A 114,091-nucleotide genomic window follows, 5' to 3' on the forward strand; every position below is an offset into this window, starting at 1 on the left:
ATCGGCCCGATCGCCAAGCCGGACGTGATCCAGTGGGCGCCGGACCTGCCGAAGACCCGCTCGGGCAAGATCATGCGCCGTATCCTACGCAAGATTGCGGAGAACGAGCTGGGGTCGCTGGGGGATACCAGTACGCTGGCGGACCCTTCGGTGGTCGACAAGCTGATTGCCAACCGCCCGGGCTGAACCGGCTGCTGTAGGTAGGTCAAAAGCGGAGCCCTGGATGCGGGCTCCGGTCTCATACCCCTTCCGCGGCTCGAAGGACTTTTAACTCACCGCGGAAGGGGTATGAGACCGAATCCCTCGTCAGCAGTGAATTCGACTCTTGGTCCCTGAACCTGAACTTGGCGGAATTACGCACGGGGCGAGCAAGTGCAGGCGCATGTTCCGTGCGTCGAGTTAAAAGTCTTTCGAGTAAGCACGGGACATGCGCCTGCGCTTGCGGGATCGAAACCACCGGAATGTCTCCCCTGCATCGCCTGAACCCGACGGAATTACGCGCGGAGCGAGCAAGTGCAGGTGCATGTTCCGTGCGTCGAGTCAGTCGCTACCGCCATCCATGGCTCTCGCGACATACCGTACATCCTGTACATAAAAGTCTCTCGAGTAAGTACGGGACATGCGCCTGCGCTTGCGGATTCAATGCCACCGAAACTTTTTCCACTCAAGTTCTGTACTTGCGGCAACGAACCTCCAACCCGGAAATTCAGGACGTTTCTCTCTCAGCCCAGGCCGCCAACAAGCGGTCCTCCAATTCCCGTGTATAGCCCGCGGCATCCGTGAGCGCCGACTGCGCCATGCGCTGTCGCAAGCCCTGCCGCAGGGCGAGCAATGCCTGCCGGTGTTCATTCCAGTAGACGCCGATACGGGCAAAATCATCCCCGTCTGCGGCAATAAATTCGGGCAAACCGATGGCTTCAAGCATGCCGGCGGTCTGCCGGCTGATGATTCGGTCTCCGCACAGTGTCAGTACCGGCGTTCCCATCCACAGAGCTTCGCAGGTGGTGAGTCCGCCGTTGTAGGGGAAGGTATCCAGGGCAATGTCGATATCCGCATACTCCGCCAGCATTTGCTGGTGTGGCGAAGCGGCGCGAAACTCGATGCGCTGCGGCTCCACCCCGTGCTCGGCGAAACGCTGGCGGAATTCTGCCTGCATATCGCTGGACTCGTAGGCCCTGCCCTTGAGCAGCAGGCGCGAATCGGGCACGGCGAGCAGGAGTCTGGACCAGGTCGCGACCACCTGCGGCACCACTTTATGGTGGCGATTGAAGGAGCCGAAGGTCAGGGGGGCCTCCGTCGAGGTATTGCTGGCGAATTCCGGCGCATACTCCGGTGGCTCGTACACCAGCCGGGGACGCTCGAGACGCATCAGGGTTTCGGTAAATTGCTGTTTTGTATCCCGCGGCGAGGAATAACTGTCGGTGACGTAGTAATCGATCGTGGTAAGCCCGGTAGTGTCGAAATAATCGAGCAGGGACACCTGCAGTGGCGCGGGACGGTGCGCCATTACGCCAATGCGGTTTTCCGGCGCATGTCCCGCCAGGTCGATAAGGATGTCCACCTCATCTTCGGCAATCTGCCGGCTGATGGTTGCGGCGTCCGCGCCCCCCATGTCGCGCCACTGGTCTGCGCGCTCGGTGAAATACCGGGTGAGTTCATCCTGGCGTGGCGTAATACTGTACAAGTAGAGTTCGAAGCGGCTCCGGTCGTGGTGATCGAACAGGGGCTTGAAGAAATAACCGACGATTTCCCGGGAGAAACGCGGGGACAGGTAACCGATACGCAGCTTGCCGTCGGCCCGCGGCGAACGCTGGGCAAGGTCGATACGCGGATGCTGTTGCTCTATAGCCCCACCCAGTTGCCGGTGCATGGCAAACAGCTGCCCATGATCCGACTGGGAGAACAGGTGCATGCTGAGCAGGATCTGGCTCATGGTAGCGATATCGATCCTGCCTGAAGCGAAAGCCTTCATGTAGCACTCGATCGCCTCCGCAGAGCGACCCAGGTCGCGCAGGGTGTGGCCGAGATTGGGATAGATCGGAATCAGGTCAGGATTGATCACCAGGGCCCGGCGGAAGGCATTTACCGCCTCGGTCTTGCGCCCGCTGACACTCAGGGCCGTTGCATAGTTGTACAGGTGGGTCGGATTGTCGGGCTCGACCTGCAGGACTTTTTCCATCAGGTCCCGGGCCCGCGCATAATCTTTTTGCTGCAGGGCGATACTGGATGCCATGACCAGCGCATCCAGCGGTACCTGGCTGGCCTGCAACAGCGGGCGCAACACCTGTTCCGCCCGTTCCAGTTCGCCCAGTTGCAGCAACTGCCTGGCGTTAGCCAGTTGCGCGCGAATCTGGTGCAGCGACGAAAGCTGCGGTTGCGCAGCTCGCAACAGGCAGCAGCGTTTGTATTTTTTTCCACTGCCACAGGGACAGGATGCGTTCCTTGCCGGGGACATCGCTCGAAATACAGTACTTCCTGAAAAGTGACTCGACCGACTATAGCACACCTGCCATATCCGTCGATTTCAACTCAGTGGCCCTGGGCGATATTCTGGCCCGGGAGTGCCGACCGCCAGTCGAGACGAATATCCCAGTCGTGGAATTTGTCGAAGGGCAGGGTCGGCGAAGTCTCGTTGTCCACCAGGTCGTAGACGTTGTGCGGGGGCACAACAGTGGCATCCTTGCCGTAGATATAATCCTGGTCTTCGACGATAACCCGGTAGGCCTTGTTGAGTTCCAGCGCCCGCGCCAGTGACGGCGTAATAATGTCGTAGATGCTTGCCACCGCTTCCAGTTCACTGCGCTTCAGGCCGCCGTCCTTATCGAACCATTTCGCCTGCATCTCCGGGTTGCTGCGGAACTCGCCGCCGCCGCCGACGCGGCTGAGGTAGGTGAGGTACTCGCCTTCGGTCTCCCCGCGATTGGGAACGTCCTGGAGTGACTTCAGGTCGATGTAGCCGTAGCCGGCAGCGCCGTCGGGCTTGCGCGGGAAGGCGAAGGTCTTGTCTATCGTGGAGCCGATCGAATTATGGCAGCCCATACAGGAAAGGTTCTCCTCGAAGGTATAGGCGCGCAGACGGCCGTGGCGATCCTCGATGAAACCGCTGACCGACCAGCCCATACCATTGTCGAGACCAAAGTCGCCCAGCCTGGCGTATCCGGGCAGGTATCCGGCATCCTTGGAATAGCCTTCCTCGCGGTAGTATTCGCGCAGGGCAACCAGGGGATAGGAGACCTGCTTCTTGAGGTAACGCACTTCCTTCATGCGCCGGGAGGGGCCGATATCACCCTGTGCGTCCACGCCCACATAGCGCACTGTGTGCAGGAATTCCGTACCCTGTGGATAGGTACCACGCTGTAGAAAGTAGTTGCTCGCCTTGCCCAGGTAGCCGTCCAGTACCGTGATGCGCTCAATCACGCCCAACTTACCATCGCCGTCGAGGTCCTTGCCAACCCTGGCCTCATCCACGGGAAAGGTCGTAATGGCATCGAGCTCTTTCAGGTTGGCCTCGGTCACCGCGAGATTGGCGAGATAGATATCGCGTGAGGGTTTGCCGTCGCTGTCGCTGCGATACTCCGGAGCGAGACGAATCATCACGTCGTCCGTGGAGCCGTTAGTGGGCCAGAATGTGCTGGGGAACGGCTTGTAATTGAACGCGATCCAGTCACTCCCGTCGCGGGCAAAACCCTGATTGTCGAACGCCGCCGCAGCGCCGGCAAGGTTTTCCAGGTCGGGAATCCAACCCTTGAATTCCGCCTCGCGCAGACGCGGGGCGAGTTCGGAATAGTTATCCTGGTTGATCCAGTCCGTAATTTCCGCGTCGGAGATTTTCGCCACCCGCTCGCTGCGGTCCTCGAACAGGTTTTTCCAGTGATTGGTGAGGCCCAGGTCACTGAAGCTGTATGCGACCTGCAGGGCGCCATCACCGAGGGTATTTTCCCGGCCCGGCTGGGGATTCTGGTGGCAGACATAACAGGGGTTGTACTGCCCTTCCGTGCGGGTATAGCACATTGGCGGGATAATCGCTTCGCGATTGTAAGCTGCAGTTACCGGGTGTACGGGAATCGCTGCGGGACGCACTCCTTCATTGTCCTTTAGCAAGGCAAGGTTCTGTTCGTAGTAGGGCACGGACTGTTCCGCTTCGGCCTGGAGCACCGGGGAATAGCCCTGGCTCAACAGCCCGGCTCCGCAAAGAAATAGCAGGGAGATACGTTTGTTCACACTCATTTTCGGGATCCGTAAAACGTGAAAGGCGCCCGCACAAAAGCGTGGGCGCCAGGGAGTGCCGCGCATTCAGCGCGGCGGTATGAAGCCTTGAGAATCAAGCGCCGGAATTACTTGCTCTTTTTCTTGGACTTGTCGTGGTCGCGATTACTCTTGCGCTCGAACTCTCTCGGTTCGTTGACTTCAGAGATATCGAATTTCCACAGGGCGTCACCAAAACCTTCCGGGTATTTGGCCAGGTCGGTGCTGTCCGGGTGCTGGATGGACACCACGAACTCGTCGGGGCTGACCGGGTTGAAGATCATGCCGGTCGCTTCCGCGCCGTCAACCACATGGCTGAGGAAGTGGTCGAGGGATTCGGCGACACCGTCACGATCAGTGTCACGAACAAACCAGATATCGCCGCCACGGTCGCCGCCGTTGGGCTGGTCTTCGATCACGAAGATATTCCCGTACATGTCCTGGGCCAGGTTGTCCGGTGAGTTCAGGATGGCGGTAGTGCCCGGGAAGCCAAGGTTTTTCGGCGTCTCGGCATCGCTGACCAGGACCTGTACCAGCGCCGTGCCGTCGCCGTTTTCGATCACGCTGTACACGGAATGCTCTGAGGTCGCAGCGAAGTAGACCACTGTGTCACCGCTGCGGGTGTAGGACACTTCCATGTCTTCCGGACGGCCGAAGGGGGTACCGTCAAGTTCGTCGGCGGCACAGCGACCGCCGAAGGTGTCGGGGTTACCGCAGTCACTGGAGATGCCGTTTTTCAGCGGGTCAGTGGCAGTGCCGGTAATCTCGATCCAGGTAGCAGCGCCAGTGCGGATATCGGCATTGACTCCGGAGTCCCAGTTCGCGGCCGCATCACCACCATTGGCGATAAAGTCATCCACCTGCAGGACATAGGAGGTGCCGCCCTGAGAGTAATCTTCCGCGTCGTTAAATACGATTTTGTACAATGAACCGGAGTTCCACTCGTCGACGAAGTACAGGGCTCCGCCATCGTGGCTGAAGCGCAGACCCTCATGGGCTACATTGGGAATACCAGTTAATTCACGAATGATTGCGCCATTTTCACTGGCGGCGATCGGGTTCAGTACCTCGATGACACGACCCTGGCCAGCCCACTCTTCAGCCAGCAGCAGGGTGCCGTTAGGGGTAAATGTGGAGGGGTCAAACGCGCCGAAGTCAGTCGGGCTGCCTTCCTCGCCCCAATCACCGCTGAGGCCATTGCCGTCACCGGAGAACAGCATGACAGTGGTATCGGTCATGGTGTCATAGCGGCTCACACCGGCACCCACGGGAGTTTCGTGGGGGATGAAGATGTACTGGCCGGTCGGGTCAAACGCTATCATGTCCCACATGGTTGCACTGGTACCCTGATTCACAACCCGCACCACTGACTGATTAATATCAGCTTCAATCTCACTCATGCTGGTGAGGTTGGTCTGGGACACGCCGGGCGGGGTCTGCCAAGGGTGGTTCAGCTCATTGAAGTGTGACTTCTTGCCGGTGGTACCTTCGACAGTCGCAACGGCTGCAGACTGGGTCAGCGGGTAGAAAAAGATATCGCCCTGCTGGCGGGCATTGTCTGCGGAAACCATCTGGGCATTGGCGAGCAGTACGCCCGCGGCAAGCATACCCTTTGTAAATTTGGACATCAGTGTTCTCTCCTGGATCAGGTGACGTGTGTGTACTGCAATTAGCTTTGCGCGGACCTGGGAAAGTGACGCTTCGGCCCGGCAGTGAAACAAGCGTCGTGCGGCGTAAACGTTACTGAGGGCCTGTTACAGTCCTGCAACGATCAGATGGCGATTGAGTGACAGCTTTGTGACATCCCGCGCCAGCAGCTGCCGGCGCGGGATGCGTTCAGGCCTGGGGAAGGATATTGCTGTTCAGGCGGAACAGGTTGCCGGGATCGTACTGCGCCTTGATCCGCGAGAGCCGGGGGTAGGCGGGCCCGTAGTTGCCGGCGGCGGCCGCACCTTCGAACTCGATATTGTCGTAGTAGCCCCCGGTGAACGGTTCCAACTGGCGGAACCATTCGCGGCAGGTGGCCATGGCCTCCGCGTCCTGCGCCGGGTCGGTCCACGCACCCGCGACAATCATCATGGTCTCCGCCTTGCGGTGGGGAAAAGCTGTGTCCAGCTCGCCAACCCGTTTCACCGCGCCTCCCGCAGTGTGGGTGAAGAAAGCCAGCCGCGGATCCGGCACGAAGCTTTCCAGCATCGCGTCGACCAGTTCCGGGCCAATGGCTTTCACCATGCCGTTCTTGGCATAGGAGCGAATGCCGTGGTGAAAGGTGGCGTCCTCCCAGGTCTGCATGACCTGGTAGTCCTGTACCTTGATGCCATCCTCCATGGGTTTGCCAAACTGGCGCAGGGGAGCCAGTTCTTTCTCCCCCGCCGCGGGGTCGCCGGCGTAGACCACCTCCATCAGGATAAAGGAGGTACCGTCCGGAGTCGTCGCCATGGTCGGCCCGACATAGCAGTCATCGGACAGGCCGAGGTACCAGTCGCGATAGAATGCCAGGACTTCCCGGGCCTGTTCGATGGGCCAGGTGATCGCCCCGGAAAGGACATTGCGGTCGAAGGGATACAGCTGGTAGTCGAAGCGGCTGACCACCCCGAAATTGCCGCCGCCACCGCGCAGGGCCCAGAACAGGTCGGGCTCTTCCTCCGCACTTACCTGGCGCACTACGCCATCGGCAGTCACGACCTCTGCGGCAACCAGGTTGTCGACAGCCAGGCCGTATTTGCGGTTGAGCCGCCCAAAGCCCCCTCCCAGGGTGAAACCACCCACCCCGGTGTGCGACACCACCCCCGCCGTGGTGACCAGCCCTTTGGCCAGGGTCGCGGAATCCAGCTGGCCGAGCAGGGCGCCACCCTGGACACTCGCCCGGCGCGCCAGGGTATCCACCGTGACGGCGTGCATTTCCGCGAGGTCGATCATCAGCCCGCCCTCGCAGACCGACTTGCCGGGCCAGCTGTGCCCGCCGCCCTTGATCGCCAGCAGCAGGCTGCGCTCGCGGGCGAAGGTGATAGCCTTGCTGATATCCGCGCTGTCAGCCACCCGCGCGATCAACGCCGGATGCTTGTCGTGCATCCCGTTCCACAGCTTGCGCGCCACATCGTAATCCGCGTCCCCCGCCATCAGCAGCTCGCCCTGCAGGGCGGCTGCCAGGTCGCGCACGGCGGCGGCCTCGAGCTGGGTCGGCGCGCCGTCCAGGGTGACTGCGGCAATCGCGGTTTGTGCCCTGGCCGCACTGACCCAGGCCAGCGTCGGTGTTACCAACAGGCCGGCGCCGAGCGCGGCCTGGCAAAACTTGCGTCGTTGCATGCTATCCCCCTCCCTGTGGTCATAGCCTCTTAGCAGGATAGACGCTGGGCAGCTACTCGCCAGTCTGCCCGGGCGGGCAGTGAGCAGGCAAAAAAAAGGGGGTGTACCACAGGTACACCCCCTCGGGATGGCGATTGCCGGATCAGTCGGCGGTGTGCTCGGCCTCGGCGGCTTCGCCCTCACCTTCGTCTTCCAGCAGCTCCTTGATGGAGAGCTTGATGCGGCCGCGCTGGTCTACATCCAGCACTTTCACCCGCACTTCCTGGCCTTCGGTCAGGTGGTCGGACACATTTTCCACTCGCTCGTTGGCGATCTGGGAGATGTGCACCAGGCCGTCCTTGCCGGGCAGGATGGTGACGAACGCGCCGAAGTCGACGATACGGGCAACCTTGCCGGTGTAAACCGCGCCGATTTCGGCTTCCGCGGTGATCTCCTGGATCAGTTCCAGCGCCTTGTCGCGGGCGGCGGAATCCTGGCCGAAGATACGCACGGTGCCGTCGTCGTCGATATCGACAGTCGCGCCGGATTCCTCGGTGATGGAGCGAATGGTCGCGCCACCTTTACCGATGATGTCGCGGATCTTGTCGGAATCGATCTTGATGGTCACCATGGAAGGCGCATTCTCGGAGGTCACTTCACGCGGCTGCGCGAGCACCTGGTTCATCTGGCCGAGAATGTGCAGGCGGGCCTGCTGGGCCTGCTCCAGTGCGGTCTCCATGATCTGGGCGGTGATGCCCTCGATCTTGATGTCCATCTGCAGGGCGGTGACGCCCTCGGCGGTACCGGCGACCTTGAAGTCCATGTCGCCGAGGTGGTCTTCGTCACCGAGGATATCGGTGAGGACCGCAAACTGGTTGCCGTCCTTGACCAGGCCCATGGCGATACCGGCAACCGGCGCCTTCAGCGGTACGCCCGCGGCCATCAGTGCCAGCGAGCCGACACAGACGGAAGCCATGGAGCTGGAACCGTTGGATTCGGTGATCTCGGACACCACGCGCACGGTATAGGGAAACTCTTCCTCACCGGGCAGTACCGCGGCCAGGCCGCGGCGGGCCAGGCGGCCGTGGCCGATTTCGCGACGGCTGGTGAAGCCGACACGGCCAGCTTCGCCCACCGAGTAGGGGGGGAAGTTGTAGTGCAGCATGAAGGGATCGCGGCGCTCGCCTTCCAGCGCATCGATGATCTGCGCATCGCGGGTGGAACCCAGCGTTACGGCACCGATGGCCTGGGTTTCGCCGCGGGTAAACAGCGCGGAACCGTGGGCTTTGGCCAGCAGGTCGACTTCACAGGCGATGGCGCGGACGGTGCGGTTGTCGCGGCCGTCGATACGCGGCTCACCGGCCAGGATGCGCTTGCGCACGAGGTTTTTCTCGACCTTCTTGAAGATGCCTTTGACGTCATCTTCGCTGGGGCCACCCTCGACCACCAGTGCGGCCACGGCCGCAGAGCGAATTTCGTCAACGCGCGCGTAGCGGGAGGCCTTCTCGGTAATGCGATAGGCTTCACCGAGATCGGCTTTGACCTGGGCTTCCACGGCAGCCAGCAGCTCTTCGTTGACTGCTTCCGCCTGCCATTCCCAGCGCGGCTTGCCAGCTTCTGCGGCGAGTTCGTTGACCGCCTGGATGACTGCCTGCATTTCCTGGTGAGCGTAGAGCACCGCGCCCAGCATCTGGTCTTCGGTGAGCTCTTTGGCTTCCGACTCCACCATCAGGACCGCGTCGGCGGTACCGGCGACAACCATGTCCAGCTTGGACGCTTTCAGCTGCTCGTAGGTGGGGTTGAGGATGTAACCCTGCGCTTCGCTAAAGCCGACACGGGCGGCGCCGATCGGGCCGTTGAAGGGCACGCCGGAAATCGCCAGGGCTGCGGAGGTGCCGATCATCGCGGGGATATCGGGATCGATTGTCTTGTCCGCTGACATGACGGTACAAACAACCTGTACTTCGTTCATGAAACCGTTGGGGAACAGCGGGCGGATGGGGCGGTCGATCAGGCGCGAGGTCAGGGTTTCTTTCTCGCTGGGACGTGCTTCACGCTTGAAGAAGCCGCCGGGAATCTTGCCTACGGAGTAGGTCTTCTCGATGTAATGGACACCCAGGGGGAAGAAATCCTTGCCTGGCTGCGGGGCCTTTTCGGCCACCACGGTACACAGTACTGAGGTGTTCTCGACGGTCACCAGGACCGAACCGGTCGCCTGACGGGCGATACGGCCGGTTTCCAGGGTGACGGTCTGAGCACCGTACTGGAAAGTTTTAGTTACTGGATTCACTCTTTTTCTCCAATTCTTAAATGACAACCGGGGGACAAGCCCCCGGTATTTCGAGCGATTTAGCGGCGCAGGCCGAGGCGCTTGATCAGATCGGTGTAGCGCGCTGCGTCCTTACGCTTCAGGTAGTCCAGCAACTTGCGGCGCTGGTTTACCATGCGAATCAGACCGCGACGGGAATGGTGATCCCCTTTGTGCTGCTGGAAGTGTCCCTGCAGCTGGTCGATGTTCGCACTCAACAGCGCTACCTGTACTTCGGGAGAGCCGGTATCGCCCTCGCCTTGCTGGTACTCAGTTACAATTGCCGCTTTTTGCTCAGCATTCAAAGCCATTTTTACATTCCTCTTTCGTAATCTGCGTCGGGCTTTTTCACCCGAGGTTAAGAAATGAGCCTGTCCGTGCAGATTAACAGACAGGTTCCAGCCACCTTCCGGCGGCAATTTACCGCGCATCCCTGCGCTATCGGTGTACCGGCCGGCGCGTGCCTGTTACCGGTTGACCACCAATCGACGCGGCGCCACGCGCCCGTCGTCCAATATTTCGCCTACCCCCAGGAACTCGCCGCTCTCAAGGGCGACGCGCACAATACCATTACAGGGCGCATTTGGCACCAACACCGGCTGGCCCTGGCGGAGGTAGAAACCCCCGGATTCGGTGAGCTCGACCAGCGGCAGGGCCCGCAACGCGGTATCTTCTGGCAGCAGGAACGCATCCATCTGCGCCAGCTCATCGTTCTGCTTCAGACTCTCCAGTGTAGGCAAACTGACACTGTCTTCCAGCGCGAACGGACCCGCCTTGGTGCGCCGCAGGACACTGACGTGGGCTCCACAGCCCAGCACCCGGCCGAGGTCTTCGGCGATCGACCGCACGTAGGTGCCCTTGCTGCACTCGAGGTAGATATCTGCCTCGGCGCGGGGCCCGGGGCGGAAGGCGCGCAATTCCAGGTGTTTGACAGTCACCTGGCGCGCCTCGCGCTCGACTTCTATGCCCTGCCTGGCCAGCTTGTAGAGGGGCTGGCCGTCCCGCTTGATCGCGGAAAACATCGACGGCACCTGCTCGATCTCGCCGCGGAACTGTTCCAGGGCAGTGGCGACCTCCGCCTCGGTAACCGCGCTGGCGTCGTGTTCTTCCAGCAATTCGCCATCGGCGTCACCGCTCGCGGTGATCGCACCCAGTACAAAGGTGCTGGCGTAGGCCTTGTCCGCGTCCAGCAGGTACTGGGAAAACTTGGTCGCCTCGCCAAAACACAGCGGCAATACGCCGGTTGCCAGGGGGTCCAGGCTGCCGGTATGCCCCGCCTTGGCGGCGAAAAACAGCCGCTTGACTGTCTGCAGGGCCTGGTTCGAACTCATGCCCGAGGGCTTGTCGAGTACCAGGATGCCATTCACCGGCCGGCCACGGCGATGCCGCGCCATGGCCTACTGGTCCTCCGGTGTTTCGTCGTCGCGCAGGCCCAGCTTGCGGTCGGCGTCGGCGGCGCGGCGGATCAGGTCTTCCATGTCGCGACCGCGGCCCACGCTGGTATCAAAGTAAAAACGCAATTGCGGCACGCTGCGCATGGTGCTGTCGCGGGACAGCTGGCTGCGCAGGAAACCCGCCATGCCGTTGAGCGCCTCGGCGGACTCTTTCGCTTCGTCCGCAGAATCTGCGCCCAGCAGGGTGAAATACACCCGCGCGTGACCGAGGTCGCGGCTCACCTGCACGCCGGTGACGCTGACCATGCCGACCCGGGGGTCGCGCACCTCGCGTTGCAGCAGGCTCGCCAATTCCTTCTGCAGGTAATCGGCGACGCGTTGGGTTCTGGCGTACTCTTTTGCCACGGCAGTAATCCGGAGGAGTCGTCCGCCCTTACAGGGTGCGGGCGATTTCCTTCACCTCGTAGACTTCGATCTGGTCGCCGACCTTCACATCGGTGTAGTTCTTCACGCCGATACCACACTCCATGCCGTTGCGCACTTCACTGGCGTCGTCCTTGAAGCGGCGCAGGGATTCCAGCTCGCCTTCGTAGATCACCACGTTGTCGCGCAGCACGCGGATCGGTCGTGAGCGGTACACGGTGCCCTCGATCACCATACAGCCGGCGATCTGGCCGAACTTGGGCGAGCGGAACACGTCGCGCACTTCCGCGATACCGAGGATTTCCTCGCGCATCTCCGGTGCCAGCATGCCGGACAGGGCCTGCTTGACGTCGTCGATCAGGTCGTAGATCACGTTGTAGTAACGCAGGTCCACACCTTCGTTCTCGACCAGCTTGCGCGCCGCGTTATCGGCACGCACGTTGAAACCGAATACTACGCTGCCGGAGGTAATCGCCAGGTTGACGTCGGTCTCTGCGATACCGCCGACACCGCCGGAAACGATGTTGACCTGCACTTCGTCGTTGCCGAGGTCGAGCAGCGAGGACTGGATGGCTTCCAGTGAACCGCGCACGTCGGCCTTGACCACCACGTTGAGGGTTTTGCGCTCGCCGGCAGACATGCTTTCGAACATGTTGTCCAGCTTGGCCGCCTGCTGCCGCGCCAGCTTGGTGTTGCGGCTTTTCTCCTGGCGGAAATCGGCGATCTCGCGGGCGCGCTTCTCACTCTCCACGACAGCGAAGGGGTCGCCCGCATCGGGCGTGCCGTCGAGTCCGAGGATTTCCACCGGGATCGACGGGCCGGCTTCGGAAATCGGCTGTCCGTTTTCGTCCAGCATCGCACGCACGCGGCCATACTGCAGGCCGGCGAGAACGATGTCGCCGGCGCGCAGGGTACCGCTCTGCACCAGCAGGGAGGCCACGGAACCGCGACCCTTGTCGAGCCGGGACTCGATGACGATACCCTGTGCGGGCACATCCCGCGGCGCCTGCAGTTCCAGCAGTTCCGCCTGCAGCAGCACAGCTTCCAGCAGTTCCTCGATGCCCTGGCCGGTGTGCGCCGATACAGGCACAAACTGGGTGTCGCCACCCCACTCTTCGGGGATGACATCCTTGGCGGCCAGTTCATTCTTGACCCGGTCGGGATCGGCGCCCTCCTTGTCCATCTTGTTGACCGCGACAATCAGCGGCACGCCGGCGGCGCGGGCGTGCTGCACCGCTTCTTCGGTCTGCGGCATCACACCGTCATCGGCGGCCACTACCAGGATTACGATATCGGTACTCCGGGCACCGCGTGCACGCATGGCGGTAAACGCGGCGTGACCGGGGGTGTCGAGGAAGGAAATCATGCCGTGCCCGGTATCCACGTGGTAGGCACCGATGTGCTGGGTAATCCCGCCGGCTTCGCCGGAGGCCACGTGGCTCTTGCGGATGTAGTCCAGCAACGAGGTCTTACCGTGGTCGACGTGACCCATCACGGTCACCACCGGCGCGCGTGATTCCAGCGTGCCTTCATCGGTGGTCTGGGCCAGGGTTTCAACCAGGCTTTCCTCGATGGCGTCGGCGCTGACCAGCCTGACGTAGTGGCCCAGTTCCTCGACCACCAGGGCGGCGGTATCCTGGTCCAGCATCTGGTTGATGGTGGCCATGACGCCCAGTTTCATCAGTTCCTTGATGACGACGCTGGCCTTGACTGCCATCTGCTGGGCGAGATCGCCGACCGAAATGGCCTCCGGAAGCTGGACTTCAATCGTTTTTCGTTCTGTGGGCATTTCGAATCCGTGCTTACCGTGTTCAGAATGGGCTGCTTTGAGTTTCTTGCGCCCACCACGACGGCCGACACCTGATTCCGCGCGGTCCAGGTCGGACAGCGACAGGTTGTGCCCGCGGTGCTTGCCGCGCCCGAGCGGTTCGGCGCGGTCGAGCCGGCCATGTTTCTTCTTGCGTGGCGACTGTTCACGCTCTGGCTCACGCGGCGCCTCGTGCAGGCGCTTGGGACGCTTGAGGGTCTCCTGGGCTTTCTCGGCCTTGGCGACACGCGCCTCCTCTTCGGATTTCTTGCGCTCGGCTTCCTCGCGCTGGCGCGCTTCGAGCGCTACCTTGCGCGCAGCCGCTTCCTCGGCTTCTTTTTTCTGCCGGCGCCTGGCCGCGCGCTGGCGCAGGACTTCGGGATCCATGTTCGCTGGATCGATGTCTTCGTCTTCGTCTTCTTCCGGCTCGGGCTCGGGCACAAACTCGGGCTCGGGCTCTACCACAGGTGCTTCAGCTGCGACTTCCTGCTCGACCGGTGCCTCGACTGTTTCCACCTCGGCGGCCTCGGCCGCTACGCCAATCTCCGCCAGGTCTTCGTCAGCGGGCAGCTCTTCCGCAGCATGCTCCTTCGCCGCGCGCACCTCAGCCTCCAGCTCGGACGGATCGCGCTTCACGTAGGTGCGCTTCTTGCGCACTTCCACCGCTACGGTCTTCTTGCCCTGGGAACTACTGGATTTCAGGGTGCTGATCGTCTTGCGCTTGAGGGTGATGCGCTTGGGAGCCTCGGTGGTCTCCCCGTGACTCCGCTTGAGGTAGGCAAGCAGGGTCTGTTTATCCTCGTCAGACACGGCTTCTTCCGACTCGGTGTGGGGTAGCCCCGCCTCTTTCATCTGCGTGAGCAGACGTTCGGCGGATGCACCCACGACTTCTGCGAGTTGCCGTACTGTCACTTGCGCCATGCTATGTTCTCCTCGATACCCTTGTTTGCGTGTGTCTGGCTTCCAGCTGGCGTCGCTCAGCTTTCGGACTCCGCAAACCAGGGTTCACGTGCGGTCATAATCAACTGGCCGGCACGCTCTTCTGTCATGTCTTCAATGTCCATCAGGTCTTCAACGCCCTGCTCGGCGAGATCTTCCATGGTGACGATGCCGCGGCTGGCCAGGATGAATGCCAGGTGGCGGTCCATGCCTTCCATGTTGAGCAGATCGTCGGCGGGCTCGTTGGCGCCCAGCTGTTCTTCCGAGGCAATCGCCTGGGTCAGCAGCGCATCCTTGGCACGGGCGCGCAGTTCCTCGGCGATATCCTCGTCGAAGCCTTCGATGGCAGTCATTTCTTCCAGCGGCACATAGGCCACTTCTTCCAGCGTGGTGAAACCTTCTTCCACCAGGATCTCGGCGACTTCCTCGTCCACGTCGAGCTGTTCGCAGAACACGCTGATCACCTGGCCGGCCTCGGCCTCGTGCTTGGCGGCTGCATCTTCGAGGCTCATCACGTTGATGGTCCACTGGGTCAGCTCGCTGGCGAGGCGGACGTTCTGGCCGGCGCGGCCAATGGCCTGCGCCAGGTTATCCTCGGATACGGCCACGTCCATGGTGCCGGAATCTTCATCCATGACGATGGATTCAACCTCGGCGGGCGCCATCGCGTTCACCACCAGTTGCGCCGGGTTGTCGTCCCACAACACGATATCCACGCGCTCGTTGTCGAGTTCGTTGGACACCGCCTGTACGCGTGAACCGCGCATACCGACACACGCACCCACCGGGTCGATGCGCTGGTCGTTGGTCTTGACCGCGATCTTGGCCCGCGAGCCCGGATCGCGGGCAGCCGCGCGGATCTGGATCACGCCCTCGGAAATTTCCGGCACCTCGATCTTGAACAGTTCGATCAGCATTTCCGGGCAGGCGCGGCTGAGAATCAGCTGCGGGCCGCGGGCTTCGGCGCTGATTTCCTTGAGGATGGCGCGCACGCGGTCATTGACGCGGAAGGTCTCGCGGCCGACCAGTTCACCGCGCGGCAGCAGGCCCTCGGCGTTGTTGCCGAGGTCCACGATGATATTGTCGCGGGTGACTTTCTTGACCGAACCGGCGACCAGTTCGCCGACACGATCCATATACTGCTCGACCACCTGGGCGCGCTCTGCGTCGCGCACGCGCTGCACGATCACCTGCTTGGCAGTCTGGGCAGCGATGCGGCCGAAGCCGACGTTTTCCACGATTTCCTCGTAAATGTCGCCGGGCTGCAGGGAAGTGTCTTTCTCCGCCGCTTCCTCGGTGGTGAACTGGGTGCCCAGCAGCGCCAGCTCGTCATCGGGCACGACCAGCCAGCGACGCTTGGTCACGTAGTCGCCGGTCTTGCGGTCGATAACGACCTCGATATCCGAATCCTCTTCGTAGCGTTTTTTGGTCGCTGTCGCCAGGGCGAGTTCAATCGCCTCGAAAATGATGTCCTCGGACACCCCTTTCTCGTTGGAAACAGCTTCCGCTACCAGCAGAATTTCCTTGTTCATCTCTAGCCTCGCCAGTTCACAAGCCGCATTCAGATGCGGGGTTCAACGCGCGCCTTGTCGATCGCGCTGTGCGGCAGAAGGTATTCGTGGTCGTCAACCTGGACTACCACGTCCTCGCCCTCTATGCCTTTCAGTACACCCCTGAACCTGCGTCGCCCCTCGAAGGGACTGCGCAGGCGCAGGTCGATAATCTCCCCAACATATGCCGGGTATTGTTGCAACTTGAACAGCAGGCGATCCATGCCCGGGGAGGAAACCTCGAGGGTGTACTCACCGGTGATGGGATCCTCCACATCGAGAATGCCGCTAACCTGCTCGCTTACCGCCGCGCAGTCGTCGACATTCACACCGTTTTCGCTCTCTATATACAGGCGCAACACGCTGTGCCTGCCCTGTGACAGGTACTCGACACCCCACAACTCAAAGCCAAGGGCTTCTACTGTCGGTTCCAGCATCTGCTGGATCTGTTCGGACTTTCCTGCCACGCCGGCACCTTTTCTCCAAGTACGAAAAAGCCCCAATAAAGGGGCTTTCCGATAATCGTCGCGGTTTCGGAGCGTGCGACGATATGTTGGTAGCGGGGGCCGGATTTGAACCGACGACCTTCGGGTTATGAGCCCGACGAGCTACCAGGCTGCTCCACCCCGCATCAAAACTACCTCGATGTGAAAGCCCCTCGGCAATCACCCCGGGTTGCGGCTAAAGTTTCTTCCGCGCCCCAAATTCGAGGTGGTGCATTATAGGTACCGCCCCCTCAGGGGTCAACCGAAATACCGAAATTTTCTTCGGCGATTTCAGTGAAAAGTTTGCCGCACCGCCCGACCTGCAATATTTGCCGGAAGACAAACCAACGACCGCGATCCAAAACCATCTATCTGGATCAATAACCGGGAATTCCCTGGTTAAAAAAAACAAAACCCGGTTTTTACCGGGCCTTGTTTTGTGCAACTGCCGAAGGCGGGACTTGACGCGCCCGGCCAGGGCCACACGAACTCTCCACTGCGTGGACTATCGTGCGTCATACTAATGGTGCCGAAGGCGGGACTTGAACCCGCACGAGCATTGCCCACTACCCCCTCAAGATAGCGTGTCTACCAATTCCACCACTTCGGCGTAAAACTTCAGTCCAGTTGGGGAACATCCCCCGCAGGCTCATCGCTGCTGGCAGCGGGAATTTCGTCCTCCACTACCGGCAGTTCGTCGCTTGTTGACTGGGGCGCAGATTGTACTCCAGACACGGGCAATTCAATACCTAAATCATCAACCGGCGCAGAAGATTGATTCGCCAGCACCGCCAGGCCAAAACTGGTAGCGAAAAACACCGCCACCAGCCAGGACGTGGCGCGGGTCAGCGCGTTGCCGCTACCCGATGAACCGAACAGGGTTTGCGACGCACCGGCACCGAAGGAGGCGCCCATGTCGGCACCCTTGCCCTGCTGCATCATGATCAGGCCGATAATGGCCAGCGCGACCAGCAGGTGTACCACCAAAACTATCTGAAGCATTTTCAGTCCAGCTCCTCTGGGGAGCGTTCAATTCGTTTACGCCGCCGCAGCGACGATATCCAGGAAATCCGCGGCGACCAGGGAAGCACCACCAATCAAACCGCCGTCGATATCCGGCTGGCCGAAGAGTTCCCCGGCATTGCCCGGCTTCACACTGCCACCGTACAGGATACGGGTCGCAGCTGCATCCAGGCCATCCAGTGCCGCCAGCTCATCGCGGATAAAGCGATGCATTTCCTGCGCCTGCTCCGGCGTAGCCGTCAGGCCGGTACCGATCGCCCAGACCGGTTCATATGCCACGACCAGGCCAACTGGCTTGTCACGCCCTTCGAGCGCACCGCGCAGCTGCCCGGCGACTACTGCCCCAGCCCTGCCCGCCTCTCGCTCTGCCTGCGTTTCACCCACACAGAGTATGGGCTTCAAGCCCGCGGCGGCGGCCGCCTGGAGCTTTTGCGCAATCAGGCCATCGCTTTCGGTGTGGCCGGCACGGCGCTCGGAATGCCCGAGAATCACCCACTCGCAGCCGAGGTCCGCCAGCATCCGGGCTGCGACATCGCCGGTATAGGCACCGGACTCATGGGTACTGCAATCCTGCGCGCCGACACTCAACGCACTGCCCTGGCAAGTGGAAATCGCCTGGCTCAGGTGCACAAACACGGGACACACTGCGACGTCGACCTCCGGCGGTGTTGCGGACCGCAGGAGTTCATCGAGCAATTGCCCGACGCTGGCCCGCGAACCGTGCATCTTCCAGTTACCCGCAACCATGGGTCGACGCATATTACCTCCGGGCCAAAAAAGCGGCGGCAATCTTACCCAAGAAGGCCGGTACAGGCAAGCCGCCAAAATTAACCAAGAATCTGTTCCACTTCCGCGGCCAGTTGCTCGCAGTTGCGGCGAACCTGCACTTCGTCCTCACCTTCCACCATCACCCGCACCACCGGCTCGGTACCGGAGGGGCGCAACAGCACCCGGCCACGGTCGCCGAGATCCGCCTCCACCCGGCTCACCGCGGCCTGCAGCGCCGCATTGCCCTCGAACTGGACGCCGCTGCCGGTGGGAACATTGATCATGACCTGGGGCAGCTTGCGCATCCCCCGCCGCAACTCGGCCAGGGGCTTGCGGCTATCGCTCACCGCGCTCAACACCTGCAGGGCAGCTACGATGCCGTCGCCGGTGGTGACCACATCGCTGCAGATGATATGCCCGGAGGATTCACCGCCGAGCAGCCAGCCGCGCTCCTCCATTGCCTCCTTGACATAGCGGTCGCCCACTTTGGCGCGGAAGAATTCCAGCCCGGCGGCGCGCAGCGCCAGTTCCAGGCCGAGGTTGGACATCAGGGTGCCCACCACCCCGGCGTCCCGATGGCCATCCTGCAGGCGCTGCATGGCGATGATATAGAGCAGTTCGTCACCATCGACCAGCTCGCCCTGCGCATCGATAAACAGAACCCGGTCGCCGTCGCCATCGAAGGCGATACCCAGATCCGCCTCGCGTTCGACCACTAACCGCGCCAGGGCTGCGGTATCGGTGGAGCCGACACCTTCATTGATGTTGAAACCGTCGGGCTGCACGCCCATGCTGATCACTTCAGCACCGAGCTCGCTGAACACACTGGGGGCGATGTGATAGGTGGCGCCGTGGGCGCAATCCACCGCGATACGCAGTCCGCGCAGGCTGAAACTCTCCGGCACCGTCGACTTGCAGAATTCGATGTAGCGCCCGGCGGCGTCCACCACCCGCACCACCTTGCCGATTTCCCGTGAACCGACGGTCTGCAGACCAAGTTCAAGCTCCGCCTCGATGGCGTGCTCCAGCTCGTCCGGCAACTTGCTACCCACGGCATTGAAAAACTTGATGCCGTTGTCCTGGAAGGGATTGTGGGAAGCGCTGATCACGATACCGGCGTTCGCCCCAAAGGTGCGGGTCATCAGCGCTACTGCCGGAGTCGGCATGGGACCGAGCAACTTCACGTCGACCCCGGCGGCCACCAGCCCGGCCTCGAGCGCGGACTCGAACATGTAGCCCGAGACCCGGGTGTCCTTGCCGATGATTACCAGGCAGCGGCCCTTGACTCCGGGCTGGCGCGCAAACACCCGGCCGCAGGCCCAGCCGAGCCGCAACATGAAGTCCGGAGTGATTGCTCCCTCACCGACGGCACCGCGAATGCCGTCGGTACCAAAATAACGTTTAGCCATAGTCATCTTCTTGGTTCTTGTTCCAGCAGCGCGGTATACATCGCCAGCGCATCGCAGGTCTCGGCGACATCGTGGCAGCGGATGATCGACGCGCCGCGCTCGGCGGCCAGCACCGCCAGGGACAGGCTGGCCGGCAGCCGTTCGTGCACTTCCCTGCCAATCAGCTTGCCGATAACCGACTTGCGCGAGAGCCCCACCAGCAGGGGCAGCCCGAGCGCCGCCAGGCGCGGCAATTCGCGCAACAGTTCGAGATTATGCTGCAGGCTCTTGCCAAAGCCAAAACCGGGGTCGAGCACTATTTTTTCGCGGGGAATGCCGGCCGCCGCGCACAGTGCGGCCCGGGATTCGAGGAAGTCCGCGACATCCGCCACCACGTCCGCATACTGCGGGTCCAGTTGCATGTTGCCGGGCTCGCCGCGCATGTGCATGAGACAGACCGGCAGACCGCTGGCCGCGGCGGCCTCCAGCGCGCCGGGGCGCTGCAGGGCCCGCACATCGTTGACCAGCCCGGCGCCACACGCCGCGGACTCGCGGATCACCGCCGGGGTACTGGTGTCCACGGAAATGATCACATCCAGCTCCGCCGCGATCCGCTCGACCAGCGGGACCACCCGGTCCAGCTCTTCGGCCTCACCCACCGGTGCGGCGCCCGGGCGGGTGGATTCACCGCCGATATCCAGCAATGCGGCGCCGGCGGCGACCATAGCCGCAGCCCGCCGCAGGGCATTATCGAGATCGAGACGGCCGGCGCGATAGAGACTGCCGCCGTCGGAGAAGGAGTCGGGCGTGGTATTGAGAATCCCCATGACCCGGGGACGGGACAGATCGAGGCCGCGCCCGGCGCAATCCAGCGTCCGGGCGGGCAGTGTTACGGTTTGCAAGGGGAACTCAGTGTTCGCCGGCGGGGCCACCGATGGGGCTGCCCGGCGATGCCTCCGGTTTTTCCTCGTCCAGCCTCGCGCTGGAACCACCACCGGTATTACCACCCCAGTCGGAGGGCGGGCGCGGGGTACGACCGGACATGATGTCCTCGATCTGTTCCGCGTCGATGGTCTCGTACTGCATCAGGGCGTCCGCCATCGTGTGCAGCTTGTCGATGTTTTCTTCCAGCAGCCGGCTGGCGGCGCTGTAGCACTCGTCGATGATGCGCCGCACTTCCTTGTCGATCTGGGTCGCGGTCTCATCGGAAATGCCCTGGTGCGGATTCGCGGCGGAGCGGCCGAGGAACACTTCCTCACCGCCCTCGTCGTACATCAGCGGGCCCATTTTCTCGGAGAGACCCCACTGGGTGACCATCTTGCGGGCGATCTCGGTGGCCCGCTTGATGTCATTGGAGGCCCCGGTGGTAATCCCGTCCGGGCCGAGGGTCATCTCCTCGGCGATACGCCCGCCAAACAAGCTGCAGACCTGGCTGATGATGTGCCGGCGGCTGTGGCTGTAGCGGTCTTCCTCGGGCAGGAACATGGTGACGCCGAGGGCGCGGCCGCGGGGGATGATGCTCACCTTGTAGACCGGGTCGTGCTCGGGCATCAGGCGCCCGACGATCGCGTGGCCGGCCTCGTGGTAGGCGGTATTGCGCTTCTCGTCCTCGGACATGACCATGGAGCGGCGCTCGGCGCCCATCATGATCTTGTCTTTCGCCAGTTCGAACTGCTGCATGCCGACGATGCGCAGGCTGGCGCGGGCGGCGAACAGGGCCGCCTCGTTGACCAGGTTGGCCAGGTCCGCCCCGGAGAAACCGGGGGTACCGCGGGCAATCCGCGAAGGCTCCACGTCTTCGCCCAGCGGCACCTTGCGCATGTGCACCTTGAGAATCTGCTCGCGGCCGCGGATATCCGGCAGGCCCACGACCACCTGGCGGTCGAAACGGCCGGGGCGCAGCAGCGCCGGGTCGAGGACGTCCGGGCGGTTGGTGGCAGCGATGACGATCACGCCGTCATTGACCTCGAAACCGTCCATTTCCACCAGCAGCTGGTTCAGGGTCTGCTCGCGCTCGTCGTGACCGCCGCCGAGACCGGCGCCGCGGTGACGACCGACCGCGTCGATCTCATCGATAAAGATGATACAGGGCGACTGCTTCTTGGCCTGGTCGAACATGTCGCGCACCCGGGAGGCGCCCACACCGACGAACATCTCGACGAAATCGGAACCGGAGATGGAGAAGAACGGCACCTTCGCCTCGCCGGCAATGGCTTTCGCCAGCAGCGTCTTACCGGTACCCGGCTGGCCGACCATCAGCACGCCGCGGGGAATGCGGCCGCCGAGTTTCTGGAACTTGCTCGGGTCGCGCAGGAACTCGACCAGTTCCTGCACGTCTTCCTTGGCCTCGTCGACACCGGCGACATCGGCGAAAGTCGTGGTGATCTGGTCCTCACCCAGCAGGCGGGCCTTGCTCTTGCCAAAGCTCATCGGGCCGCCGCGGCCGCCGCCACCGCCCTGCATCTGGCGCATGAAGAACATGAACACGGCGATAATGATCAGGATCGGGAAAGAGGCGACCAGCAACTGGGTCCAGACGCTCTGCTGTTCCGGCTTCTTGCCCTCGACAACCACGTTGTGGGACAGCAGGTCATCCATCAGCTTGGGGTCTTCGACCATCGGCCGGATGGTCTCGAAGCGACTGCCATCCATGCGCTCGCCGGAGATCACCAGCCCGTCCACGGTCACCTTGCTGACCTGGTCGCGGTTCACCTCCAGGACGAACTCGGAATAGCCCACCTGTTCGGGTGGCGTCTGCATATTGAAGTTGTTGAAAACCGACAGCAGGACCGCGGCAATCACCAACCACAGCAAAAGGTTTTTGACCATATCGTTCAACGCTGCTTCCTCTCGGGACAGACCTTGGGAGGCGGGGCCGCCAGTCGCGTGGATCAACGGACCCTACAGCCTTACTCCTCAATTATAGACACTGCCGGGGCGTTTGTTCTCCGCCGTGGGCAGCTGGAAAGTGGAACCGGGTCCCGGGGGACGCAGTTTCAGGAATCGGCAAGTCGCCAATGTACTACAGTTGGGGCTTTGCCTCCATGTTTCAAGGTGGGGCTGGTTACAGTTTCATCTCCAAGGCTGGATGCCAGGCCGCCTGGGGGCTGGGCTGGGTGGCAAGCCGCGCGGAACAGGCAGTCTCCACTGGGACACGCCAAAAAGCGCACATCCATGTGCAGGCTCGGGTGGCGACATCCATGTCGCCACACGGTCCCAGTGGAGACTGCCTGTCCCGCACGGCCCCGACCGCCCTGCCAGACCCCGAATTCGGCGCCCTGGAACGCCGGGTACTCTGCAACTCGCTTGTTGTGAATCCCGAATCCCGAATCCCGAATCCCGAATCCCGAATCCCGAATCCCGAATCCCGATAAGTCTAACGCCCAGGAACCCAGCAAATGCTCGGAGTCGCAGGATACTCAGGCGTGTGCAGCGGAGATTCCCTGTGGGAACCGTGAGGCGACAGGACGTCGCCGACCGAGCCTGCACATGGACGTGCGCTTTTTGGCGTGTTCCCACAGGGAATCTCCGCTGCGCGCGCCGCCCCCCCCTCAATAAGTACACCTTCTCCCCAAAGCTCAGAGGCTCAGAGGCTCAGAGGCTCAGAGGCTCAGAGGCTCAGAGGCTCAAGAAGCTTTGAACCCAGTAGCCACAAGGTAAACCTCCCGCGACCGGGGCCGCGAAGCATCCGGTTTCCGGGTCAGTACCTTCTGGAAGGAGGTCCGGCAATCCCGCATCAACTCCTCGAAACCCTCGCCGTGAAAGACCTTGGCGACAAAGGTGCCACCGGGGGGCAGGACCCGGCGGGCAAGATCAAGGGCCAGCTCCACCAGGTACATGGCGCGCGGCTGGTCGACCGCGTTGAGGCCGCTCATGTTGGGGGCCATATCGGACATCACGAGGTCCACCGGGGTCTCGCCAACGGCCTCGAGTATCGCGTCGAAGACCTCGTCGTCGGTGAAATCACCCTGAATGAACTCGACACCGGCCAGGTTGTCCATGGGCAGGATGTCCGAGGCGACCACGCGGCCGCGGTGACCGACCAGGTCGGCGGCCACCTGGGACCAGCCGCCGGGGGCACTGCCGAGGTCGAGGACCGTCATGCCGGGCCGGATAAGGCGGTCTTTTTCGTTTAATTCCAGTAGCTTATAACAGGCGCGACTGCGGTAACCCTCGCGCTGGGCGCGCTGGACGTAGGGGTCGTCCCGGTGTTCTTTCAGCCAGGCCTTACTGGAGGATCGCTTCTTCGGCATGCAACAGGTCTATAGTAGTGGAGGTCATTCCCGCGGTGGCGCGCCTCGGGTAGAATACGCGCCCCCTGAATTTCCCATTGTAACGTGGATTGCCGATGAACATGCAGAAATCCCCCGACAGCAAGCAGTTGCGCGCCATCGGCCACAAACTCAAACCGGTGGTGACGGTCGCCGGCAAGGGCCTGACGGAAAACGTCATCGCGGAAATCGACCAGGCGCTGGAGCGCCACGAGCTGATCAAGGTCAAGCTGGCCGTGGGCAGCCGCGAGGCGCGGTCGGCGACGACCGAGGCGGTCTGCGAGGCCTGCGGGGCGCAGCTGGTCCAGGCCATCGGCAACATGATCCTGGTCCTGCGCCGCAACAGCAAGCCGGATCCGCAGCTTTCCAACCTCTTGCGCCCTCTGTAAGCAGACCCATCCAAACCCGCGGATTGCAGTTACAGATTCCGGGATAGGCCGGGCACCTCGCCTTGCCCTAGGCCGGTGGAGTTGCCGCCGGCCTGGACACGGCATCCTGCACCCCGAAAACCGCAAAAGCGGCGTCCCGCCAGCTTGGCTTCGGCCATCCATGGCCTCAGACATTTTCGCGGTGCAGGATGCCGTATCCAGTCCTCTTCAGTGCCAATCCCCGGATTATGCACTCCGTAACAAAAGGCGGCTTCTGGACAACACACCGGTGGACCAGCGCACTATGCTACTCAAGAACGTTTTCCTGGCTCTCAATAGATTGTCATTTTGATTCAGCTCGGTCTAAGGGAACACGCCAATCTCGATAATCGTTCCCCGATTTACCACCAGCTCGCGCCCCGCTACACTGGAGCCGTATCTGCCGCTGTGAGGTCACATGGGAGAACTGCTGGAATTCCCTTCGCCCCGGGTCCAGGGCCTGGCGTTTCTGGATCGCCGCATTCGCCAGCTGTTGTCCGACCGCGGCGCCGATGACGAACTGATGGATTTCGCCGCCGGCGAACTCACCCGCATCTACAGCCGCATTCACGACAGCGAGCAGTATTGCTTCGCTGTCGACCTGCCTGACAGCCTCTCGCCACAGGACCACATCGCCCTGCGCCTGGCTATCGAAACCGGGCTCGAAGGCGTCCGCCGGGAAAATCACGCACTGGTGCTGGAACTGGTGGCCGAACTGGTCCTCGCCAGGGTCCAGCTGTTCCAGTCCCGACGGGGCTAGCCGGATCGGGGCCCGGGCGTGGACCACGTGTCGGGGCGCCCCTTTCAGCCCTGCTCACCCTCGTGGCAAAAAACTCTCGCTGGCGTCTGGACAAGGCATCAAACGCAAATGATAATGATTCTCATAAATCAACGATTCATTGGGTATGAGGGTCACACATGCACAAAATGCGCTTCCTATGCGCCACTCACCGCGCCTGGCTGAAGGACAACCCCCTCGCCGCTAACAGTCTGTGGCTGCGCAGCCAGCAGCGCGGGCAGGAGCTGGCGGAGGAGCAGGATTACCTGGACGCCGCCCGGCATGCGGGCGCCGCCTTCGAAACCGCGGGCATCCTGCTGGGACGCCCGGCGCGCCCCGGGGCGTTGGACATTCGCCGCTTTACCGAGTCCTGCACGCTGCTGGTGGATATGCTGCAACGCCTTGGGGAACACGACGGAGCGCGCAACATGGCGGCCGCGGCAATCGCGCGGATGGAGCAGTTGCTGCTGCGGGGGGTGGAACGCACTGCGGTGCTGGATGCCTGCCAGCGCCTGCTGCAGGCGGGACAAACTGCGGTGCCCGGAGCCTCGGGAAACATGGCGTACCGCGGCGCGGCGCCGTTGCATTGAAGCATGGGCAAGCCGCTACCGGAACAGCAGTTGACCCAGCGGGTCCAGTTGGAACTGCCGGTGGATGTCCTGCGCCGGCTGTTGCGCGAGCGCAGCCTGGTGGCCAGTGAGTTTCGCTGCCTGAACCGGAATTCCAGCCGCGCCGGCTGGCGCGCACTGAAGGAAAGCCTGATGGAGTAACCGCGGGCCCCGGCGCGGGTGGAGGGGCCCGGGACTGGAACTAGATGTGGTGGACCTGGTCGATCTCGTATTCGATGTCGCCGCCCGGTGCGCGCACCACGACGACGTCACCCTCTTCCTTGCCGATCAGGGCGCGGGCGATGGGCGAACCGATGGAAATCAGGTTTTTCTTCACGTCCGCCTCGTCCTCGCCGACGATGCGGTAGGTACGGGTTTCATCGGTATTGACGTTGATCAGGTCGACAGTAACACCGAAGATCACCCGCCCGGTCTTGGCGATGGTGGTCACGTCAATCACCTGGGCGCCGGCCAGCTTGCTCTCGATCTCCATGATCCGGCCCTCGGCGAAGCTCTGCTGTTCGCGGGCGGCATGGTACTCGGCGTTCTCCTTGAGGTCGCCGTGCTCGCGGGCCTCGGCGATGGCCGCGACGATGCGCGGGCGCTCCACTTTCTTCAACCGCTCCAGCTCCTGCCGCAGGGCGGCCTCGCCGGTTTTGGTCATCGGCTCCTTGTTCATGCGCTGATACTCCTGTGCAGGTCCTGCAGCCTGCGTACTTTTTTATCCACTTCCTCGCGCAACGACAGCGCCACCGCTTCGGCGGCGGCCAGCGTGGTGGTGTAGTAAACCCGGTGCGCTTCGGCACTGGCGCGGATCGGCGCTGAGTCTTCGATAGCGCGGCGACCGTCGGTGGTATTGATGATGAGATCCGCCTCGTCGTTCTTGATCATGTCGACGATGTGCGGGCGCCCTTCCAGCACCTTGTTGACCCGGCGCACCTCGAGGCCGGCAGCCTCCAGCGCCGCGGCGGTGCCGCCGGTGGCGGCCAGCTTGAAGCCAAGCTCCACCAGTTGCTGCGCCACTTTCACCGCACCGGGCTTGTCTACATCGCGCACGCTGATCAGGGCGGTGCCGCCGGTGGGCGGTGCCTCGCCGGCACCGAGCTGGGCTTTGGCGAAAGCGACCGCAAAACTGTCGCCGACGCCCATGACCTCACCGGTGGAGCGCATTTCCGGGCCGAGGATGGGGTCGACACCGGGGAATTTATTGAAGGGCAGCACGGCTTCCTTGACGCTGTAGTAGGGCGGTACCACTTCCTTTTCCACGCCCTGGGAGGCCAGGCTCTGGCCGGCCATGCAGCGCGCGGCGACCTGGGCCAGCGATACGCCGATGCACTTGGACACGAAGGGCACGGTGCGCGAGGCGCGCGGGTTGACCTCGATCACGTAGATCTCGTTGTCCTGCCAGGCCAGCTGCACGTTCATCAGGCCGACCACGCCGAGCTCCAGGGCCATTTTGCGGACCTGTTCGCGCATCTCGTCCTGCACCGCCGGGTCCAGGCTGTAGGGCGGCAGGGAACAGGCGGAGTCGCCGGAGTGCACGCCGGCCTGTTCGATGTGCTGCATGATCGCGCCGATCACCACCTGCTGGCCGTCGCTGACCGCGTCGATATCCACTTCCACCGCGGCGGAAAGGAAGGAGTCGAGCAGCACCGGCGCGTCGTCGGAGGCCTTCACCGCGTGGGTCATGTAGCGCAGCAGGTCCTCTTCGCGGTAGACGATTTCCATCGCCCGGCCGCCGAGCACGTAGGAGGGGCGCACCACCAGCGGGTAGCCGATGGCTGCGGCCGCTTCCACCGCCTCGTCGACACTGCGCACGATGGTGTTGGCGGGCTGCTTGAGGCCGAGCTTCTGGATCATCTGCTGGAAGCGCTCGCGGTCCTCGGCGCGGTCGATGGCGTCCGGAGTGGTGCCGATGATCGGCACGCCGGCGGCTTCCAGGGCCCGGGCCAGTTTCAGCGGGGTCTGGCCGCCGAACTGCACGATCACGCCCTTGGGTTTTTCCAGTTCGACGATTGCCAGCACATCCTCCAGGGTCACCGGCTCGAAGTAGAGGCGGTCGGAGGTATCGTAGTCGGTGGAGACGGTCTCCGGGTTGCAGTTGACCATGATGGTCTCGTAACCGTCTGCAGCCATGGCGAGCACTGCGTGTACACAGCAGTAGTCGAACTCGATGCCCTGGCCGATGCGGTTGGGACCGCCGCCGAGCACCAGGATCTTGTCGCGCTGGGACGGCGCCGCCTCGCACTCTTCCTCGTAGGTGGAGTACATGTAGGCGGTGCTGGACGCGAATTCCGCGGCACAGGTATCCACCCTCTTGTAGACCGGGCGGATATCCAGGGACTGGCGGTGGGCGCGCACTTCGGCCTCGGTGGAGGCCAGCAACACGGCGAGGCGCTCGTCGGAGAAACCCTTGCGCTTCAGGCGGAACATCTGCTCGGCGCCGATATTGGCCAGCTCGATGGCTTTGAGCGCGTCCTCGGTGCGCACGATGTCCTCGATTTGCACCAGGAACCAGGGGTCGACGCCGGTCAGCTTGTAGACTTCATCGATGCTCATTTGCGCACGGAAGGCATCGGCGATGTACCAGATGCGCTCGGGGCCGGGGTTGATCAGCTCCGAGAGCAGGTCGTCGCGCAGGTCCGGGTCGTCCACGTCGATCTTGTGCTCGAAACCTGCGGAGCCCACTTCCAGCCCGCGCAGGGCTTTCTGCACGGATTCCTGGAAGGTGCGGCCGATCGCCATGACCTCGCCCACGGATTTCATCTGGGTGGTCAGGCGGGCATTGGCGCCCTTGAATTTCTCGAAGGCAAAACGCGGGATCTTGGTCACCACGTAGTCGATGGCCGGCTCGAAGGAGGCCGGGGTGGCGCCGCCGGTGATGTCGTTCTGCAGTTCGTCGAGGGTGTAGCCCACCGCCAGCTTGGCCGCCACCTTGGCGATCGGGAAGCCGGTGGCCTTGGAAGCCAGCGCCGAGGAGCGCGACACCCGCGGGTTCATTTCGATGACCACCATGCGGCCGGTTTGCGGGCACTGGCCGAACTGCACGTTGGAACCGCCGGTCTCCACGCCGATCTCGCGCAGCACCGCCAGCGAGGCGTCGCGCATGATCTGGTATTCCTTGTCGGTGAGGGTCTGTGCGGGGGCGACGGTGATGGAGTCGCCGGTGTGCACGCCCATGGCGTCGAAGTTCTCGATCGAGCAGACGATGATGCAGTTGTCGTTTTTGTCGCGGACCACCTCCATCTCGTACTCTTTCCAGCCGATCAGGGACTCGTCGATGAGCAGTTCCTTGGTCGGTGACAGGTCCAGCCCGCGGGTACAGATCTCCTCGAACTCATCGCGGTTGTAGGCGATACCGCCGCCGGAGCCGCCCATGGTGAACGAGGGGCGGATGATGCAGGGGAAGCCGATGCTGTCCAGCACCTGGAAGGCTTCCTCCATGCTGTGGGCGGTGGAGGCGCGGGGGGTTTCCAGGCCGATGCGCTTCATGGCCTTGTCGAACAACTGGCGGTCCTCCGCCTTGTCGATGGCCTCCTTGGTGGCGCCTATCATCTCCACGCCGAACTTTTCGAGGATACCGTGCTTGGCCAGGTCGAGGGCGCAGTTCAGCGCGGTCTGGCCGCCCATGGTCGGCAGCAGCGCGTCCGGGCGCTCCTGCTCGATAATACGGCCCACGGTGCGCCACTCGATGGGTTCGATGTAGGTGGCGTCGGCCATCGCCGGGTCGGTCATGATGGTGGCGGGGTTGGAATTCACCAGGATGACCCGGTAACCCTCTTCGCGCAGGGCCTTGCAGGCCTGGGCGCCGGAGTAGTCGAATTCGCAGGCCTGGCCGATCACGATGGGACCGGCGCCGAGGATGAGGATACTCTGGATGTCAGTTCTCTTTGGCATAGGTCACTCAGGCTCCGGCGCGGGCGTCCATCAGTTCAATAAAGTGGTCAAACAGGGGGGCGGCATCGTGCGGCCCCGGGCTCGCCTCCGGGTGGCCCTGGAAGCTGAAGGCGGGCTTGTCGGTGCGGTGGATACCCTGCAGGCTGCCGTCGAACAGCGAGCGGTGGGTGGTGCGCAGGTTGGCCGGCAGGCTGGCTTCATCGGCGGCGAAACCGTGGTTCTGGCTGGTGATCAGCACCGTGCCGTCGTCCAGGTTCTGCACCGGGTGGTTGGCGCCGTGGTGGCCGAACTTCATCTTCACGGTTTTCGCCCCGGAGGCCAGGGCCAGCAGTTGGTGGCCGAGGCAGATGCCGAAGACCGGGATGTCGGTTTCAAGGATTTCCGAGATCGCCCGGATGGCGTAGTCACAGGGCTCCGGGTCGCCCGGGCCGTTGGAGAGGAAGACGCCGTCGGGGTTCATGGCCAGCACCTCGGCCGCGGGGGTCTGCGCGGGCACTACCGTGAGGCGGCAGCCGCGGTCCACCAGCATGCGCAGGATGTTGCGCTTGACGCCGTAGTCGTAGGCGACGACATGGTATTTCTGCTCAGACGCTTCGCGGGCGGTATAGCCCTCGCCCAGCACCCAGCTGCCCTCCAGCCACTCGTAGGCGGTGTCGACGGTGACTTCCTTCGCCAGGTCCAGGCCCTTGAGCCCGCCGAAGCCCTGGGCCAGTTGCAGCGCCTTCGCCTCGTCGATGTCCGCGCCGGCCATGATGCAGCCGTTCTGGGCGCCCTTGTCGCGCAGGATGCGGGTGAGGCGGCGGGTATCGATCTCGGCGATGGCCACCACGCCGCGCTCGACCAGGTAGTCCTGCAGGCTCTGCTGGTTGCGGTAGTTGCTGGCCAGCAGGGGCAGGTCGCGGATGACCAGCCCCGCCGCCCACACGCCGCTGGACTCTTCGTCCTCGGCGTTGGTGCCGGTATTGCCGATGTGAGGGTAGGTCAGGGTAACGATCTGGCGCGCGTAGGAGGGGTCGGTGAGGATCTCCTGGTAACCGGTCATGGCCGTATTGAACACGACCTCGCCAACGGTGGAGCCGCTGGCTCCAATGGCCAGTCCTCTGAAAATACTGCCATCTTCAAGGACCAGGATAGCCGGATTGGACAAGCGAAACCTCCATCTCGAACGCATGGAAAACCGCTGGCTCGCGCGCTCGCAAACAGGCGAGATGGGGAACCACATCTCGCCTGTTTACATAAATTCGGCCTTGGTTTTCACAGGGACACACGTGGCCCGACGCGCAAATCGGGCAGGTGCAAATCTGGGCGCAAATTTTAGGTGAAGCGCGCGGGCCTGTCCAGCGCCATGCCGCCGTGCATATTTCGCTTATCTGCCAGAACGGAGCCCAAGATCGATGGCGAAGGCCCCGTCACCCGGGCGGAGCACCCCGCTGCAGGCGCCAGTTGTCACCGAGATGCCGGTTGCCCGCCGGGGACAGGTGATTGGTGTCCCGGTACCACATCACATCGTCCTTGCGGATCCAGCAGGTCTGCTCATCGCAAAACGGCGCCGCGGCATCCCACCAGGCCAGGTCGGGGTTGTCGCTCAGGACCCCCGCCAGCAGGTCGCGGTAGGCGGACTGGTCGGCGAGGAACTGCCGGCGCGGAATACTGCACTCCTCGCGCACCCCGCCGGAGAAGCGGAACGGGCGCAATTCCACGCAACTGCGGGGGTCGAAGACCACCCCGGGCCAGTCGAACACCAGCACCACCTGCTTGCCGGCGGCGCGCAGGCGGTCGATGGTTGCCTGCAGGCCGAACCGGTAGGCATCGCCGTTGGCCGCCAGGTCGGGATGCCCGGGCACCCGCAGGCGGTAGCGCTGCTCGCCGGGCTGCACATAGCGCGACATGGAAACCAGGTAGACCGTCTCGATACCCGCCGCCCGGGCCGCGAAGTCGACGTGCGCCGCCACCACCTCCCTGCAGGTGTCGGGGGCGCCGTCGCGGCGGGTCTCCACCCCCAGCAGGGGCGGGCAGCCCCCCCGCCCGAGGCGCAGGACGCCACCTTCCCCGGCGAAGCGATGGGCCAGGGCGTAGAACAGGTTATTGGAATGGCTGTCGCCGAGAACCGCGATGCGCGTATCGGTCGCGGTCCGGTCACAGGCCGGCGGCAGGCCCAGCGCCCGGGCACAGTCTGCCGCCAGGGATTCCCGCTCCTGCAGCGCCTGCGCCTGCTCGCGAAAACGCTCGATCCGCTGGGGGAAACCGTCCCCCGCATCGATCCAGTAACCGATCCCGCCGCTGGCCAGCAGCAGGACCATGAGACCCGCGGGCAGCCAGCGGGAACGGCTGGCCTGCAGGGGACGCTCCAGGCAGCGCCAGGTCAGCCCGGCGAGGAGCAGGCTCAGCGCCACGATCGTCAGGCGCAACCGTAACGGCACCTCTTCGCCCTCGATCATGCGCGCCAGCGCCAGCAGCGGCCAGTGCCACAGGTACAGCGGGTAACTGATTCGTCCCAGCCCGGTCATCAGGGGGTTGGCCAGCAGGGCGCGGCTGAGGGCGGCGCCGCTGCCGGCGTAGAGCAGAGCCGCGGCTGCAAGTGCCGGCGCCAGCGCCGCCGCCCCCGGGAAGCGGGTTCCCTTGTCGATCAGGAAGGCCGCGGCGACCAACAATGCCAGCCCCGCCAGGACCAGCGCCTCGCTGCCCGCCCGCCGCAACCCGCCGCCGGGCAACCAGACCAGCAGGGCGCCCAGGCAGAGCTCCCAGGCGCGGAAGAAAGGCAGGTAAAACGCGGCGGAGGCGTCCCGCGGAGTGAGGTAGAGGCAGGCCCCCAGCGAGACCAGCAGCAGGGAGACCGTCACCAGCGGCAGGCGCCAGCGCCAGTGCGCCGCCAGCAGGACAGTGGCGGGCCAGAGCAGGTAGAACTGCTCCTCCACCCCCAGCGACCACAGGTGCAGCAGCGGCTTGAGGCCGGCCTCGGCATCGAAATAGCCACTTTCCGTCCAGAACAGCACGTTGGGCAGGAATACCGACGCCGCCGCGACCTGCCGCCCCAGCAGGGCGAGCTCGTCGGGCAGCAGCACCCACCAGCCCAGCAGCATGCTGCTGAGCATCACCACCACCAGGGCGGGCAGCAGGCGCCGGATACGGCGCGCGTAAAATTGCGCCAGCGACCAGCGCCCCGCCGCCAGGTCGCCCACCAGGATGCGGGTGATCAGGTAGCCGGAAATCACGAAGAATACATCCACGCCGATAAATCCGCCGGGCAACAGGGCGGGAAAGGCGTGAAACACGACGACCAGCAGGATGGAAACCGCGCGCAGGCCATCGATTTCGGGGCGATAGGCGAACTTCATGGCCCGGGCGCCCCGCGCCGCGGAAAATACGGCTCGCTCACTCCAGCTCCCTGTCGAGATAGGCATCGATACGCCGGCCCAGTGTTTCCATCAGCTGCGGCTGCTCCGCGGCCCGGTCGACCTGCTCCTGCGGATCCTGTTGCAGGTTGTAGAGGCTGCGCTGGCCCTGGCTGTCGAGTACCAGCTTCCAGGGCGGATGTACCACCGCCAGCCCGGATACCGGGAATACGAACCAGTCCTCGCGCGCCGGCGGCGTCCCGCTGGCGACGCCGCCCATCAGGGGCAACAGGGAGTGGCCGGCCAGGGGCAGCTCACTGCCGGTATAGTGCGGGTCGATGCCCACCGCGTCGCGGACGCTGGGCCAGAGGTCGACCGCGGAAGTAAAGGCATCGACCACCAGCCCCGGCGGGATATGGCCCGGCCAACGAGCCACCATCGGCACCCGCAGGCCGCCCTCGTAGACCGATCCCTTGCCGCCGCGCAGGCTGCCGTTGCTGCCCACCGGTCGCTCGGCGCTCTCATGCACCGAGACGTCGGCGCCATTGTCGCTGAGGAAAAACAGCAGGGTGTCGTCGGCGATGCCCAGCGCATCCAGCCGGTCCAGCAGGTCGCCAATCCGCGCATCCATGTGCTGTACCAGCGCCGCATAATCCTGCTGGCGCGGCCCGCTGATACCCTGGTCCTGCACCCGCCGCAACCAGTCCTCGCGCGCGGAAAAGCGCGGCCGCGCCTCGCTCCACAGCGGTGTGTGGGCCGCGTTGAAAGCCAGGTAAAGGAAGAAGGGCTGCTGCCGGTGGCGGCCCATGAAATCAATGGCCGCATCCGCAAAAAGGTCGGTGGCATGACCGCCGGCGCCGTCCAGCAGTTCGCCGTTGCGGTACAGGGGAAAGCGCGCGGCGTAGCGCTCGCGCAGCTGCGCAGTGTAGGGAAGTGCCCCACCGGTGAAGCCCAGCCATTCGTGGAAACCGCGATCCGGGGGCGTAAAGCCCTCGCGATCCGACAGGTGCCACTTGCCGAAAGCCCCGGTGGCATAACCGCGGCGCTGCAGCATCTCCGGCAGCAGGGTGAGTTCACGCGGGATACCCGCCCGCGCCGGGCCGCCGGCACCCCGCAGGGAAAAATCGTGCTGGTACCTGCCGCTCAGAAGCGCGGCCCGGGTCGCCGCACACACCGGTTGCACATGGAAACTGGTCAGCCGCGCGCCCTGTGACGCAATCCGGTCGATACCCGGTGTCGCAATGTCACCCCGGTCACCGGCATAGGCGCCCACGTCACCATAGCCGACATCGTCGGCGACGATCAGCACGATATTGGGCCGCTTGCCGGCAGCCGGCAGCGACGCCAACTGGCTGTCCAGCACCTGGTTTGCCCGCTCGATCACCCGCGGTAGCGACAGCGCCCCATAGACCGCCGGACTCTGCTGGCTGAACTCCTGCTGGGAGATCGTGCCATCGCCGTCGAAATCCCGCGCCTGCGGCGGCGCCAGCGCTTCCGCCACAGTGTCCAGCAGTACCTCCAAACGGTCCCCGTAAGCGGCCAACGGCTGCCGCTGGCGCAGCATATCCAGTAGCGTCGAACTCAGCGCATTCAGCGCGATACCACTCCCCCGTGACACGCCAGGCTCGCGGGCGGCCCGCTGCAGGCTCGTACAGGGCACGAGGTTCTCCGGGGCGGTATCGTTGGGTAGCGCCGCGCCCTCCCCCCCTGCCGGCAGCAGTTCGCCGCCACTGGCCCGCAGGCGACAGAGCCGCCCCTCGGGCAAGCCTCCGGCCACGTCGATATCGAGAGGTTCTCCCGCGGCGTCCCAGCCCCTGCCGGCGAGGACAACCTGCCCGTCCAGGGTACTGACCTCAAGCAGGGCATCGGCGATGCGCCCACCCTGGGGTGATAGCAGCGGGGCGAGGTTGTTTACCTGCGCTGTGACGGCGGCCCCAGCGGAGGGCGGGGGACCCGGCTCACCACAGCCGGCCAGACCGGTGCCGGCCAGTAAAAGCAGGATGTGGGTGATGCGGGGCAGGGGCATTCGAGAGTGCAGCAACACGGGTTTTCAATGATTATTTCGGAAGGCAGCATACCAGTAAACCGAGGCGGCGAAACATGCCAGGCAGCACCTCTTTCAATCCACCAAAGCAAACAAGGCGGCCTGAGAATCGTGTGCAACAGGTAGAGTGTGAATCGGCATTTCCCTGCTGGAACCGTGTGGCGACATGGATGTCGCCACCCGAGTCTGCACATGGATGTGCGCTTTTTGACGTGTTCCAGCAGGGAAATGCCGGTTCGCGCTCGGCGGGCCGTCCCGCTCACCAGGAGCCATCCCGGAGCATTACCTATATGGTATCTCGCTGGTAAGCAGGCAAATTTCCGGGCTAAAATCGCCCGCTGGGTCTGGAAGGAAAGATCCTGCAGAAACAGGCCAAGCGGACACCCCGGCAATGAACGACGCACACCCACTGAACGCCGAAACCAGCGCACTGCTGCAACAGGCACAGTCACTGATCGTTGAAGAGCGCTTCAGCGAAGCCGCCCCACTCGCGGCACAGGCGCTGGCAGCCGAGCCCGCCAATCCCGAGTGTATCGGCGCCATGGCCCAGGCGATGATGCCCGGCGCCGGCTACAAGCAGGTCCTGCGCCGCCTGCACGCACAACTGCAACCGCAAACCTACGTGGAAATCGGCGTCAGCAAGGGCATGTCCATGGCGCTGGCCGGCGCACAGACCAATGCGGTCGGCATCGACCCTGCGTTCCGCATCGAGGCCGACATCGCAGCCCGGGCGCGCCTGTTTCCCTGCACCAGCGACCACTTCTTCGAGCGCTACGACCTGTTCGAGGAACTGCGCAGCGAGCGGCTCGACCTGGCGTTTATCGACGGCCTGCATCTCTTCGAACAAGCCCTGAAGGATTTCGTCAACATCGAGCGTTTCGCCAACCCCGCTACCGTGGTGTTGATCCACGACTGCTTTCCGGTGTCGGAACTGACCGCCCGGCGCGAGCGGGAAACCAATTTCTGGTCCGGGGATGTCTGGAAAATCGTCCCCTGCCTGCTGCGCGAGCGCCCCGACCTGCAAGTTCGGGTGATCCCCTGCCGGCCCTGCGGCCTGGCCCTGGTAACCGGACTGGACCCGGCGTCCAGCCACCTGCGCGACAATCTGGCAGCCATCATCGACCAGTACCGGGAACTGCCCTACAGCGATATCCCCAGCGAACGCGACACCTATTTTTCCCTGGTGGACAACAACTGGGACGCCATCAGCGCGCTGCTGCCCCGCGCCGCCTGAGCCCGCGGCTAGCCTTCCCGCGGCGGCCAGGCCAGGCTGAAATTGTCGAAATCCAGGCTCAGGTTGGGATTGTAGTAGTTGTCCCTGTCGAAACTCCCCGGCCAGCGCGCCTTCAGGTAATCCCGCTCGCGGACGAAGCGTTCGCGTTTCTCACCGCTGTTGTCATAGCCGCGCGAATAGGATTCGAAGTGGTAGAGCTGGGCGTAGGGCGTCCACAGGTTGGTATAGCCTTTTTCCTCCAGCCGCAGGCAGAAATCCACGTCATTGAAGGCGACGGTGAGGTGTTCCTCGTCGAGGCCACCGACCTCCAGGTACTTGTCCCGGGCCACCGCGAGACAGGCGCCGGTCACCGCGTGATAGGCCTGCAACAGGCGGGTGCGCGCCAGCATGCCCACCTCGTCCTTGTGCGCCCCCTTGAAGGCATGAGCCGCCACCCGGTCGAGGCCGACGCCGAGCAGGACGCCGGCATGCTGGATGCGGTCCTCGGCGTAGAACAGTTTTGCGCCGACGGCGCCGATGCCCGGCCTGGAGGCCTGCGCGATCATCTCCCGCAGCCAGTCGCCATTGCAGACTTCGGTGTCGTTGTTGAGCAGCACCAGCATGTCGCTGTCACACTGCGCCACCGCGAAATTGTTGATGGCGGAAAAATTGAAGGGCTTGTCGTAGCGTAAAACGCGCAGCCCGCGCCCGGGCAGGGTCGCGAGATAGGCGAGGGTATCCGCGTCGTCCGAGCGGTTATCCACCACTACCACCTCGTAGGCGGGATAGTCCGTGCGCGCCAGCAGGCTGTCGATACAGTGCCGCAGCAAGCGCAGCTGGTTGTGGGTGGGGATGATGATCGACACCGTCGGCACCGGGTCCGGCAGGTCGAAACGCAGGCGATAGGCAGTGGGTATTTCCGAGGGCAGCGCTGTGGCCGGGAGCCCGCAGCGCGCGACGTGATCCGCCAGCGCGCGCAGGCCGGCCTGCTCCGCGTAGGGTTTGGCGGCGCTGTCGCTGGCGGTGGAGCCCTCCACCGCGCGCCAGTGGTAGAGCACCCGCGGCAGGTGCGCGATGCGCGCGGCGGGCAGGTTTTCGGTCAACCGCAGGACCAGGTCGAAATCCTGCGCGCCCTCGAAGCCTTCGCGCAGGCCGCCGACAGCACTGAGCAGAGCGCGCCGCACCACCAGGAAATGGCAGGCGTAGTTGATCGAGCGCAGCAGGTCGAAATTCCAGTCCGGCTTGAAATGCGGGGCCAGCGGCTTCCCGTCGGGGTCGACGACGTCCTCGTCGGAATACAGGATATCGGTTTGCGGCTGCCGCCGCAGCGCCTCGGCGACGCGAAACAGCGCATCCGGGCTCAGCGCGTCGTCGTGATCGAGAAAAGCCACGAATTCCCCTGTGGCCAGCGCCAGCGCGCTGTTACTCGCGGCGCTGATATGCCGGTTGTGGGGATGCACCACCAGTTTGATGCGCGGTTCCTGTTCGCACAGGCCGTCGAGATACCGGCCAAGTGCGGCATCACCCGATCCATCGTCACAGATACACAGCTCCCAGCCGGGATAGGACTGGCCGCGCACCGAGTCCACCGCCTGCCGCAGGTACTCGAGCCGTGACTGGTAAACCGGCAGGACGATCGAAAACAGCGGCTTCTCCCCTGCACTCCAGCTCTCCAGCTCAGTCCGCTGCGCCTGCAGCGTCGCCGCATCGGGCTCGCCGTAAAGCTTCCACCAGGTGGCATAGCTGTCGTCGGTACCGCCCCTGAGCCAGCGCGACAGCGCCCGCGCGGAGTCCTCCCGGATACGGTCCCAGGTCCAGCTGGCGCCGAACAGCTTCAGGCGCACGTACTGTTCGCCGTAGATATACTCGCGGGCAAAGGTATTGATGCGGCGCAAGGAAACACTGCGAATACTGACTTCACAGGGCAGGCGGCTGGGGTAGAAAACGATTGCCTCGATGTCGTCGACGATCAGTACAGTGCCGAAGAACTCGCGCTGGTCACGGCGCACGAATGTGAAAATATGGTCTGGGGTTTCAAAGGCGGGCCGCGCAGCGGTAAGCCGCGGGCCGGCCAGGATGCAGTCGCTGTCGTACTCGAGACTCAGGTAGTACAGACCGCGGTCCAGGGCGCTGACATCGAAGCGAATGCAGCTGGCGCCGCCGTCGATCCGGTAGGGCTCGCCGCGCAACTGGTCGTTGAGGGAGGTTCGCGGCAGGGTGAGGTGCTGGAGGCCGCGACGTAGCGCGGAGGTCAGACGGGATAGCTGCATAGAATAATTCTTGTCGTGTTTTCTGCCGGTACTGCGTGTGCGTCTGAACGGGCCGGTCGGTTGCCAAAACAGGCGAATACTATATCATAGCCCGCGTACCGTCAGCGCCTGTGCAAGGCCTGCCCCTCCGACAAAATAACTTGCTCACCGGGTACGTTTCACTTGGAAAAGCGCAGGGCCTTCGTGGCAACAGTGCATTGGCATTCCGACGACTGGGCCGGACTGCAGGTTCGCAAGCTGCGGCAATTCATCGATGCCGACCTCCAGCTCTACGCATTCATGGACGGCGTCAGCGATGCCCTGGCCGGACTGTTTGACCGGGTTTTTTACAACGACGACCTCTCCCACGACCAGAAACTCGACTTCCTCGCCGAACAGATTGCCGCCCGGGCCGAGCCACAGGACCTGCTGATATTTATCGACGGCGACGCTTTCCCCATCGCCGAACTCGACTCGCTGTTCCCGCACCTCGCCCGGTACCCGCTGATCGCGGTCAAGCGCGAGGAGAATTTCGGCGACCAGCAGCCCCACCCCTGCTTCTGCATCACCACGGTCGGCTTCTGGCAGCAGGTCGGCGGCACCTGGAAACCCGGCTACAAATGGCAGCGTATCGACGGCCAGATGGGCACGGATGTGGGCGGCGAACTCTATGGGCTGCTCGATCGCGGCCAGTATGCCTGGGAGCCCCTGCTGCGCAGCAACCGGCGGGAACTGCACCCGCTGTTCTTCGGCATCTACGGCGATCGCGTCTACCACCACGGCGCCGGCTTTCGCGACAAGCTCTGCCGCCGCGATGCGCACTGCGGCATCGACGGCTATTCGGCGAGCCTGGCCCGCCTGATCGAGCGCCTGCAGGGACGCCGCAGCACCCGCTGGCTGCGCCAGCTGCTGCGCAAGCACATGTACTGGTACATGCGGCGCAAGAACCAGCGTTTGCACCGCGAGGTCATGGCGAGGATCCTGCGCGATGACGACTTTACCCGCTCACTGGGCCTGACCCCGAAAACCTGACCAGCAGATGCCTTTACCAGTTCTCCCCGACCTTCACCTGTCCCCGTGCCAACGGACCTCCGGCCAGCCATGACCGGGGAATACGAGGTATTGCAGAACCCCGGCCTGCAGGTCGTCAACGGCGACCTGCTGCAGGGGGCCGATGTGGAAATGACCCTGCTGGTGCTCGGCGCGCCGCGCGGCGGGACCTCGGCACTGGCCGGCGCACTCGCTGAACTGGGCCTGTACATGGGCAAAGGCGCCAAGCCGCCGGTGTACGAGGGACTGGTCCTGGCCCGCGCCATGGAGTCCGGCCAACGCGAGGAAGCCGCGCGGGAAATCGCCGACTACAACGCACAGCATCGTGTCTGGGCCTACAAACGGCCCGGGTTCACGCATTTTGTCAGCGAGTACCACGCGCTGTTTCGCAATCCGGTCTACCTGGTCATTTCCCGCGACCCGGTGGCGACCGCCAGCCGCGGCATGATTTCCGGTCGCCTCAAGGGCAACTACCTGAAGAAGCTGCAGCAGATCCTCGCCAAATACCAGGGGATCATCGACTTCGTCGAAACCCATGGCGCCTGCGCCGTATTCATTTCCTATGAAAAACTGCTTCAGGACCCGGCCGGATTGCTGGCCAACCTCGTCGGGACCCTGGGACTGCGCGTGGACGAGACAGCCATGCAGGCCGCCATCCGCTTCGTGGAACCGAGCCCCCGGCACTACCTGGAGGTCTCCCGCGCAGAACGCACGGAAGGCGAATGGCAGCGCTTTGACGCCCGCTGTATTGCCGGGTGGGCCCGCTTCGTCAACAAATCCATGAACCGCCCGCCGCAGGTCATTCTCTACCAGGGCGAACGGGAGATCGCCCGCACCAGCGCGGATCGCCCCGGCGGCGGCCAGCCGGGCAACCTGGACTGCGGGTTCAGCTTCGACCTGCAGGAACTGGGGCTGCTGCCCTCCCCCGCCCTGCGCCTGCGGGTCAAGGGTGAAATTCGCGACATGCCCCGCCCGGCCTACAGCGGCGCCAATCGCCTGCTGTTTCACTGGCGGGCCCTGGCGACGCGGCGCCGCAACAGTTGACCTGCCGTGACCAGTAACCCGGTGAAGGCCAGCCCGCAGCGCCTGGAGTACCTCGACGCCATACGCGGCGTCGCGGCGCTGGCAGTGCTGTGGAGCCACTATTTCTTCGCCTTCGGCCCGTCCCGGCTGAAGCCCCTGATGACCATCCCCAGCGCCCTGTTCCTCGATGGCTACGCCGCGGTGGTGATGTTTTTCGTCCTCAGCGGCTATGTGCTGTCGCTGGGCCAGACCGGGCACGCGAGGTTCCGTGACTTCCGCATCGGCGGGTTCTGGATCAGGCGTGTCTGCCGGATTGTCCCGCCGTTTGCCGCGGCGCTGCTGCTCAGTTACCTGCTGTGCGCCTGGGTCTACACGGTCCAGGCCGACAACCAGCCGGCGCTCACCCACTGGGGCCAGCGCCACTGGTCCGACGCAAAGTTCCACGCCCCGCTGGCGGAGTACCTCAGGGCTCTGGTCATGGTACTCCCGGACACCCACTTCCCCCTGGTCCCACAGGCGTGGACCCTGCGCATTGAAATGGGCATGTCCCTGCTGTTGCCCTGCATGCTGCTGGTGGTCAACCGCAGTTCAGCCTGGCTCGTCGCGTTCACGGCGATCGCCATCGTCGCCCTCGACGTGTACATCTACCTCTCACATTTCGTGCTCGGTATCCTGGTCGCGCGACACCAGCCAGAGCTGTGCGCGGCGCTCAACCGGCGCCCGCTGCGGCAGTCCTGCGCACTGCTGGTCGGGCTGGTGCTTTACGGCAACCGCTTTGCCCCCGACTGGCTGCTGCCGGCACTGCCCAAACCGCTGATGGTGCTGATAACGGGTCTGGGGGCTGCCACCCTGCTGGTGCTGGTGCTCGCCAATGCGCGCGCCCAGGCGGTGCTGTCGCTGCGCCCCTTCAGGTTCCTAGGCCGGATTTCCTACTCGCTCTACCTGCTGCACCTGGCCGTCATCCTCACCTTTTCGCAGGCGTTCATTCGCTTCCTGAATACACTGGGATGTACGGCTGACGCGAGTTTCTGGCTGGGCATGCTGGCGACCACACTCGCCACCCTGCCCGTCGCCTACCTGTTCAACCGCGCCATCGAGCAACCCTCGATCCGGCTCGGCAAACAGCTTGCGCGCGCGGTCGAGGGCAAGGGCGGCACTTCAACTTTCCCCAATGACACGCGGAGCCACCCGAATGACACTGCCGCATGACCGTTTTCCCCGGCCCGACTGCCTGGCGCTACTGGATTTCAAGGCGAACGCTGCGCCGGGGCAGGCACTGCTGCTGGGCCTGGAAGCAGCGGAGGCCAAAGCCGCATGGGAGGATTTCCTGGGGGAGCAGACGCAGATAACGACCGCGAGCGAACCCGTATCAACGCCGGGCGATGCAGCGGGCGGCGGGACGCTGCGACTGGTCATCGACGGGCGCAATTGTTCCGCCGGGGAAAAGATCGCCACCTTCAACCGGCTCTTTCCCGGTCTCGAGGCCAACGGACTCTACCTCGGCACAAGTGCGCTGCAGGGCGAAACTGAACGCGCCAGGCTCAGCGCCTTCTTTACCGGCCTGCTGGACGATATGCATGCTTTCCACAAGCGGGGTAAACAGCCCGAGGAATTCGCCGTCACCGAACTCACCCGCACGGTAAAAGCCGTGCACGCCTACCCGGGCCTGTTTGTCATCGAGCGGGAGGACCGGCAGAAGCCACAGATGGTCTTTACCGGTGAGGCGCAATTTTGAATCCGGCAAAGCCCGAGCGGCCCATTGCACCATGTACACAGCCAGGATAGCCCCGATGAACGACCTCGAACGCTATTTCCATAACAACCCCGGCAAGCTGATCACCAAGTGGGATAATTACTGGGCAGTCTACGAGCGCCATTTTTCCCGCTTTCGCGGGCGCGCTCCCCGGGTGCTGGAAATCGGCGTGTGCCACGGCGGCTCGCTGCAGATGTGGAAGCACTACTTCGGCCCGGAGGCGCGCATCTACGGGGTGGATATTCACCAACGCAGCAAGGCCTTCGAAGAGGCGCAGATCGAGATTTTTATCGGCGACCAGGAGGACCGCGCATTCCTGCGTGACCTGCGCCACTCGATCCCCGCCCCCGACATCATCATCGACGACGGCGGCCACACCATGCTGCAGCAGCGCAACACCTTCGAGGAACTCTACCCCTCCCTGGCCCCCGGCGGACTGTACCTGTGCGAGGACACGCACAGCTCCTACTGGCCGCGTTTCGGCGGCGGTTACCGGCGGCCCGATAGCTTTATCGAGTACATGAAAAGCCATATCGCGGCGCTCGGCGCCGGCACTCCCCCGGCGGGCGTGCTGCCGGAATTTTGCCGCAACGCGGCCTCCGTACACTGCTACGACAGCATCGTGGTGATCGAGAATCACCCGCAAGAACGCGCCGGCTGAGCGGTTTTACTGCGGCCAGTCCAGCTCGAAACTGCGCAGGCCGCGGCTCAGGTTGGGGTTGTAGTACTCGTCCGCGACCAGGCGCTGCCCCCAGCGCCGGCGCATGTATTGCGCCTCGCGGGTGTAGCGCTGGATGTTCTGCTCCGAGGAATCCACGCCCCGCGAGTAGGACTGGAAGTGATACAGCTGGGCGTAGGGCGTCCACAGGTTCACATAGCCGCGCTCGCGCAGGCGCAGGCAGAAATCCACGTCGTTGTAGGCAACCGCCAGGTTCGCCTCGTCCAGCCCGCCGACCTCCAGGTAGCGCTCGCGCCGCACGGCGAGGCACGCGCCGGTCACGGCGTTGTACTCCTGCACCAGGCGGGTTCGCGCCAGTGAGCCCACCTCGTTGCGATGCCGGCCCTTGAAGGCGTGGCCGGCGATACCGTCGCCGCCCAGTCCCAGCACTACCCCGGCGTGCTGGATGCGGTCGTTGGCGAACAGCAGCTTGGCGCCGACCGCGCCGACGCCCGGCCGCATGGCCTGGCTGACCAGCTCCGCCAGCCAGTCCGGGTTCAGCACCTCGGTATCGTTGTTGAGCATGACCACGACATCGCTGTCGCATTGCGCCACCGCGAAATTGTTCAATGCCGAGAAATTGAACGCCCCGGGGTAACGCAGTACACGCAGCCGGCCCGCCGTTTCCTCCGACTGCAGGAAACCCAGGGTCTGCGGGTCGTCGCTGTTATTGTCCACCACGACGACTTCGAAGCGGGAATAGGCTGTCACCTCCCGCAGGCTGCGCAGGCAATTGCCCAGTACGCGCAGGTCGTTGCGCGTGGGGATGATGATCGACACCGACGGCGGCGGGTCGGGCAGCCGGTAGTGCACCCGGTAGGCGGTGGAGATTTCCGAGGGTTCGGCGTCGGCGGCAAGTTGCAGCCGCTCGATATGCCCGGCCAGCGCCCGCAGGCCCGCCTGCGCTGCGTAGGGTTTGTTCTCCGTGGTCTGGGCGGTTGAGCCCTCGGCGGCACACCAGTGATAGAGCACCCGGGGTATATGCACGATGTGCTCCCTGCTGCAGTGCTCGGCAAGGCGCAGCAGCAGGTCGTGGTCCTGCGCGCCTTCGAACCCCTCGCGCAGGCCGCCGACAGCCTGCAACAGGTCACGCTTCACCACCAGGAAGTGACAGACATAGTTGATCGCGCGCAGCAGGTCGAAATTCCAGTCGGGCTTGAAATGACCGTTCAGGGGCCGGCCGTCCTGGTCGACGACATCCTCGTCGCTGTACAGCAGGGTCGTTGCCGGCGCCCGGTTGAGCGCCTCGACGTACTCATACAATGCATTCGGGGCGAGGCTGTCATCGTGGTCGAGAAAGCCGACAAACTCGCCGCGCGCCAGCGCCAGGGCAGTATTGCTGGCGGCGCTGATATGGCCATTCTGCGCCCGGGTGACGCAGTCGATTCGCGGGTCCGATGCCGCCAGTTGCGCGAGGTAGTCGCTCAATACCTGGCTGTCGCTGGCGTCGTCGCAGATGCACAGTTGCCAGTTACCGTAACTCTGGCCGCGCACCGATTCCACGGCCCGGGTGAAGAGCTTCATGTCTGGCCGGAAGGTGGGCAGGACAATGGAAACCAGCGGCTGCAGGGCGAAGCGTGGGGCGGACTCCCGCTGCTGCTGCAACTCGGCATCACTGCAGCGGCCATGGATTTCCCACCAGTCCGCATAACCCCGGGATGTCGGGCGCCGCCACAGCGTTTTGATCCCGCGCAACAGCTGTCCGGCGATATCCCGGAAAAACCAGCCGGCGCCAAACACCTTGAAGCGGACGTAGGGCACGCCGTAAATGCGCTTGCGCGCGAACTCGGTGATCGGCCGGATAGTGACGCGCTCGACGTCGACAGCACTGGCCAGGCGGCTGGGGTAGAAACGCAGGCTATCGGTGTCCGCGTCGAGCAATACCGTACCGAACACCTCGTCGGCCGCGGCATTCTCGAACAGGAATACCTCGGCATCGCTCTCTCCCCCGGGAGTGACGCGGCGCACCCGCGGCCCCATCAACGCCGGCGCGCTGCGATACTTCAGGCTGAGGAAATAGAGGCCCCTGCGCACACCGCTGACATCAAATTCCAGGCAGTCGTGATGACTTTCCACCTGCACCGGCCCGCCGGGCAAAAAACCGGACAGGTCGATGCGCCGGCTCAGGACAAAGGCCATTGAATGCCGCAGCGATTGCGCGCGCGCCTGCAATTTCAACTTGAGCGGATGTGTGGGCACGTGGGTTCAGTCGCGTTTTTTCGCTTTGCTGACGCGCAGGTAATCCTCCGGCGCCGGGCGGATGAACTGCAGCGCCCGCTCGCGCACCGCCTCGTCCATCGGCAGCGCCAGCGCTGCGGAAAACTGCGCCAGCACATCCTCCGTGCAGGCGTTGAGTTTTTCGAAGGACAGCAGCACGGAGTAGTAGCCGCCGGTGGCGACAAAATCGGCGATGCGCGCGTATTCCTGCGCCTGCTTCTGCAGAATCCAGCCGACGTCGCGGCTGGCGGAAAGCCGCGCCCGATTGGCGATCGCCAGCAGGTCCCGGAATATCACCACGAACACCGGGTTGCGCAGGCGCCGGGCAATTTCCCCGTAAGGCTGCTGGATCGCATTGCCCTTGAATCCCCAGACCGGCTGTTCTGCGTTGTTCTCCGCGATCTGCTGCTCGGCCGCCTCGATGCCCGCGGCCAGCGCGCGATTCATACGCAGGTCCTCGAACAGCGGCGGCTTGCCGCTGCGGCCCATGGGCACGCCGAGGATGTTCAGCCAGCCGGCTATCGCCGAGGTGCCGCCGCGGCTTACCCCGAGCACCACGTAGGTACGCTCGCTGCTGGACAGCACGCCGGCGTCACCGACCGTGGTGATGCCGAGATTGCGCTTCAGCTCATCGCTCACGTCGCTCATGTCCAGCCTCCCCTGCCGATAGCAGGCACACGATAGCCATAGCGCTGGATATCCTCGCGGTATACCGCGGCAATTTTCTCCAGCAGTTCCGCGTTGTAAAACGCCCGGTAATCGGGGTAGGTATCCGCTTCGGTACGCTTGAAGGGAACGTCGCCGACATAGTCCCCACAGTCCTGCCGCCGGGTATTGTGATGCGACGCGCTCAGCTCGCTCACCGAAGCCGGCAGCAGGCCGTAGCGCCGCGCCAGCGGCGCCAGTTCCTGCTCGAGGGTTTCGAGGTGAATGACATGATCGACATCGACCAGGCCGCGGGTTTCCAGGTTGTGCGCCTGCTGGCGGTAGTGGACGTCACAGCGGGCGACGTCGGTAGCGAGCAGGAACTCACAGAATTCGCTGAAGCAGACGCCCTCGCCTTCCTCGATATCGCGCCCCAGGAACTCGTTGAAGGGGCGGTGAAAGGCCTCGTCGCCCACCGTGCGAACCATATGCAGGTAACTGCTGACAGCCCGGGAGAAGGGGTCGCGCACCAGGCGCAGGTAGCGCATCTTGCCGAACTCGGCCCGGTGCACCCCGGCGGCATAGGCCTCGGACTTGCGGTAGACCCCGGTGCGGTAATCGTGAATCCAGCTGGACCAGGCCAGCGCCTGCTCCAGTTCGCCGCGCTGTAACAGGAACCATTTGACGATAAAGGTACAGCCGGATTTGGCGGACCACAGTATCGCCACGTCCCGGTCTTCCAGGAACAGCGGATGGTTGGGGCCCTTGCAGGCCTCGTGGATCTGCGCCCGCTTGGCGCTGTTGAAACGCATCCACTGGCGGTCGATAAAGGTCGAAAACTTCACTGTCAGGGTGTCCTGCTTGTCTGCACTGCAGCGCTGTCGATGAGGTCGAGTTCCAGGGGCTGCCACTGCTGGTGCACATCCCCGTTCGCCAGGTGAACCCGCAGCGGCGGGTTGGCCAGGCTGGCGTAGCCCGCAACGAAGCCCTCATTCAGCCCCGGCAGGATGATGACCCGCAGGTCACGCCAGTTGCCACCCCCGTAACCATCGGGACCCCAGCGCAGGTTAAACAGCAGGCGACTGCGCTCCGCCGATTCCAGCGAGTACCTGAGGATAAACAGGCTCCCCTCGGGCAACCCGGTCCAGATACCGGGGCGGCGCAGTCGGGCCGCGTCGCCGCGCTCGACCTGAATGGCGCCACCGGCGACCAGCGCGGTATTGCCGACATCCGAAGGCTGGCGGACCGGCGCCCGTAGCAGCGCCCCGCGCTGCTGCAACGCCGCGTAGAAGCGCAGCGGTACCTGCAACAGCCCCTCCTTGCGCAGCAGTTCCGGCAGGTAAGCGAGATCGCGCTGCAGTTGCTGCCCCTCACGCCGGGCCAGTGTAGCGCTGGTGACGAATTCACCAAAGCCTTCAGCGGGCGCCGCGCCATCGACCATCACATCGAGCATGGTCTCGCCTACCAGCGAGGTGTAGTGGCTGGCCTCCTTCCAGTAGCGGTTGTCGCTGCTGTAGCGGTTGAGACCGGTGAAATCATGGAAACCCTGGAGCGCCGCGATACGCCGCTTGAAGTCCAGCACGTAGGGATAGTCGCGGGTGAGGTAGGTCTTGTAGTGCAGCGGGTTGAAAAACAGGGTGACCTCGATACCGTGGGCGCGGGCCAGTTCGAGGAAGGCGGCAACTTCTGCCGCGGCCGCCTCTCCACGGTAGCCGGAGCCACTCATGCGCGCGGAGAGCGTCGCATTGATGCCGCGGAAGCGCTTGTCCTGGGCCACGGGCGCCGCAAACATCTCGCGGGACTCCGCATCGATGCGCTCCCAGTCCTTCGCTGTGTCGAGGATAACCTCGGGCTGCACCTGCTTCGGGACGCTGCCGAGCGCATTGCCCAGGTCGTCGAGGGTCATTGGCGTAAACAGGTAAAACACCATACCGGCAAACCGGTCCTGCCAGTCGACCGGGTAACCGCGGCGCAGGTAGTGACTGCGGTTATCCTCCGGGTTCCAGAACCAGGAGATGTCGTCCAGCCCGAGGTAGACCCGCTTCAGGGTGACGCCGCTGTCGATCAGCGTGCGCAGTGCCTGCAGGTGATTGGCGGGCAGCCCGCCGGAATGCCAGAAGTTGTAGCAATGCCCCGGCGCCCGCCGCGGGTCCAGCGAGCCGACCCGCGACGAGCCCATGATCAGGCAGTCGTAGTCGCTATCGGTGGTGGCCAGGAAGCGGGTCTTGAGCCAGTGCCGGTTGGGCCGCGCCATGCCGTTGAAGGTCTGGTAATCCGCGGCGAATATACCCCAGCGATCCGCCCGGTAGTTGAACCAGGCAGTGGCGAGCAACAGCGCTGCCGCTACCAGCAACGCGGTGAGCAGGAACCCGCCAGTGCCCAGGCGTCTATTCATGGTGGCCTCCACCGGTGTTCGCGGTCGCGTCTGCGGCAGCCGCCGGCGCCTGCCCCTGTTGCGCATCCAGTCGCAGCAGGCGCAGGGCGCGCCAGTGGTAGGCCAGGTTGCCGCCGCCCAGGTTGATGCGCAGGCGCGGCCTGTCCACGGAGGCGTAACCGGCGTAGCGCAGCAGGCTGCTTCCGGCGGCGACAGGCACCTGCTGCACCTGCTCGCCGCTGCCGTAGAGTTTCCTGTCCCGGGTCATGCGCAGGGTCATGCTTTCCGGCAACGCGCTATCGAGCTCGAACTCCAGCACAAAATACTCCCCCGCCCGGAGTTCCAGGCCGAGTTCCGAGGTGCGGGCCCGCCCGTCATCACCGCGCTCGAAGCGTATTTCCCGCCGCTCGAGGGGATCGCCCGCCTGTGGATCCAGGGGCGGCTGGTGGGCAATCGCCCGCGCCTGCAGTTGCGACCGCTTGTCCCAGTAAGTAAACAGGCGCGGCGGGATCGCCAGCATTCCCTCGCGTTGCAGCAGTTGCGGCATCCAGGACGCATCCACGCGCAACTGCGCCGCTTCGCCGGCATCCAGCGTGGCAGGTGTGACTTTCCGCCCCAGTTGCGGCATCCGAGCTGTCTCGCCATTGAGGTCCGCGGCCATCCTGTCCCCCACCATCGCGGAAAAATGGCTGGTTTCCCGCCAGTAGCGGTTGTCGGTGGTAACCGGGTTCAGGCCACTGAAATCGAGGAAGGGCTGGAGTTCCGCGATACCCCGCTTGAAGCGGTAGAACCAGTCGTAGTTGCGGCTGAGGTAAGTCTTGTAGTGCAGCGGCATGAAAAACAGCTGGACGTCGATGTGCCGCTCTTGCGCCAGCGCCAACAGTTCGCGCAGGGCCGCGAGGCTGACATCGCCGTAATAGTGGCTGCCCTCGCCCATCCCGTCCAGCCGGCGAAAGCGAATGTCCGTCATGCCCGGGTGGTCATAGTACTTCTGGTAGCGGCGGCGGATGCGATCGGTATCCAGATTCGGGTCGACGATAAAGCGGGGGGTATCAATTTTCGGCCGCTCCCGCGTCACCAGCGCCAGGTCGGTCAGCGATGGCGGCTGCATCAGGTAGAGGTTGGCGAAGCCCAGCGCATCCGGCCATGACTCGGGGTAGGCCCGGCGCATGCGCTGGCGCTCGCCATCCGCCGGGTTCTCGTTATAGGACAGGTCGTCGATGGCGATGTACACCCGCCGCACCGGCAAACCGCTGTCCAGCAACAGGCGGATGGCCCGCAGGTGATCCGGCAACAAGCCGGCGGAGTGGGTGAAGTTGTAGCAGCTGTCCCCGAAATGCCGGGCGTCGACCGCGGCCAGTCGCGACGAGCCGAACATGAAACAGTCGTAGTCGTGTGTCGTCGACAGCAGGTATTTCGCTTTCAGGTAAAGTTTGTTGATGATGATTTTTTCATGGAAACTGCGAAAATCCCCGGCGAAAACTCCCCAGCGATCGGCGCGGTAGTGGTATCCGCCAATCGCCACCACCACCGCGAAAAATACCGCGGCGGCGAGTGACAGGAACTGGCGTGGTCGCAGGATCAAGGGTCAGAACGCAAAGTAGATGAATTCCCTGGCGGTCGAGGAAAGCACGACCACCACCGCCCAGGCACCCAGCAGGCCGACGATGGCGGCGTTCCACCAGGTCAGTCGCTGCACTTTCTCGTCGCTATCCTCCTCGACATTGAAAATCTGGTAGGTGTTGGGCATGAACAGGACCACCGCGAAGGCGATGATCAGCAGGTTTGCCCAGGCCACGTTGTCGTCGAGGTTGGTGGACAGGCCCTGCAGGGTGCGTTCCCACAGGCGCTGGTTTTCCGCGCTGAACGCGGCGAACAGTTCCCGCGCGCTGGACAGGTCCAGGTGCACGATCCCGCCCCAGATGTGCAGCATGTCGTCCAGGGTGGTAAGGCGGAACACCGCAAACAGCATCATGATCATGGCGAACAGGTAGACGCGCCCGAGCACACGGGTGAACAGGCGGCCGATCCACCAGCGCCCCAGTTGCATGAACACCCCATCCTTGGCCGGGGTCAGCACCCGCTCGGTCGCCATGACACAGCCGTGCAGGAAGCCCCAGACCACGAAATTCCAGCCGGCGCCGTGCCAGAGCCCGCTGAGCGTCATCACGATGACGGTATTGAGGTTGGAGCGCAGCTCACCCTTGCGGCTGCCGCCCAGCGGGATATAGACATAGTCGCGGAAAAAGGCGCTCAGGGTGATGTTCCAGCGCCGCCAGTATTCGCGCACCGAGGTCGACTTGTAGGGCGAGTAGAAATTGATCGGCAGGCGAATGCCAAACATCCTGCCCAGCCCCAGCGCCATATCGCTGTAGCCGGAAAAGTCGAAATAGATCTCCAGGGTATAGGACAACAGTGCGCCGAAGGCCTCTGGGGACGTCAGTGTGTAGCCGTCCTCGAGGCGCTCGAACAGGGGGATCGAGTACTCGCCGAGGCCGTCGGCAATGGCAACTTTCTTGAACAGGCCGATCAGGAAGATGGACAGGCCGATGGCAAACTCATGCCAGGAAAACGGCGCCAGCCAGGAACTCCTGAACTGGGGCACGATACGCCGGTAGTGCACGATAGGGCCGGCGATCAGTTGCGGGAAGAAAGTGACGAACAGCGCGTACTCTGCCCGGGTGCCCTCGATACTCTGCAATTTACCCTGGTAGGTATCGACCAGGTAGGCAATCTGCTGGAAGGTAAAGAACGAGATCGCCAGCGGCAGGACGATATCGAGATCCGGCGCCTGGCGGCTGGCGACATAGGCCGCTGCATCCACCAGCATCTGCGAATACTTGAAATAACCCAGCAGCAGCAGGTTGAAGACGACGCCAAAGGCCAGCAGTGCCGAGCGATGGCGATGCTCCCTTACCGGGGCGAGGTAGTGTCCGAGCAGGTAGTTGGCCAGCATGGAGCCGCCAATCAGCAGCAGGTAGGCGGGATTCCAGTAGCCATAGAATGCCAGCGACAGCGCCGCCAGCAGGTACACCGTGGCCCCGTAGCCGAGCAGCCGCAGGCATAGCAGGAAGCCGCTGAACACCAGCGGCAGGTAGACAAAAATGAATTCGATGGAATTGAACAGCATATTATTTAATCCGTGCGCTGCGCGGGCGGCTTATCTCCCCCGGGTCGCCATGCATCAGTCCCCTGGTTTCTCCACTGCGGATAGCAGTTTCTCCAGTTGTTTTTCCAGCCGGCTGACCCGCTGCGCCAGCCGGTGGCACTTGCGCTCCTGGCTGATCAGCAGGCCGATCATCAACTTGGCGATACGTTCCGGTTCCAGTGCATCCTCTGGATGCACATGGTGCTCTCCGACCAGGCCCGGGAACAACTCGCCGCGCGGGGACTGACGGAAACGCCGCGCCACCTCCGCATTCGAGGCGCCAAAGCGCGTGAGAATGCGCTCCCGCAGAGACCCCGAAAACAGCCCTCCCGCGTCGTAATCCGCATCGTAGGGCAGGTGTTCGACGGCCTCCGAGAGTCCGTGCAGGAAGGCCCTGCGCGGCATGTTGCCAAGGGCAAATTGATCGGCGTGGGCGGCCAGCCGCAGGGCGTCATAGGGCAGGCTGGGGTTCGCCGGCTGCGGGGCGAAGACCAGGCTGTCGGGAGCCAGTCCCAGCAGCTCGCAGATATCGGCCTGGATACCGCGCGCCTGGACCTGCTCATAGACCCGGACATGGATTCGCTCGTCGCCAAACCGCGCCGCCCAGGCGTCGAGAACCTGGAGGTAATCCAGCAGGCCCAGGCGCACCCCATCCAGCGCGTACAGTTCGACATCGCTGTCCAGCGCCACGATCCCCGCCTTGGCCTCCTCGCAGAAACTGGAGGCGATGACATTGTCCTGGCGGCGGACATAGGCAATCACCTGGACATCGTAGCGCTGCTCGAGATCCTCCGGCAGGTCTGCCGGACTGGCGAACCAGAAGTTCTCCGAGGACAGCACCACCGCGGAGGCGCCGCTCGACTCCCGCTCGCGTTCAAGCTGCTGCCAGAGCAGGGCCGCATCGGGCCGCGGCAGCCCCGCCGCGGTGCACATCTGCGGCAGGCAGGCATAGGCGAACAGGTGGGAGGCCTGCTGGAAACGCCCGGCCAGCGGGTACAAAAGGCCCGCCTGCTGCAGGTGCGGGGCGTTGTCCGCGAGGAAGCGCTGCAACGCAGTAGAGCCGGTTTTCGGGCGCCCGATATGCAGGTAGAGCTTTGGCCTGGTCAGTGTCACTCCAGTAACCCCCGCAGTATTTCATCAAGTTCAGCGGACTGGCTGGCGAAACTGCGCAGTTGTCCCTTGTAGGGGTTGCGGTAGTCGGCCCAGTCGCGCCCCGCGGCCTCGACCAGCGCAGCGGCCAGCTCTCGCGGGCCGCTGTCGAAGGGCACCAGCCTCCCGTTTTCCCCGTCGACGATATTTTCCACCGGCGCGCCGCAGTCGGTCGCGATCACCCAGACATCCCTGGCCAGCGCCTCCCGGACAGTCAGTCCGAAACTCTCCTTCCACTGGGAGGGAAACAGCAGTACGTCGATGCCGGCAAAAAAGGTATCCATGGTTTCCATGGTGTAGGCGGAAACGAAGTCCACTTTGACATCGCGCCGCCAGTCGCTGGAGGAACGCCAACTGGTGCCGAGGTTCTGCGCCGCGTCGACGACGCGCAGGCTGTAATTGGCCAGCCCGGCCTGCTCAAAGGCGCTGAGCATCAGCGCGGCGCCCTTGATCTCGCCCGGCCCGCCGGTGAAACCGAACACGGTTTTGCCGCCCCCGGCCCGGCTGCGGCGGCGCAGCGCGTCAAAACCCTCGCCGGGCAGGCAGATGCCGTTGCCGTTGACCTGCGAGGTCGCCTCCGGGAAACCGCTGGCGACGTGCAGGCGGCGATGGAACTCGCTGGGATAGAGCAGCCGGTCCACGTACTGCAGGGCATCGCGCAGCTGGCGGTCGCGCTCGCGCAGCGCGCCAATCGACGCGGTGCAGTACTGGCACTGGGCGCGGTCGATGCGCTGCTGGTTACAGTAGCGGCCGTCGGAGTTGATCATGAACTGGCGGTCGCAGAGCCACCAGCAGTCGTGCAGGGTGACCGCCAGCCGGCAGCCGTACTCGCGCAGCGCCGGAAACCAGCCGACACCCAGGCCCTGCAGCGCATGCGCATGGCACACCGTCGGGCGATAGGCGGCGAGGACATCCCGCACCACCGCGTCGAAGCGCGGGTTGCTGTAGTCCCCGAGGTAATCGGGTTCGCTGTGCACCACCACGGCGACCACGTCCATGCCGTCGAAGCGATAGCGGCGCAGGGAGTACTCCGGCATGTTGAAGTCGCGGATGGTAGTCAGCACCAGCACCTGCCAGCCGTGGTTCCGGTGCAGGTCGCGGGAACAGGCCTCCGCCACCACCGTGCCGCCACCGAAGCGGTGCGGGGCAAAGTGCAGGTTGACCACCAGCAGGCGCTTATCCATGGGCCACCCCCACTCCCAGTTCGGCGGCAAGACCCGACCACGCCGGCGCGTCGAGGCACTGGGTCTCCAGCACCTGCCGCTGCGCCGCCCGGGCGAGCCGGTCGCGCAGGGCCGGGTCCTCGATCAGCTGCTGCAGCGCCTGTTGCCAGGCGGCCTCGCTGTCACAGAGCATGCCGGTTTCAGCGTGCGAGACAAGGTCGGCAAACTGGCCGATACGGTCCGCCACGGTAACCACACCGCACAGGCTGGCCTCGAGGTAGCGAATGGCGCTCTTGCAGTCGTTAAAGGCGTCCCGCAGCAGGGGCACCAGATTGATATCGATACTGCGCAGGGTTTCCAGGTACACCGCGGTACTCTGGAACGACGAGGTAACTACCCGGTCAGCGAATGCCAGCAGCGCCTCCGGGGCACTGACGAACCCGCCCAGGCGCAGGTGCAGCTGCGGAAACTGTTCGAGCAGGCGCGCCAGCACCGGCACGATGCTGGCAAAATCCTGGTCGTGGGCCCGCGAGCCGGAGAAATAGCCCAGCCAGACCGCGTCGCCGCTGCGCACCGGCGCGGGAGGAAGACTGGCGTACACACTGAGCATCGCGCCGTCGACCAGGTTGGGCCACAGGACCACCTGCTGCAGCTGCAAGCGCTGCTGCGCCAGCGCCTGCATGGCCCGGGTGCTGACGATGACCCTGCCCACCCGCTGCATCATCGCCGCGTAGGAGGGGATCTGCGCCAGCAGGCCATCGCGCTCCCGGGCGCTCAGGGTCTCCAGGTTGCGATTCTGTGCGTAGCAATCCCGGTCGAAAATCGGGTCGTCGATGTCGTAATACATGGACAGGCCAAGCCGCTCCGCTTCCGCTACCAGCGCCTCGCACTCGTCCCACCGTGGAATGCGGTAGAAGATCACCGTCGAGGCCAGTTGCATCAGGCTGAAGGCGCGATGCAGGTCGCGGAACTCCGCGTAGGCGCAGGGAATGCCGCGCGCGGTAAAGTATTCGACTTTCTGCAGCACCCGGTATTTCTTGCACTGGGGAATATCCAGCGCGCCGATGATGACCACGCCCTGGCCGCGGAAGACTGCAGGGGCAGCGCCGGCATCGCCCAGCTGGTGACGTTCATACCAGCGGGTGTAGCGATCGATACTGAAACGGGAAGTGGAGCGCAGGTGCGACAGGGCCTTGCGCAGGGTTACCTGCAGGCCGCCTTCGCGGATATTGGTGGCGAGCAAACGAAACAAACCACCCCAGGTCAGCCCCCGCTCCTTCAGCAACTTCATAGACTGGGGCGACCCTAAAGCTTGAACGAGTCGAACATGCCGCGAGCGTGTTCCCGGATAATCTGCTTTCTCAGCGGCGAAGCGACCGAGAGAAAGGCAAATTTGAGCAGTGCCCGGGAAAAATCCCGGAGTACCCAGTTACGCGACACATAGGACTGCCGATAGAGGAACAGGCGATTGCGCGTCATGTAGTAGTAACGCAGGGGGTCGTGTACCCGGACATTGATATTCAGCAGGGGCACCCGGATGGCGTCCACTCCCACCTCCTGGTACAGGTGGATATCCTCACAACCCACCAGGCTCCAGCCGCGGTCCTTGGCCCGGAACGACCATTCCAGGTCAACGCTGTCGATGAACAGTTCCTCGCGCATCGGGCCGACCTGGTCGATGCTCTCGACGGAAACCACGGTACCCGAGGTAATCAGGAAATCGGCGTGCACGAAGGGGTAGTCCATGTTCGCAATACCCTTGATCCGGTTGCCCATCGAACCGCCAAACTGGACAAAGCGCTGGTAGCTGCGCTTGCGGGTATCGAAGACCTTGCCGCCCAGAGCCGCCAGCTTGGGCAGCTGCTGCCGCAGGCGGGCAAAGTGCGCGAGCATGGCACTGGCGTAGTTGTCGTCGAAACGCGAATCCTGGTCCACCGGCATGACCACCCGGACTCCCGCCTGCCGGGCCACCTCGACCAGCTGGTTGATGCCCGCCGCGATACCCAGGTTGTCCTCGTTGAGGATGACCTGAATGCCGCTCTGCGCGCCCAGCGCACTGCTGATATCGACTGCGTTCTCGGACCCGTTGTCGATGACGAAAACCGTGATGTTCTCCCCGCTGAGTCGCAGGCACAGGTCGCGGAGACGGTCGACTTTCGGGTTGTAGGTGATGATGCCGACATACATGTCCGGGAGGATGTCCCGCGAGGTACCGTTACAGCCCAGTGGGGAAACCCGCGCCACGCCGTTGGGGCGACCCAGTGACGCCAGGTTCACTGCGCACACCAGGACTGCGGCACCGGGATATCGAGACCTTCCAGGTCCAGCAGGTCCTGCACGATGCGTGCGGAAAAGCGCTCGCTGACCCAGCGCGGGCGCGGCAGCTGCGCCGAGGGATTGATGCGTCGCTGCAATTTCGCCGGCGCGTAGTCGTGCGCCGGCAGGCCCAGGAATGCCTCGACTCCCCGCAGGACCTGTTCCGGCCGCTGGCTGATGTCGTCGTAGTACACGATGTGGATCTGCTCCCGGGGCAGCACCTCCAGCATGTTCCTGAGGTGTTTGGCGTAGAGCGAGTGCTCGAGGAACTCCTGCGGCGCCGTTCCGGAGGTTGCACGCGCCAGCATCTCGAGCTGTGCCTCGTCGCCCCCCAGGTGGTAGTGGAACTTCAGGTGGGACCAGATTCGGTCGAGGGGATCCCGCAGCACATAGACGATACGCAATTCGCCCACCCGCTGCAGCAGGCGCTCCCAGTCACCCCGCGACAACAGCACGCTGAGGTTGCTGAAATCCGCACAGTACTGGCCGTTGGCCACCCCGGAGAAGCGGCGCTCGTACCAGCCCCAGGTGCGCGGTGCCAGCAGGTAATCCAGGTACCAGGCGGTGTCCCGCCAGGACAGGCCGTCCGCGGACCGCGCGCGGGCGTTGCGCCAGCGGCCGAGGCGATAGCCAAATGTGAGTGCGCCGCGATGGCCGCTGCTGTCGGCGAGGTAGTGGAGCTCTTTTTCCGGGCTGAAGTGAATGCCTGGATGCTGCTCCAGTTGCCGAAACAGCCAGGTCGTCCCCGACTTCATTGCACCGACATTGAGAAATAGTTTATTTAATTGTGCCAAAAGCGTGTTCCACCAACTGCCGCACACCTGCCGTATCCACCGAACCGCCCTGCCCGCTGCAGGACCACACCTGCGCGCCAGGGCAAGCGGGAATCTTGCATTTTTTTGTCCGGCTTCCGGAGCCTGGGCACCATCCCGGGTTGAACCCCCTCCCCGGGACCGGCGCGTATTCCTTGCAGAACCCGGCATGCGTAACCAGAACGGTTGCCGCTGCCAGTTATCATGGCTGAAAATGCAGCTAGTATATAGACTGGCAGGGGAGCTGGCCACTGCCCCGCCACGGCTGAAACTGACAGGTCAATCATGGAATTCAAGGACTACTACCAGATACTGGGCGTATCTCCAGACGCCGAAACCAGTGACATCAAGACCGCCTACCGCAAGCTGGCGCGCAAGTTCCATCCCGACCTCAACCCCGGGGAAGAGGCGGAAGCGAAGTTCAAGGAGGTCGCCGAGGCCTGGGAAGTCCTCAAGGACCCGGAACGCCGCGCCGAGTATGACGAGTTGCGCCAGTACGGCGGCAGGCAGCGGGAATTCCGCCCGCCACCGGGCTGGCAGAGCGCCAGCGGCGCCGGCGCGGAGCAGTTCAGCGGCGATTTCTCCGACTTTTTCAACTCGATATTCGGCGGCGGTTTCCAGCATCGGGAGCGCGAATGGTCCGGCGGCTTCCGCGCTGGCGGGCAGGATGTCGAGATCGAGATGCCGGTGTTCCTCGAAGAGACCATCCACGACGCGCGCAAGCCGGTGGAATATGAAATCCCGGTTATCGAGAACGGCCAACTGCACTACCAGCGCAAATCCCTGAAGGTCACCATTCCCGCGGGTGTCGCCGACGGCGAGCGCATCCGGGTCAAGGGTCAGGGCGCCCCGGGATCGGGCGGCGGGCCCGCGGGAGACCTCTACCTGCATGTGCGCCTGGTCCCCCACCCGGTGTTTGATGTCGAGGGCCACAACCTGCTGGTGACGGTCCCCGTAGCACCCTGGGAAGCGGCCCTGGGCGCGAAGGTGGTGGTGCCGACGCTGGACGGCAAGATCAGCCTGACGGTGGCGCCCAACAGCCAGAGCGGGCAGAAACTGCGCGTGCGCGGCAAGGGGCTGGCCGGCAAGGGCGGGCGCGGCGACCTGTTCGCGGTTCTCAAGGTGGTGATGCCGCCGGGCGCTGCCGCCGGTACCACGGAGCTGTGGCAGCAACTGGCGGAGAAGGCGGCCTTCGATCCGCGGGCGGAATGGAGCAAGCACTCATGAGCGTCAGCAGTGTGAAAATCTCTGTCAATGAATTGTGCTCGGCGCAGGGGGTCTCGCGCTCGCTGCTGGTGGAGATGGTGGAATACGATGTGGTGCAGCCGGTGGCGGGGCACTCGGACCGGGACTGGGAATTCGACTGCACGGCGGCGCACTGGGTAAAGCGCGCCCTGCGCCTGAAGGCGGACCTGGAACTGGACTGGGTGGCGGTGGCAATGCTGGTGGACCTGTTGCGCGAGCGCGAGGAGCTGGCGCGGGAAAATGAGCTGCTGCGCTTGCGGCTGGAGCGGTTTCTGGCGGGGGAGTGATACCCCACTAACCCTACTGTAGCGGCAAAAAGCCCATGCCGCTCCAGTACAGGGACTCCGCTATCCGCCCGCACCGGTAGTTGTCCCTGCTGGAACACGCCAAAAAGCGCACATCCCTGTGCAGGCTCGGTCGGCGACGTGCCCGAAAAGAGGGGCACGCTCTCCTGTCGCCTCACGGTTCCAGCAGGGACAACTACCGGTACGTGCTCGCTTTAGTGGAGCGTCCCGGGCTTCAATTTCTTTCCCGAATACCCTATCGTGACCCTCTTCCAAAAAACCGACAGTCATTTAACTTCTAAAAAATCAATGAGAGCCCGATCATGACGACCAAAGCCCAGAAACTCCGCGATCTCATCAACAGCGGCGAGCATTTCATCGCCGCCGATGTCTACAGCGCCATCACCGGCAAGATTGTCGAGCACGTCGGCTTCCAGGCCGCCTACCTCGGCGGCCACGCCTGCAGCGCGTTCCACTACGCCATGCCGGACTACGGGGTGTACTCGCAGGTGGAACAGCTGGAGCAGGCCAACCGCATTGCCGAGGCGATGGAGATTCCGCTGATCGCCGACGCCGATACCCTGGGCGAGACGGTGGCGGACGCATTCCACTTCACCCGCCGCTACGTGAAGTCGGATGTGGCAGGCTACCACGTGGAGGACGGCATCAACCCGCGCCACTCCACCTTCGTGGGCGACCTGCAGCCGATTGCCGAGATGCAGGCCAAGCTGGATGCCTGTGTCAAAGCGCGCGGCGACTCGCCCTTCGTGATCATCGCGCGCTGCGACGAGCTCTACCCCAAGAGCTACCGCGGCGCCGGTGACTGCAGCATGGAAACCGCGATCCAGCGCGGCTTGGCCTACGCGGAAGCGGGCGCCGATGTCATGCTCTATCCCTTCGCCAACCAGGAGGCCTGCGACGCGCTGCGCGCGGCGCTGCCGATCCCGGTCTGCGTACTCGGCCCGGTGGTTCCCGGCACGGCGTTCGCCCTGCACACGGGCTGGGGCTGGATGGGCGCGGCCCAGCTGCACCTGAAAAACGCCAGGGAGCTGATGGAAACCGGCTCCGTTACCGGCTTCGATCCGACCATGCCGGAGAAAGCCGAGTTCCTGGAGATGGGCCTCTACGACGACCTCATCCGCGACTGGGCGAAGAAAACCGGCAAGCCTTTCCGCGACTGACCCACCTGATCCGAGCCTCACCCCGGCACAGCCCCCACGGCTCGAGAGCGCTTTTTACTCGCCGTGGGGGCTGTGCCGGGGCGAGTCTCTCGCCACCGGCGTAATTCAACTCTTCCAACAATTTGCTCGACCGGTTTTCGAGCAGATACTCGATATTCCCTCGATGCGAGCAGTCACAGGCGAAGGCGCCCCGCGGTGAGTAAAAAGCGCTCTCGAGCCGCGGGGCGCCTTCGCCTGTGACTGCGGATCAAGAACACCATCACAGTAACGCGTTAACACATTGACGCCACCAACCCGATTTGTCATAAAGTGGAAACATGCCCGGGGGAGGTGTGTATGCGTGACGATCTGTACCAGCAACCTGTGTCCGAAACCTCATTGGCGGCCTATTTCAGGCAGCGCCTGCTGCAACAGGCCAGGCGCCTGCGGCCGCCGCCCAACGAGGACACCTGCTGGTATATCGGCAACATGCTGGAACGCTTCGGGCGCAGCGACCAGCTGTTTGCCTATGCCGACGGCCAGTTCAACCTGCGCCCCCTGGCGCTGCTCTACAGCGACGCCCTGGAAGCGCCCGACCAGCACCAGCGCTGCCTGATCCTGCAACAGCTCGGCGACATGGCCCTGTTCCTCGGCGCCCTGTTTCCCGAGCGTTTCACCCGCCGCGGCATCCAGCAGGACTATGTGGCGGGCATGGGCGGCAGCGCCTACGACTACCTGGCCGACAACGCCCGGCGCAACCGGCACATTTTCGCCGAGTTGTCGCGGAGGTTCTCGCGCCTGCTGGGTGTGGTGGCCAGTGCCTGTTACCGGGAGACCGCGCTGAGTACCGAGGAGGTCATCGCCCTGTACCAGCACTGGCTCGCCACCGGCGACCCGGTGGCGGCGCAGCGGCTGCAATCGCTGGGGATCGCGGTGCGGACCAGCGAGCGCCTGCACTGAGGGTGTTCAAAGCAGGCCGGACAGCAGGGTCGCGGTGCCGAGGAAGGAGAGAAAGCCCGCCACGTCGGTGACGGTGGTCAGGATGATCGACGAGGCGGTGGCCGGGTCCTGGCCCAGCCGGGACAGCACCATCGGCACCAGCGCCCCGGCGATACCCGCCATGACCATCGCGGTGAGCATGGCGATGGCGATCACCAGCGCCAGTCCGGCGGACTGGCTCCAGACCCATACGCCGAGCCCGCAGGTCAATGCCAGCGCGGTGCCGTTGATCAGGCCGATCTGCACTTCCTTGGATAGCACCGCCCGCCACTGCAGGGTACTCACCTCTTTCAGCGCGAGGCCGCGCATGGTGACCGCGAGGGCCTGGGAGCCGGCATTTCCCGACTGCCCCGCTACCACCGGCAGCAGGATGGCGAGGGCGGTGAATTTGGCGATGGTCGATTCAAACAGGCCCACCACCGAGGCCGCGAGGAAGGCGGTCAGCAGGTTGATGTGCAGCCAGACCAGGCGCCGCTTGACCGCGAACAGCGGCGGCGACAGCGCGCGCTCGTCCGCGCTGGCGCCCACCATCCGCTGGATGCCCGCGGTGGCCGCTTCCTCGGCCGCCTGGAACAGGTTGGTGTAGCGGATGATGCCGAGCAGCTTGCCCTCCTGGTCGACCACCGGAATCGAGTCCGAACGGGAGGCGTCGAACAGCTTGACCAGGTCCTCCTCCGTGGAAGTGAGGAAGGCCACGCCGCTCACCGGATTGAGCAGTTCCGACATCGGCGTATCCGGCTCCGCCAGCGCCATGTCCTGCAGGTCCACCCTGCCCTGCAGCACGTCGTCCCCGGAGACCAGGTAGAGGGAGCGCACCCGCTGGGTCTTCGAGCGCCGCAACTCCGCCAGCGCCTCGCCCACGGTCTGCTCCACGCGGTAGCGGGCCTGCAGCCGGTCCATGAAACGGCCGGCAGTGCGCTCGGGGAACTCCAGCAGTTCGCTGTACTCGGTGCGGATGCGGCCGGGCAGCGCGTCGAGGGTCGCCTGGCGCTGTTCCGGCGCCAGGGCACGCAGGATCAACAGGGCGGTGCGGATACTCGCCAGTTGCAGGACCCGGGACTGCTGCTCTTCCGCCAGGGACAGGAACAGGCTGGTGAGGCGCCCCGGGTCGCTGTACTCGAGCAGTTGGGTCAGGCTCTCCGCGGACAGTGTGGACAGCTCCTGCGGCAGCTCATCCTCCCGTTCCACCACCCGCGCGGCTTCGGCGGGAAATTCGCGGACATAGTGATCGCGCAGGCTGTCGGCAATATTCATGGGCGCCCCAGCAGCGATTCCAGCACCCGCCCGCAGGTATTGAGATACCCCGTGGCAAGTTCCGAGACCACTTTTTCCAGGCCGAATTCGCCGGGACGGGATTCCCCCGCCACCCGCTCCAGCGCCGCGCGGCTGACTACGCCGAGAATCCGGTGATGCCTGTCGACCACCGGGAGCTCCGCGCGATCGCCCCACAGCCGCGAGCCCAGCGCGGTGGCGGCGTCGGTGAGGCCGCTGAGCGGCTCCACCCGTTCGGCGACCTGGCCCACGGGCCGGCCCCGGTTCTTGCGCGCATAGGCGGCGCGCAGGCTGAGCATACCGTTGTAGCGCCCGTCGCCATCGATCACCAGGATCGGCTGCGGGCTGGTATCGGCGTTCTCGGACAACTGCTCACAGAACAGCTTGCAGGTGGTATCCGCCGACACCCGGATAAAGGCGTTGCCCGCCAGCGACGCCAGGGTATGGGCGGGAAACTGCAACATCTGGTAGAGGATGACCCGCTGCGCCTCCGGCGCGGCGGCGATTACCGCCTGGTATCGAGACTCGTGGAGGTGAGCGCTCAGGGCCACCGCCTCGTCGCCGGGCGCCGAGACCAGCATTTGCGCAATGAACTGCGCTTCGAGCGTACCCAGCAGTCCGGTCAGCTGCCAGCTGGGCAGGCGCGCGCAGAGAGCAGCCGCCGCGGCCACCGGCAGGGCGCCGACGAAGGCCGCCAGCTCACCCAGTTCACAGGTCGCCAGCAGGGCCGAAACGTCATCAGGACGGGTGGCGACGAACTCCAGCACCAGGGGATCAGTCGCCATTGGCGTCCTCCCCGGGTTCGCCGGCCTCGCGCACCAGCAACACCTCCGAGGCGACGAAGCGCGAGGTGGGCACCGTCAGCACCCCCTGCTCCGCTTCCAGCACCACCGCCGTGCTGAGCAATTCGATGATCCGCCCCTGCCGGTCGCCGATGCGCACCACATCGCCGATCCGGTAGCGATCGAGGGCGCGCCGGGCGAGCAGGTTTTCCACCAGCTGCCGGCTGCCGAGGGCGAAGGCCAGGGACAGCCCGCCGAAGAAAAAGCCCAGCAGGATGACGATGACGTTGGAGAGAAAGGTAATGTCGATCGCGGTTTGGGCCAGGCCGGTGAGCACCGCCGCGATGATCACCAGCAACTGGGCGAAGCGCGGTACCAGATGGTCCGAGTGCAGGCCCATCAGGCCGCTCACCAGGGTGCGCACCACCATGCCCAGGAGATACCCGGACAGGATGATGAAGCCGCCGAGGATGACCTGGGGAATGTACAGCAGCAGGCGGTCGAGCCACTGCCGGACGACGGAAATATCGAGGGATTGCAGGGCCAGCAGCAGGAACACCACCAGCGTGCCGTAGTAGACGCCCGCGCGCAGGGACTTGCGCAGCATGTGCAGGTCCACCTGCTCCAGCCGGCTGCGCGCCCGGTGCCGCAGATAGGCTTCCAGGCGGATCAGCCAGTGTTCGGTGAGCCGCGCCAGCACCCCGGCCACGACAAAGCCGGCAATGGCGATCAGGATCGCCAGCAGTTCCGGGTGTTCATTGAGAAATTCGGTGGGCATTGCGCAGTGCCTGTTGCAAACAACTACCAGCAGCGTAGTAGCCGGACACGCGGGATGCCACCGGGAGCGTTTGCACAGCCTACTGCGGCGACTGTTCGGCCTCCGCTCGGTCAGCAGCGACAGGGTTTTCCGCGCCGCCGCCTGCAGCGGCCGTATCTTCCGCCTCCCCCCGCGGGTCGAGTTCGAAACTGGCCGGCGCTGCTTCGGAGGCCGCCGCGGCAAAGTGGGTCTGTTCGCCCGTGCTGACGGCGCGCGGCTCGCGCATGAATTTCAGGAACAGCCCGGCAAACACCAGGCACACCACGGCAAACCCCCAGAACAGGCTGTTGGCGCCCCAGATCGCCATGCACTGGCCGAGAATGATCGGCGCGAGAATGGCGCCGCAGCCGTTGAGCAGGAGCACCGAGGTACCGATCTCCACGAACTCCTCGCTGCTGGAGACATCCGCCGCCGTGGCCAGCGACACCGCGTACATCGGCATAATCGTCGCGCCGAATAACACTACCGTGAACAGGAACGCCGCATGGCCCGCGCTCAGCGCCACCGCGATGGAGGCGACGCTGTTGGCCAGTGCCAGCAGCACCAGGATCTGGCGCCGGTCGCGCCGGTCCGACAGCAGGCCGATCGGGTACTGGAACAGGGCGCCGCCGATGATCGCCGAGGTCATGAAGGCGGTCACCGCCAGCTGGCTGGCGTCCGCCTGCCGTGCGAATACCGCGCCCAGCGACCAGAAACTGCCGGTGACCGCGCCGGACAATACGGCACCGGCGAATGCCGAGTGCGAGCGCCGGTACAGTTTGCGGAAACTGGCCCGGGTGGTGGCCACCGCGGTCGGCGCGATGCGCCGGGTCAGGCCGATGGGCACAATCGCCAGCGCCATGAACAGTGCCGCGAGGATGAACGGCTCCGGCGCGCTCGCCGGGCCGATATTGATCAGCAACTGCCCTGCGGCCATCGAGATCAGGGTGATGAAGGTGTATACCGCCAGGATCTGCCCGCGATTCTGGCGCGAGGCCTGGCTGTTGAGCCAGCTTTCAATGACCGAGTAGAGACCGCTGATCGCGATACCGGTCGCCAGCCGCAGTACCAGCCAGAAAGCCCAGTGGTCGAGCAATTCCAGCGCCAGCACGGCGACGATCATGATCGCCGCCAGTGCGGCGAAACAGCGGATATGGCCGACGCGGGCAATGATCCTGGGCACGATGATACAGCCGACGACAAAACCGGCGAAGTAGCACGAGGCGCTGAGGCCAATCAGTACTTCGCCCATGCCAATGGCGTCGGCGCGCAGGGGCAGTAGGGTCAGCTGCATGCCGTGTCCCAGCAGCAGCAGGGCGGTGGAAAATAACAGGGAAACGACCGCACGCAGTGCAGGCATCAGCAACCTCCGGGTTTCTCAGTTTTCCCCGTGGCGGGAATTTCGCGCCCGATGGACAGGCAGGAACAGGCTGAGTTCCAGTTCGCTGGCAATATACTGTACGGCACGCATGCCGCGCACGCTGTTTCCGGCGGGGGAAAGGCGCGGGGAGTAGCCGGCGATGGCCATCCGCCCGGGCACCACGGCAACCACTCCGCCACCGACGCCGCTCTTGGCGGGAATACCGGCGGTATAGGCCCACCAGCCGCTCTCGTCGTAGAAGCCTGAAAGCAACATCAGCGCCAGTACCTCGTCCACATAGTCGCGCCGCATGACCTGTTGGCCGGTCAGCGGGTTCAGGCCGCCATTGGCCAGCGTCGCCCCCATGACTGCCAGTTGCCGCGCAGTGACGCCGACGCTGCTCTGCCGGTTGTAGACATCGAGGGTCTCCGCGGGACTGGCGCCGAGCATGCCGTGTAGTTGCAGCAGGTCCGCAACCGCGTGATTGCGATAGCCGCCGCTGGCGACGGACTGGTAGACCGGCTCCAGCAGTTCCAGTCGCTCTCCGGCAAACGCACTGTACCAGTCCAGCAGGCCTGACCAGCGCTCTGCGGCGGACGCGGCCTGCAACAGGCTCACCGCGGTGATAGCCCCCGCGTTGACCATCGGGTTCAGGGGCGCCAGCGGCGGGTTTTCGATATTCGACAGGGCATTGAAGGGCAGTCCGGTGGGTTCGACCCCGATTTTCTCCAGCACGATGCCCGGGCCCAATTGCTGTAACAACAACGCCAGGGTGAAGGGCTTGGCTGCGGACATGATGGCGAAGGATCGGCCACTATCGCCTGCTACATGGACCTCACCGTCCACCGTGACTATGACGACCGCGAAATGCGCGGGGTCGACCTTCGCCAGCGCCGGAATGTATCCCGCAACCTCACCCCCCTCGTCCTCCCGGAACGCTGCATAGGCCGCATCAACCACCGCCTGCAATCGCGGCTCGGCAGCCCGTAGGGGCAGTGTTGCCAGCAGCGTGGACAACAACAGGGCCAGCGCCGGTAACAGGCAACGGCACCGCGGGGATTGTCCCGCTGCCGACGCCGACCGTTGCGGATCCGGCGACATATTCAGGGAAACTGCAGAGGCGCCTTGCGCCCGTGAGTTGCCTGTTCGAAGGCAAAGGCCAGTTCGATCAGCCGCGGCTCCGCACAGGCGGTGCCGACAAAACTGACCCCGAAGGGCATGGGGAGGGGCGCGAAGCCCTCGGGTGCAGGTGGGTCGAGCACATTGCTCACCGCGGAGAAGGGCACTACCACCGCGGGGTAACCGGCCTTGTTGAGGATGTTCTCGGCCTTCCAGGAAGGCAGCAACAGGGCATCGAGATCGTGCGCCTCCAGCGCCGCATCGATGCCCTCGGTGCGCGACAGGCGGATGTCCTTGTCGCGGTCGGCGCGCCAGCGCTCGAAATCCCCTTCCACATCCATTTCATCGGAGATATCGAGCTCCGCCTGTCCGTACCTGATTGCCCCCTCGGCCTTGTGGGCAAGGTTGAATTCGCGCAACGCAGTCAGCGAGGCCACCGGCGCTGTTTCGCCAAGGCTGTCAAGCCAGGCATTGAAATCGCGTTTCATGCCGTATTTCAGGATGGTCGAACAGTGCTCGTCACCGCCCTTGCCCTGGGGCAGGTCGTAGCAGTTCTGGAACAGCAGCTGGTTGTCCGCGGGATTTTCCGCGACCACGCTGGGAATGTCCGCCGGGTCAACAATCACCGCACCCTGCTCCCGCAGCAGCGCAATCACCTGTTCCATCACCCGGGCCTCCTCGGCGGACAGGCCACCCACGGGAGCTTCCGCGCCGGGCGGGGTTACCGCACTGTAATAGTAGGCCCGCGGCACGCCGATTCGCGCCCCGGCGAGCGCGTCGGCCTGCAGGTGGCTGCTGTAGTCGCCATCCTCCGGCAGCGGACACGCCCCGGTGGCGGCGTCGTGTTCATCCACGCCCTCCATTGCCCCAAGTAATGCCGCGGCATCCGCCACATACTTTGCCATCGGGCCGGCGGTATCCTGGTCCGCGGTGATGGGAATGATCCCGTGGCGGCTGATTCTCCCCACGGTGGGTTTGATGGCCACCAGGGAATTGTTGTTGGCGGGAATTTCCATGGAACCGCTGGTCTCGGTGCCGACATTGGCGGCCCATAGATTGGCTGCGGTGCCGACCCCGGAACTCGACCCGCCGGTGTCCAGCACCGGGCGCCCATCGGCAAAACCCTCGCGCGGGTCGGGACGCGGATCGTAGGGATTGAAACTGAAGCCGCCCAGCGCGTTGTATCCATTGGGCATGCCGGTGGCCACCCAGTTGGCCAGTTCGGTCAGGGTTGTCTTGGCGAGAATGATCGCGCCCGCGTCCTCCAGCTTGCTCACCAGGGTCGCCGGGTAGGGCGGCACATAGCCAGCGAAGGCCAGCGCGCCGCCGGTGGTGGGCAGGTCGGCAGTATGGATGTTGTCCTTGAGCGCGACGGGGATACCGTGCAGCGGGCCGCGAACCTTGCCGTCCGCGCGTTCGCGATCGAGCAGGTCGGCTCGCTCCAGGGCGCGATCACTGACCGCGAGCGCCGCGCCGAGTTTTGCTCCGTAGTGATCGATGCGCTCCAGATACTGCCCAACCAGCTGTCGGGAACTGACCTGCCCCGCCGCCATTGCCGCCTGCATGTCGGCGAAACTGGCTTCGACGACCGAGAAGGGTTGCGGCGGCTCGGACTGTATTTCTGGCGGTGGTGTGACGTCGCGCTGCGGTTCAGGAGGGCCGGACTCGCTGCAACCGGCCGCCAGCACTGCCAGGCACAGCAGGACCGGTAGCGCGAGGCGGCTGCCTGCCCGGTGCGGCCTAGAAACTGACCCCCAGCTTGTGTTTGAAGCTGAACTGGATTCGGTAGTCCTCACCGGTGCGCCCTCCTACATCTTCATGTCTGCCATAGAGCAACTCGGAACCGATAAGCAGCTCGGGATACGGGGTGTAGAGCAGGTTGGCACTGGCGTAGATACCTGTGTCGAACTCATCGTCGGACTGTTCGTTGCGCGGATCGGCATCGTTTATCGAAAAACCCAGCGAAGAAGACCAGTGATCAGACCAGTAGCGGTCGTAATAGGCGGTAACGCCCAGTACCGGAACCGCCTCGGCCTTGCCACTCTCCGGTGCGAGATTGACTCCACCATCGTTCATGAAGCTGGAAATGCCCTGGCCGTAAACTACCCCCAATTTCAACTGGTCCTGACCAAAACTGTTGATCACACTGGTGAGGTTTAAACCCCAACCGCTTTCGGAATCACTTTCGGCGCCACCCGGCAGGCCGCGCGTCTCGATTTCCAGCTGCCGCAGTACCGCTGCCAACTGGTAGTGGCCCCAGGTGTATTCGTCCCGCCAATGCGCGGTGAGGTCGGGCAGCGGCGTTTTCGCCTTGACCGCGTTGTCGAACTCCGGCGAGATGTCGCCGTAGATACCGCTATTGAAACTGCCGTTGGGCTTTTCCAGCGCCAGGGCGAATTCGGCGTCCGGCAATGCCCAGGTGTAGCGCAGTTGCGGGTTGCGGTTGAAAACCATGCCCGACGGCCCCCACCAGTCGATCACATTGGGAAAGATGGAGATGTCCATGAAATTACTGTTGGTCTGGCCGAAGCCCAGCGCGCCCAATGAAATCCAGGCGTGGCGCAAGTTGAACTTGGTGTCGCCCGCATCGGAACCGGTGCCGAAGAAATCGAACTCGAACCAGCTCTCCATCTGCCCCATGGGCGTGGCCGTCGCACCCTTGAAGCCGAACTGAGTCTGCTTGACGCTGAGCACGGTTAGCCCGTCATCGCCGTACTCGCCGCTGGTGGTGGGGATGGTCGAGGGCCGCAGCGTGGACTCCCAGGTCGGGTCCACCCGATCGAAATCGTATATGGCATCGAGCTGGATATGCCCGTACAGGTCGACCCGGTTGCCGCTCGTTTCCTCCCTGTCTTCACTGGCAACAGGAACCTGTTCAGCGAGCGCGCGCTGGGCTTCCGTGCCCGATGAGGGTTCGACCCCTGTCAGTTCTGCAGGTTGCGGCGAACCCGCCTTGAGGCGCCGGATTTCCTCGCGCATGGCATCGAGCGCCTTCTGCTGTTCTGCCAGCTGTGCCTCCAGTACCTGGATGCGCTGCGCATCGCTCAGCGGATAAGCACTAGTTGGCAACAATAGCAGGACAAAAAAAATCAGCAGGGCAGACTGGGAGGGCATGCTGGCGGGCCTCACACAATTAAGTCATGTTGCGCGCTTCGGCACGCCTACCAGAAAAGTAGGAGCTGGGGACAGCCCTGTCAAAAGCTCGCCGCTAGCCCAGGTACTGCGCCCGCGCCTCCCGCGCCGGCGCCACCGCCGCGGTGCCGTAGTCGGGCACCAGGGCGCTGAGCTCGTTCAGATGCGCGTATTCCTCCTCGGTGAGTTCGACCTCCACCGCGCGCAGGTTGGCCGCCACCTGCTCCGGTCGCGTCGCCCCCACCAGCAGGCTGGTGGCCGCCCGTTCACGCAGCAGGAAAGCCAGCGCGATTTCCGCCGGGGTGACGCCGTGGTTTTCCGCAATGCCGCGCATGGCATCGACGATGTCGTGCACCCGGTCGTGGCCGAGCATGGGGGCCACCCGGCCGCCGCGGCGACCGGGCGTAGCGGAACTGCCGTCGCGCTGGTACTTGCCGGTCAGGACCCCGCCCAACAGGGGCGCCCAGGCCATGATGCCGACCCCTTCACTGCGCGCCAGCGGCACGATATCGCGTTCGATACCGCGGCTGGCGATGGACCAGTGGCTCTGCACGACTTCCAGCCGCGCCAGTTGCTCGCGATCGGAGATGCCGCGCGCTTTCATGATTTCCCAGGCGGCGAAATTCGAGCAGCCCACGTAGCGCACCTTGCCGTCGCGCACCAGGTCGTCGAGCGCCCGCAGAGTCTCCTCCAGCGGCACCGCGGGATCGAACATGTGCAGCAGGTAGAGATCGATGTAGTCGGTATCCAGGCGGCGCAGGCTGGCCTCGCAGGCGCGCATCAGGTGAGCCCGGGAATTGCCCTCGTTATTGGGCCCGGGACCCATGCGCAAACCGGCCTTGGTGCAGATCACCAGTCCGGAGCGGTCCAGTTCCAGCTCACGGATCGCCCGGCCGATGGCTATTTCGGATTGTCCGGCGGAATAGCCGTCGGCGGTGTCGATGAAATTGATCCCGCCCTCCACCGCGGTGCCCATGACGGCGTTGACCGCCTGCTGGTCCAGCCCGCCGAGTTCCTTCCAGAATTCCAGGTCGCCGCCACCGAAGGTGTTGGTACCGAGGCAGAGTTCGGAAACGATGAGCCCGGAGCGGCCGAGTTTGCGGTAACGCATGGTGAAAAACCTCTGGATTATTCTGGGGGCGGACATTGTGGCGGTTCTGTGCGGGGATTCGCAAGCTGTGACACTTCGGTATTGCGGCAGGAGTCAAAAGCGGTAGTACCCGCGCCGAGCGCGAATCAGCGCATGCCTGCTGGTACACGCCAAAAAGCGCACATCCCTGTCGCCGCACGGTTCCAGCAGGCATGCGCTGATTCACACTCTACCTTCTGCACAAGAATCCAACACATGATATTCCGCTCGCCAATTTGCGGCGGATCAGGAACTCCCTTCGTTCGTTATTGTCCTTCCTGTTCGCGCTTTACAGGCGCGCGGGGCAGGCCCGGTTGTTCTATCATGAGTCTGCTCGCCGCCATAACCCTAAGCAGACCGCCGAGGACCACCGCCATGCCCGTCTCTCTCTACCAGGCCACCGTGCCCACATTCATCCAGGTAACCGGCGCCATCCGCGGCGTACTGGACAAGGCTGAAAACTACTGCGAGGAAAACAGCCTCGACCCCAACACCCTGGTCGAGGGCCGCCTGATCGCGGACATGTGGACTTTTGCCTTCCAGGTCCAGTCGGTGGCCGCGCATTCCTTCGGCGCGATAGAGGGCGTGCGCAGGGGCCTGTTTACACCGACACCGGAACAACTGCCCACGGATTTCGCCAGCCTGAAACAACGGCTCGACGACGCCCTCGGCGGGCTGCGGGCCGTCGACCCGGAAGAGCTCGACAGCTATATCGGCAAGGAGGTGCGCTTCGAGGCCGGCCACATCAAGTTCGGTTTTATCGCCGAGGATTTCCTGTTCAGCTTTTCCCAGCCCAACTTTTTCTTCCACGCCACCACGGCCTACGACATCCTGCGCGCACAGGGCCTGCCGATGAGCAAGCTCGACTTCCTCGCCGGCATGCGCCTCAAACAGGATCCGTCGTGATGGCGCGGCGCCTGCCACTGTTCCTGCTGCTGTTCGCCCTGCTCCCGGGCAGGGTGGGCGCCGCGGAGGTGGCGGTCGCGGTCGCTTCCAATTTCAGCGCCCCGCTGCAGGCGATCATCGGCGTGTTTGCGGAACAGACCGGCCACAGTGTGCAGGTCTCGACCGCCTCCTCGGGGAAACTGTTCGCGCAGATCCAGCACGGCGCGCCCTTCGACATCTTTCTTTCCGCGGACGAGGAAAAGCCCACCGCGCTGGGAGAGAGCGGCGAGGCGCTGGCCGAGACCCGATTGACCTATGCCGTAGGACGGCTCGCGCTGTGGGGCAGCAAAACCGCGGTCAATCCGCGCCCCCTGCTGGAGACCGCTGCCTTCCAGCGCCTGGCGATGGCCAATCCACGCCTCGCCCCCTATGGCGTCGCCGCCCGGGAGACCCTGCAGGCGCTGGGTTTGTGGGACGCCGTGCAGGACAAGCTGGTGACCGGGGAAAACATTTCGCAAACCTGGCAGTTTGTCGCCACCGGCAATGCCGAGCTGGGTTTCGTCGCCCTCTCGCAGGTCATCCGCGACGGCAGGGTTCCGCCCGGCGCGTGGCTGGTACCCGCGGAACTCCACTCCCCCATCCGCCAGGACGCCGTGCTGCTGGCGCGCGCGGCGAAGAATCCCGCGGCCCGCGCCCTGCTGGCCTTCTTGCGCAGCCCCGAGGCAACCGCCATCATCCGGGGCTACGGTTACGACACCACAGACTGACACCGCTGGCACAGGGAGCACCGGAACAGCATGCATTTTTCCGCCGACGATCTCGTGGCGATCCGGCTCACCTTCGAACTCGCGGTCATTGTCACCGCGCTGCTCCTGCTGATCGGCACCCCCCTGGCCTGGTGGCTGGCCACCACCCGCAGCCGCCTGCGCAATATCGTCAACGCGATTGTCGCGCTGCCCATCGTGCTGCCGCCGAGTGTGCTGGGCTTTTACCTGCTGATCGGCATGGGACCGAACGGCCCGGTCGGAAAACTGACCACCGCGCTGGGCATCGGCACCCTGCCCTTTACCTTCGCCGGCCTGGTCATCGCCTCGATCATCTACTCGCTGCCGTTTGTGGTGCAGCCGATCCAGAACGCCATGGAGGCCATGGGACGGCGACCGCTGGAGGTCGCGGCCACGCTGCGCGCCGGACCGGTCGACCGCTTTTTCCACGTGGTGTTGCCGCAGGCGCGTCCCGGGCTACTGACCGCCTGTGTGCTCGGTTTCGCCCATACCGTGGGCGAGTTCGGCGTAGTGCTGATGATCGGCGGCAATATACCCGGCGAGACCCGGGTAGTCTCGGTACAGATCTATGACCACGTGGAAGCCCTGGACTACGCCAGCGCCCACGCCCTGTCGCTGGCGATGCTGGTATTTTCCTTCCTGGTGCTGCTGGCGATGTACACGCTGAACCCGCGCGCCGTATTTACCGCGGGGACGCGCCAGCCATGAGCGAGATCCGCGCCCGCTTCGCCCTGCACTATCCCGCCTTTGCGCTGGATGTCGACCTCAACCTGCCCAATCGCGGGGTGTCGGTACTGTTCGGCCATTCCGGTTCCGGCAAGACCACCCTGCTGCGCTGTATCGCCGGCCTGGAGCGGGCCCGGGATGGTGAAATGCACTTCAACGGCGACACCTGGCAGTCCGGCAGGAAATTCCTCGCCGCACACCGGCGGCCCATCGGTTACGTGTTCCAGGAGGCCAGCCTGTTCAGCCACCTGAGTGTGCGCGGCAACCTCGATTTCGCGGTGAAACGCGCGCCGCAGAGCGACACGCCGATCGCCTTCGACCAGGCGGTGCAGCTGCTGGGCATCGACGGGCTGCTGCAACACCATCCGCAACAACTCTCCGGAGGCGAGCGCCAGCGGGTGGCCATCGCCCGCGCCCTGCTGATCCAGCCGCGCCTGCTGCTGATGGACGAGCCGCTGGCGGCCCTGGACCTGCCGCGCAAACAGGAAATCCTGCCCTACCTCGAGGGCCTGAAACAGGAACTGGCCCTGCCGATCATCTACGTCAGCCACGCCGCCGACGAGGTGGCGCGACTGGCGGACTATATTGTCGGCATGGAGAACGGGCGGGTGGTGGCGGCGGGCCCGCTCGCCGAGACACTGGCCCGGATCGATTCACCACTGCACCTGGGCGAGGACGCCGGGGTGGTCATTGAGGGGCTGGTACTGGCGCGCGACGGCAAGTGGGGCCTCGTGCGGGTACACTTCGACGGCGGCGAGCTGTGGGTGCGCGACGCCGGCTACCGCATCGGCAGCCAGGTCCGGGTCCGGGTACTGGCGCGGGACATCAGCCTGGCGCTGCAACGGCACACGGATACCAGTATCCTGAATACCCTGCCGGCCACGGTGGAGTCGATCGCCGCGGAGGACGACTCAGGCCAGGCACTGGTGCGGCTGAAGGTCGGCAACATCTACCTGGTATCGCGGGTGACCCGGCGCTCGGTCCACGCACTGGAGCTGGTGGTCGGCCAGTCGATCTGGGCGCAGGTGAAATCGGTCGCGGTAATCTGACAACACGTTCTGGGGGGAACAATGCAACCGGCAATACTGAAACAGAATCTCGGCACCGAGTTCTACACCGACGAACTGTGCTATATCACCGAGCTGTCGAACAGCGCTGGTGACCCCGCGGTGTCCATCGCCCGCGCCCGGGTCGAACCCGGCGTCACCACCCGCTGGCACCGGCTGGACGAGACCGCCGAGCGCTATGTCATGTTGTCGGGTGAGGGCCTGGTGGAGGTAGCGGACCTGCCCCCCACCAAAGTCTTGCCGGGCGATGTGGTTTTGATTCCGCCCTTCGCGCGCCAGCGTATCACCAACACCGGCAAGGAGCAGCTGATCTTCCTCGCCATCTGTTCGCCACGCTTCCAGCCGGAAGTGTACGAGGACATCGAGGACGCACAATGAGCAGAAACGGAATTCCGGTACAGGCCATCAACCCGGACCTGTTCGAGGTCCGGCTCAAGGACACCGACGACCCGGTCGCGGGAAAAACCCAGTGGGAACCGGCGAAATCCGGCGGCGCCAACTTCAAGACCCAGAAACTGACCAGTGAAAACGGCGTGCTGAAAGTCTCCAGCACTGTCGGTCACCGGATTTTCGGCCTGGTCTTCCTGATTCCCGGCCTGGCGGCGGTCCTCGTGGGCTGCCCCTGGTCGATCAGCAATGGCGAATGGGGTACGGGGCTGTTTTTCCTGGTCTGGGGAGTATTGTTCGGCGGCGCGGGTGCGCTGATCCTGATCATGCAGAAGCCCTTCACCATCGACCCGCTGCGCGGCGTGTATTACCGCGGCAAGCTGGACATGAGCGCGCCCGCCACCCTCGACCCGGACAAGCGCGGCAGTACCCACGATATCCACGCCATACAGTTGCTCAGTGAGCGTATCCGCTCGTCGTCCAGCAGCGGCTCCAGTTCCTACCGCAGCTACGAGCTGAACCTGGTGTTCAAGGACGGCAGCCGGATCAACGTAATGGACCACGGCAAGCAGGCGGCTATCGAGGAGGCCGCGCAGGTGATCGCCGGCGCCCTCAATATCCCGGTGTGGAAGATGGCCTAGTTCGCGGCCTGGTGGCGCGCGTTGCCCTGGCCCTGGCCACGGCCGCGACCACCGCGACGACTGCGGCCATTGGCCGGACGACCCTCGCCGCGGCTGTTGCCGTTGTCGCCGCGACCGCCGGCGTTTCTGCCGTTGCCACTGCGGCCATTGCCGTTGTCGGCGTTGTTTTTCGCCGCGAATTGCACCTTGCGCTGGGGCTTGGAGGCCTTGGTCGGCAGGGCGTGCTCGGGCTCGAAGCCCTCGACTTCCTCGCGGCGAATAATCTGTTTGGTCAGCCGTTCAATCGCCACCAGCTGGTCGATCTCATCCGCGCTGACCAGTGACAGCGCTTCGCCGCTGGCGCCGGCGCGGCCGGTACGGCCAATGCGGTGCACGTAGTCCTCCGCCACATTGGGCAGGTCGACATTGATGACGTGGGGCAGCTGGTCGATATCGATACCGCGGGCGGCAATGTCCGTCGCCACCAGCACCTGGATGCGGTTGGCCTTGAAATCGGCCAGTGCCTTGGTGCGGGCGTTCTGGCTCTTGTTGCCGTGAATCGCCGCTGCCGGCACGCTGGCCGCCTCCAGCAGTTTCGCCAGCTTGTTGGCGCCGTGCTTGGTGCGGCTGAACACCAGCACCTGGTGCCAGTTGTTGGTCTTGACCAGGTGAATGAGCAGCTTGCCTTTCCTGGCCTTGTCCACCGGGTGGATCAGCTGGCTGACGCGCTCCACCGTGGTGTTGCGCGGTGCCACGTCGATCTCCAGCGGGTCTTTCACCAGGCCCTTGGCCAGCGCGCGAATCTCGTTGGAGAAGGTGGCGGAGAACAGCAGGTTCTGACGCTTTTCGGGCAGCAGCCTGAGCACACGCTTGATGTCGTGGATAAAGCCCATGTCCAGCATGCGGTCCGCTTCGTCCAGCACCAGGATTTCCAGGTCGGAGAAGTCCACCGCCTTCTGGCCGTGGAGATCCAGCAGGCGGCCCGGGGTGGCTACCAGCACGTCAACGCCGCGCTGCAGCTTGCTGATCTGCGGGTTGATACCCACACCGCCGAACACCACCGCGCTGCGCAGGGGCAGGTTCTGGCCGTAGTTGGTCACGCTCTCCCCCACCTGTGCGGCGAGTTCCCGGGTCGGCGTCAGCACCAGGGCGCGCACGCGCTTCGATTGCGCTTTGGGGCCATCGGCCAGGCGGTGCAGCAGCGGCAGGGTGAAGCTGGCGGTCTTGCCGGTACCGGTCTGGGCAGCGCCCATGATGTCGCGGCCCTTGAGCACGGCGGGAATCGCCTGCGCCTGGATCGGGGTGGGTGTGGAGTAGCCTTCGGCGGCAACCGCATCGAGCAGTTCGCGGCGCAGACCGAGATCTGTAAACAGCATGTAAACGTCCGGGAAATAAAGAAAAACGGGCAGGGGCATAATTCAGCCAAGGGTGCAGGATACAGCAAGCATCGCGTCCGCTCCAGCCGCAATGCCGGTGATATTACCGCCGGCGCGGCCCGCCTGGACGCCGATTTTGTGCTGGACAGGCCCGGCCGCTATTCCGATCATGGGCTTATATAACAGGGAAAGGACTCGCCACCATGACCGAGCAGGACACCACCGCACCGGAAAACCCCCACCGGGGCGTGCGCCAACGCCAGCAGTTCGCCCTGACCAGCGGCCCGCTGGAAGTGGACGTCATCGCCGACTGGCTGGTGATCTACGACAAGGACGAAGCCGACGGGCGCATCTTTCATACCGCCTACCTCGCCGGGGACAGAGACAGTGGACGGCCGGTCATTTTCTGTATGAATGGCGGTCCCGGCGGCGCCTCGGTGTTCCTGCACTTCGCCTGCGTCGGTCCGCGCGCACTGGCCCGTGACAGTGCGGGCAAACTGGACACGCAGGCGCGCGACCTGGCGTCCAACCCGGACAGCTGGCTGAACTTTGCCGACCTGGTATTCATCGACCCGATCGGCACCGGCTTCAGCCACCGGATCAGCAGGAAGCCCGAGGCGGGCGAAGAGAAGAAATCAGCGGAAAAGGAAGCGGAGAAAAACCCCTACTGGGGCACCAAAAAAGACCTGGATTCGATCGGCCAGTTCATGCGCCGCTTCCTGCGCCAGCACAGACTCTGGCGCCGGCCACTGTACTTTGCCGGGGAAAGTTACGGCGGCTACCGCGCCGGCCGGCTCGCCAAACTGCTCAACAAGGAATACGGCCTCGGTATGGCCGGCATCATCAGCATCTCTCCGATCTGGCAGTTCCGGGATGTCTCTGATTCCGATTACAGCGCCAGCCAGTGGGTCAACCAGTTGCCGGTGTACGCCGCCATCGCCCACCGTAACGGCATCGGCCGGGCCTTCGCCGCGGACACGCCAATGGACGAAGTGCTCCGTGCAGCCGAACAGTTCAGCATCGGCGACTACGTACAGATGCTGGTGGCGGGCGAGCTGATGCCGGAGGAGCGCCGGCAGGCGATCCTGGCCCGGGTCGCGGACCTGATCGGCCTCGACACGGAGTTCGTCGGCAAGGCCAATGGCCGCATCCTCATTGGCGATTACGCCCGCATGGTGCGCAAGCTCCACGGGGAAATCACCGACCTCTATGACGGCAGCCTGTACAGCCTCGATCCCTTCCCCCATCGCACCAACAACGAGACCGCCATCAACGAGGCCCTGTTCAACGACCACCACCTGTACCAGAACGCCGTGCACCAGTGGTTCTTCGAGGAACTCGGGGTGGAGACCCCGCTGGAATACCAGATCCTGAACCACGAGGCCTTCGAGAACTGGAAATACGACGAGAAGAAATTCGACATGTTCGAAATGGCCTCCTCCATGGACGACTTCCGCGCGGGGATGACCGGCAACCCGCACCAGCGCGCACTGATCGTCCACGGCCGCTTCGATACGGTGACGCCCTACTTCGCCTCGCGGCGGCTGCTGCACCAGGCCAGCCTGGCGGCGTCGGTGCGGGCGCGCATCAGCGAAAAGCTCTACGACGGCGGCCACATGTTCTATTCCTGGCCAGAGATCAACCGCGAGTTCGCCGGGGACGTCGAGGCTTTTGTGACACCGCCCGACGCAGCCTGAGCGCCCTGCGGCACTGTTACAGGGGCAGGCCGGCGCTGCCGCCGGGGTCCGGCGACTAACGCCCCTCGAAGCGCGCAGCGCGTTTTTCCATCATCGACAACGCGCCCTCGCGGGCGTCGGCGGTGGCGAAGGTCGCCAGCTGCCGCCGCTCCTCCTCGTCGAGGTGGCGGGCGTGATCGAGCTCCCAACTGTCCCACAGCAACTGCCGCAGTGTGCCGAGCGCCACGGTGGGACCCGCAGCCAGTTCGCGGGCCAGTTCCATGGCCCGCTGCGGCAGGTCGCTGTCTGCGCAGACTTCATTCAGCAGCCCCCAGTCCAGGGCCTGGCGGGCGGGCAGGCGGCGGCCCAGCAGCAACAGCTCCTTGGCCCGCGCCCAGCCGACCAGCTTCGGCAGCAGCCAGCTCAGGCCGCCGTCGGAGGACACGCCCAGCCGGCTGAAGGCGGCGAGGAAATAGGCAGAGTCCGCGGCCAGCACGATATCGCCCGCCAGGGCATAGGAAAAACCCAGCCCCGCCGCGGGACCATTGATTGCCGTGACCACCGGAAAGGGCAGTTGCCGCAACAGCTTGAGGGTGTAGTGGTGGTGGGTGCCCAGCGCAATCGGCTCCGCCGCTTGCCCCGGTTCGCTGCCGCTGATCAAACCCAGGCTGCCGCCGGAACAGAAACCGCGGCCGGCGCCGGTCAGCAGCAGGCAGCGAAAGCCCCGGGCGGGGTCGGCGGCGAAACGCACCGCCTCGCGAATCTCCCGGGCCATCTGCGGCCCCATCGCGTTCAGGGTCTCGGGGTGGTTCAGGGTGATCCGCAGGACCTCGCCATCGGCCTCGGCCAGTACGTGCTGCATGGTTTTGTTCTCCGAATTCGTTGACACTATTTATTCAGATTGACACTATTGTGTCAATTTATGGCGCGTACCAACCTCGTGGGAAAACAACACCATGGCCGAGACGGTAAACATCAGCGAAGAGCAGATTGCCCAGTACCAGCGCGATGGGGCGGTCCTGCTGCGCGGCATCCTCACCCAGCGGGAGCGGGAACTGCTGGAACAGGGAGTGGAGGAGTCCAATGCCCACCCCGGCAAGCGCTCCACCCGTGCCAGCAATGCCGAGGGCCGCGGAGAGACTTTTCTCGAATCCTTTCCCAGCCAGGGCAGCAGTCCCTCGCTCAAGGCCCTGCTCGAACTGGGCCGCATCCCGGAGATCGCCGCCCGCATGATGCGCACCCCCTCGGCGCAACTGATCCTCGACCAGATTTTCTACAAAGCCGCCGGGGTGGTCATACCAACACCCTGGCACCAGGATACCCCCTACCTGCGGGTGCGCGGCGACGACATGATCCGGGTGTGGATCTGCGCGGATTACTCGCCGCAGGAACTGACCCTGCAGATCATCCGCGGCTCCCACCGCTGGGGCATCGTGTTCGACCCGCGCCTGTCAGCCAGCGAGGGCAATGCGGTGCGCAACTCCGGCGCGGGCCGCATGATCCAGCTGAGCGGCGGCGACCACCCGGGGCCGCAGATTCCCGATATCGCCCGCTACCCGGAGAGCTTCGACATCCTGCGCTGGGACGTGGAACCGGGCGACGCATTGATTTTCAACGGCAACATGCTGCATGCCGCCGGCGGTGCGGACAACTATCCCACCGCGCGCCGCGCCTACACCAGCATGTGGGGCGGGCCGCAGTTGCGCTACATCTCCCCGCCGGACAACGCCATACCCACCCTCGCCGAGGTAAATCGAATCGCGGTGCCCTTCGATTCAGCGGTCGGCGATTACCCCGAGGCCTTCCCGGTGGGCTGGAAGTCCGCGCCATGACCGCCTCGCAGCTCAAGTCCAACCCGCTGATTGCCCTGGTCGACGAAGTGTCGCGCCTGCAGGGTCGCTTCGGCAGCCTGTTCGACACGGTGCACGCGGCGAGCGGCCTCAAGCTGATGCAGGACATCGTGCTCAACGCGGTCTACGAGGCCGACCGGCCGCCAACAGTGCCGCAGATCGGCCGCAGCCTCGGCCCCCCGCGGCAGGTGATCCAGCGGGCGGTCAACGAACTGGTGGACGAGGGACTGCTGCAACGGCTGCCCAATCCCGACCACAAGCGCGCGCCGCTGTTTGCGGTGACCGCGAAGGGGCTGCAACTGAAACAGCGCACCGATGCCATCGCACTGGCGATTTGCGACGATTTTTTCCGCAGTAACGAGCCCCAACAGTGCGAGCAACTGGCCGGCGAACTGCGCCAGCTGCGCAAGGCGCTCGAAGCCTTCGCCCGGCAGCGGCAGGCGGGAGGTGGCGACTGATGCCCCGCGCGGTTATCTCCGACACCCTCGGCCCCCTCGAAAACTACAGCGTGCGGGACTACGACCCGGGCCCGCCCGGCCCCGGGCAGGTGCGCATCGCCGTACGCGCTGCCGGGGTCAGTTTTGTCGACGTGCTCAACGCCACCGGCCGCTACCAGGGCAGGGCGCCGGTGCCCTTCATTCCCGGCAGCGAGTTCGCCGGGGTGGTCGAGGCACTCGGGGAGGGGGTCACGCAATTCTCCCCTGGCCAGGCGGTGATGAGCGGCGGCTGGGGCGGCGCCTTCGCCGAGGCCGCCCTGGTGGATGCCGACACCGTCCACGCCATGCCCGCCGGGATGGATTTCGTCCAGGCCGCGGTATTCCGGGTAAGCGCACTGACCGCCTGGCACGCCCTGGTCGACCGGGCGCAGCTGCAGCCCGGTGAAACCCTGCTGGTGCTCGGCGCCGGTGGCGCGACCGGGTACGCCGCGGTACAGATTGGCGCCTGGCTCGGCGCCCGGGTCATCGCCTCCGCCTCCACCGCGGGGAAACGCGGCCTGGCCCTGCACGGCGGCGCGGAAACCGCGGTCGATGCCCGATCCACCAACTGGCGGGAGGCGGTGCAGGCCGCCAACCAGGGCCGGCCGCTGGATGTCGTGTTCGACCCCGTGGGCGGCGAGGCCACCGAGCGCGCCTTCCGCTGCCTGGGCTTCGCAGGCCGCCACCTGGTCGTGGGCTTTCCAGGCGGAATCAGCGCACTGCCCACCAATCTGCCGCTGCTGAAGGGCGCCAGTCTCGTCGGGGTCAACCTGCAGGCGCAGTCGATCGCCGCTCCCCGCAGCGCCAGCGCCAACCTGGAGCGCCTCGTCGACCTGGCGGGCAAGGGCCTGTTCTGGCCGGTAGTCGCCGATACCTGGCCGCTGGAACAATTTGCCGCTGCCATGGCCGCGGTGGAACGAGGCACCAGCGAGGGGAGAATCGTGATTACCATGGACAGCGTCGCAGGCGCCTGATCCGCCCCTGCCCGGGTGGTTCGGGGACAGGGGGCAGCGCCGGGCTGGCGCCAAAGCGCGGGCAATCAGCCCAGGCCGACCCGCGAAATCAGCAGGCCAAAAGGCGTGTCCGGCGACAGGGTACCGAAACAGCTGCCGCCCTCGCCGCCCAGCCGGTGCCGGCAAAATGTCTTCGCGATCGCCGGGTCGCCGGCCAGCAGCAGGGCCGCCTGCAGGGCCGTTGCGGCGCGCTCCACGACCTGCCGGCTGCGCACCTCGAGAGTCTCCGGGTACTCGAAATCACGGCGCAATTGGTCGACGGCCTGGTCCAGGTCGGCATTCAGGCCGCTGGCGCGAGCGAGCTCCGCAAACAGGGCCTCGCCGGCTTCCGGCTCCCGGCGCAGGGCGCGCAGCACATCCAGGCACTGCACGTTGCCCGCCCCTTCCCAGATGGAATTGAGCGGTGCCTGGCGGTAGAGCCGCGGCAGCATGGTGTCCTCGACATAGCCGATCCCGCCGAGGCACTCCAGGGCCTCGTTGACCAGCGGCGGGCTGCGCTTGCAGATCCAGTACTTGCCGATCGCCGTGGCGATGCGGGCAAACGCCGCCTCCTGCGGATCGCGCGCCGCGGCATCAATCGCCCGCGCTACCCGCATCGACAGCGCCACCGCGGCCTCGACCTCCAGCGCCATGTCCGCCAGTACATTGCGCATCAGCGGCTGGTCGATCAGCAGCCTGCCGAACACCTCCCGCTGGCAGGCGTGGTGCGTGGCCTGCAGCAGGGCCTGGCGCATCAGGGCGCTGGAGCAGGTCATGCAGTCGAGCCGGGTGAGGGCCACCATCTCCAGGATGGTCGGCACGCCGCGACCCTCTTCGCCGACCAGCAGCGCCAGCGCGTTGTGAAACTCAACCTCGGCTGAGGCATTGCTCCAATCGCCCAGTTTGTCCTTGAGGCGCTGGATGACCACGGCATTGCGCTCGCCGCTGTCGAGGATGCGCGGCACCAGGAAGCAGGACAGCCCGGCCTCCGCCTGCGCCAGCACCAGGTGGGCGTCGCACATCGGCGCCGAGAAAAACCACTTGTGGCCGACCAGCCGGTAGCTGCCGTCGGCCTGCGCTTCCGCGCGGGTGGTATTGGCGCGCACGTCGGAGCCGCCCTGCTTTTCGGTCATGCCCATGCCGATGGTGCAGGCGGTCTTCTCGTCCATCGGGATGGCCCGCGGGTCGTACTCGTTGGCGGTCAGCTTGTTGATCCATTCCTCGGCCCAGTCGCCGCCATGGCGCAGCGCCGGGACCGACGCGTAGGTCATCGACATCGGGCAGGCGGTGCCCGCATCCGCCTGGCTGCCGAGGTAGATCACCGCGGCGCGGGCGACGTGGGCGCCGTGCTTGATCTCGTGGTTCCAGGCGTAACTGTGCATGCCGTGGCCCATCGCGCGCTTCATGATGCGATGGTAGGCGGGATGAAACTCCACGCTATCGATGCGGTTGCCGTAGGCGTCGTAGGGGTGAAATTCAGGGCGGTGGCGGTTGGCGCTGTAACCGAGTTCGACCAGTTCTCCACCGCTGACCGCGCCATAGCGATTGAGGTGATCGGATGCCCAGCCGCCGCCCTCGCGCTCCACGGCTTCGCGCAGGGGCGCATCGACCACCCAGGCATTGTAGTCCCGCAGGGGGCGGGGCTGGTTTTCGACCTGATGGGTGAAGAAGGGGTCGCGGCTGCTCATGGTGGCCTCGCATGTTCGACCGGGTCCACCTCAGTGTAGCGTCATCTGCTGCGCGCGCTAGCGCAGGAATCTAGCCCTTGCCCTTCAATTCGAGGTTGTTGCCCTCCGGGTCGCGCAGGTAGATGGAAGGACCCATGCCAGTGGCGCCATAGCGGACTTCCACTTCCCCGGTCTCCACGCCATGGTGGTGCAGGTAATCGAGAATCTCTCCGGCGTCCCAGGGCTCGACCTGGAAACAGACGTGGTCCATATTCGGCGCCCGCCCGTCCGGCGCTGCACCGCCCTGCAGTCCCAGGGGACCGCTGACATCGACCAGGTCAATCAGCGAGTTGCCCGCCCGCAGCTGGGCCAGGCCGAGCTCCCCTGGGCCGCGCTCCAGTCGACAGCCGAGCACATCGCGGTAAAAGACGATCATCCGCTGCATATCCCTGGCGCGGATTACCACGTGGTCGATCTGGCTCAGGTTGAGCGGATTCGCTATCTGCATGGTGAACTCTCTCCCGAGGACCCTGTCCGGCCGCGGCGGACAGGAACGCGGCCGGGCACTATTAGAGCGAGGCTAGTTCGTGGAAAATTTCTGTCAACCTTTCCGGCTCGGTGATCATCAGGTCATGGCCGGTATCGACCACCCAGAAGCGGCCCTCGCACATCTGCCGCAGCGGTTCGTGGAACTCCTCCGGCATGTTCTCGGCGCAGACGATAAACGACTGCGGCAGGGCGCGCACCCGGGCCTCGTCCTGCAATTCCAGCTTCTGCGCGAAGCAGGCAAAGGCGTGCGGTGTCAGCTTGGGCGCCATCCATTCGATCTGTTCGGGGTCGGTCACCCCGTAGTAACCATAGGGCAGGTCATCGCTGAACAGCACCAGTTCCACGCCGTCCACCATCCGTGAGCGCGCCCGGGTATTCGCCATCATCTCGCCGGCGACGTCCTGCAGGGACTGCCCGCTGCCGGGGAACGCCGCGTCCAGGTAGACGAGATTGCCGATGCGCTCGGGCACCCGGTCCGCGACACCGGTGATCACCATGCCACCGTAGCTGTGGCCGACCAGGTAAACATCCGCGAGGTCCTCGTAGACCAGGGTGTTCACCACGTCGGTGATGTGCATGTCGAGGTCGACTGCGGGACTCATCAGGTGCTTGCGCTCGCCGAGGCCGGTGAGCGTCGGCGTATACACCTCGTGTCCCAGTGCGCGCAGCCGGCGCGCCACCGGTTGATAACACCAGCCGCCGTGGCCGCCGCCGTGCACCAGTACAAATGTCGCCATTCTTATTCTCCTGTCATTGCCAGCGCCGCAATGCCCCGGCATTAAGTTACCGATTGATAACTTAATGGCGGATCGCTACAGCTGTCAACCACGCTATACTTGCGCCGATGAAAACCACGCCAGTAATCAGGCGCCGCAACGCGCTGCAGACCCGGGCCCGCATACTCAGCGCGGCCCAGGAGGCCTTTTCCCGCCGCAGCTACAGCGAGGTGGGTATCCGCGAGATCGCCGCGCTGGCCGATGTCAGTCCGCCGATGCTGATCCGCTACTTCGGCTCCAAGGCCGGACTGTTCGAGGCTGCCCTGATCGATGCGGTGCGCTTCGAGGCACTGCCGGAACTGGGGCAGGAGGGGCTGGGGAAACGCTTTGCCCAGTGGTTTACCGACGAAGAGCTGATGTTATTGCCCCCCGCGATGATCGCGCTCTCCACCGGTCACGAGGAGGCCAGCGCCATCACCACCCGGGTTGCCGAGGAATACGCGATCAAGCCGCTGGCCCGCTGGCTGGGGGCGCCGGACGGCCACCTGCGCGCGCTGGAGATTTTCATGCTGTCGACCAGTTTCGTGCTCTATACCCAGCAGTTGCCGGTGCTGCAGTTGTCCCGGGCGGGCAAGCGCAAGCTGGCGGACTGGTTCGCCGAATCGGTGCAGGCCATCGTCGACCGGGGCCAGGGAGCCGCGTCCTGAGTCCGGCTATTCACCGACTTCCAACCACCAGGAAGCCCCGGCGGGCGACATCTGGATTGCGGCGGACTCCACGATCAGTTCGGCATCCTCGGCCACCAGGAAGCCATTTTCCACCGCCTGTCCGGCCGCATCCGTAACCGCCACTACCCAGGAATACGGATCGGGGTACAGCGAGGCCAGGGTCTCCCAGGACAGGAACTGGGTGGTGCCGAACAGGCTGCACACGCCCGCCTCCAGAGCGCCCTGGCCCTCGCCGGAGAAGATCGCGATCGGCGCATCCACATAGGGCGTGCGCACACCGCCGAGGACGTTGCCGTACTCGTCAAACTCGAAACCGTCACCGGTACTGTTCAGCACCAGGCGCTCCGCGGACGTCGGCGCCTCGCCGTCGACCAACCAGCGGTTGAGCGCGGCGATGGCCGCCTTGACCACGAAGTGCTGCGGTCCGCTGTTCACCGGCCGGTCGCATTCGATAAAGCCCGGCGCCGGGGAAGCGTTTTCCCGGATCGCGGCCACCCCGGGGTCATTGCCGGTATCGAAGCGGCCGAGGATGGCCAGGTAGAGGTCCGCGTGTGCGGTACCCGCGACCTCCCAGAGGCGGAAAAACTCGCTGTCCTCCTGCCTCCCCTCTACCGAACCGCGAATCTCTAATTCCTCATCCACCGCCGAGCCGAGCAAAAAGAGATCGGTCTCGGTCTGCAGGTTGAGCAGGGGTTTGCCGAGGTCGTCGCGGAAGCGCACCACCGGCGGTGCCGGGATGAATTCCTGCGGCGCCTGCGACAGGGGCGCGGAACCCCCGCCACGGCTGTGGATGAAATAGGCATCCGCCAGGTCGGTGCGCCGGCCCAGCGCGTTGACCAAGGTGGTCAGGTAAAACGCCGATTGCGATTCGCCGGCGACGATGATCCGCTGGGCCTGGAGATCACCCAGCGGGGCAACGCTGCGGGGGTAACGGACGGCCTGCAGCGCCTGCAGGAAGATGTCGTAGGCAAAGCTGTCGCCGGGGTGGGACAGGCTGCCATAGCGCTCCGGATTGATTTCCTTGAGCGGCGCCGACACCGCGTCATCGAACACCAGTTCACCCCCCTCGATGCCGGCAGCCTGCGCCGACACCCCCACCCAGGCGTAACCGCGCCGCACCAGTTCGGTGTGGGCGGTGGTCCATTCCACCGGGCCGTCGGCGCCTGCGGTGACATTCATCCACTCCACCAGCACGGTGCCGTTGAAAGCCAGCGGGTCGATCGGGCGATAGACCACCAGGCGGGTCTTGTAATCCGCGCTCTCACCGCGCCTGACGCGCCAGCGGCCATCGCTGGCGAGGGTGTTGTCGTTGCGGTAGGCATGGGCGGTGCCGCTGAAGAAAAACTCCGCCTGCTGGTAGCCGATGTCCGCCAGTTTGAACAGGGTGCCAAGGAGGACGGGGTTACCCTCGAGCGGCCCTTCGACCACGGGATCATCGACCTCCAGGGCCGGGTAGCGCGGCCCGTCGGAATCGGCACAGCCGCTGGCGAAAAATGCAAGGAGCAGCGGCAGCGCAAGCGCGCGAAGCAGCGTCGTCGGGGGCATCAGTGTCATCCTTGTACTGTTATCGTTATCTTCCCGCGCCAGCTTGCTGCGGCACCAGGTACGGTCCAGCTTAGCAGTTGCCCGCCGCAGCGTCTCCCGCCGCTGGATTCTGGACTATGCTAGGGACACCTTACTCGCTCCCGGAGGTTCCCATGCCACGGTTTCCTGTTTTACGCCACACCGCAGCCGCCGTACTCACCTGTGCTTGCGCCGGACTGGCGCAGGCCGAAGGCTGGCCCGCGGGCCGCATCGTCGACATGTCCTGGCCCTACAATGCCGAGACCATCTACTGGCCCACGGAAAAGGGATTCGAGAAGTCCACCCGCTTCGAGGGCATGACCGACAAGGGCTATTACTATTCCGCCTATTCGGTGAAGACCGCGGAACATGGCGGCACCCACCTCGACGCGCCGATTCACTTCGCCGCCGGGCGCCACACCACCGACCAGGTGCCGCTGGAACAGCTGATGGGCCCCGCCGTGGTGGTCGACGTGTCGGCCAAGGCCCGGGGCAACAACGACTACCTGGTTTCCGTGGCGGACATCGAGGCGTGGGAAAAGCAGCACGGCGCGATCCCGGCGGGTGCGATCGTCCTGCTGCGCACCGGCCACGGCCCGCTCTGGCCGGACCGCGAGGCCTACCTGGGGACCGCCGCGCTGGGTGAGGCAGCCGTGCCGCTGCTGCATTTCCCGGGGCTGGCGCCGGACGCGGCGACCCTGCTGGAATCGCGCGCCGTCGATGCCGTGGGTATCGACACCGCCAGTATCGACTACGGCCAGTCGCAGGACTTCATGGCCCACCGCATCCTGCTGGGCGCCAACATTCCGGTGTTCGAGAATGTCGCCAACCTCGAGCAGCTCCCCGCCACCGGCGCGCTGGTGATCGCCCTGCCGATGAAGATTGAGGGCGGCAGCGGCGCCCCGCTGCGCATCGCCGGGATCATCCCGGCGCCGTGACAGGCCTCAGGGCGTATACCAGATCGGTGAGCTGAAGCCGCGTTCCTGCTGCACCAGCGGCACCTCCGGATCCATCTCGGTGCCGTTGCGCAGCTTGTCGAACAGGGTCCAGCGGGGGGTGGGAATCTCCAGTACCCGCACGTAGTACACCGCCTGCAACGCGGGATCGAAGTCGGGGTCGGTAAAGACACCCAGCAGTTGCTGGGCGCCGATGCTGTTGTCGTATTCGCCGGTTTCCATATTCACGGTATTGCCCACCGGCGGCAGCCTGCCGTCGTCGCCGACGGCGCGCTCATCCGACCAGATCACGTCGTAAATCTTTTCGTGGGCGGCGTTGTCGGCATCCACCCAGCCTTTTACCACCTGGATGCGGTCGAGGTTGGCGCCGTCCGGGTCCTTGCTGGCGGCGACGATAAAGGTGGGCGAGTAACCTTCCGGGGCGGTCGATAACATGCCGCCCATCGGCACACCCTGGTCGTAGCCGGTGGCCACCCAGTCGCCTGCCAGGGTCTCGTCAGTGAAACCGAAGCTGCCGAAGAAGCGCAGCGACATGCGCGAACCGGTAGTGGCGAAGGTCTCGCGCCGCTCCATGGCGTCCCAGATGGCCTCGCGGGTATTGGCCACCGACCACACTCCGGTCACCCCGGAGGCGGACATCTCCCAGCCCATGTAGTTGCCGTCCTTGCCACTGATCAGCGGGAAGTTCCAGCGTTCCTTGTTGCTCGGCTCGAGGGTCTTGAACTTGCCGAAGAAGTTGTCCTCCTCGACACTGGAGAGGCCGGTGTGGGTGTCGGTGCCGGCGACGGCACCCAGGGTGAAGGGGTTTACCCCCAGCTCGTTCCTGATACGCATGCCCGATTTCAGGGCCTCGCGCCAGTACTCGTACTTCAGTGCACCCTCGGGCTTGGAGACCATGATCAGGTTGCCCCGGTCCCACAGGTCCCAGTCCGAAAATTCGTCCTCCGGCGATAGCGCCGGGTGCGACTCGCTCTGGCCCTTGTACTGGGTCAGCTCGTAGGAGCGCTCGTAGCGCTGCCGCTGCTCCGCCCACTCGCGGGTCATCGGCGAGCCGTCGAACTGCTGTTCCTCGAACATGCGGCCGTTGGACATGTTGCCGTTGTGGGGAATCGCCAGCATGCGGCCGCCGGTTTTCTCTTCGTAGGCGGCCATCCAGGCCCAGAGGTCCGCGGGGTCCTGGGTCTGGAACGTCGTCAGGGGAAGGACCTGCAGGCCGCGATCGGCCCCATCGCGGAAGATCACGTTGCGGTGCAGGTTGTTGCCGCCATCCGCGTTGACGGTCCACTCGTAGGCGATAAACGTGGTGAACTCGCCGGGCTGGTAATACTTCTCCGCCGCCTCGACGGTCTTTTCCCAGGCGGTCTTCATCCACTTCGGATCGGTGACTTCCGGGGGCAGGCGCTCCTCGGATTGCATGATGATCAGTTCGCTCTTGGCCGCGGCAGCCCTGGCCTCGTCACCGGAATTCAGCGCTTCGGACCAGCCCTTGATGATCGGGTTGGCCAGCATTTCCGGATTGCCGTCGATAATCTGGTTGATGGTGCCCATGCCGTCGGAATGATCGGAGACCAGGAACCAGTCATAGGGCTTGCTGATCTGCGCATCCAGCCCGGTATTGGATTTAACCACTTCGCCGCGGGCAAAGCGGTAGGCGTCCTCCGGGGTGGTGATGGCGCCGTCCATCCCGGCATCCGCGGACCAGCCCGTGTGCACATGGGTATCGCCGAACCAGGCGGTCACCGGGTAGGCGGGGACAGCGGGTTCCGGCGCAGGCGCCACAGCCACGGCTTCCGCTGCGGGCTCCGGGGCGGCGGTCACCGCGGGCGGCGGCTCGCTTTTCTGGCAACCGGCAGCCAGCAGTGGAATCACGATGAAAGGAAGATAGGCGAGACCGCGACTGGAATTGTTCATGGACCGGCTCCTGGCTGGGCGAACGCCAGAAGTCTAGACCACTCAGGCCCAGAAGCCAGCGGTGCGCTCGATAACCCAGTACATTGCCAGCGAACCGATGGCGTAGGCCGGCCACACCCGCCAGCCGGCGGGCACCGCCGAAAGGCAGTGCTTCAGCAGCCAGCCGCAGGCCAGCACCGCGCTGACGAAGATCAGCTGGCCCGCCTCCACCCCGACATTGAAGAACAGCAGGGCCGCGGGTACGTCGGCCTGGGGCAGGCCGATCGCGCCCAGGGCCGCGGCGAAACCCAGGCCGTGCAGCAAGCCGAAAGTGAAGGCCACCACCCAGGGACGCCGGGCAGTGAGGCTGGGCACGCCGCGCTGGGCGTGCACGATCTCCACCGCTACAAACACGATGGAAAGGGCAATGCAGGCCTCCACCGGCGGCACCGGCACGCGCACCAGGTCCAGCGCCGCGAGGCTGAGGGTAATACTGTGCGCGACCGTGAAAGCGGTGATGGTCCAGAGCAGCTTGCGCAGGCCGTCCACGATCAACAGCAGCACCAGCACGAACAGCAGGTGGTCGACGCCGATCAGGATGTGCTCCACCCCCAGCACGAAGTAGGTGTGAATCACCTGCGCCAGCCCCGGGTGCCCCTCGATTACATAGCGCGGCGCATCCGGGGTCAGCCGGTGGATCAGCGAGCTGCCGTCGAGGTACTGCACCCGCAGCAGCGATTCCGTGCGCAGCGCGGCGGGACCTTCGAGGCGCACCTCCGCGCCCTGCAGCCCGCCATCGCGCTGGATGGTCCAGCGCTGCAGGTGGGCGCCGCCGACAAAACCGGTGGCGACGTCGCCGCTGCGCACGCTGTCGTCGAAGGCTACACGCAGGTCCAGGCGTTCGCTCTCGCCGCGCGCCGGCACCTTGAACAGGACTTCGTACAGGCCAGGCTGGCGCTCGGTGAGTTGCAGGTAGGCGGGGCGGATTTCATCGGCCTGGCCGATCTGGGCGAACAGCGCCAGCAACAGGCACAGGCTGCGCATCAATACTGTCATCTGTCAGCCCTGCGCCCCGTCGCCGTCTTCAACGATCACCTTGTAGCCGGACTTCAGGTCCGCCACCAGGGCTTCCCGGGCCTGCTCGTTGCGCTCGCGCTGCCACTCCCGCTGCACCTCGGCGCGCACCGCATCGAGCTGCGGCAGGTAGGCGGGTTGCCGCGCGGTCAGCCGCACCAGGTGCAAACCCAGCCCCGAAGCCAGCGGTTGGCTCCATTCACCCGGGGTCAGCGCGTCCAGTGACTCGGCAAAGCCCTCGCCGAAATTGCGGTCGACCTGGCTGGCGCTCGCCGCGGACATCGCACGGGGTAACAGGGTGGTATCGCCGCTGACGCTCTCCCCGGCCAGCAGGGCCTCGCGTGCCGCGGTCACCCGCTGGCGCAGTGCATCTCCAGCACCGTGATCGGGGGAAAAGTACAATTGCTCGAAACTGTAGACCGCATCGTGGCGGAACTTGTCCGGATGGGCCTGGAGATAATCGGCGAGCTCCGCTTCGCTCGGCTCGTACAGCGCCAGGGCATCCGCGGTGATGAACTCGACTTTCTGCCGCAGGCGCCGCCGGATGACCTCGTCGTTCTGGTCAAGGCCCAACTCCAGCGCCTGCCGGTAGAAGATTTCCTCTACCACGAAATTATCGACCAGGGCCTGCATCTCGGTGGCGCTGGGCGGCCGGTTCCAGGTGCGCTCGAAATGGGCGCGCAGCAGGGCGATCCGGCCGGCGTCCACGACGATGGTTTGCTCGCCGCCGCCCTGGCCCGGGTTCACCCAGGCGTAGAGCACAAACAGCAGGGCGCCCATGGCGAGAAAATGCAGCAGTGGTTCCTTCAGGATACGGCTGATCGATGACAAGGGATTCTCCCGGTTTTATTGGTATCGCGAGTGCGGTCACACCCAAGAGTCATTGCGCCCGTGGTGCTTGCCCACCCGGCGCCGGGTGTTATGCTAACGCAAACTATAACAGGTGCAACGGTTGTTATTACCCCGTTGCCGGAGAGGTACCGGCGTGCCGCAACAGCCTTCCCATCCCGACTCCGCTGCGGCGGAAACCGACGACCTCCCCGACGCGCTGCGCTGGCGGGTCATCGTGCTCTGCGCCCTGGTCTGCCTGCTGGACGGCTTCGACATGGTCGTCGCCCCGGTCAGCATTCCGACCCTGGCCGGTGACTGGCAGCTGGCGCCCTCAGCCTTTTCCACCGCCCTCGCCGCCGCCGTGCTCGGCACCGGCATCGGTGCGGCCTTTATCGCGCCACTGGGTGATCGCTTCGGCCGCCGGCCACTGGTGATCGGCAGCTTTGCCATGGTGGCGCTGTGCACCCTGGCGACACCGCTGATCCACAGCGTCAACCAACTGACGGCGCTGCGCTTCGCCACCGGCCTCGGCCTGGGCGCGAGCCTCGCCAACGCCATTGCGCTGGCCTCCGAGTATGCCGCGCCCCACTTGCGCTCGCGAATCGTCGCCTGCGTCTACGCCACCTCGGCCCTCGGCGGCGCAGTGGGCGCGTCCATCGCCCCCTACCTGCTGGGCAACTGGGGTTGGCAGGGGGTGTATGTCTTCGGCGGCGCGGCACCGCTGGTCCTGATGCCGCTGCTGTTTGCCGGGCTGGCGGAATCCCGGCGCTTCCTGGCGGAGCGCGCGGGCGCCGGCACCGCAGTCGCCGCGGATTCCGCGGGTTCCATGGAGCGACTGCGGGCCCTGCTGCAGCCGCCCCACCGCGCCTCCACGGTACTGCTTTGGTCGCTGTTTTTCCTCTCCACCTTCTGCACCTACATGATGTCCAGCTGGCTGCCCACCCTGATGCACCTGTCAGGCTGGTCCATGGAGGACGCGGTGCGCTCGGTGATGGTGTTCAGTTTCGGCGGAGTGATCGGCGGTTTTATCCAGGGCTGGATGGTCGACCGCGGCAGAATCCTGCCGGCGATCAGCCTCGGCTTCGGCATCACTGCGCTGTCGCTTGCGGCGCTCAACATCGCACCCCTGCACACCGGCCTGTGGCTGTTCCTGATTACCGTCATGGGTGCGGGCAACATGGGCGTGGCCTATGCGCTGACCTCCTTCGCCGCCATCGTCTACCCCACCGGGCTGCGCGCCAGCGGCATCGGTGCCGCCGGTGCCTGCGGGCGTTTCGGCGCGACCCTGGCGCCACTGATCGGCGGCTGGCTGCTGGCGCAGCAGCTGGCGGCACTGCAGATTCTCACCGGCCTGATCATCCCCATGGCCGCCGCGCTGCTGCTGGTACTGGTGTTCGCCGGCCGTTTCCGGGCCGCCGCCACGCACTGACCCCCCCACCCTCCGGGGCGTTTACCGCAGGGTCGCCCCGGCGTGACGGTAAAAACATCTTTGCGTGATCTGCGCGTGATATCTCCCGCCTAGTCTGGTTCCCGGGCACAAGATCCCAACCCGATCCGAAGGAGACATCTCATGCAACGCATCAACAGCAAAATACTGGCGGCAGCTGGCACGGCCTTACTGGTCCCGGCGCTGCTCGCCACCCCGGCGCTGGCGCAGAAAAAAGGCCGCGGCAACAACGACGGCCTCGGCCTGATCTACGTGGAGAGCCAGGGCCTCTACTACGAGACTTTCGCCACCACCAACCTGCCCCCGGTCGGCCGCTTCCAGCCGCTCGATCCCACCGGCGGTCCGGACGGCGGTCCGTCCACCCCCTACGGGCCCGGGGACAACGGTTTTGTCGGCGGCCGCTGGTGGATCGACACCAACCTCGACGGCGAACAGGACGCGGGCGACATGTACTTTTCCTGCCCCCTGCTCGGCCCCGGCCGCGCCGCACCGTAGATCCCGCCCTCCCCCGGCGGTCATCACGGCCGCCGGGGCGTTTCCCGCCGTGAGAATTTCGTGAAGTTTGTCATCTATACTCCCAGACACACGGGAGAGAGCACCTTGAACCAGCGCCAGATACTCGTCGTCGAGGACGAACACGACATCGCCCAACTGGTCGCACTGCACCTGCGCGACGAGGGCTACGCGGTGACCATCGCCAGCGACGGCCACGCCGGCAAGCGCCACGCCTTCGCCCGGCACTGGGACCTGGTAATCCTCGACCTGCGCCTGCCGGGGCCGGACGGCCTGTCCATCTGCAAGGCCCTGCGCGCCGAGTCAAACTATGTCCCGGTGCTGATGCTGACCTCCAAGTCGGCGGAACTGGACCGGGTGCTGGGCCTGGAACTGGGCGCCGACGACTACGTGACCAAGCCCTTCAGCGTCACCGAACTGGTCGCCCGGGTGAAATCCCTGTTCCGGCGTGTCGATGCCCTCAGCCAGGCGCGCGAACCGCAGGCGGAATCCCTTGACCTCGGCGACCTGCGCATCGACACGGCCAGCCGCGAGGTGCACGTCGGCGCCACGCGGGTGGAACTGACCGCCCGCGAGTTCGACCTGCTGCTGCACTTTGCCCGCCATCCCGGGCGGGTATTCTCCCGCGCCCAGTTGCTGGACTCGGTCTGGGGCTTCGGCCACGAGGGCTACGAACACACGGTGAATTCCCACATCAATCGCCTGCGCGGCAAGATCGAACCGGACAGCGAGCACCCGCGTTATATCGTCACCGTCTGGGGTGTCGGCTACAAGATGGAAGCGCCGGTGCAGGGTGTGCGCGCATGAACGCCCTGTATACGCGCCTGGCGCTGTGCCTGCTGCCGATCATGCTGCTGGTGGGCGGCGGTTTCTACGTGCTGGAACAGTGGAGCGCCCAGCGCTACCACGAGGAAGTGACCCAGCGCCTGAACGCCGACATCGCCATGTATGTCACCGGCCAGACCACGCTGATCGCCCACGGCGAAGTCAATCGCGGCGAACTGGAGCGCCTGGCCGAACGCGCCATGGTCATCAATCCCTCGGTCGAGGTCTACCTCCTCGACCGCGAAGGCAATATCCTCGGCCACGCCCTGCCCGCGGACAGCATTCGCCAGCAGCGGGTGGATCTCGGGCCGGCGAAGGCGCTGATCGAGGGCCGTGCCATGCCGCCGGTGTACGGCACCGACCCGCGCAATCCGGCGCGGCAGAAAGTGTTTTCCGCCGCGCCGGTGCTGGACGGCGACGAATTGCAGGGCTATCTCTACGTGGTGCTCGGCGGCAGCAAGTACGACCTACTGGCCGGTGCCGTGCGCGACAGCTACACCCGCAATACCAGCCTGCTGGCCGGCGCCGCGCTGGTGATCGGTGGCTTCCTCGCCGGCCTGCTGGTATTCGCCGTGCTCACCCGGCGCCTGACCCGGCTCACCGGGGCGGTGGATGACTTCGCCCGCAGCGCCATGGACAGCAGCACGCCACCCACGGCCCTCGAACCCTATCGCCGCAGCGCCGGCAAGGGCGACGAGATCGACCAGTTGGGCGACGCCTTTGTCGCGATGGCCGACAAGATTCGCGAACAGTTCATCGCCCTGCAGGAAAACGACCGCCTGCGCCGGGAGCTGATCAGCAATGTCTCCCACGACCTGCGCACGCCACTGGCCACGATGCACGGCTACGTGGATACCCTGCTGCTGAAAAACACGGAACTGGATGCGGCGGAACGCGAGCGCTACCTGCAGGTGACCCGCAAGCACACCCAGCGGCTGGGCACCCTGATCGGCGACCTGTTCGAGTTGTCGAAGCTGGACTCCGGCGCCATGCCGCTGGCGCTGGAAACCTTTTCCCTGGCGGAGCTGCTCAACGACGTGGTGCAGGACTTCACCCTGGAGGCGCGGCGGCGCGACATCCAGCTGCAACTGGCACCGCCGCCGGGTCGCGCGCTGGTGCGGGCCGATATCGGGCTGGTGCAGCGGGTGCTGGAAAACCTGATCCGCAACGCGCTGCAATACACACCGGCCGGCGGCAGTATCACCGTGGACATCAGCGCCAACCCACGGGACATCGCGGTCAGTGTCTCCGATACCGGCTGCGGCATCCCTGCCGATGAAATCGACAACATCTTCGAGCGCTACTTCCGCAGCAAGCGGCGGCGCGGCGACAACGAGCAATCCACCGGCCTCGGACTGGCCATCGTCAAGCGCATCCTGGACCTGCACGGCAGCCGGATCACCGTGACCAGCGACACAGGCAAGGGCACCCGCTTCGAATTCAACCTGCCGGCCGCGGCGGCCTGAACCACCACCAGCGACTCAGTCCCAGGTATTCGCGGTTTCGCTGAATTGCGCGGTACAGCTGCGCACCACGCAGAATTTCTGGCCGGTCGGCGCCTGCATCACCCACCAGCTGCCGACGGCCGCGACCCGCGTGGCGCCGAGGGCCTCGAGCCGCTTGACCTCGGCCTCGATGTCGTCGGTTTCGATATCCAGGTGCACCCGGCTGGGGTGATCCACTTTCTGTACTTCGACATGGATCAGGTTTTCCGGGTCGATGAGTTCCACGTACTTTTCCGCCTCGCCGGGCGGCAGTGCGCTGGTTTGCATGCCCAGCGCCTGGCTCCAGAAAGCCGCGGCGGAATCGAGGTCATCGGTTTGGCAATCGATGATGAACCCGGCCAGTTTGCTCTTGTGCATAACGCAGTCACCTCGCATGTGGTTGCCCGGTCAGCGGTAGATCGCCCGTTCCCGGGTGTCCCGTGCCCTGTCGGCATCGTCAATACTCTGCTGCTGCTCGATCACCTCAATATATTCAGCGGGCAAGCCGGCGTCCCTGGCGCCATACACCAGGTGATACAGGTACCAGGAATAGGGCCGCAGGGACGGATCGATATTGGTCGCGTAGTAGGTGAAGGCAGCGACCGCACTCCCACGCCTATCGCGCACACTCACGATTTTGTCCAGATAGCCGTATCCGAGCCCCTCCACCGCGTCCAGCACGTCTTTCGCGCCATCCGGCAGCTGGTAAAGAACGCCAAAGACGCGGTCCCCGTGATTCCCCGTCAACAGCGCGTCGCATTTACCCGAACCGTCGACTTTGCTCAGCTTGTGAAAGCGCAGCAGGTGTCCCGGCAGGACGCCTGCCCCGATCCGTCGTGCGCCGGGTATCCGCTGCTGCAAGCGCGGCAGGGACATGTTCGAACCGTAGGCGAAATATTTCACGCTGCCTCCGCAGCACCGATAATGCCGCAATGCCGGAACCCGTATTGTAGACAAGGCCCGTGGTGCCAGCGTTCACCACAGGCCGGGCTACGACATCCACCCACTCCGGTCCGCAACGCCCGACGCTGGTCAATCCCGGCAGCCCGCACCCTGTCCCTGGTCCCCAGCGCCGGGTGGTCCGCGCAGAACCGAGCCTGCGCTGCTATCCTGTTCCCTGCAATCGATGACGGGGAGATTCCATGCGGTGGTTCAAACTGGCAGTAACGGCTGCCGCGAGCGCAGTGCTTGCGGTGGCCTGCACAACGACGAGACTCGACATTCCTGCGCTTCCCGGCGAGGGGACTACACCCGGAAAAATCGTCTGGCACGACCTCATCACCGACACCCCGGAGGCGAGCCGCGCATTCTACAGCGCGCTTTTCGGCTGGGAGTTCAAAGCCCTGGGCGGCATCAACTACGAAGTCATTTATCACCAGGGCCAGCCGATCGGTGGACTGGTCGACCAGACACGCCTGCCGCTCCAGGCCGATATATCCCAGTGGGTGGCAGTGCTCTCGGTAGCTGACATCGACACGGCAACCGCGCAATTCAGGGCCGCCGGCGGCACGGTGTTCACTCCACCCACCTCGCTGGGCAGCCGCGGCCGCCTCGCGGTAGTCGCCGACCCCCAGGGGGCGGTGCTCGCGCTGCTGGAATCCGGCGGCCACGACCCCGCGGACAGCAGCGCAGTGCCCAGCAGCGGCAACTTCCTGTGGAATGAACTGTGGACCGGCGATGTCACCCGCGCCGGCGATTTCTACAGCACGCTGGCGCCCTATAGCGACACGACCCGGGACCTGGAATTCCGGGGACAGCGCGTCGATTACGAAATCCTCTCCAGCGCGGGCCAGCCGCGGCTCGGCATCCGCAACAACCCGATAACCCAGCTGCCGCCCCAGTGGGTGAGCTACCTGCGGGTGGCTGACGCGCAGCAGTTGCAGGACCTGCTGGCCCGGGTGGAATCCCTCGGCGGCAAGGTCCTGGTACCCGCCACGGCGCGCCCCGCCGGCGGCGAGGTCGCCGTCATCGCCGACCCCTCCGGCGCCGGGATCGCCCTGCAGACCTGGCCGCTGGGCGCACAGACCGCTGACCTGGAGACCGCACAATGAAGCCTGTTCTGAAGTACTTTTCTGCGTTCCTGCTTGCGCTGGCGGCCCTCAGCCTGAGTGGCTGTTCCGATCCCCATGTCTACGGCAACATCGGGATTTCCAGTGGTTTTGGCGGCTACCACGGGGGCCACGGTTCCGGTATCAGCACAAGCATCTCTATTGGCGGGCGTATCTTCTGAGGCGTCACACTTCGCTTTGATTAAGGCATTGGCTTGTAGATTCGAGTCTTTGCAGTTGGACCCTGCCCGCCGAGCGCGGAACGGATTGTGCCTGCTGGAACACGCCAAAAAGCGTACCTCCCTGTACAGGCTCGGGTGGCGACATCCATGTCGCCACACGGTTCCAGCAGGCACAATCCGTCCCACACTCTACCTCTGGCGCGAGAGTCCAGCTGGGAAATATCTCTGCACTGGAAAATCGAAGTGCCGAAGGAGTAGCTTCGGCGAACTGGCACCAACTACCCCTTCGCCAATAACCAGGCAGTCAGCCCGTAAGCGCCTCGTCCATATGCTGGTTCACCAACACCACCCGCGCCCGCGGAAAGCCGTTGAAGTCCGTCGCGCTGGCCGCGGTGTAGGCGCCCATGCTGTGCCCCACCAGCAGGTCGCCGATCTGCAGTTCCGGCAGTTCGAGGTCCTCGGCAATCACGTCGATGCTGTCGCAGGTCGGTCCGGAGAGCACGCTGGGGAAGCGCTCGGCGCTGTCGCTGAACACTTCCAGGGGATAGTGGGTGTGGTCGAAGAGCTGGCCGCTGTAGGAGCCGTAAACGCCGTCGTCGAAGTAGTACCACCAGCGGCCGTCGCGCAGCGCGCGGCCCATTACGGTGGCGACGCCGGTCATCGAGGGGGCGGAGAGGAAACGGCCGGGTTCGGCCAGTACGTTGACGAATTCCGGCAGGCGGTCGAGCGCCGCGCGGATCGGCTCGCAGTAGGCTTCGATGTCCACTTCGCCCTGCCCGTAGGAAGCCGGGAAGCCGCCGCCGATATCAAGCACCGACAGCGGCGGCAGGCCGCGGGCGTGGCGGGCGCGGATCAGGGCGTTGCAGGTATCGATGGCCTTCACCTGCTGGCTGGAATCCAGCGATTGTGAACCGACATGGAAGGACAGGCCCTTGACGTGAATGCCCAGGCGGGCGGCCTCGTCCAGCAGCGTATCCACTTCCTGGGGTGCGCAGCCGAATTTGCGCGACAGGTCCACCAAGGCCGAGGGCGAGCGGAAACTCACCCGCAGCAGCAGGCTGACCCGCTGGCGGTAGGGTTCGAACTTGGCGATCTCTTCGGGGTTGTCCACCACGAACGTGGTGCAGCCGTAGCGCAGGGCGTCGATGATGTCCCGGGGCCGCTTGATCGGGTGGGTGTGGATGGTGTGCCGCGGCGACACCGCCACCTGCGCCAGCATTTCCGCCTCGGCGCTGGTGGCGATATCGAATCCGGCGCCTTCCGCGGCCAGGGTATGCAGGACATCCATATTGGGCAGCGACTTGATCGCGTAGTACATGTCCACCCCCGGCAGCGCCGCCACGAGGGAGCGGTACTGCTGGCGCAAGCGCTCACAATCCAGAACCAGCAGGGGTGAAAAACCACTTTCCCGACTCAACGTCCGGTAATACTCGGCATCCGCCGTGGGTGACACCTTGACCGTGTTGGCCATATGACCTTGGATCTCCAGAAATGGCCGCGCCCGGGCGGCACTGTCGCTATTGGGGTCGCTTGCGCGACGGGTTCAAGCGCCTGGCCGCTCAGGCGGCCAGGTTGTCGAGGATGTACTGGGGCAGGTTGAAAGCGCCCACGTGCATTCCCGGATTGTAGTAACGGGTCTCGATGCCGCTGCGCGCATAGCGTTCGGCGATCAGTTCCACCGGCTGCTGGCGCAGTGCGGGATTGTCGCTCGCCCATGCCAGGGTCATGACTCCACCCACGTAGGTCGGCACCGCCACCTGGTAGAAATGGTGGTCGGCGAATACCGGCGCCATGCGCCGCGCGGTGGTGCTGACTTCATCCGGCTGCATGAAGGCCACCCCGTTCTGCGCCACCATCACCCCGCCCGGGTTCAGGCAGTCGTGGCAGGCGGCGTAGAAATCCTTGGTGAACAGCACTTCGCCGGGGCCGATGGGGTCGGTGGAGTCGCTGATGATGACATCGAACTTGCGCTCGGTAGTGGCGACAAATGCCGCGCCGTCATCGATCACCAGGTCCAGGCGCGGGTCGTCGAAGGCGCCGGCGGAATGGTTGGGAAAGTATTCCTTCGCCATGTCCACCACCGCGCGGTCGATCTCTACCATGGTGACGTGTTCAACCGAGGGGTGCCGGCACACCTCGCGCAGGATGCCGCCATCGCCACCGCCGACGATCAGTACCCGGCGCGCCGCGCCGTGGGCAAGCAGGGGCACATGGGTCAGCATCTCGTGGTAGATGAACTCGTCCGCCTCGGTGGTCTGGATGATGCCGTCCAGCGCCATCACCCGGCCGAACAGGCCGTTGCGAAAGATCACCAGCTGCTGGTGGCCGGTTTTTACCTCGTACAGGACCTCGTCCACCCGGAACTGCTGGCACCACGCGTCGTACAGGGTTTCGTGGAACTGCCGGCCGGTCATTCGCCGAGGACCCCGCGCAGCTCCTCGGTGATGTTCATACGCTTCGGGTAAAACGCGCGCTTGAGGACGCCGATGGCTTCCTCGGGGCGGGAGTCGCCGCACATGAACACGTCGAAGGCCGCGTAGTTGCGCTCCGGCCAGGTGTGCACGGAGATGTGCGATTCGGCCAGCACGGCAACGCCGGAGATGCCGCCGTTGGGGGTAAAGTGGTGCAGGTGAATGTGCAGCAGCGTGGCGCCGGCCTCTTTCACGCACTCCACCAGGGCGCTTTCCATACGCTCCAGGTCATCCAGGTGCTTGGCGCCCCAGAAATCCAGGATCAGGTGGGTACCGGCGAAGACGGTTTCGCCGCGGGAAATAAAGTGGTCGGCAGGAATGTCGTCCTCACCGGTCTGGTGGTGCTCAGGCCAGCCTTGGTTGGCGGCGATTGAGCGTACTACATCAAAATCAACAGGCGCGGCGTCGTATGCCATCCCATCGGGCTCCTTCTTAAGGCAGTGGTTGAAATGATCTGCAACGCATCTGCCAGAGGAATCGGGGCCTCTCGATTGCGATGCAGTTTAGCGGACTAACATAAAAAAGCTCAGGTTGCTCTGATGCCGGGAATCATAGACAGAATTTGTTTCTGCGCAAGCATTTTCTGCCGCTTTTCCGCAAGGGACAGGCTGGAATTGCGCGGCAGCCCACCTACCCGGCGCGGAAATTCGCGGCGAGAAACCCGGCCACGTGCTGCACCAGGGGGTCGCTTTGCGAGCGGGTATGCCAGGCGAGGTGCAGGGCATAGCGGGAGAGGTCAACCGGTGGCCGGAATTCCAGCAGGCGGCTCCGGTAGTGCTCCGCGATCGAATTGGAGGGCAGGGTCGCCAGCAGGTCGCTGTCCAGCAACAGGGAGGGTACGACCACGAAGTTGGGCACCACCACGCTGACCCGGCGGGTCCGGCCAACCGCGGCCAGGACCTGGTCGATGGCGCTGAAATTCTCCCCGCGGCCGGACACCAGGACATGCGGCCACTGCAGCCACTTGTCCAGGTCGAAGCCGTTCGCCGCGGGGTGATCCCGGCGCATCACCACCGCGTAGTCCTCGTGGCTGATCACCTGGGTATGGATGGAGGCGCCCGCCCCCGGGAATTGCGAGATGGCCAGGTCGACCTCGCCGCCGGCCAGGCTGTCGAGCGCCCGACCGGGACCAAACCAGGTGGTGAACACCAGGTTCACAGCCGGCGCAATTTCCGCCAGGTGCCGGATCAGCGGGCTGGCCACCAGCGGCAGCAGGGAGTCGGACATGGATATCCGCAGTGTCTGGCGCAGTTCGCTGAGCGGATGGCTGTCCACTTCCAGCACCGCGCGGATTCCCGCCAGCAGCGGTTTCAACTCCTCCCGCAGGTGCAGGGCCCTGGGCGTGAGTTCCATGCCCCCGCCGGAGCGCAGTAACAGCGGGTCGTCAAACAGGCGCCGGCAGCGATCCAGCGCACTCGAGGCGGCGGGCTGGGACAGCCCGACCCGCCGCGCCGCCCGCGACACGTGGGCTTCCTGCAGCAGCGCGTCGAGGATTACTAGCAGGTTGAGGTCGACCTCCCTGATATTCACAGCACAAATAATCCATTATCCAGCCTATTTGTTGGACAGATTATATGAAATCACCAATGCTGTCCTACTTGAGCGCGCAGGATTGCGCCAATACACATGACCGAGGGGAAAAACACCATGCCCAAATTTGTTATCGAACGCGAGATTCCCGGCGCCGGCAACCTGAGCGCCGACGACCTGCACGGTATTTCGCAGAAATCCTGCGGCGTCCTGTGCGAGCTCGGACCGCAGATCCAGTGGGTGCAGAGTTTCGTCACCGCCGACAAGATCTACTGTATCTACATTGCCCCGGACGAAGAGACGGTGCGCAAACATGCTGAAATGGGCGGCTTCCCCGCCAACAGCATCGCCAAAGTCGCCACGGTGATCGATCCCACCACCGCCGAATAGGCGTTCCATGGTGGCACATCCGGGCGCGGCCCCCGATAATGGGGCTTCGCGCCCCAGATGTCCGCCATGCCCGAAACCCATACAGTCGCAGAACTCCACCGGCTCGCCGTCAGCGCCCTGAACCGGGGCGACCTGCGCGGCATGGTCGCGCACTGCAAGGCCCTGCTCGGCGTCGAGGCGAACCACGCCGATGCCTGGTTCCTGCTCAGCATCGCCGCCGAGGCCCAGCGCGACCTCAGCCGCGCGCTGGGGATGGTGGAGCGCGCCGACACCCTGCACCCCGGCAACAGCGAGTACCTCGCCCAGAAGGCAAAACTGCTGGTGCAACTGCGGCGTCTCCCGCAGGCACGGACAGCCGCACAGGCGGCGCTGGCGGCGGGGCCGGAGCGCGCGCTCACCCTGGATACCCTCGGCGTGGTGCTCACCCGCCTCGGCGACCACCAGCGCGCCGCCGCTACCCTGCGCGCCGCAGTACAGAAGGCGCCGGACAACCCGCAGTTCCACTTCAACCTCGCCGCCGCCGAGCAGTTCCTCGGCAATGTCGAGGCCGCGCGCCGGCACTACGAGCAAGCGCTGGAGCTGCAACCGGGCTTCGCCCGCGCCTACTGGGCGCTGGCCGAACTGGAAAAAAATGCCCCTGATCCGCAGCGCCGCGACCGGCTCGAAAAGCTGTTTGCCGCCTCTGGCGACAGTCCCGCCGACCGCCTCTACCTCGGCCACGCGCTGGCCCGCGCGCGCGAGCAGGCCGGCGATTACAGCGGCGCCTTCAGTGCACTGGAAGCGGCAAAGGCGACCCGCCGGGCAGCCTTGCAGGACAGCAGCATTCGCGACCGGACCCTGTTCGGGGAATTGCGCGGGGCCTTCCGCGATCGGGACGAGCAGTGCAGGCCTGCGCCGGGCGGGATCAACAACCCGCTGTTCGTGGTCGGCATGCCGCGCACCGGGACAACCCTGCTGGAGCAGATGCTGGCGGCGCACCCGGCAATCGATACCCTCGGCGAATTGCAGGATTTTCCGCTGGCGGTGCGGGCGGCCTGCGCCAGCACCACGGCCCCGATGCTCGATACGGAGGTTATCGCCGCGGCCCGCGCCGCTGCGGCGGAATCCCTCGCGACCCGCTACCAGGCGGCGCTCGCCGCGCTGTTGCCGGCGCAACAGGCCGGCAAGCGCTACCTCATCGACAAGATGCCGCTCAACGTCCTCTACGTGGGTTTCATCCTGCAGGCCTTTCCCGCGGCGCGCATCGTGCTGGTCCGGCGCAACCCACTGGACACCTGCCTGAGCAACTTCCGCCAGTTGTTCGCCGTGGATTTTTCCTACTACAACTACGCCTACAGCCTGGAGGATACCGCGCGGTATTACCTGGAGTTCGACACCCTGTGCCGTCACTGGCAGGCGCTCTACGGGCCGCGCATCCACACCCTGGAATACGAGCAACTGGTGGCGTCGCCGCGGGAAACTCTCGCCGCGGTCCTGCAGTATCTGGACTTGCCGTGGGCGGAGGATTGCCTGGACTTCCACCGTCGCGGCGGCGTGGTCACCACCGCCAGCACGGTGCAGGTGCGCGAACCCCTGTACCGCAGCGCGGTGGGCCGCTGGCGGCGCTACGAACAGGAACTGGCGCCCGCCATGGCCCTGTTCGACGCCGCCGGCATCCGCTACCGCTAGCGGGACCGCCTAGAAATCGTAGCTGACGCGGATGCCGTAGGTACGCGGCGTGCCGACATACTGCCCGTAACCCCGGTCGATGAAACCGTTATAGGACAACCCCGGCCCGGTCTTTTCATTTTCCAGGAAACGCCGGGTCGTGCGCGTGCCGGTGATGTAGTACTCGTCCCAGAGGTTGTCGATAAAGGCCTGCACCATCCAGCCGTCGCGGGCCAGGCTGGCGCTCAGGTGCTGTACGTCGTAGGAGGGAAGGGCTTCACCGCCGCGATCCCCCGGCAGGCCGGTGTCCGGGTCCACCAGCGGGTCCTTGTCGCCGCCGACGACGTTGTAGACGTCGCCGGTGTAGATGATGCCGTAGTTCACCCGCAGGTCCATGCCGTCGAACACGGTATCCGTATAGGTGATATTGAGCGTGCCCTGGTGTTCCGGCGAACCGGGCAGGCGCGCGCCTTTCTCGGCATCGAAGGGACCGACCAGGCCCGGCGCGTACTCGGTGAGTTCGGCCTTGGTGTAGGCGTAGGTGGCGGAGAATTCCCAGTGCTCGCCGAGCAGGTAGCTGCCCTGGAATTCCAGGCCCTTGCTCTCCGCCGCGGAACCGTTGCCGATGATCGGCAGGCTGCCGAAGGCGGTGGTGGTCGATACCTGCAGGTCCTGCCAGTCGATGTAGTAGATGGCCGAGATGATCGACAGGCGGCCGTCGAGCAGCGAGCCCTTGTAGCCGAGTTCGTAGTTCTCGATGGTATCCGGGTCGATGCTGATCTCGTCGGGCAGGGCGCAGAGTTCCTGCTCCCCGCTGGAGATCTGGTCGGGGGTACACTCGGGCACCGCGTTGACGCCCCCGTTGCGATAGCCCTCGGAGTAGGTGGCGTAGACCATGTTGTCCGCGTCGATATCGAAAGCGACATTGAATTTCCACAGGTCGCCGCTGCTGCCGCCCTTGTTGGAGCCCAGGTCCACACTGATTGAATCCGGGGGAGCACCATCAAATACCGTGTCCGCCAGCGGCAGGCCAAATCCCCCGGTGGTGTCCACGTCGTACTTGTAGTCGCGGTAGCCGACCGTGAACTGCAGGCGGTCATCCCAGAAGCGGTAGGCGAGCTCGCCGTAGAAGGCCTCTTCCTGGTCGTGCACGTCGGTCAGTTCGATGTATTCCAGGCTGTCGGGACGCAGTTGCACACCGCCGAATTCGTCGACGGCGAACTGGTCGAAGCCGGGGGTGAACTCGCGGCTCACCGCCTCCTGCTTGAACTCGTTGTCGAAGTAGCCCAGCACCCAGGAGAAGGGCCCCTCGTGGGTCGATACCAGGCGGATTTCCAGGGTGTCGGTATCCTCGTCGACATCCTCCCGGGTATAGGCCGAGAAGCTGGGGAAGAACTCGTAACCGTACTCGAATCCCAGCAGCAGGTCGGTCTGGTCGCGCTGGCCCTGTTCCTCGTAGTCGGTTTCGCCGTAGATGATGCTGGCCTCGGCGATGTCCATGACATTCACCTTCACATCCACGCTCATCAACTCGTTGGTGTAGTCGTTGGGCTCCACGAAGCGATAGGCCGACTCGTACTTGCCGGTACCGAAGGCCAGGCGATTGTTCAGCTGGCGGCCTTCCGCCTCGGTATCCTGGTACACGTACCAGAAATTCGCGTCCAGCCAGTCGGTCGGCGTAAAGCGCAGGTTGACGCGCCCGGCCAGGGTTTTCTCACCGTTGGCGTCCTCCACCTGCCTGAGGTTGCCGGCGACATCCGCCGGGTTGCCGAAATCCGGCTGGGGATTGGACACCCCGGCCTCGCGGACCACGAAGTTGTAGTCGAGGAAGCCCGGATCATCGAGCTGGTCGAGGCTGCCGCGTATCGCCAGCATGTCCTGGATGATGGGGATATTGAGGGTCAGGCCGGCGTCGTAGAGGTAGCCGTCGCTCTCCTCGTTGTAGGAGAAGGTGCCGCGGGCCTGGCCGCTGAACTCCGAGGTATCCGCCGCGTTGGGAATATAGCGGATCGCGCCGCCCATGGTGCCCTTGCCGTACAGGGTGCCCTGGGGCCCGATCAGTACCTCGACCCGCTCCATATCGACCGGCTTGACGTCGAACGTCACCGGGATATCGCCGAAGTAGGTCGCGACGGTATCACTGAGATAACCCGGCCCGAGCTGCGTGGTGTTCAGTCCGCGCACCATGATGTCGGGAACCTCGTCCCGCGGCCCGCGGTCTATCACCGTGAGCCCCGGGACATAGTTGGCTATCTCGCTGATACCGTAGAGACGCTGGGTGGCGATCATGTCGCCACTGACCGCGGCGATATTGATCGGAATATCCTGGATGGACTCCGCGCGCCGCGAGGCGGTAACTACCACCTCTTCCAGCCTCGGCAGCATTTCGTCCTGTGCCGCTACCGGCGCTATCCAGCCCAGGGCTGGCAGTGATGCAAGGGATACCGCGGTAGCCAGCCGCTGCCGGCGCCAAAGATTGTTTTGCATAGGTAATGCCCCCATTCACGTTGCAAGTGTTGGTCAGCTGCGCCGCTCTACTGCATTCCCCACCGACGGCTCATTCCGATAGTAAGTGCAAAAAACAGACCACTGGAACATCTGTGCGGTGAATATCCCCTGCCATGCGTTAAAATGCAGGGCGAGCCGGTTTCGGCCCCACTGCGCGCACCACAGCGGATCCTACAGCAACACGCCAAAGTGATTATGCGCCCAAACGGTGCGCGCCGGCACATCAACCTGGCAGGCTTTCATGCGGCAACCCGGAGCAGCATCCATGCAGGATTCCCGTACCGTTATTCGCAGGGGCGTCATCGACGCGCTGCCCTATTTTGTCCCGGCGATTCCCTTTGCGCTGATCCTGGGTGTCGCCATCCTGCACTCCGGCCTCCTGGCTGCACTGGGATGGAGCAGTTCCTGGATCATCTACGGCGGGGCCTCGCAGCTCACCCTGATCACCCTGCTCGACGACGGCGCCGCGGCGGCGGTGACCGCCGCACTCATTGTCAACGCGCGCCACCTGATGTATTCGGCGGGACTGGCCCCCGTGTTCCAACAGCAACCCCGCTGGTTCCACTGGGTCGGACCCTATTTCATGGTCGACCAGGTGTTCGCGCTGGGCATGCTTAACCGGAACCTGCCGGCGGATGAGTTCCGCTGCTATTACCTCAGTATCGGCATTACGTTCTGGCTGCTGTGGCTGGTTGCGACGGCGGCCGGCCTGTTCATCGGCCCCGTCGTGCCCGTGGACTGGGAGCTGGGCTTCGCGGTACCGGTGATGTTTACCGCCCTGGTCGTCATGGCCATCGACCGCTGGCCCAAACTGCTGGCGGCCCTGGTAGCGGCCGCCGTGGCCTGGTTTGCCGCGGAGTTGCCGCACCGCTCGGGGCTGTTACTGGGCGCACTGGCCGGCATGCTCACCGGCGCCTGCTGCGAGGTCAGCCGCCGATGACCGCGTTCCTCTCGATAGTGTTGACCGGCCTCGGCACCTATTTCAGCCGCGCCCTGTTTATCGTCGCCCTGGCCAATCGGCGGATTCCGCGCAGGCTGACCCTGGCCATGGAGTACGTGGGGCCCTCGGTACTCGCGGCGCTGGTGGTAACCCTGCTGGTCTCACCGGGGGACAGCAATGGTCCCGGCATAGCGGAATTGCTGTCTCTTGGGGTGACCGCTGTGCTGTCCTGGAAGACCCGCAACCCCCTGCTCACCCTGGTGGTGGCGATGACGGTTTTCTGGGGCGCCCGCTACCTGGCGGGCGGTTGAGGAAGTTCGCGGGCCTCCTCGAGGGAAAAGCCCGCGAGAGTGCCGGCTAACTAGCGGGCGCCGCCCAGTTGCCAGAACAGGAAGGCATAGGTTTCCGCCATTTCCTGCAGCACCTGCTCACGGGTAGAGCCGATGCCGTGGCCAGCGCCGTATTCTATCCGCATCAGGACCGGCCCGCCGGTGCTGGCCGCCTGCAGGCGCGCGGCCATTTTCGCCGACATCCACGGCTCCACCCGGTGATCGTTGTAGCCGTGAGTGAACAGTACTGCCGGATAGGCGACGCCGTCCTCGACGTGGGCGTAGGAACTCATGGCCAGCAGCCCCCTGAAGCCGGCCTCGTCAGTGACCGTGCCGAACTCCTTGATGTTGGGCACACCGTTGGTGGTGGTCTCGGAGCGAATGGTGTCGGTCATGCCCACCTGGGATACCGCGGCCCGGAACAGGTCCGGGCGTTCGGTAATCGACCGGCCCACCAGTATTCCGCCGGCGCTGCCGCCCATCACCGCCAGGTGTGCCGGGCTGGTGTAGCCCTTGTTCGCGAGGTATTCAGCCGCGGCAATGGCGTCCTTCCAGGTATTGGGCTTGTTCTCCATGCGCCCCGCGTAGTGCCAGGCCTGGCCGTACTCACCGCCGCCGCGCACATGGGCAATGGCGAAGATACCGCCGCGCTCCAGCCAGGCCAGGCGGGTGGCGGAGAAGTTCACGTCCATCGAAATACCGTAACTGCCATAGCCGTAGACAATGGTCGGGTTGCTGCCGTCCAGCTTCAGGTCGGCGCGGCGGATAATCGAAACCGGCACCTTGACCCCATCGTGGCTCGGCACCAGCACCTCCTCGGCGATATAACCGGGCTCGGCGTCAAACTCGCCCTGGGGCAGCAGTCCGGTATCGGTGAAGCTGCCGTCTTCGGGGTCGTAGGCATAGGTGGCGGCACCGGTAGTCCAGGAGGTGGAGTACACGAATATACCCGGCAGCAGCGGGGACGCCGCGCTGACATAGGCAGCGGAGGTCCCGTGGGGGTCGAGCAGTTCCTCTTTTCCGCTGGCATAGGGCAGGCGCAGGACCTTGCCGATGCCATCGAGGCTGCTGTCCAGGTAGAGCGCGTCGCTGGCGGCATAGAGCGCGTTCAGCACCATGTGCCCGCCGGGAATTGCCACTTCCGCGCCGGCGAAGGACGGGGCCGCCAGGCCGGTACGCAGCAGCTTGAAGCGCGGCGCGTCATCGCCGCTCAGCAGGTAGAGGTCGCTGCCGTGCACGGCAAAGTCCACCACCTTGTCCTGCTCATCACAGACCTTCTGCCAGGGCACCTTACCGGAGAACAAACTGGCGCGGGGCGCGCTGAACAGCGTGATTTCGTTGGAGTCCCCGTGCTTGACCTTGGCCACCGCGTAGTCGGAACCGGGTGTAATCCACAGGCTGGGGAAATCCGTCTCGGTGATCGGCATCTGCGCCGACAGGCCATAGGCGGCGATAACCGGATCGTCCGCAGGATCACTGCCCAGCGCGTGATAGCGCACGCTGGTCTGCTGGTAGATTTCCGTTATCGGGGCGTCCGCAGGCAGGTCCCGGCGGCGGCTGTAGAAGAAGCCGCTGCCGTCAGGCTGCCACTGGGGTACGTTGTAGGCGGTCTCCACGTTGTCGATGGCGTCGGGCAATACCTTGCCAGTGGCAACCTCAAGGGTGAAATAGGTGGTCAGTTCCGAGCCGCCCTGGGCCAGGCCGTAGACCACATAGCGGCCGTCCGGTGAAGGGGAATACTGCTCGATCGAGTAATGCTGCTCGTCGTCACCAACCAGTGTGTCCGGATCGACCAGCAGGCGGGCTTCGTCTGCTCCAGCGGGTTGGGAGTAGAGCTTGTAGACGTTCTCCCCGGCATAGCGCCGCAGGAAAAACAGGCCGCCATCGGGAAGACGCGCGATGGAAGCAGTCCAGAATGGCTTGCCGCCATCCAGTTCCGCGAGGCGACTGGCCAGGGGCTCGGTCAGCGGCAGGGCGTCGAGAGTAGCGTCGGCGTACTCTGCCTGGCCGCGGAACCAGTCCTGCACGTAACTGTCGTCCATGTTCTCCATATAGCGGTAGGGATCGTGGACCTGTACACCCCAGAAGGTATCGACCACATCCTCCACCTTCGCCACCGGAGGGACGGGGCCGTGAGGCGCGCTGGCACACCCCGTTATCAGCATGGCCACACCGATACCGACGAGGCTGATACCCTGCATTGCTCTGCTTTTTGACATTGTTCTCTCCGCAGTGTGCCCGCTGCAAATGTCGGGCCTGTGACTAGTAAACGATCAGCTGGCGATTAACCGCAATCCGGACCCACCTCGAGGACTTCGCGCAGGGATGCCGGCAGTTCCCCGGCACCGGGACTCCCTGCGTCGAACAGCACCCGCCAATGCCCGTCCGCGCCGCGCCGCCAGACCGAGTTGAACATGCCCCAGCCAAGCTCGGCGCCGCCCTCCCCGGCGCCCTCCCGCATCAGGTAGGGACCGCGGGTCAGGGCGAGGCCATCAGCCTCGAGCACCTCGACCACCTGGGGCCGCCAGCGGATCGCGGGGCCCCCGGCGCCCAGGAAAGGCTGCCAGCCCGCGACAATCTCATCCGGACCGCGCAGCACCGCGCTGCTCGCAAAGCGCGCATCGGCATCGATAAATTCGCGAAAGGCCGCCGCATCGCGCGCTTCCGCGGACCGGCTGAAGGCCACTTCCCGACACAGGACGTCCTGGCGCGGGTCCGCCCGGGCATCCAGGCCAGACCACGCCATAACCAGCAGCAACAGTTTTTTCCACATGCGAGCCGCACCCCCGCAGACCAGGTGCCCAATACTATAGACCAGGCCGAGCGTTCGGCCCGGCACGACCGGGATGGCTGGACTAAACTTCCCCGACCCCAGGTCGAGGATCACCCCATGCCCCTTCGCTCCATCGCCGCGCTGAGATTCGCCTTCTCCCTCTGGGCCAGCCTGCTGGCGAGTTTCGTGTCCACAGCCGCACTGGCCATCGACTGGCCGCAGGAAGTCAGCGCCGAGGAAGGCACCATCACGGTCTACCAGCCGCAACCGGAAGCCCTCACCGGCAACCTGCTCACCGGCCGTGCGGCGATGTCACTGGACCTGAAGGGTAACGACGAGACCATCTTCGGCGCCTTCTGGTTCGAGGCCACCCTCGACACCGACCAGGACGCCGGCACCGCCCTGATCCGCGACCTCAGGGTGACCCGGGTACGCTGGCCGGATTCCAAGGACGCCGCGGAGCAACGCTTTACGGCAATCGTCGAAAGCGCCCTGCCGGAAAACGGCTTCACCATCTCGCTGGACCGCCTCTCCGCCAGCCTGGAATCGGCGCAAGTCGAGCAGAAAAGCCTGGATAACCTGAAGCACGAGCCGCCCGCCGTACTGTTTCGCGACACCCCCGCGGTACTGCTCAGCTACGACGGCAAGCCGCGCTACGGCGACATCGACAACAGCCCCTACCAACGCATCCTGAACACCCCGCTGGCGGTGGTGCGGCGCAAGGGCAGCAGTGAATACTGGCTCACCAGCGGCACCTTCTGGTACCGGGCCGGAGACCCGATGGGGCCCTGGCAATCCACCAGTTCACCGCCCGCCGACCTGGCGGCGATGGTGCAGGCCGCGGAAACCGATGACAGCCAGCCCCAGCCGGACAGCCCGCCGGAAATCGTCACCGCAGACCAGCCGACCGAACTGATCGTCACCCAGGGCAAACCCGCCTGGCAGAGCCTGCCCGGCGGCAAGGTGCTGTTTGTCGAAAATACCGAATCCCCCTGGCTGCGGGACCTGGGCACTAACAACATGTACCTGCTGTTGTCCGGCCGCTGGTACCGCAGCAAGCAACAGGACGGCCCCTGGACCTTCGTCCCGGCCGACCAGCTGCCGCCCGCCTTCGCCGACATCCCCCCGGACTCGGACATCGGCGGCCTGCGCAGCTCGGTGGCCGGCACCGAGGAAGCGGACAATGCTGTGCTCGACGCGCAGATTCCGCAGACCGCGGCGATCAAGCGGGACGAGGTGACGCTCAGTGTCCAGTACGACGGCAAACCCGAATTCAGCAAGATTCCCGGTACGGACGTGTCCTACGCGGTCAATACCGGCAGCCAGGTACTGGCAATTCACAACCGCTACTACGCGGTGGACAACGGCGTCTGGTTCACCGCCAGCGCGGCCACCGGTCCCTGGCAGGTCGCCGACAGCATCCCCGAGGCGGAAATCCAGAAAATCCCGCCCAGCTCGCCCGTCTACAACACCACTTATGTACACGTTTACGAGTCAACGCCAGAGGTGGTCTATGTCGGCTACCTGCCGGGCTACCTCTGGAGCTTTCCCTACTACGGCGTACCGGTTTACGGCACCGGCTGGTATTACCCGCCCTACTTCGGCTCCTACTATTACCCGCGCCCGGCCACCTGGGGCTTTAACGTCGGCTACAACCCCTGGACCGGCTGGAGCTTCGGCCTGAGCTATTCCAACGGCTTTTTCAATTTCGGCATCGGCTGGGGCGGCGGCTACCCGGGCGGATACCGGCCCTGGGGCTGCTGCAACGGCTGGTATGGCGGCGGGTATCGCGGGCCGGTGATCATCAACACCGGCAACATCAACATCGGCAACAACGTGAACGTCGGCAACCGCGCCAACCTGGGCAACCGCATCGACCGCGGCGGCAAGGTCAATATCGGCAACGCCCGCCAGAACATCTACAACAATGGCGCCAATCGCCAGCGGGTGGCGGATCGCTCCACGGCCATGGCGCAACTGAAGCAGGCCCGGCCGGTGAATAACCGCGCCAACAACGTCTACGCCGACCGCGACGGCAATGTCGCGCGCAAGGTCCAGGACGGCTGGGAAAGCCGCAATAACGGCCAGTGGAGCAAGCCGCAATTCTCCGATTCACAGCGCCAGTCGGCACAGGATGCCCTGCAGAAACACCAGCAGATGCAACGTCCGGCGATCGACCGCAGCAGCCTCGACCGCTCCGCGCTGGCCCGGCAACGCGGGCTCAACCGGGAAATGGCGCGGCCGCAAATGGGTGACAGGGGCGGCCTGCGCCGCCGCTGAAAGCGGCAAACGGCACTGTATTCCAGGCACGCCTGGCACTATCCCCCTGTTCAAGGACGCGATCGCCGACCTGGTCAACAATCACCTGGTGGAAGTCGGCGGGCCCTTCCTGGCGCAGTTGCCGATTCCTGCCCTTCCCATCAGCCTGCCCCTGGACATCGACGGCGACGGCACTGACGACGCCGAGTTCGACATCGAGCTGGCGCCGGAAGTGCTCGACGTGCTGCCGGGCGGTGACGGCCAGGCGGTAATCGCCGGCTCCATCAGTTCCGCTACCGTCGCACCGGGACGTGAAGTGCTGGGTTCCCGTCGCATTGCCGGCAGCCTGCAGGGCTGCCGAAAGCGACGGTCAACTGCACCTCGAACGCAATGGCTTGCTGACAACGGAAAACATCGCTGTCACCGGCGGGGTTTTCGATGACTTGTTCCCGGGCCTGCTGGATGTCGTCATTCCGACTGCTGCACAGGCTCCTCCGGGAGCCTGTTTTCTATCCGCCCCCCGCCCCCGCCCGGCCGCCTCCGGCGAGACCGGCGCGGACCAGCGCCGCACTCTCGGCCATGGCTGCGCGGCTGGCGGCGTGATCGGGCAGTACGGTCATGAAACCGTGGATCATCCCCGGGTAGCGTGTCGCCGTGGCGGGCACGCCGGCGCACCGGAGCTTTTCCACCAGCAATTCGCCCTCGTCCCGCAGCACATCGTATTCGGCGGTCATGACATGGGTCGGCGGAAACTCCGCCAGGTTCTCCTGCAGAGGGGTCCAGAGACCGGTCTCACGAAGGTCGCCAGCACCGCGGTACTGCCGCCAGTACCAGCCCATCCGCGCTGCGGTCATGAACGGTCCTCCGCTGAACTCGGTGTAGGAGGCGCAGGCCATGCACGGGTCGAGCGCCGGATTCGCCAGCAGCAATAAACGCGGCAGGGGCGCCTGCTGCCGCAGCAACGACAGGACGAGCCCTGCGGCCAGGTGGCCGCCGGCACTGGAGCCGTAGATAGTGCCCTGCTGCATGTCCAGGCCCAGTTCCTCGCTGCGCTGCGCAAGCCAGTTCCAGGCATCGCAGGCGTCGCGGATCGCTGTGGGGAAGGGATATTCGGGAGCCAGCCGGTAGTCCAGCGAGGCCACCACACAGTCCGCCATGGCCGCGAGCCGCACACAGCGCGTGTCGTCCATTGCCACCGAACCGCCGACAAATCCGCCGCCGTGCAGGTAAAGCACCACAGGGCGGAAGCCTGCCGGAGTCGCCGGATAGTACAGGCGCAGGCACAGGCGGGCGCCGTCCGCCGCCGTCACATAGCGGTCCTCGCACTGCGCCGGCAGTGGCGGTAACGGCAGTGCGGGCCGGGCGATGCGCATCGCCGCCTCCAGGGGCAGGGCATCGAGGTCGATGGTTGGCATATCGCCTATGGCGTCCAACACGGCCTGTACCTGGGGATCCAGTTGCACGTCGTCCATTGCCATCACCCGTCCGCGCGTTTCCAGAAACCGCTCTGCAACTCGACCGGCAGCCCGGTCATGCCGAGGACGCCACAGGGAACCTGCCGGTCCCGGAATTCGCTCTCGAAAGCGTCGGCCACCGTCTCGGCGGTCCACTGTTCCCGGTAAACCGGTGGCAGGAGCAGCGCGGGGTGGGTATAGAGGTGGATCTCGCCCTTGTCGATGCGCACCAGTTGCCCGTTCACCGCGCTGGCCCGATCCGACAGCAGGTACTCCAGCACCGGCGAGTTGGCCTCCGGCGGCTGGATTTGCGCGTAGCGCCGGGCGATGTCGGGGTCTTTCAGGTGCTCCTCGGTAAGCCCGCCGATGGTCGTCCTGCCGAAGGGCGACAGCGCGTTCACCCGCACGCCGGTGCCG

101 protein-coding genes, 2 tRNA genes and 1 pseudogene (1 of these 104 cut by a window edge) are annotated in these 114,091 nt (G+C 64.7%); 39 read left to right on the top strand and 65 right to left on the bottom strand.

Annotated elements, in window-relative coordinates; all coding sequences use genetic code 11:
* A partial coding sequence (locus ACNKU3_RS19470) for a hypothetical protein (protein ID WP_418261240.1) occupies positions 1 to 186 on the top strand: 186 nt, incomplete at its 5' end.
* Positions 187 to 706: 520 nt separating this feature from the next.
* On the opposite strand, the gene ACNKU3_RS19475 is transcribed toward ACNKU3_RS19470, so the two are convergent.
* The 20 genes and pseudogenes from ACNKU3_RS19475 to rlmE form a co-directional block, all read right to left on the bottom strand.
* Positions 707 to 2,389: a tetratricopeptide repeat protein gene (locus ACNKU3_RS19475; RefSeq protein WP_418261342.1), complete on the bottom strand. Its 1,683-nt coding sequence runs from the start codon at positions 2,387 to 2,389 to the stop codon at positions 707 to 709.
* Positions 2,390 to 2,455, bottom strand: a pseudogene (locus ACNKU3_RS19480) (SEC-C metal-binding domain-containing protein); the annotation flags it as partial. It abuts the gene before it with no gap.
* A gap of 74 nt (positions 2,456 to 2,529) precedes the next feature.
* Entirely contained in the window at positions 2,530 to 4,227 is a 1,698-nt protein-coding gene (locus ACNKU3_RS19485) for a hypothetical protein (RefSeq protein ID WP_418261241.1), read from the bottom strand.
* Between the two features lie 107 nt (positions 4,228 to 4,334).
* Entirely contained in the window at positions 4,335 to 5,873 is a 1,539-nt protein-coding gene (locus ACNKU3_RS19490; RefSeq protein WP_418261242.1) for an alkaline phosphatase PhoX, read from the bottom strand.
* Between the two features lie 208 nt (positions 5,874 to 6,081).
* Positions 6,082 to 7,551: an FAD-binding oxidoreductase gene (locus ACNKU3_RS19495; protein WP_418261243.1), complete on the bottom strand. Its 1,470-nt coding sequence runs from the start codon at positions 7,549 to 7,551 to the stop codon at positions 6,082 to 6,084.
* A 142-nt stretch (positions 7,552 to 7,693) separates the two neighbouring features.
* On the bottom strand, positions 7,694 to 9,820 hold the full coding sequence (gene pnp, locus ACNKU3_RS19500) for a polyribonucleotide nucleotidyltransferase (protein ID WP_418261244.1): 2,127 nt from the start codon (positions 9,818 to 9,820) through the stop codon (positions 7,694 to 7,696).
* Positions 9,821 to 9,879: 59 nt separating this feature from the next.
* Positions 9,880 to 10,149, bottom strand: a complete 270-nt coding sequence (gene rpsO / locus ACNKU3_RS19505; RefSeq protein ID WP_418261245.1) for a 30S ribosomal protein S15 — start codon at positions 10,147 to 10,149, stop codon at positions 9,880 to 9,882.
* Between the two features lie 156 nt (positions 10,150 to 10,305).
* Complete coding sequence (truB, locus tag ACNKU3_RS19510; protein ID WP_418261246.1) at positions 10,306 to 11,232, bottom strand: tRNA pseudouridine(55) synthase TruB; 927 nt, start codon at positions 11,230 to 11,232, stop codon at positions 10,306 to 10,308.
* Between the two features lie 3 nt (positions 11,233 to 11,235).
* The gene (gene rbfA / locus ACNKU3_RS19515) at positions 11,236 to 11,637 is read right to left on the bottom strand and encodes a 30S ribosome-binding factor RbfA (RefSeq protein ID WP_418261247.1); all 402 of its coding nucleotides are present in this window, start codon (positions 11,635 to 11,637) and stop codon (positions 11,236 to 11,238) included.
* Between the two features lie 28 nt (positions 11,638 to 11,665).
* A complete protein-coding gene (gene infB / locus ACNKU3_RS19520; RefSeq protein WP_418261248.1) occupies positions 11,666 to 14,383 on the bottom strand; it encodes a translation initiation factor IF-2 in 2,718 nt (905 codons plus the stop codon).
* 56 nt (positions 14,384 to 14,439) lie between these two features.
* Entirely contained in the window at positions 14,440 to 15,933 is a 1,494-nt protein-coding gene (gene nusA, locus ACNKU3_RS19525) for a transcription termination factor NusA (protein ID WP_418261249.1), read from the bottom strand.
* Positions 15,934 to 15,962: 29 nt separating this feature from the next.
* Positions 15,963 to 16,418: a ribosome maturation factor RimP gene (gene rimP / locus ACNKU3_RS19530; protein ID WP_418261250.1), complete on the bottom strand. Its 456-nt coding sequence runs from the start codon at positions 16,416 to 16,418 to the stop codon at positions 15,963 to 15,965.
* Positions 16,419 to 16,505: 87 nt separating this feature from the next.
* Positions 16,506 to 16,582: transfer RNA gene (locus ACNKU3_RS19535), tRNA-Met, on the bottom strand.
* A 378-nt stretch (positions 16,583 to 16,960) separates the two neighbouring features.
* Positions 16,961 to 17,046, bottom strand: a tRNA-Leu gene (locus ACNKU3_RS19540).
* A gap of 8 nt (positions 17,047 to 17,054) precedes the next feature.
* Positions 17,055 to 17,438: a preprotein translocase subunit SecG gene (gene secG, locus ACNKU3_RS19545; protein WP_418261251.1), complete on the bottom strand. Its 384-nt coding sequence runs from the start codon at positions 17,436 to 17,438 to the stop codon at positions 17,055 to 17,057.
* A gap of 36 nt (positions 17,439 to 17,474) precedes the next feature.
* Complete coding sequence (gene tpiA, locus ACNKU3_RS19550) at positions 17,475 to 18,218, bottom strand: triose-phosphate isomerase (protein WP_418261252.1); 744 nt, start codon at positions 18,216 to 18,218, stop codon at positions 17,475 to 17,477.
* Between the two features lie 68 nt (positions 18,219 to 18,286).
* On the bottom strand, positions 18,287 to 19,636 hold the full coding sequence (gene glmM / locus ACNKU3_RS19555) for a phosphoglucosamine mutase (protein ID WP_418261253.1): 1,350 nt from the start codon (positions 19,634 to 19,636) through the stop codon (positions 18,287 to 18,289).
* A 2-nt stretch (positions 19,637 to 19,638) separates the two neighbouring features.
* Positions 19,639 to 20,442 (bottom strand): dihydropteroate synthase, encoded by an 804-nt coding sequence (folP, locus tag ACNKU3_RS19560; RefSeq protein WP_418261343.1) that lies wholly within the window; start codon positions 20,440 to 20,442, stop codon positions 19,639 to 19,641.
* A gap of 82 nt (positions 20,443 to 20,524) precedes the next feature.
* Positions 20,525 to 22,444 (bottom strand): ATP-dependent zinc metalloprotease FtsH, encoded by a 1,920-nt coding sequence (gene ftsH / locus ACNKU3_RS19565; RefSeq protein ID WP_418261344.1) that lies wholly within the window; start codon positions 22,442 to 22,444, stop codon positions 20,525 to 20,527.
* 797 nt (positions 22,445 to 23,241) lie between these two features.
* Positions 23,242 to 23,868, bottom strand: coding sequence for a 23S rRNA (uridine(2552)-2'-O)-methyltransferase RlmE (gene rlmE / locus ACNKU3_RS19570; protein ID WP_418261254.1), 627 nt, complete (start codon positions 23,866 to 23,868; stop codon positions 23,242 to 23,244).
* Positions 23,869 to 23,963: 95 nt separating this feature from the next.
* On the opposite strand from rlmE, the gene yhbY reads away from it, so the two are divergent.
* The 4 genes from yhbY (at position 23,964) to ACNKU3_RS19590 (ending at position 25,841) form a co-directional block, all read left to right on the top strand.
* The gene (yhbY, locus tag ACNKU3_RS19575; RefSeq protein WP_418261255.1) at positions 23,964 to 24,275 is read left to right on the top strand and encodes a ribosome assembly RNA-binding protein YhbY; all 312 of its coding nucleotides are present in this window, start codon (positions 23,964 to 23,966) and stop codon (positions 24,273 to 24,275) included.
* A gap of 436 nt (positions 24,276 to 24,711) precedes the next feature.
* A complete protein-coding gene (locus tag ACNKU3_RS19580) occupies positions 24,712 to 25,053 on the top strand; it encodes a hypothetical protein (protein ID WP_418261256.1) in 342 nt (113 codons plus the stop codon).
* A 158-nt stretch (positions 25,054 to 25,211) separates the two neighbouring features.
* Positions 25,212 to 25,661, top strand: coding sequence for a hypothetical protein (locus ACNKU3_RS19585; protein WP_418261257.1), 450 nt, complete (start codon positions 25,212 to 25,214; stop codon positions 25,659 to 25,661).
* Positions 25,662 to 25,664: 3 nt separating this feature from the next.
* Positions 25,665 to 25,841, top strand: coding sequence for a hypothetical protein (locus tag ACNKU3_RS19590; protein ID WP_418261258.1), 177 nt, complete (start codon positions 25,665 to 25,667; stop codon positions 25,839 to 25,841).
* A gap of 40 nt (positions 25,842 to 25,881) precedes the next feature.
* On the opposite strand, the gene greA is transcribed toward ACNKU3_RS19590, so the two are convergent.
* From greA to ACNKU3_RS19615, 5 genes are all read right to left on the bottom strand, one after another.
* Positions 25,882 to 26,358: a transcription elongation factor GreA gene (gene greA, locus ACNKU3_RS19595; protein WP_418261259.1), complete on the bottom strand. Its 477-nt coding sequence runs from the start codon at positions 26,356 to 26,358 to the stop codon at positions 25,882 to 25,884.
* Positions 26,355 to 29,576, bottom strand: coding sequence for a carbamoyl-phosphate synthase large subunit (carB, locus tag ACNKU3_RS19600; RefSeq protein ID WP_418261260.1), 3,222 nt, complete (start codon positions 29,574 to 29,576; stop codon positions 26,355 to 26,357). The genes greA and carB overlap by 4 nt, the downstream gene beginning before the upstream one ends.
* A 7-nt stretch (positions 29,577 to 29,583) precedes the next feature.
* Entirely contained in the window at positions 29,584 to 30,723 is a 1,140-nt protein-coding gene (carA, locus tag ACNKU3_RS19605) for a glutamine-hydrolyzing carbamoyl-phosphate synthase small subunit (protein ID WP_418261261.1), read from the bottom strand.
* A 262-nt stretch (positions 30,724 to 30,985) separates the two neighbouring features.
* Positions 30,986 to 32,911 (bottom strand): acyltransferase family protein, encoded by a 1,926-nt coding sequence (locus tag ACNKU3_RS19610; RefSeq protein WP_418261262.1) that lies wholly within the window; start codon positions 32,909 to 32,911, stop codon positions 30,986 to 30,988.
* Positions 32,912 to 32,948: 37 nt separating this feature from the next.
* Entirely contained in the window at positions 32,949 to 34,934 is a 1,986-nt protein-coding gene (locus ACNKU3_RS19615; protein WP_418261263.1) for a sulfatase-like hydrolase/transferase, read from the bottom strand.
* 409 nt (positions 34,935 to 35,343) lie between these two features.
* On the opposite strand from ACNKU3_RS19615, the gene ACNKU3_RS19620 reads away from it, so the two are divergent.
* A complete protein-coding gene (locus ACNKU3_RS19620; protein ID WP_418261264.1) occupies positions 35,344 to 36,186 on the top strand; it encodes a class I SAM-dependent methyltransferase in 843 nt (280 codons plus the stop codon).
* An 8-nt stretch (positions 36,187 to 36,194) separates the two neighbouring features.
* Here ACNKU3_RS19620 and ACNKU3_RS19625 read toward each other — a convergent pair whose 3' ends face one another.
* Complete coding sequence (locus ACNKU3_RS19625; RefSeq protein WP_418261265.1) at positions 36,195 to 38,435, bottom strand: glycosyltransferase family 2 protein; 2,241 nt, start codon at positions 38,433 to 38,435, stop codon at positions 36,195 to 36,197.
* A gap of 183 nt (positions 38,436 to 38,618) precedes the next feature.
* Between ACNKU3_RS19625 and ACNKU3_RS19630 the strand changes: the two genes are divergently transcribed.
* From ACNKU3_RS19630 to ACNKU3_RS19650, 5 genes are all read left to right on the top strand, one after another.
* Positions 38,619 to 39,446: a hypothetical protein gene (locus tag ACNKU3_RS19630; RefSeq protein WP_418261266.1), complete on the top strand. Its 828-nt coding sequence runs from the start codon at positions 38,619 to 38,621 to the stop codon at positions 39,444 to 39,446.
* Between the two features lie 69 nt (positions 39,447 to 39,515).
* Positions 39,516 to 40,508 (top strand): sulfotransferase, encoded by a 993-nt coding sequence (locus ACNKU3_RS19635; protein WP_418261267.1) that lies wholly within the window; start codon positions 39,516 to 39,518, stop codon positions 40,506 to 40,508.
* Between the two features lie 6 nt (positions 40,509 to 40,514).
* The gene (locus tag ACNKU3_RS19640) at positions 40,515 to 41,696 is read left to right on the top strand and encodes an acyltransferase family protein (protein ID WP_418261268.1); all 1,182 of its coding nucleotides are present in this window, start codon (positions 40,515 to 40,517) and stop codon (positions 41,694 to 41,696) included.
* Positions 41,680 to 42,222 carry a hypothetical protein gene (locus ACNKU3_RS19645; protein WP_418261269.1) on the top strand — a complete coding sequence of 181 codons (543 nt, stop codon included), beginning with the start codon at positions 41,680 to 41,682 and terminating at the stop codon, positions 42,220 to 42,222. The genes ACNKU3_RS19640 and ACNKU3_RS19645 overlap by 17 nt, the downstream gene beginning before the upstream one ends.
* A 55-nt stretch (positions 42,223 to 42,277) precedes the next feature.
* On the top strand, positions 42,278 to 42,901 hold the full coding sequence (locus tag ACNKU3_RS19650) for a class I SAM-dependent methyltransferase (RefSeq protein ID WP_418261270.1): 624 nt from the start codon (positions 42,278 to 42,280) through the stop codon (positions 42,899 to 42,901).
* A 6-nt stretch (positions 42,902 to 42,907) separates the two neighbouring features.
* Here the strand turns inward: ACNKU3_RS19650 and ACNKU3_RS19655 are convergent, their stop codons facing one another.
* The 11 genes from ACNKU3_RS19655 to ACNKU3_RS19705 are packed head-to-tail and all read right to left on the bottom strand — an operon-like array spanning position 42,908 to position 56,725.
* Positions 42,908 to 45,157, bottom strand: coding sequence for a glycosyltransferase family 2 protein (locus ACNKU3_RS19655; RefSeq protein WP_418261271.1), 2,250 nt, complete (start codon positions 45,155 to 45,157; stop codon positions 42,908 to 42,910).
* A gap of 6 nt (positions 45,158 to 45,163) precedes the next feature.
* Complete coding sequence (locus ACNKU3_RS19660; protein ID WP_418261272.1) at positions 45,164 to 45,823, bottom strand: hypothetical protein; 660 nt, start codon at positions 45,821 to 45,823, stop codon at positions 45,164 to 45,166.
* Complete coding sequence (locus ACNKU3_RS19665) at positions 45,820 to 46,665, bottom strand: sulfotransferase family 2 domain-containing protein (RefSeq protein WP_418261273.1); 846 nt, start codon at positions 46,663 to 46,665, stop codon at positions 45,820 to 45,822. The genes ACNKU3_RS19660 and ACNKU3_RS19665 overlap by 4 nt, the downstream gene beginning before the upstream one ends.
* Positions 46,666 to 46,667: 2 nt before the next feature.
* The gene (locus ACNKU3_RS19670; RefSeq protein ID WP_418261274.1) at positions 46,668 to 48,215 is read right to left on the bottom strand and encodes a hypothetical protein; all 1,548 of its coding nucleotides are present in this window, start codon (positions 48,213 to 48,215) and stop codon (positions 46,668 to 46,670) included.
* Positions 48,208 to 49,779, bottom strand: a complete 1,572-nt coding sequence (locus ACNKU3_RS19675; RefSeq protein WP_418261275.1) for a hypothetical protein — start codon at positions 49,777 to 49,779, stop codon at positions 48,208 to 48,210. The genes ACNKU3_RS19670 and ACNKU3_RS19675 overlap by 8 nt, the downstream gene beginning before the upstream one ends.
* 3 nt (positions 49,780 to 49,782) lie before the next feature.
* Positions 49,783 to 51,324: an MBOAT family O-acyltransferase gene (locus ACNKU3_RS19680; RefSeq protein ID WP_418261276.1), complete on the bottom strand. Its 1,542-nt coding sequence runs from the start codon at positions 51,322 to 51,324 to the stop codon at positions 49,783 to 49,785.
* A gap of 54 nt (positions 51,325 to 51,378) precedes the next feature.
* Positions 51,379 to 52,455 (bottom strand): hypothetical protein, encoded by a 1,077-nt coding sequence (locus ACNKU3_RS19685; RefSeq protein WP_418261277.1) that lies wholly within the window; start codon positions 52,453 to 52,455, stop codon positions 51,379 to 51,381.
* The gene (locus tag ACNKU3_RS19690; protein WP_418261278.1) at positions 52,452 to 53,675 is read right to left on the bottom strand and encodes a glycosyltransferase family 4 protein; all 1,224 of its coding nucleotides are present in this window, start codon (positions 53,673 to 53,675) and stop codon (positions 52,452 to 52,454) included. Before ACNKU3_RS19690 ends, ACNKU3_RS19685 begins: the two co-directional genes overlap by 4 nt.
* Positions 53,668 to 54,945, bottom strand: coding sequence for a glycosyltransferase family protein (locus ACNKU3_RS19695; protein ID WP_418261279.1), 1,278 nt, complete (start codon positions 54,943 to 54,945; stop codon positions 53,668 to 53,670). Before ACNKU3_RS19695 ends, ACNKU3_RS19690 begins: the two co-directional genes overlap by 8 nt.
* 14 nt (positions 54,946 to 54,959) lie before the next feature.
* On the bottom strand, positions 54,960 to 55,931 hold the full coding sequence (locus ACNKU3_RS19700; protein WP_418261280.1) for a glycosyltransferase family 2 protein: 972 nt from the start codon (positions 55,929 to 55,931) through the stop codon (positions 54,960 to 54,962).
* The gene (locus tag ACNKU3_RS19705; protein ID WP_418261281.1) at positions 55,928 to 56,725 is read right to left on the bottom strand and encodes a sulfotransferase; all 798 of its coding nucleotides are present in this window, start codon (positions 56,723 to 56,725) and stop codon (positions 55,928 to 55,930) included. The genes ACNKU3_RS19700 and ACNKU3_RS19705 overlap by 4 nt, the downstream gene beginning before the upstream one ends.
* Positions 56,726 to 57,067: 342 nt before the next feature.
* Here ACNKU3_RS19705 and ACNKU3_RS19710 point away from each other — a divergent pair, with 342 nt between their 5' ends.
* From ACNKU3_RS19710 to ACNKU3_RS19725, 4 genes are all read left to right on the top strand, one after another.
* Positions 57,068 to 58,009, top strand: a complete 942-nt coding sequence (locus ACNKU3_RS19710) for a DnaJ C-terminal domain-containing protein (protein ID WP_418261282.1) — start codon at positions 57,068 to 57,070, stop codon at positions 58,007 to 58,009.
* Positions 58,006 to 58,314 (top strand): chaperone modulator CbpM, encoded by a 309-nt coding sequence (locus tag ACNKU3_RS19715; protein ID WP_418261283.1) that lies wholly within the window; start codon positions 58,006 to 58,008, stop codon positions 58,312 to 58,314. The genes ACNKU3_RS19710 and ACNKU3_RS19715 overlap by 4 nt, the downstream gene beginning before the upstream one ends.
* A 320-nt stretch (positions 58,315 to 58,634) precedes the next feature.
* Entirely contained in the window at positions 58,635 to 59,492 is an 858-nt protein-coding gene (locus tag ACNKU3_RS19720) for an isocitrate lyase/PEP mutase family protein (RefSeq protein WP_418261284.1), read from the top strand.
* Between the two features lie 336 nt (positions 59,493 to 59,828).
* Complete coding sequence (locus ACNKU3_RS19725) at positions 59,829 to 60,431, top strand: hypothetical protein (RefSeq protein ID WP_418261285.1); 603 nt, start codon at positions 59,829 to 59,831, stop codon at positions 60,429 to 60,431.
* 6 nt (positions 60,432 to 60,437) lie between these two features.
* Here the strand turns inward: ACNKU3_RS19725 and ACNKU3_RS19730 are convergent, their stop codons facing one another.
* The 8 genes from ACNKU3_RS19730 to ACNKU3_RS19765 form a co-directional block, all read right to left on the bottom strand.
* Positions 60,438 to 61,724 (bottom strand): magnesium transporter, encoded by a 1,287-nt coding sequence (locus ACNKU3_RS19730; protein ID WP_418261286.1) that lies wholly within the window; start codon positions 61,722 to 61,724, stop codon positions 60,438 to 60,440.
* Positions 61,721 to 62,527 (bottom strand): hypothetical protein, encoded by an 807-nt coding sequence (locus ACNKU3_RS19735; protein WP_418261287.1) that lies wholly within the window; start codon positions 62,525 to 62,527, stop codon positions 61,721 to 61,723. Before ACNKU3_RS19735 ends, ACNKU3_RS19730 begins: the two co-directional genes overlap by 4 nt.
* The gene (locus ACNKU3_RS19740) at positions 62,517 to 63,302 is read right to left on the bottom strand and encodes a mechanosensitive ion channel domain-containing protein (RefSeq protein ID WP_418261288.1); all 786 of its coding nucleotides are present in this window, start codon (positions 63,300 to 63,302) and stop codon (positions 62,517 to 62,519) included. Before ACNKU3_RS19740 ends, ACNKU3_RS19735 begins: the two co-directional genes overlap by 11 nt.
* Positions 63,303 to 63,381: 79 nt before the next feature.
* Complete coding sequence (locus tag ACNKU3_RS19745) at positions 63,382 to 64,680, bottom strand: MFS transporter (RefSeq protein ID WP_418261289.1); 1,299 nt, start codon at positions 64,678 to 64,680, stop codon at positions 63,382 to 63,384.
* Between the two features lie 18 nt (positions 64,681 to 64,698).
* A complete protein-coding gene (gene glsA / locus ACNKU3_RS19750; protein ID WP_418261290.1) occupies positions 64,699 to 65,700 on the bottom strand; it encodes a glutaminase A in 1,002 nt (333 codons plus the stop codon).
* An 83-nt stretch (positions 65,701 to 65,783) separates the two neighbouring features.
* Complete coding sequence (locus ACNKU3_RS19755) at positions 65,784 to 67,487, bottom strand: amidase family protein (protein ID WP_418261291.1); 1,704 nt, start codon at positions 67,485 to 67,487, stop codon at positions 65,784 to 65,786.
* A 52-nt stretch (positions 67,488 to 67,539) separates the two neighbouring features.
* Positions 67,540 to 68,913 carry a DcaP family trimeric outer membrane transporter gene (locus ACNKU3_RS19760; RefSeq protein ID WP_418261292.1) on the bottom strand — a complete coding sequence of 458 codons (1,374 nt, stop codon included), beginning with the start codon at positions 68,911 to 68,913 and terminating at the stop codon, positions 67,540 to 67,542.
* Positions 68,914 to 69,007: 94 nt separating this feature from the next.
* A complete protein-coding gene (locus ACNKU3_RS19765) occupies positions 69,008 to 70,042 on the bottom strand; it encodes an aldo/keto reductase (RefSeq protein ID WP_418261293.1) in 1,035 nt (344 codons plus the stop codon).
* A 393-nt stretch (positions 70,043 to 70,435) separates the two neighbouring features.
* On the opposite strand from ACNKU3_RS19765, the gene ACNKU3_RS19770 reads away from it, so the two are divergent.
* Genes ACNKU3_RS19770 through ACNKU3_RS19795 form a run of 6 tightly spaced genes read left to right on the top strand, consistent with a single transcriptional unit; the run spans position 70,436 to position 74,551 of the window.
* Complete coding sequence (locus ACNKU3_RS19770) at positions 70,436 to 70,966, top strand: DUF1993 domain-containing protein (protein ID WP_418261294.1); 531 nt, start codon at positions 70,436 to 70,438, stop codon at positions 70,964 to 70,966.
* Positions 70,966 to 71,712, top strand: coding sequence for a molybdate ABC transporter substrate-binding protein (modA, locus tag ACNKU3_RS19775; protein WP_418261295.1), 747 nt, complete (start codon positions 70,966 to 70,968; stop codon positions 71,710 to 71,712). Before ACNKU3_RS19770 ends, modA begins: the two co-directional genes overlap by 1 nt.
* A gap of 30 nt (positions 71,713 to 71,742) precedes the next feature.
* On the top strand, positions 71,743 to 72,438 hold the full coding sequence (modB, locus tag ACNKU3_RS19780) for a molybdate ABC transporter permease subunit (RefSeq protein WP_418261296.1): 696 nt from the start codon (positions 71,743 to 71,745) through the stop codon (positions 72,436 to 72,438).
* Positions 72,435 to 73,505, top strand: coding sequence for a molybdenum ABC transporter ATP-binding protein (modC, locus tag ACNKU3_RS19785; RefSeq protein WP_418261297.1), 1,071 nt, complete (start codon positions 72,435 to 72,437; stop codon positions 73,503 to 73,505). The genes modB and modC overlap by 4 nt, the downstream gene beginning before the upstream one ends.
* 21 nt (positions 73,506 to 73,526) lie before the next feature.
* Positions 73,527 to 73,901 (top strand): cupin domain-containing protein, encoded by a 375-nt coding sequence (locus ACNKU3_RS19790; protein ID WP_418261298.1) that lies wholly within the window; start codon positions 73,527 to 73,529, stop codon positions 73,899 to 73,901.
* Positions 73,898 to 74,551, top strand: a complete 654-nt coding sequence (locus tag ACNKU3_RS19795; protein WP_418261299.1) for a hypothetical protein — start codon at positions 73,898 to 73,900, stop codon at positions 74,549 to 74,551. The genes ACNKU3_RS19790 and ACNKU3_RS19795 overlap by 4 nt, the downstream gene beginning before the upstream one ends.
* Here the strand turns inward: ACNKU3_RS19795 and ACNKU3_RS19800 are convergent.
* Entirely contained in the window at positions 74,548 to 75,906 is a 1,359-nt protein-coding gene (locus ACNKU3_RS19800) for a DEAD/DEAH box helicase (protein WP_418261300.1), read from the bottom strand. The two genes, ACNKU3_RS19795 and ACNKU3_RS19800, sit on opposite strands and share 4 nt — an antisense overlap.
* A gap of 203 nt (positions 75,907 to 76,109) precedes the next feature.
* Here ACNKU3_RS19800 and ACNKU3_RS19805 point away from each other — a divergent pair, with 203 nt between their 5' ends.
* Positions 76,110 to 77,603: a S10 family serine carboxypeptidase-like protein gene (locus ACNKU3_RS19805; protein WP_418261301.1), complete on the top strand. Its 1,494-nt coding sequence runs from the start codon at positions 76,110 to 76,112 to the stop codon at positions 77,601 to 77,603.
* A 55-nt stretch (positions 77,604 to 77,658) separates the two neighbouring features.
* Here ACNKU3_RS19805 and ACNKU3_RS19810 read toward each other — a convergent pair whose 3' ends face one another.
* A complete protein-coding gene (locus ACNKU3_RS19810) occupies positions 77,659 to 78,444 on the bottom strand; it encodes an enoyl-CoA hydratase-related protein (RefSeq protein WP_418261302.1) in 786 nt (261 codons plus the stop codon).
* A gap of 94 nt (positions 78,445 to 78,538) precedes the next feature.
* On the opposite strand from ACNKU3_RS19810, the gene ACNKU3_RS19815 reads away from it, so the two are divergent.
* From ACNKU3_RS19815 to ACNKU3_RS19825, 3 genes are read left to right on the top strand one after another with little or no spacing between them, the layout of a single operon-like run.
* The gene (locus ACNKU3_RS19815) at positions 78,539 to 79,414 is read left to right on the top strand and encodes a phytanoyl-CoA dioxygenase family protein (protein ID WP_418261303.1); all 876 of its coding nucleotides are present in this window, start codon (positions 78,539 to 78,541) and stop codon (positions 79,412 to 79,414) included.
* The gene (locus ACNKU3_RS19820; RefSeq protein ID WP_418261304.1) at positions 79,411 to 79,890 is read left to right on the top strand and encodes a MarR family winged helix-turn-helix transcriptional regulator; all 480 of its coding nucleotides are present in this window, start codon (positions 79,411 to 79,413) and stop codon (positions 79,888 to 79,890) included. The genes ACNKU3_RS19815 and ACNKU3_RS19820 overlap by 4 nt, the downstream gene beginning before the upstream one ends.
* A complete protein-coding gene (locus ACNKU3_RS19825; RefSeq protein ID WP_418261305.1) occupies positions 79,890 to 80,882 on the top strand; it encodes an NADPH:quinone oxidoreductase family protein in 993 nt (330 codons plus the stop codon). The genes ACNKU3_RS19820 and ACNKU3_RS19825 overlap by 1 nt, the downstream gene beginning before the upstream one ends.
* 65 nt (positions 80,883 to 80,947) lie before the next feature.
* On the opposite strand, the gene ACNKU3_RS19830 is transcribed toward ACNKU3_RS19825, so the two are convergent.
* The 3 genes from ACNKU3_RS19830 to ACNKU3_RS19840 form a co-directional block, all read right to left on the bottom strand.
* Positions 80,948 to 82,588: an isovaleryl-CoA dehydrogenase gene (locus tag ACNKU3_RS19830; protein ID WP_418261306.1), complete on the bottom strand. Its 1,641-nt coding sequence runs from the start codon at positions 82,586 to 82,588 to the stop codon at positions 80,948 to 80,950.
* Between the two features lie 70 nt (positions 82,589 to 82,658).
* Complete coding sequence (locus tag ACNKU3_RS19835; RefSeq protein WP_418261307.1) at positions 82,659 to 83,075, bottom strand: VOC family protein; 417 nt, start codon at positions 83,073 to 83,075, stop codon at positions 82,659 to 82,661.
* 61 nt (positions 83,076 to 83,136) lie between these two features.
* Positions 83,137 to 83,853, bottom strand: a complete 717-nt coding sequence (locus ACNKU3_RS19840) for an alpha/beta fold hydrolase (protein ID WP_418261308.1) — start codon at positions 83,851 to 83,853, stop codon at positions 83,137 to 83,139.
* A 107-nt stretch (positions 83,854 to 83,960) separates the two neighbouring features.
* On the opposite strand from ACNKU3_RS19840, the gene ACNKU3_RS19845 reads away from it, so the two are divergent.
* The gene (locus ACNKU3_RS19845; RefSeq protein ID WP_418261309.1) at positions 83,961 to 84,539 is read left to right on the top strand and encodes a TetR family transcriptional regulator; all 579 of its coding nucleotides are present in this window, start codon (positions 83,961 to 83,963) and stop codon (positions 84,537 to 84,539) included.
* A gap of 6 nt (positions 84,540 to 84,545) precedes the next feature.
* Here the strand turns inward: ACNKU3_RS19845 and ACNKU3_RS19850 are convergent, their stop codons facing one another.
* Complete coding sequence (locus ACNKU3_RS19850; RefSeq protein WP_418261310.1) at positions 84,546 to 86,105, bottom strand: alpha/beta hydrolase domain-containing protein; 1,560 nt, start codon at positions 86,103 to 86,105, stop codon at positions 84,546 to 84,548.
* 152 nt (positions 86,106 to 86,257) lie between these two features.
* Between ACNKU3_RS19850 and ACNKU3_RS19855 the strand changes: the two genes are divergently transcribed.
* On the top strand, positions 86,258 to 87,061 hold the full coding sequence (locus ACNKU3_RS19855; RefSeq protein WP_418261311.1) for a cyclase family protein: 804 nt from the start codon (positions 86,258 to 86,260) through the stop codon (positions 87,059 to 87,061).
* A 6-nt stretch (positions 87,062 to 87,067) separates the two neighbouring features.
* On the opposite strand, the gene ACNKU3_RS19860 is transcribed toward ACNKU3_RS19855, so the two are convergent.
* From ACNKU3_RS19860 to ACNKU3_RS19870, 3 genes are read right to left on the bottom strand one after another with little or no spacing between them, the layout of a single operon-like run.
* Positions 87,068 to 88,990: a DUF3604 domain-containing protein gene (locus ACNKU3_RS19860; RefSeq protein ID WP_418261312.1), complete on the bottom strand. Its 1,923-nt coding sequence runs from the start codon at positions 88,988 to 88,990 to the stop codon at positions 87,068 to 87,070.
* A gap of 42 nt (positions 88,991 to 89,032) precedes the next feature.
* Positions 89,033 to 90,025: a HupE/UreJ family protein gene (locus ACNKU3_RS19865; protein WP_418261313.1), complete on the bottom strand. Its 993-nt coding sequence runs from the start codon at positions 90,023 to 90,025 to the stop codon at positions 89,033 to 89,035.
* A 3-nt stretch (positions 90,026 to 90,028) separates the two neighbouring features.
* Positions 90,029 to 90,874: a peptidyl-prolyl cis-trans isomerase gene (locus ACNKU3_RS19870; protein WP_418261314.1), complete on the bottom strand. Its 846-nt coding sequence runs from the start codon at positions 90,872 to 90,874 to the stop codon at positions 90,029 to 90,031.
* A gap of 154 nt (positions 90,875 to 91,028) precedes the next feature.
* On the opposite strand from ACNKU3_RS19870, the gene ACNKU3_RS19875 reads away from it, so the two are divergent.
* From ACNKU3_RS19875 to ACNKU3_RS19890, 4 genes are all read left to right on the top strand, one after another.
* Positions 91,029 to 92,303, top strand: coding sequence for an MFS transporter (locus ACNKU3_RS19875; protein ID WP_418261315.1), 1,275 nt, complete (start codon positions 91,029 to 91,031; stop codon positions 92,301 to 92,303).
* 141 nt (positions 92,304 to 92,444) lie between these two features.
* Positions 92,445 to 92,816 carry a hypothetical protein gene (locus ACNKU3_RS19880; protein WP_418261316.1) on the top strand — a complete coding sequence of 124 codons (372 nt, stop codon included), beginning with the start codon at positions 92,445 to 92,447 and terminating at the stop codon, positions 92,814 to 92,816.
* Between the two features lie 105 nt (positions 92,817 to 92,921).
* On the top strand, positions 92,922 to 93,641 hold the full coding sequence (locus ACNKU3_RS19885) for a winged helix-turn-helix domain-containing protein (RefSeq protein ID WP_418261317.1): 720 nt from the start codon (positions 92,922 to 92,924) through the stop codon (positions 93,639 to 93,641).
* Positions 93,638 to 95,125: a sensor histidine kinase gene (locus ACNKU3_RS19890; protein ID WP_418261318.1), complete on the top strand. Its 1,488-nt coding sequence runs from the start codon at positions 93,638 to 93,640 to the stop codon at positions 95,123 to 95,125. The genes ACNKU3_RS19885 and ACNKU3_RS19890 overlap by 4 nt, the downstream gene beginning before the upstream one ends.
* A gap of 15 nt (positions 95,126 to 95,140) precedes the next feature.
* Here the strand turns inward: ACNKU3_RS19890 and ACNKU3_RS19895 are convergent, their stop codons facing one another.
* Entirely contained in the window at positions 95,141 to 95,521 is a 381-nt protein-coding gene (locus ACNKU3_RS19895) for a VOC family protein (RefSeq protein WP_418261319.1), read from the bottom strand.
* Between the two features lie 30 nt (positions 95,522 to 95,551).
* Positions 95,552 to 96,046, bottom strand: a complete 495-nt coding sequence (locus ACNKU3_RS19900; RefSeq protein WP_418261320.1) for a gamma-glutamylcyclotransferase family protein — start codon at positions 96,044 to 96,046, stop codon at positions 95,552 to 95,554.
* 239 nt (positions 96,047 to 96,285) lie between these two features.
* On the opposite strand from ACNKU3_RS19900, the gene ACNKU3_RS19905 reads away from it, so the two are divergent.
* Positions 96,286 to 97,194, top strand: a complete 909-nt coding sequence (locus ACNKU3_RS19905; protein WP_418261321.1) for a VOC family protein — start codon at positions 96,286 to 96,288, stop codon at positions 97,192 to 97,194.
* The gene (locus ACNKU3_RS19910) at positions 97,191 to 97,373 is read left to right on the top strand and encodes a hypothetical protein (protein ID WP_418261322.1); all 183 of its coding nucleotides are present in this window, start codon (positions 97,191 to 97,193) and stop codon (positions 97,371 to 97,373) included. The genes ACNKU3_RS19905 and ACNKU3_RS19910 overlap by 4 nt, the downstream gene beginning before the upstream one ends.
* Before the next feature lie 304 nt (positions 97,374 to 97,677).
* Here the strand turns inward: ACNKU3_RS19910 and ACNKU3_RS19915 are convergent, their stop codons facing one another.
* The 4 genes from ACNKU3_RS19915 to ACNKU3_RS19930 all read right to left on the bottom strand — a co-directional run bounded on the left by ACNKU3_RS19915 (position 97,678) and on the right by ACNKU3_RS19930 (position 101,374).
* A complete protein-coding gene (locus ACNKU3_RS19915; protein ID WP_418261323.1) occupies positions 97,678 to 98,844 on the bottom strand; it encodes a type III PLP-dependent enzyme in 1,167 nt (388 codons plus the stop codon).
* An 88-nt stretch (positions 98,845 to 98,932) separates the two neighbouring features.
* The gene (speE, locus tag ACNKU3_RS19920; protein ID WP_418261324.1) at positions 98,933 to 99,787 is read right to left on the bottom strand and encodes a polyamine aminopropyltransferase; all 855 of its coding nucleotides are present in this window, start codon (positions 99,785 to 99,787) and stop codon (positions 98,933 to 98,935) included.
* Positions 99,784 to 100,260, bottom strand: a complete 477-nt coding sequence (gene speD / locus ACNKU3_RS19925) for an adenosylmethionine decarboxylase (protein ID WP_418261325.1) — start codon at positions 100,258 to 100,260, stop codon at positions 99,784 to 99,786. The genes speE and speD overlap by 4 nt, the downstream gene beginning before the upstream one ends.
* A gap of 214 nt (positions 100,261 to 100,474) precedes the next feature.
* The gene (locus ACNKU3_RS19930) at positions 100,475 to 101,374 is read right to left on the bottom strand and encodes a LysR family transcriptional regulator (protein ID WP_418261326.1); all 900 of its coding nucleotides are present in this window, start codon (positions 101,372 to 101,374) and stop codon (positions 100,475 to 100,477) included.
* 117 nt (positions 101,375 to 101,491) lie between these two features.
* Here ACNKU3_RS19930 and ACNKU3_RS19935 point away from each other — a divergent pair, with 117 nt between their 5' ends.
* Positions 101,492 to 101,764: a DUF4242 domain-containing protein gene (locus ACNKU3_RS19935; protein WP_418261327.1), complete on the top strand. Its 273-nt coding sequence runs from the start codon at positions 101,492 to 101,494 to the stop codon at positions 101,762 to 101,764.
* Positions 101,765 to 101,830: 66 nt separating this feature from the next.
* On the top strand, positions 101,831 to 103,432 hold the full coding sequence (locus ACNKU3_RS19940) for a tetratricopeptide repeat-containing sulfotransferase family protein (protein ID WP_418261328.1): 1,602 nt from the start codon (positions 101,831 to 101,833) through the stop codon (positions 103,430 to 103,432).
* A gap of 9 nt (positions 103,433 to 103,441) precedes the next feature.
* Here the strand turns inward: ACNKU3_RS19940 and ACNKU3_RS19945 are convergent, their stop codons facing one another.
* Complete coding sequence (locus ACNKU3_RS19945) at positions 103,442 to 105,898, bottom strand: TonB-dependent receptor (protein WP_418261329.1); 2,457 nt, start codon at positions 105,896 to 105,898, stop codon at positions 103,442 to 103,444.
* 286 nt (positions 105,899 to 106,184) lie between these two features.
* Between ACNKU3_RS19945 and ACNKU3_RS19950 the strand changes: the two genes are divergently transcribed.
* Both ACNKU3_RS19950 and ACNKU3_RS19955 read left to right on the top strand, forming a co-directional pair.
* Complete coding sequence (locus ACNKU3_RS19950) at positions 106,185 to 106,859, top strand: AzlC family ABC transporter permease (RefSeq protein WP_418261330.1); 675 nt, start codon at positions 106,185 to 106,187, stop codon at positions 106,857 to 106,859.
* Positions 106,856 to 107,170, top strand: coding sequence for an AzlD domain-containing protein (locus ACNKU3_RS19955; RefSeq protein WP_418261331.1), 315 nt, complete (start codon positions 106,856 to 106,858; stop codon positions 107,168 to 107,170). Before ACNKU3_RS19950 ends, ACNKU3_RS19955 begins: the two co-directional genes overlap by 4 nt.
* A gap of 50 nt (positions 107,171 to 107,220) precedes the next feature.
* Here ACNKU3_RS19955 and ACNKU3_RS19960 read toward each other — a convergent pair whose 3' ends face one another.
* Complete coding sequence (locus ACNKU3_RS19960) at positions 107,221 to 109,407, bottom strand: prolyl oligopeptidase family serine peptidase (RefSeq protein WP_418261332.1); 2,187 nt, start codon at positions 109,405 to 109,407, stop codon at positions 107,221 to 107,223.
* A gap of 65 nt (positions 109,408 to 109,472) precedes the next feature.
* Positions 109,473 to 109,961: a YybH family protein gene (locus tag ACNKU3_RS19965; protein WP_418261333.1), complete on the bottom strand. Its 489-nt coding sequence runs from the start codon at positions 109,959 to 109,961 to the stop codon at positions 109,473 to 109,475.
* Positions 109,962 to 110,078: 117 nt separating this feature from the next.
* Between ACNKU3_RS19965 and ACNKU3_RS19970 the strand changes: the two genes are divergently transcribed.
* Both ACNKU3_RS19970 and ACNKU3_RS19975 read left to right on the top strand, forming a co-directional pair.
* Positions 110,079 to 112,241: a carbohydrate-binding family V/XII gene (locus tag ACNKU3_RS19970; protein ID WP_418261334.1), complete on the top strand. Its 2,163-nt coding sequence runs from the start codon at positions 110,079 to 110,081 to the stop codon at positions 112,239 to 112,241.
* Positions 112,213 to 112,662: a hypothetical protein gene (locus tag ACNKU3_RS19975; RefSeq protein WP_418261335.1), complete on the top strand. Its 450-nt coding sequence runs from the start codon at positions 112,213 to 112,215 to the stop codon at positions 112,660 to 112,662. The genes ACNKU3_RS19970 and ACNKU3_RS19975 overlap by 29 nt, the downstream gene beginning before the upstream one ends.
* Positions 112,663 to 112,729: 67 nt before the next feature.
* Here ACNKU3_RS19975 and ACNKU3_RS19980 read toward each other — a convergent pair whose 3' ends face one another.
* Both ACNKU3_RS19980 and ACNKU3_RS19985 read right to left on the bottom strand, forming a co-directional pair.
* Complete coding sequence (locus tag ACNKU3_RS19980) at positions 112,730 to 113,692, bottom strand: alpha/beta hydrolase (RefSeq protein WP_418261336.1); 963 nt, start codon at positions 113,690 to 113,692, stop codon at positions 112,730 to 112,732.
* 5 nt (positions 113,693 to 113,697) lie between these two features.
* On the bottom strand, positions 113,698 to 114,091 hold the end of the coding sequence (locus tag ACNKU3_RS19985; RefSeq protein ID WP_418261337.1) for an SDR family NAD(P)-dependent oxidoreductase. The gene runs 512 nt beyond the window's last position; 394 of the gene's 906 nt are visible here — the last part of the coding sequence; the start codon falls outside the window, past its right edge; the stop codon is at positions 113,698 to 113,700.

Source organism: Haliea sp. E17, from assembly GCF_048323675.1.
GTDB lineage: Bacteria > Pseudomonadota > Gammaproteobacteria > Pseudomonadales > Halieaceae > Mangrovimicrobium.

What these genes read in the sequence shown, in the direction of transcription:
- ACNKU3_RS19485 (WP_418261241.1), bottom strand. Translation starts at nt 4,227, where the DNA reads ATGAGTGTGAACAAACGTATCTCCCTGCTATTTCTTTGCGGAGCCGGG.
- ACNKU3_RS19490 (WP_418261242.1), bottom strand. Translation starts at nt 5,873, where the DNA reads ATGTCCAAATTTACAAAGGGTATGCTTGCCGCGGGCGTACTGCTCGCC.
- ACNKU3_RS19495 (WP_418261243.1), bottom strand. Translation starts at nt 7,551, where the DNA reads ATGCAACGACGCAAGTTTTGCCAGGCCGCGCTCGGCGCCGGCCTGTTG.
- rpsO (WP_418261245.1), bottom strand. Translation starts at nt 10,149, where the DNA reads ATGGCTTTGAATGCTGAGCAAAAAGCGGCAATTGTAACTGAGTACCAG.
- truB (WP_418261246.1), bottom strand. Translation starts at nt 11,232, where the DNA reads ATGGCGCGGCATCGCCGTGGCCGGCCGGTGAATGGCATCCTGGTACTC.
- infB (WP_418261248.1), bottom strand. Translation starts at nt 14,383, where the DNA reads ATGGCGCAAGTGACAGTACGGCAACTCGCAGAAGTCGTGGGTGCATCC.
- nusA (WP_418261249.1), bottom strand. Translation starts at nt 15,933, where the DNA reads ATGAACAAGGAAATTCTGCTGGTAGCGGAAGCTGTTTCCAACGAGAAA.
- secG (WP_418261251.1), bottom strand. Translation starts at nt 17,438, where the DNA reads ATGCTTCAGATAGTTTTGGTGGTACACCTGCTGGTCGCGCTGGCCATT.
- tpiA (WP_418261252.1), bottom strand. Translation starts at nt 18,218, where the DNA reads ATGCGTCGACCCATGGTTGCGGGTAACTGGAAGATGCACGGTTCGCGG.
- glmM (WP_418261253.1), bottom strand. Translation starts at nt 19,636, where the DNA reads ATGGCTAAACGTTATTTTGGTACCGACGGCATTCGCGGTGCCGTCGGT.
- folP (WP_418261343.1), bottom strand. Translation starts at nt 20,442, where the DNA reads ATGGGGATTCTCAATACCACGCCCGACTCCTTCTCCGACGGCGGCAGT.
- ftsH (WP_418261344.1), bottom strand. Translation starts at nt 22,444, where the DNA reads ATGGTCAAAAACCTTTTGCTGTGGTTGGTGATTGCCGCGGTCCTGCTG.
- rlmE (WP_418261254.1), bottom strand. Translation starts at nt 23,868, where the DNA reads ATGCCGAAGAAGCGATCCTCCAGTAAGGCCTGGCTGAAAGAACACCGG.
- yhbY (WP_418261255.1), top strand. Translation starts at nt 23,964, where the DNA reads ATGAACATGCAGAAATCCCCCGACAGCAAGCAGTTGCGCGCCATCGGC.
- ACNKU3_RS19580 (WP_418261256.1), top strand. Translation starts at nt 24,712, where the DNA reads ATGGGAGAACTGCTGGAATTCCCTTCGCCCCGGGTCCAGGGCCTGGCG.
- ACNKU3_RS19585 (WP_418261257.1), top strand. Translation starts at nt 25,212, where the DNA reads ATGCACAAAATGCGCTTCCTATGCGCCACTCACCGCGCCTGGCTGAAG.
- ACNKU3_RS19590 (WP_418261258.1), top strand. Translation starts at nt 25,665, where the DNA reads ATGGGCAAGCCGCTACCGGAACAGCAGTTGACCCAGCGGGTCCAGTTG.
- greA (WP_418261259.1), bottom strand. Translation starts at nt 26,358, where the DNA reads ATGAACAAGGAGCCGATGACCAAAACCGGCGAGGCCGCCCTGCGGCAG.
- carB (WP_418261260.1), bottom strand. Translation starts at nt 29,576, where the DNA reads ATGCCAAAGAGAACTGACATCCAGAGTATCCTCATCCTCGGCGCCGGT.
- ACNKU3_RS19610 (WP_418261262.1), bottom strand. Translation starts at nt 32,911, where the DNA reads ATGAAGTTCGCCTATCGCCCCGAAATCGATGGCCTGCGCGCGGTTTCC.
- ACNKU3_RS19615 (WP_418261263.1), bottom strand. Translation starts at nt 34,934, where the DNA reads ATGCCCCTGCCCCGCATCACCCACATCCTGCTTTTACTGGCCGGCACC.
- ACNKU3_RS19620 (WP_418261264.1), top strand. Translation starts at nt 35,344, where the DNA reads ATGAACGACGCACACCCACTGAACGCCGAAACCAGCGCACTGCTGCAA.
- ACNKU3_RS19625 (WP_418261265.1), bottom strand. Translation starts at nt 38,435, where the DNA reads ATGCAGCTATCCCGTCTGACCTCCGCGCTACGTCGCGGCCTCCAGCAC.
- ACNKU3_RS19635 (WP_418261267.1), top strand. Translation starts at nt 39,516, where the DNA reads ATGACCGGGGAATACGAGGTATTGCAGAACCCCGGCCTGCAGGTCGTC.
- ACNKU3_RS19645 (WP_418261269.1), top strand. Translation starts at nt 41,680, where the DNA reads ATGACACTGCCGCATGACCGTTTTCCCCGGCCCGACTGCCTGGCGCTA.
- ACNKU3_RS19650 (WP_418261270.1), top strand. Translation starts at nt 42,278, where the DNA reads ATGAACGACCTCGAACGCTATTTCCATAACAACCCCGGCAAGCTGATC.
- ACNKU3_RS19660 (WP_418261272.1), bottom strand. Translation starts at nt 45,823, where the DNA reads ATGAGCGACGTGAGCGATGAGCTGAAGCGCAATCTCGGCATCACCACG.
- ACNKU3_RS19670 (WP_418261274.1), bottom strand. Translation starts at nt 48,215, where the DNA reads ATGAATAGACGCCTGGGCACTGGCGGGTTCCTGCTCACCGCGTTGCTG.
- ACNKU3_RS19680 (WP_418261276.1), bottom strand. Translation starts at nt 51,324, where the DNA reads ATGCTGTTCAATTCCATCGAATTCATTTTTGTCTACCTGCCGCTGGTG.
- ACNKU3_RS19690 (WP_418261278.1), bottom strand. Translation starts at nt 53,675, where the DNA reads ATGGATAAGCGCCTGCTGGTGGTCAACCTGCACTTTGCCCCGCACCGC.
- ACNKU3_RS19695 (WP_418261279.1), bottom strand. Translation starts at nt 54,945, where the DNA reads ATGAAGTTGCTGAAGGAGCGGGGGCTGACCTGGGGTGGTTTGTTTCGT.
- ACNKU3_RS19705 (WP_418261281.1), bottom strand. Translation starts at nt 56,725, where the DNA reads ATGAAGTCGGGGACGACCTGGCTGTTTCGGCAACTGGAGCAGCATCCA.
- ACNKU3_RS19710 (WP_418261282.1), top strand. Translation starts at nt 57,068, where the DNA reads ATGGAATTCAAGGACTACTACCAGATACTGGGCGTATCTCCAGACGCC.
- ACNKU3_RS19715 (WP_418261283.1), top strand. Translation starts at nt 58,006, where the DNA reads ATGAGCGTCAGCAGTGTGAAAATCTCTGTCAATGAATTGTGCTCGGCG.
- ACNKU3_RS19720 (WP_418261284.1), top strand. Translation starts at nt 58,635, where the DNA reads ATGACGACCAAAGCCCAGAAACTCCGCGATCTCATCAACAGCGGCGAG.
- ACNKU3_RS19725 (WP_418261285.1), top strand. Translation starts at nt 59,829, where the DNA reads ATGCGTGACGATCTGTACCAGCAACCTGTGTCCGAAACCTCATTGGCG.
- ACNKU3_RS19730 (WP_418261286.1), bottom strand. Translation starts at nt 61,724, where the DNA reads ATGAATATTGCCGACAGCCTGCGCGATCACTATGTCCGCGAATTTCCC.
- ACNKU3_RS19735 (WP_418261287.1), bottom strand. Translation starts at nt 62,527, where the DNA reads ATGGCGACTGATCCCCTGGTGCTGGAGTTCGTCGCCACCCGTCCTGAT.
- ACNKU3_RS19740 (WP_418261288.1), bottom strand. Translation starts at nt 63,302, where the DNA reads ATGCCCACCGAATTTCTCAATGAACACCCGGAACTGCTGGCGATCCTG.
- ACNKU3_RS19745 (WP_418261289.1), bottom strand. Translation starts at nt 64,680, where the DNA reads ATGCCTGCACTGCGTGCGGTCGTTTCCCTGTTATTTTCCACCGCCCTG.
- ACNKU3_RS19760 (WP_418261292.1), bottom strand. Translation starts at nt 68,913, where the DNA reads ATGCCCTCCCAGTCTGCCCTGCTGATTTTTTTTGTCCTGCTATTGTTG.
- ACNKU3_RS19765 (WP_418261293.1), bottom strand. Translation starts at nt 70,042, where the DNA reads ATGCGTTACCGCAAACTCGGCCGCTCCGGGCTCATCGTTTCCGAACTC.
- ACNKU3_RS19770 (WP_418261294.1), top strand. Translation starts at nt 70,436, where the DNA reads ATGCCCGTCTCTCTCTACCAGGCCACCGTGCCCACATTCATCCAGGTA.
- modA (WP_418261295.1), top strand. Translation starts at nt 70,966, where the DNA reads ATGGCGCGGCGCCTGCCACTGTTCCTGCTGCTGTTCGCCCTGCTCCCG.
- modB (WP_418261296.1), top strand. Translation starts at nt 71,743, where the DNA reads ATGCATTTTTCCGCCGACGATCTCGTGGCGATCCGGCTCACCTTCGAA.
- modC (WP_418261297.1), top strand. Translation starts at nt 72,435, where the DNA reads ATGAGCGAGATCCGCGCCCGCTTCGCCCTGCACTATCCCGCCTTTGCG.
- ACNKU3_RS19790 (WP_418261298.1), top strand. Translation starts at nt 73,527, where the DNA reads ATGCAACCGGCAATACTGAAACAGAATCTCGGCACCGAGTTCTACACC.
- ACNKU3_RS19795 (WP_418261299.1), top strand. Translation starts at nt 73,898, where the DNA reads ATGAGCAGAAACGGAATTCCGGTACAGGCCATCAACCCGGACCTGTTC.
- ACNKU3_RS19800 (WP_418261300.1), bottom strand. Translation starts at nt 75,906, where the DNA reads ATGCTGTTTACAGATCTCGGTCTGCGCCGCGAACTGCTCGATGCGGTT.
- ACNKU3_RS19805 (WP_418261301.1), top strand. Translation starts at nt 76,110, where the DNA reads ATGACCGAGCAGGACACCACCGCACCGGAAAACCCCCACCGGGGCGTG.
- ACNKU3_RS19810 (WP_418261302.1), bottom strand. Translation starts at nt 78,444, where the DNA reads ATGCAGCACGTACTGGCCGAGGCCGATGGCGAGGTCCTGCGGATCACC.
- ACNKU3_RS19815 (WP_418261303.1), top strand. Translation starts at nt 78,539, where the DNA reads ATGGCCGAGACGGTAAACATCAGCGAAGAGCAGATTGCCCAGTACCAG.
- ACNKU3_RS19820 (WP_418261304.1), top strand. Translation starts at nt 79,411, where the DNA reads ATGACCGCCTCGCAGCTCAAGTCCAACCCGCTGATTGCCCTGGTCGAC.
- ACNKU3_RS19825 (WP_418261305.1), top strand. Translation starts at nt 79,890, where the DNA reads ATGCCCCGCGCGGTTATCTCCGACACCCTCGGCCCCCTCGAAAACTAC.
- ACNKU3_RS19830 (WP_418261306.1), bottom strand. Translation starts at nt 82,588, where the DNA reads ATGAGCAGCCGCGACCCCTTCTTCACCCATCAGGTCGAAAACCAGCCC.
- ACNKU3_RS19835 (WP_418261307.1), bottom strand. Translation starts at nt 83,075, where the DNA reads ATGCAGATAGCGAATCCGCTCAACCTGAGCCAGATCGACCACGTGGTA.
- ACNKU3_RS19840 (WP_418261308.1), bottom strand. Translation starts at nt 83,853, where the DNA reads ATGGCGACATTTGTACTGGTGCACGGCGGCGGCCACGGCGGCTGGTGT.
- ACNKU3_RS19845 (WP_418261309.1), top strand. Translation starts at nt 83,961, where the DNA reads ATGAAAACCACGCCAGTAATCAGGCGCCGCAACGCGCTGCAGACCCGG.
- ACNKU3_RS19850 (WP_418261310.1), bottom strand. Translation starts at nt 86,105, where the DNA reads ATGCCCCCGACGACGCTGCTTCGCGCGCTTGCGCTGCCGCTGCTCCTT.
- ACNKU3_RS19855 (WP_418261311.1), top strand. Translation starts at nt 86,258, where the DNA reads ATGCCACGGTTTCCTGTTTTACGCCACACCGCAGCCGCCGTACTCACC.
- ACNKU3_RS19860 (WP_418261312.1), bottom strand. Translation starts at nt 88,990, where the DNA reads ATGAACAATTCCAGTCGCGGTCTCGCCTATCTTCCTTTCATCGTGATT.
- ACNKU3_RS19865 (WP_418261313.1), bottom strand. Translation starts at nt 90,025, where the DNA reads ATGACAGTATTGATGCGCAGCCTGTGCCTGTTGCTGGCGCTGTTCGCC.
- ACNKU3_RS19880 (WP_418261316.1), top strand. Translation starts at nt 92,445, where the DNA reads ATGCAACGCATCAACAGCAAAATACTGGCGGCAGCTGGCACGGCCTTA.
- ACNKU3_RS19890 (WP_418261318.1), top strand. Translation starts at nt 93,638, where the DNA reads ATGAACGCCCTGTATACGCGCCTGGCGCTGTGCCTGCTGCCGATCATG.
- ACNKU3_RS19895 (WP_418261319.1), bottom strand. Translation starts at nt 95,521, where the DNA reads ATGCACAAGAGCAAACTGGCCGGGTTCATCATCGATTGCCAAACCGAT.
- ACNKU3_RS19905 (WP_418261321.1), top strand. Translation starts at nt 96,286, where the DNA reads ATGCGGTGGTTCAAACTGGCAGTAACGGCTGCCGCGAGCGCAGTGCTT.
- ACNKU3_RS19910 (WP_418261322.1), top strand. Translation starts at nt 97,191, where the DNA reads ATGAAGCCTGTTCTGAAGTACTTTTCTGCGTTCCTGCTTGCGCTGGCG.
- ACNKU3_RS19915 (WP_418261323.1), bottom strand. Translation starts at nt 98,844, where the DNA reads ATGGCCAACACGGTCAAGGTGTCACCCACGGCGGATGCCGAGTATTAC.
- speE (WP_418261324.1), bottom strand. Translation starts at nt 99,787, where the DNA reads ATGACCGGCCGGCAGTTCCACGAAACCCTGTACGACGCGTGGTGCCAG.
- speD (WP_418261325.1), bottom strand. Translation starts at nt 100,260, where the DNA reads ATGGCATACGACGCCGCGCCTGTTGATTTTGATGTAGTACGCTCAATC.
- ACNKU3_RS19935 (WP_418261327.1), top strand. Translation starts at nt 101,492, where the DNA reads ATGCCCAAATTTGTTATCGAACGCGAGATTCCCGGCGCCGGCAACCTG.
- ACNKU3_RS19940 (WP_418261328.1), top strand. Translation starts at nt 101,831, where the DNA reads ATGCCCGAAACCCATACAGTCGCAGAACTCCACCGGCTCGCCGTCAGC.
- ACNKU3_RS19945 (WP_418261329.1), bottom strand. Translation starts at nt 105,898, where the DNA reads ATGCAAAACAATCTTTGGCGCCGGCAGCGGCTGGCTACCGCGGTATCC.
- ACNKU3_RS19950 (WP_418261330.1), top strand. Translation starts at nt 106,185, where the DNA reads ATGCAGGATTCCCGTACCGTTATTCGCAGGGGCGTCATCGACGCGCTG.
- ACNKU3_RS19955 (WP_418261331.1), top strand. Translation starts at nt 106,856, where the DNA reads ATGACCGCGTTCCTCTCGATAGTGTTGACCGGCCTCGGCACCTATTTC.
- ACNKU3_RS19960 (WP_418261332.1), bottom strand. Translation starts at nt 109,407, where the DNA reads ATGTCAAAAAGCAGAGCAATGCAGGGTATCAGCCTCGTCGGTATCGGT.
- ACNKU3_RS19965 (WP_418261333.1), bottom strand. Translation starts at nt 109,961, where the DNA reads ATGTGGAAAAAACTGTTGCTGCTGGTTATGGCGTGGTCTGGCCTGGAT.
- ACNKU3_RS19970 (WP_418261334.1), top strand. Translation starts at nt 110,079, where the DNA reads ATGCCCCTTCGCTCCATCGCCGCGCTGAGATTCGCCTTCTCCCTCTGG.
- ACNKU3_RS19980 (WP_418261336.1), bottom strand. Translation starts at nt 113,692, where the DNA reads ATGGACGACGTGCAACTGGATCCCCAGGTACAGGCCGTGTTGGACGCC.